The sequence below is a fragment of the Pseudomonas sp. 05L36 genome, from assembly GCF_056398125.1.
In genome coordinates this window covers 111,730-225,388 of record NZ_JBFTOU010000007.1, presented here as the reverse complement: position 1 = coordinate 225,388, position 113,659 = coordinate 111,730, and the positions used below count along the sequence as shown (strand labels likewise).

The window sequence follows — 113,659 nt, the reverse complement described above, 5'->3', positions numbered from 1 at the left end:
CCGCTGGGTGTCAGGCTCCCCGCGTTATCGTTCACGACCATCGCGAGCAAGCTCGCTCCTACAACACATCAATCGTCGAAGTCTTCCCAGCCGCCCATCTGTTTCCAGCGATTGACGATGCCGCAGAACAGCTCTGCCGTCTTCTCGGTGTCATAGCGTGCCGAATGAGCTTCGCGACCGTCGAAATCGATGTCCGCAGCCTGGCACGCCTTGGCCAGCACGGTTTGGCCGTAGGCCAGGCCCGCGAGCGTTGCGGTATCGAAACTGGAGAACGGATGGAACGGATTGCGCTTCATGTCCAGGCGCGCAACCGCTGCATTCAGGAAGCCCAGGTCGAAGCTGCTGTTATGCCCGACCAGGATCGCCCGTTTGCAACCATTGGCCTTGAGGGCCTTGCGCACGCCGCGGAAGATATCGTTCAGGGCAGACTCTTCACTCACGGCCATGCGCAGCGGGTGATCGAGCTTGATCCCGGTGAACTCCAGGGCCGCCGCTTCGATGTTCGCGCCTTCGAACGGCTCGACACGGAAGAAGTAGGTGTGATCCGGATAAACAAAACCCTTTTCATCCATGGCGATGGTGGTCGCGGCGATCTCCAGAAGGGCGTCGGTGGCCGAATTGAAGCCACCGGTTTCTACGTCGACGACAACCGGCAAGTAACCACGGAACCTGGCCGCCATTGGATGACGAGGGCCGCCTCCGCCGCCATTGCCTTCCAGTTCGTCGTCGAAATGGTCTTCACTCACGCGTGTTCCTCCAGCAGGCGCCAGCGCAGTTTTTCACCGGCGCGCAGCGGGATAACGGTCAGCTCGCCAAATGGCAGGCTGGTCGGGGTGGTCCATTCTTCGCGGACCAGGGTGATGCGATCGGTGTTGGCCGGCAGGCCGTAGAAGCGCGGGCCGTTGAGGCTGGCGAAGGCCTCGAGCTTGTCCAGCGCATTGCGCTGTTCGAAGGCTTCGGCATACATCTCGATTGCCGCATAGGCGGTGTAGCAACCGGCGCAACCGCAGGCCGCTTCCTTGGCGTGCTGGGCGTGGGGCGCCGAGTCGGTGCCGAGGAAGAACTTCTCGCTGCCGCTGGTGGCGGCGTCGAGCAGGGCTTCCTGGTGGGTATTGCGCTTGAGGATCGGCAGGCAATAGAAGTGCGGCCGGATCCCGCCCACCAGCATGTGGTTACGGTTGTACAGCAGGTGGTGAGCCGTGATGGTCGCGCCGACGTTGGCCGAAGCCGAGTTGACGAACTGCACGGCGTCCGCGGTGGTGATGTGCTCGAAGACCACTTTGAGGGTCGGGAAGCGCTCGACCACACGGCGCATGTGTTCATCGATGAAGATTTTTTCGCGGTCGAAAACGTCGACATCACCACGGGTGACTTCACCGTGAACCAGCAACGGCATCCCGACTTCGGCCATGGCCTCGAGTGCGGGGAAAATCTTGTCGATGCTGGTGACGCCAGAGTCCGAGTTGGTGGTCGCGCCGGCCGGGTACAGCTTGGCGGCGTGAATGAATCCGCTGGCCTTGGCCTCGCGAATTTCTTCAGGCTGGGTGCGGTCGGTCAGGTACAGGACCATCAGTGGCTCGAACAGGCTGCCGGCCGGGCGGGCAGCGAGAATCCGCTGGCGATAGCCGTCGGCTTCGGCCGCGTTGCGCACCGGTGGAACCAGGTTGGGCATGATGATGGCGCGGCCAAAGGTGCGCGCGACATCCGCGACGGTATTGGTCAATACGGCACCATCGCGAAGATGAATATGCCAGTCGTCGGGACGCAGCAGGGTCAGGCGGTCGGACATGAGGGGATTCCAGGCGGGTCAAACTCAAGGGAATGCTACCGGAAAAGACTCTTGCAGGCACTCGCTATCAAGTTTTGCGCGAAGCTTCCGATATCCAACGGGTATGCCGTAAACATGTGTGTGTCGGTCTTTTTGTTGTAGAAGCCAGTGGAGCCTCCCGTGCGCCAGCGTTTTTTTGCCTTGCTCAGTGTGTTTGCCAGCCTTCCCGCGATGGCGCTCACTTTCCAGACCCGTCTGGAGAGCATTGAGTGGACGGTCGAGGGTGACAAGTTCGAATGCCGCATGACTCAGCCGATTACCGACTTCGGTTCGGGCGAGTTCGTGCGTCGCGCCGGCGAGCAGGCGACGTTTCGTCTGAAAACCTACAACCCGATGATTGGCGGTGGCTCGGCGACGCTGCTGGCCGCTGCCGCGCCGTGGCAACCGGGGCGTAACGATATCAACCTGGGCACGGTGAGAATCGGCAGCGGCAACGTGGTGTTCAACAGTTCACAGGTTCAGGCCGGACGCCTGATCAGCGGACTGATGGACGGTCGCAGCCCGGTGGTTCGCCATTTCGCGGGGGATGGCCGGGTGTCGGAAGTGCGCTTGCTGCCGGTCAGGTTCACCAAGGCGTTTGCCGATTACCAAAGCTGCGTGGCCAAACTGTTGCCGCAGAACTTCGAGCAGGTGAAACAATCCGAAATCGGCTTCCCCGGCGGCGGAATCGAGCTCGACGGCGCCGCGAAGGCCAAGCTGCAGGTGATGCTGGAGTACATGAAGGCCGATCCGACGGTCAATCGCATCGAGCTCGACGGTCACTCCGACAACAGTGGCAACCGTCTGACCAACCGCGACTTGTCGCGGCGCCGGGCCCTGGCAGTGATGGAGTTCTTCAAGGCCAACGGCATCCAGGAGTCGCAAATCACCGTGCGTTTCCATGGTGAGCGTTATCCGTTGGCGCCTAATACCAACAACGCCAACCGCGCGAAGAACCGACGGGTAGCGGTACGCCTGGAGCGCGGAGCACCTGTGGAACAAGTCGCCCCGCAAGCGACGAAAGCGGCCACTTCGGCAACTTCCTGACCCGGCGGTCATCGTCGCGCCCTCGACAGAATCTGTCGCTTCGTCGTCATAAGCTGTCGCGCCACTGTAAATTATTCTGTATGAGCGGTAGACTTCCCGGCTTTCCGTAGAACCCCGTGGAGTGATGGCATGGCGGACGTAAACAAGGTCGTTCTGGCGTATTCCGGCGGCCTGGACACTTCGGTGATCCTCAAGTGGCTGCAGGATACTTATAACTGTGAAGTGGTGACCTTCACCGCTGACCTGGGTCAGGGCGAAGAGGTCGAACCTGCACGCGCCAAGGCTCAGGCCATGGGCGTGAAAGAGATCTACATCGACGACTTGCGCGAGGAGTTCGTGCGCGATTTCGTTTTCCCGATGTTCCGCGCCAACACCGTTTACGAAGGCGAGTACCTGCTGGGTACTTCCATCGCTCGTCCGCTGATCGCCAAGCGCCTGATCGAAATCGCCAACGAAACCGGCGCTGACGCCATTTCCCACGGCGCCACCGGCAAGGGCAACGACCAGGTTCGTTTCGAATTGGGCGCGTACGCCTTGAAGCCTGGCGTGAAAGTGATCGCTCCGTGGCGCGAATGGGACCTGCTGTCCCGTGAAAAGCTGATGGATTACGCCGCGAAGCACGCGATTCCGATCGAGCGTCACGGCAAGAAGAAATCCCCGTACTCGATGGATGCCAACCTGCTGCACATCTCCTATGAAGGCGGCGTGCTGGAAGACACCTGGACCGAGCACGAAGAAGACATGTGGCGCTGGACCGTTTCCCCGGAAAACGCACCCGACAAGCCGCAGTACCTGGAACTGACCTACCGCAACGGCGACATCGTCGCGCTGGACGGCGTCGAAATGACTCCGGCCACCGTGCTGGCGACCCTGAACCGTATCGGTGGCGAACACGGTATCGGCCGTCTCGACATCGTCGAGAACCGCTACGTGGGCATGAAGTCCCGTGGCTGCTACGAAACCCCGGGCGGCACCATCATGCTGCGTGCCCACCGTGCGATCGAATCGATCACACTGGACCGCGAAGTGGCTCACCTCAAGGACGAGCTGATGCCCAAGTACGCCAGCCTGATCTACACCGGCTACTGGTGGAGCCCTGAGCGTCTGATGCTGCAACAGATGATCGATGCGTCCCAGGTCAACGTGAACGGCGTTGTGCGCCTGAAACTGTACAAGGGCAATGTGATCGTCACTGGCCGCAAGTCCGACGACTCGCTGTTTGACGCCAATATCGCGACCTTCGAAGAAGATGGTGGCGCGTACAACCAGGCGGATGCAGCGGGCTTCATCAAGCTCAACGCCTTGCGCATGCGCATTGCAGCGAACAAAGGCCGGAAGCTGTTCTGAGACCTTTGATATCGTGATGGATGCCTGATCTCGTCCAGGACGAGGTCAGGCACCTGAAAACGGGGTGTGACGCCAGTTACTACGTTGTCGGGTGTTTTCGTTTTCGCTGATGATTTTCTGTTTTTCTCCTGCCAATGGTTTGTCCTGTTCTACGTGTCGTTGTCTGCTGGTTGTCCGGCTTGATCAATGACCGACAACCTGTGCGAGTCCAGATTGTAGGCAACATAAAAGGCGACACAGCGCTTCCTGGTCTGCTTTGAATGTTTAAGCGCACTGGCTTTCAGTAAAGCCTCCGAAACGGCACAAGTGACAAACAGAATCACGTACGCCTCCTTTTCCCGTGGCCTCTGGATTTTTTCCAGCAGCGCTCCAAACTCGACCTCCTTGCTCATCCAGCGTGCATCCACGATGTACAGGTCTTTTATAAACTCCGGTAACTGAAGTTGATGCTGAACAAATACGGTGGTTTGCAGGCCAATCTCCATTGGCGGGTCCTGTGCGCCGCAGGGCGTCCGAGCTGACTGCCGGTCATTCGTTGACGTTTCCAGAGCGGAACTCCCAGAGGACTTCCCGGACGCTTTTTTTTCCGGCCGCCCGGCATCATCCATGACCTTCATGAAGTGTTTGCCCTTTTCAAAGTCGGAAGGCGCATAAAGTGATTTGTAGTTGAAGTTGAGTGTCGCGAAAAAAAGCAAAAGTAAATAAAACGGAAAGCTGATCAGAAACCAGACATAGAGTTCTCTTTCCTCTTGGTCAAGGAAGGGTAGGGAAACGGCTGCCGAAGTTTCAGAGAGCGCTGCAAATATCGCGATAATTGTCATCGGGTTGTTAATTCGTTTTTTATCATGTTCTATATTCATGCTCTATTGTCTTTTCTTGAATGGTTTATGAAAATGCTTTGATGTGGTAGTTGTTGTTGTGTTTTCTTCGATTTTTTTGAGTGCTGGTGGTGCTTTAATGATTGCTCAAAAAATATTATTTGCTGTAAGAGTAATTGGATGCTTGGTGTGTGATATTTCCGGTGTGAATGTTGAGTGCGAAAATATCAGTTACGTTTTAACGAAGGAGTAGAGGCTTATGTTTGTCAGGGCGCGACTGTTCAGGCCGGCTCTCGGAAAATTTTGGTCGTAAATCGATAGAGGCAGCTGCTGGAAAGTGCGACACACTGACGCTGACACAGTTTTCAACTCATTCCGTTCGAGGGATTATTGTAGGAGAAATCCGTGTTGTTTGTAGGGGATGTCTCTTGGTGTGGGTGGCCGGAAGGGACGACATGCCATGGGTGAAACGACTAGGCTATTGTGCGGGCTCTAAAAATTCGAACAGCGAAAATTGGACTTGCCCATGAATAAAGTGCTGATCGTGGATGATCACCCCGTCATTCGTCTTGCGGTACGTATGCTAATGGAACGTCATGGCTACGAAGTTATTGCAGAAACCGATAATGGTGTGGATGCACTGCAACTAGCCCGTGAACTTATGCCGGATATTGTCATTCTGGATATCGGGATTCCGAAGCTGGACGGGTTGGAAGTCATCGCGCGTTTGTCTTCGACCTCAATGCCGATGAAAGTTCTGATCCTGACTTCCCAGGCGCCGGGGCATTTTTCAATGCGTTGCATGCAATCCGGTGCGGCCGGTTATGTCTGCAAACAACAAGACCTGACGGAGTTGCTCAGTGCGATAAAGGCCGTGTTGTCAGGCTACAGTTACTTTCCTAATCAAGCCTTGCATACCGTGCGTTGCAGTTTGGGGAACGCCAGTGAGGCCGATATGGTTGATCGATTGTCGGGGCGGGAAATGATGGTCCTGCAACAGTTGGCCCGAGGAAAGACCAATAAAGAGATTGCCGATGGAATGTTTCTCAGCAATAAAACAGTCAGTACTTACAAGACCCGCCTGTTGCTCAAACTGAATGCGAGGTCTCTGGTCGATTTGATCGAGTTGGCACAACGCAATGGTCTGGTGTGATGACGTAACTGTGCGACAAGGGGCGTCTGCGAGAGTATGGCACTTAAAAAAAGCCTCCGTTTCGGGAGGCTTTCAGGTGTCATAAGTCAAAATCGTAATCGGCCAATTGCTTTTGCAGTCGGCGCTCCTCCAGCAGATTGTCGATGGTGCGGCGTTTGCTCAGATTAGTTTTCGCTACTTCAACCACCGGCTCAGCGTCATCGGTGTCGGCGGTGGTGAAGTCGTCTTCTACGTCCAATTGCTCTTTGCCAGTACTCATTTAGTTACTCCAGGCTAAGAAGGCCTTTGGCGCTCCTTATATCGACAATCTCCCGGCGGGTAAAAAAGATTTTTTCAATCGATAAATCAAAAAACCCAAGAGCGCCTCAATCGTCGGAGGTTTTGTGCTTGTATTCGCACAAGTCCTCGATCCGGCAGCTTCCGCATCGTGGCTTGCGAGCCAGGCAAACATAGCGGCCGTGAAGGATCAGCCAGTGATGGGAGTCGAGCAGGTACTCCTTGGGCACGAATTTCATCAGCTTTTTCTCGACTTCCACCACATTCTTGCCGGGAGCAATGCCGGTCCGGTTGCTGACCCGGAAAATATGCGTGTCGACGGCCATGGTCAGCTGACGGAATGCCGTATTGAGTACCACATTCGCAGTTTTGCGGCCGACACCGGGCAGCGCCTCAAGCTCTTCGCGCGTTTGTGGCACTTCACCGGTGTGGCGCTCGACTAGCAAGCGGCAGGTCTCGATCACGTTTTTCGCTTTGCTGTTGTACAGGCCGATGGTCTTGATGTACTCCGACAGCCCTTCGACACCCAGGGCATGGATCGCTGCCGGGGTATTGGCGATCGGGAACAGCTTGGCTGTGGCCTTGTTGACGCCGACATCGGTCGACTGCGCCGAGAGAATCACGGCAATCAGCAATTCGAACGGTGAGGAATAGGCCAGTTCGGTCTTTGGTTCCGGGTTGTCCTCGTGCAGCCTGCGGAAAATTTCCAGACGTTTTGCGGCATTCATGGGCAGTACGTTTCCTCGAAGACGATCAATGTGTGGACTTGGGTCGCCAAGCCTGCCAGGCGGCGATCAGCAGTCCGAGCAGAATGAACCCGCCAGGGACCAATGTGGCCAGGCGCAGACCGCCATCCGCCATCAGCACCCAGCCTTGCCAGTCAGCTTGCGTTGTGCCGGTCAGCCACGACAAGTGGCTTCCAAGTGTCCCGTTGCCGATGAGTTCGCGCAGCAGGCCCAGCGCGATCATCAGAGTGGCAAACAGGCCATTGAGTCGCAGGCGTTGGCGCCAGCCGTTCTGAAAGAACCCGGTGTGCTCGAGTACGACGCATTGCAAGGCGATCAAGGCGCCATAAAACCCCAGATGCTGCTGCCACTGTAGCGACCAGGCCTGTGCCATGAGTTCCGCGCAACTGGTGAGCGTGGCCGCCAACAGGATGCTGGCCAGCAAGCGGGTCGCCGGGACCAGTCGGGATCGCAGGGCGCCCATGGCCAGACTGAACAACTGGGTCACCACCATGAACATCAGGCACAGGCCAAGTGCGGCCATCAGCGACTCGGTAGCGCCGATCAGCGGCGTCAGCATCAAGGCGTTGCGCGGAGTCGATGAGTTATCCATGGGCAGGGTTTCCGAGCAGTTGTTGCCGGTGTTCATCGAAGTAGCGCAACGCATCGTGGACGGCATTGATCACCGCCCTTGAGGTGATAGTCGCACCAGCGATCTGATCGAACTGCCCCTGATCCTTTTTCAACGCCCAGCCACTGTCGCCCGGTTCTGTTCGAGACTTGCCGGAAAAAACCTGAAGCCAGGTATTGGGCCAGTCGGCGATCCGCGCACCCAGTCCTGGGGTTTCCGACTGTTTGAGGGTTTTGACGCCCAGCAACCTGCCATTGGCGTCGACAGCGATCAACAGGTCGATGGCACCAGCGTAGCCAAGGGTTTGACTGCGCAGCAATACCGCGACGGGTTGATCGGTTTTGGTCGCCAGATAACCCCCGAGCAAGGTGCTGTTGGCCAAGGCGGTTGCTTCGAGATTTATGGGGTGTTCGAGTGGTTGATTGTCGTAGCTGTCTGACGGGATCAGGTCCAGCAGATTACGGCTGTCGATCAGGCGCTGTTCGGCTGCAATGCGCGGCGCGCTGCCGAGCTGCACGAAGTACGTCACACCAAGGCCCAGTGCGGTCAAAAGCACCAGAAGCGCGATGCTTGACGTCCGGCTCATGGTGCCTCCGGCTGTTGTCTGGCCGCCACGAACCGCTCCAGTGCCGGCACGCACAGGTTCATCAACAGCACGGCAAAGGCGATGCCGTCCGGATAGCCGCCCCAGGTACGAATCAGATAAGTCAGCAGTCCGACGCCAGCGCCGAACAGCAGTCGCGCGCCAGGGCTTCTGGCGCCGGACACCGGTTCGGTGATGATGAAGAACGCCCCCAGCATGGTCGCGCCGCTCAGCAGATGAAACAGCGGTGAACCATGGGAGTCGGAGCCCGAACCGTTCCAGCACAGCAGGCTGATGACGAACAGGCTGGCCAGCATGCCGACTGGTGCATGCCAGCTGATCACCTTTCGTTGCAGGAGAAACATTCCACCCGCCACAAAGGCCAGGTTCAGCCATTCCACCCCTCGGCCGCCAAAGTGGCCGAATGCCGGGTTGCCGGCAAACAGTTCATCCATGGTCAGGCTTTTGTTGATCCGCAGACTGTCCAGTGCCGTGGCCTGTACCCATGCATCCGGCGCCTGGCCGACACCGAACACTTGCTGCAAGCCACCCAGCAGATCCATGCCATGGGAGGATGGCCAATGGGTCATTGATTGGGGAAAGGTCACCAGCACCAGAGCAAAACCGAGCATCGCCGGGTTGAAGGGATTCGAGCCGACGCCGCCATACAAGTGCTTGCCAAACACCATCGCAAAAGCGGCAGCACTGAGGGTCAGCCACCATGGGCAGTAAGGTGGTAGCGCCAAAGCCAGCAAGGTGGCACTGACCAACGCGCTACCGTCACTCAGGGTTGGTCGCAGCGGCCGCTTGCGCCATTGCACAACGGCGGCCTCGACGGCCAGCGCAGCAGCGGCCGCCAGAACCAGATTGATCAACACGCCCCAGCCGTACAGCCAGAACGCCACCAGCATTCCCGGCAGCGTGGCCAACAGCACCAGTTTCATGGCTTGTTGCAGGCGATCATCAACCGCTTCAAGGGTTGGCATGGGCGTCCACCTGGCGTTCGGCTTCGCCGAGTGCGCGCTCCAGGGCTTCGATTTGTTCCGCCGGTGCTTCACTGGCCTGAGCCTTCTTGAGTTCGGCGCGGCGCATGGCCAACTGGATCTTGGCCCGTTTCAGATCGGCATCATTTGACGACACCGCTGCGACCGTCGGCGCAGGGGCTGGTGGGGCGATGCTTTCCAGTTGCGCCAGGTTTTGTTCGGCGGCTTCGAACTGCTGTTGCAGGACGATCAACTGCGATTGCTGTTCGAAGGTCGGTGGATGCCCGAAGGCCTTCAGCGATTTGTGCAGTTGCGCCCGACTCATCGCCACATCGATTTTCGCCTTTTTCAGCGCGGCATCGGCATTGGCAGCTTTCTGTGCGCGGACACGCTCGAGAGCGGCCTGCACCGGGTCGACTGCCGCTTCGGCAGGTTGCGCGGCTCGCTGCCTTGCCTGGCGTTCGGCGATTTTCTGTTGTTCTTCGCGCTGCAAGCGCGCGTTGCGTTGTTCGAAGCGGCGCCGTGCGTGATCGCGCTTGAGGGTGCGGGCCTGCCGCGCTTGCGGTGTGAGGGCCAGGCCCCCGACAACGGGCAGTACCGTGTCCGGCGGCAGCGGGCGCATTTCGATGCAGTCCACCGGGCACGGTGCCACGCAAAGATCGCAACCGGTGCACTCATCGATGATCACCGTGTGCATCAGTTTGGCCGCACCGACAATGGCATCGACCGGACAGGCCTGAATGCACTTGGTGCAACCAATACACTCGGCTTCGCGGATATAGGCGATCTGCGCAGGTGCCGAGCCGCGAGTGATGTCCAGTTCCAGCAGCGGCACCTTCAGCAACTCGGCCAGGGCCGCGATGGTTTCGTTGCCACCGGGCGGACACTTGTTGATCGGCTCACCGCTGGCGATGCCTTCGGCGTACGGCTTGCACCCGGGGTGGCCGCATTTGCCGCATTGGGTTTGCGGCAAGAGTGCGTCGATGCGTTGAATCAGACTCATGTTTTGATCAGTCCGCTGAATCCGAGAAAAGCCACAGCGATCAGGCCTGCACCAATCAGGTCGATCGGCAAGCCGCGAAAGGGCAGGGGAACATCGTTGTCGGCCGTGCGTTCACGCAAATCAGCGAACAGGCTCAACACCAGCCAGAAACCCAGCCCTGCACCGAGGCTCAAGGCTGTGGCGTGAAAGAAACCCTTGTCTTGCTGAGCATTGAGCAAGGCTACGCCGAGCACGCCGGCATTGCCCAGCAGCAACGGCCAGAGGCCTTCAAACGGCAGTGTCGAAAACAACCGCGCCAGCAACTTCAGCAACGGGCTGATCAGCAGCACGCTCAATGGCAGAAACACAAACAGGCGCAGCGGCGTCAATTGCAGCGGCACCAGCAGCCAGTGATAGAGCGCGTAGCCGAGCATGCCCACGACCAGCATCAGGCACGTCGTCGCAATGCCCAAGGCATGGACTTGACGGCGCTGGCTGCCCAACAGCGGATCGACGCCCAGCGGCCAGTGCAACACGACGTTGTTGATCAAGGCTGCACTGATGAGCGTAAGCAGTGTTTCGGTCATGATCGTCCATATCCGATGCTGGATAACTCCTACAAGATGAAGCCAGACCTGAAAGACAGTATGGGCCAGACATGAAAATCCCACAGTCGCGCCAGGCACGACTGTGGGATCGGTTTTGCGCAGGCCTTACTTGATGCGCTGACCAGGCTTGGCGCCGCTGTCAGGGCTGAGCAGGTAGATTTCTTCGCCACCAGGGCCGGCGGCCATCACCATTCCTTCGGAGATGCCGAACTTCATTTTCCGTGGCTTGAGGTTGGCGATCATCATGGTCAGGCGACCATTGAGCTTGGACGGGTCCGGGTAGGCACTCTTGATCCCGGAGAACACGTTGCGTTGCTCGTCACCGATGTCGAGGGTCAGGCGCAACAGCTTGTCGGCGCCTTCCACGTGTTCGGCCTTGACGATCAGAGCGACTCGCAGGTCGACGGCGGCAAAGGTGTCGAACTCGATTTCCGGTGACAGCGGATCCTTGGCCAGTTCGCCATTGCCGGCGGGTGCGGCTGCGCCGGTGTCGGTCTGGCTGGCGGTCAGGTCTTCCTTCGAGGCGTCGGTCATGGCTTGTACCTTGACCGGGTCAATGCGGGTCATCAGCGGCTTGAACTCGTTCAACTGGTGATTGCTGAGCAAGGTCGCGTGGTCGTTCCAGGTCAGCGGCGCGACGTTGAGGAACGCCTCGGCGTCGGCGGCCAGCAGCGGCAGTACAGGCTTGAGGAAGATCACCAGTTGGCGGAACAGGTTGACTCCGGTGGCACAGATGGCCTGGACTTCATCCTGCTTGCCTTCCTGTTTGTTCAGCGACCACGGTGCCTTGTCGGCGATCCAGGCGTTGGCGCGGTCGGCCAGGCCCATGATCTCGCGCATGGCGCGGGCGAAGTCGCGGGCTTCATAGGCGTCGGCGATGCTCGGCGCGGCGGCCAGGAAGGCTTCGGTCAGTTCAGGCGCGGCGTTGGTGTCGACCATCACGCCGGCATTGCCCTTGTTGATGAAACCGGCGCAACGGCTGGCGATGTTGACGACCTTGCCCACCAGGTCGGAGTTGACCTTCTGCACGAAGTCCTCGAGGTTCAGGTCGAGGTCGTCTACGCCACGGCCCAGCTTGGCCGCGTAGTAGTAGCGCAGGTATTCCGGCGACAGGTGATCAAGGTAAGTGCGGGCCTTGATGAAGGTGCCACGGGACTTGGACATTTTCTGGCCGTTGACGGTCAGGTAGCCGTGCACGTTGATCCCGGTCGGCTTGCGGTAGCCTGCGCCTTCGAGCATGGCTGGCCAGAACAGGGCGTGGAAGTTGACGATGTCCTTGCCGATGAAATGGTACAGCTCGGCGGTGGAGTCCTTGCCCCAGAACGCATCGAAGTCCAGCTCCGGCGTACGGTTGCACAGGTTCTTGAAGCTGGCCATGTAGCCGATCGGCGCATCCAGCCACACGTAGAAGTATTTGCCCGGCTCGTCGGGGATTTCAAAACCAAAGTACGGCGCATCGCGGGAGATGTCCCACTGTTGCAGGCCGGCGTCCAGCCATTCGGCGATCTTGTTGGCCACGGCATCCTGCAGGGTGCCGCTGCGGGTCCAGGTTTGCAGCATTTGCTGGAAGTCTGGCAGCTTGAAGAAGAAGTGCTGGGAATCCTTGAGCACCGGGGTGGCGCCGGAGATTGCCGACTTCGGATCCTTCAGGTCGGTTGGCGCGTAAGTCGCGCCGCATTTTTCGCAGTTGTCGCCGTACTGGTCTTCGGTGCCGCATTTCGGGCAGGTACCCTTGATGAAGCGGTCGGCCAGGAACATTTTCTTTTCCGGGTCGAAGTACTGGGTGATCGAGCGCGTGGCGATGTGCCCGGCGTCACGCAGCTTCAGGTAGATCTGGCTCGACAGCTCACGGTTTTCTTCGGCGTGAGTGGAGTGGAAGTTATCGAAATCCACCAGAAAGTCGGCAAAGTCGGCGCTGTGTTCAGCCTGGACGTTGGCGATCAGTTGTTCCGGGGTGATGCCTTCCTTTTCCGCGCGCAGCATGATCGCCGAACCGTGGGCGTCGTCGGCGCAGACATAGATGCATTGATTGCCGCGGTGCTTCTGGAAGCGCACCCACATATCGGTCTGGATGTATTCCAGCATATGGCCGAGGTGAATCGAACCATTGGCATAGGGCAGGGCGCTGGTGACGAGGATCTTGCGTGGCTCGGACATGGGGCTCGGCTACTTGATGAAACGGAGGTCGGCCACTATAAAGCGCCGGCGCATATTTTTCACCTTGTGAGCCTGTTTCATTGGATGTGCGGACAGAAAAGATCGCAGCCTGCGGCAGCTCCTACAGGGAATCGGCGTACATCTGTAGGAGCTGCCGCAGGCTGCGATCTTTTGAGCATCCCGCCAAACGATCAGAACAGGTACGATACCCGTTATCTTTTCCAGTCCTGTTTTCGGAGTTGCCCATGAGCGCCGTCAATCGCGCAGCGGTAGAAGCCGTCCTTCGCCAATACACCGACCCATACCTGAACCAGGACCCGGTCAGCGCCGGGTGCGTGCGCAACATCGAGATCCAGGGTGACCGCGTTAGCGTTCAGCTTGAATTGGGATACGCCGCCGGCCTGTTCAAGAGTGGTTGGGCACAAATGCTGGAAATGGCTATTCAGGGGCTGGATGGCGTAGCCAGTGCCAAGGTCGACATCACCAGCGTGATTGCCGCACACAAGGCTCAGGCACAGATTCCGGGCCTGGCCAACGTCAAGAACGTGGTGGCTGTCGCGTCCGGCAAGGGCGGCGTGGGTAAATCCACCACCGCGGCCAACCTTGCGTTGGCACTGGCCCGCGAAGGCGCCAAGGTCGGGATTCTCGACGCGGACATCTACGGTCCGAGCCAAGGCATCATGTTCGGCATCCCTGAGCGCACCCGTCCAGAGGTCAAGGACCAGAAGTGGTTCGTGCCGCTCAAGTCCCATGGTGTCGAGGTCATGTCCATGGCCTTCCTCACCGATGACAACACACCGATGGTCTGGCGTGGTCCGATGGTCTCCGGCGCCTTGCTGCAATTGGTGACGCAGACTGCGTGGGGCGACCTGGACTACCTGGTCATCGACATGCCGCCAGGCACCGGTGACATCCAGCTGACCCTGGCGCAGAAAGTGCCTGTGGCCGGTGCGGTCATCGTTACCACTCCGCAGGACCTGGCATTGCTGGACGCGCGCAAGGGCGTGGAAATGTTCCGCAAGGTCAACATTCCGGTGCTGGGCGTGGTGGAAAACATGGCCGTGCACATCTGCTCCAATTGCGGACATGCCGAGCATCTGTTCGGTGAGGGCGGTGGGGTGAAACTGGCCAACCAGTATGGCGTCGAACTGCTGGCCTCGTTGCCGCTGTCGATGGTCATCCGCGAGCAGGCCGATGGCGGCAAGCCAACGGTGATCGCCGAGCCTGACAGCCAGATCGCCATGGTCTACCAGGAACTGGCTCGCCATGTCGGTGCACGGATCGTATTGCAGGAAGCGTTGACGCCGGCGATGCCGAATATCAGCGTCAGCGACGATTGATCCCGGTCGCCTGTTAAAAGATCGCAGCCTGCGGCAGCTCCTACATGGGATTGATGTTCACCCTGTAGGAGCTGCCGCAGGCTGCGATCTTTTGATCTTGCTTTAGATCCGCAACCCGCCATCCATCTCCAGAATCCGACCGGTGTAATAGTCGTTCTCGAAGATGTAAGCCGCCGAATGGGCGATTTCCTCAGGTTTGCCCATACGCTTGAGCGGAATACCGGTGGTCATTTTCTCCAGCGCTTCAGGTTTCATCCCCAGAGTCATTTCGGTTTCGATGAAGCCCGGTGCAATGCCGGCGACGCGAATGCCGTAGCGCGCCAGTTCCCTGGCCCAGGTCACGGTCGCCGCCGCAACACCGGCCTTGGCCGCCGAGTAGTTGGTCTGGCCGACGTTGCCGGCGCGGGAAATCGACGAGATATTGATGATCGCGCCGCTGTTGTTCAGCTCGACCATCTTCGCCGCGACTTCACGGGTGCACAGGAACACGCCGGTCAGGTTGACGTCGATGACCGCCTGCCACTGGGCCAGGCTCATCTTGGTCATTTCGCCATCCTTGACCTTGAGCAACAGACCGTCGCGCAGGATCCCTGCGTTGTTGATCAAACCATGGATCGCGCCGAAGTCTTCAGCGACCTGGGCAACCATGTGGGTCACTTGTTCTTCGTTGGCCACGTTGCACAGGTAGGCGCGGGCCTCGACACCTTGGGCCTTGCAGGCCGCGACGGCGTCGTCGAGTTTTTCCTGGTTCAGGTCCACCAGCGCGAGTCTCGCGCCAAGGCCTGCGAAATACTCGGCCATGGAGCGGCCTAAACCCTGGCAACCGCCCGTGATAATGATTACTTTGTCAGTGAGTTGCATTCGCATGCCCCCGGTAGCAGGTCTGAGTGTTTCCTTGTAGAGAGCCTCTCGATCTGCGCCTGACGTGGCCCGGCTGCACATGAGAACTGCCCCGATGGCGTGCTGGGACTTTCACCAGCAGCTCGTCCGTTTTTATGACGGATTCTATTTAAGGAGTCATAAATTGAGCGTTGAAGCGGCTAAGCATGCACGAGAATTGCTCCTCAAGGAATACCGTGGGGTGCTCTCGACGCACTCCAAATCGATGCCCGGTTTTCCGTTCGGCTCCGTGGTTCCGTACTGCCTGGACGAGCTGGGCCGGCCGCTGATCCTGATCAGCCGCATCGCCCAGCACACTCATAATCTGCAGAAAGATCCGAAGTGCTCGCTCTTTGTCGGCGAACGTGGCGCCGAAGATGTCCAGGCCGTTGGTCGACTGACTTACCTGGCTGAGGCGCAGCAGCTCGAAGACGAAGCCGCCATCGAAGCCGCCTCCGAGCGTTACTACCGCTACTTCCCGGAGTCGCAGGGTTATCACCAGGCCCACGATTTCGATTTCTGGGTGCTCAAGCCTGTACGCCACCGTTACATCGGCGGTTTTGGCGCCATTCATTGGGTCAACGACCTGACCCTGGCCAACCCGTTCGCTGGCAAGGCCGAAGTGAGCATGGTCGAGCACATGAACGCCGACCACGCCAAGGCCATTGCCCATTACGTCGAGTTGGCCGGACTGCCGAAAAACGTACCGGCGCAAATGGCCGGTATCGACAGCGAAGGCATGCATCTGCGCATTGGCCAGAGCCTGTACTGGTTGCCGTTTCAAGCGCCTTGTAATACTCCGACACAAGTCCGCGAAGCCTTGGTTTCTCTGGCCCACGCCGAGCATTGGCCGAAAAATGAAGTGGCCGATGCTTGAATTCACGAAACGGCGACGTCATCTAAGGTGAACTGGCAAGGCATTCTTGCGTTGAGGAATCATTTGATGCGCCCTTTTTTGTTGCTCTTTCTGCTGTTCCCGGTGTTAGAGCTGTTCGTATTCGTCAAGGTGGCAGGGTCGATCGGGTTTTTCCCGGCCCTGCTGCTGATCATTCTCGGCTCGATGTTCGGTGTGTTCGTGCTGCGCGTCGCCGGCCTGGCCACGGCCCTGCGTGCCCGTGAGAGCCTGAACCGCGGCGAGCTGCCGGCCCAGACCATGCTCGAAGGCCTGATGCTGGCATTGGCCGGCGGTCTGTTGATTCTTCCCGGTTTCATCAGCGATGTGATCGGCTTGTTCATGCTGCTGCCGTTCAGTCGTCGCCTGCTGGCGGGTAAAATGCGCCAGCGCGCCGAAGAGCAGGCCATGCGTCAGCGAGCGTTCGCCGATGACCTCCAGGCCCGTGGCGGCCCGGCACCTCGCGAGCCGGTGGGCCGCGAGACCAACGTGATCGAAGGCGAGTTCGAACACCGCGATACCAAGTAATACGCACATCGACACGGCGCCTTCGGGTGCCGTGTTCGTTTGCGGGGCAGCGAACTGAAAATTTTTCGCTCCCCGCCCTTGTAATAAGCTTATGCGCCCTTATGTAACGGTCACCGCAAGGTTTCTGGCGATTACGCCAGACAGACTTCCGCGGTTCGCTTGACGAGCCGCAACCGGCACTGCCGGACTTTGTTAAACCCGCCGGGACTACACCGGCCGATGAAAACCACAATTAGGAGAGATCGACAATGAAGCTTCGTCCTCTGCATGACCGCGTCGTCATCCGTCGCAGCGAAGAAGAAAAGAAAACCGCTGGCGGTATCGTCCTGCCAGGTTCGGCTGCTGAAAAAGCCAACAGCGGCGAAATCCTCGCTGTAGGCACCGGCCGCGTACTGGACAACGGTGAAGTGCGCGCACTGGCCGTGAAAGTGGGCGATAAGGTTGTGTTCGGTCCTTACTCCGGCAGCAACACTGTGAAAGTCGACGGCGAAGACCTGCTGGTAATGAGCGAGAACGAAATCCTCGCTGTTATCGAAGGCTGATACCCCCGTTCATTTTCCGCTACTACAAAGTATTTAAGGAATATCGATCATGGCTGCTAAAGAAGTTCTGTTTGGCGATTCCGCCCGCAAGAAAATGCTCAAAGGCGTCAACGTCCTGGCTGACGCAGTAAAAGCGACCCTGGGCCCGAAAGGCCGTAACGTGATCATCGAGAAGAGCTTCGGCGCTCCGACCATCACCAAGGACGGCGTTTCCGTCGCCAAAGAAATCGAACTGGAAGACCGTTTCGAAAACATGGGCGCGCAGCTGGTCAAAGACGTTGCCTCCCGTGCCAACGATGACGCTGGTGACGGTACTACCACCGCTACCGTTCTGGCTCAGTCGATCGTCAACGAAGGCCTGAAAGCCGTCGCTGCCGGCATGAACCCGATGGATCTGAAGCGCGGCATCGACAAGGCGACCATCGCCATCGTCAAAGAGCTGAAAAACCTGTCCAAGCCATGCGCTGACACCAAGGCCATCGCTCAGGTTGGCACCATCTCGGCCAACTCCGACAACTCCATCGGCGACATCATTGCCGAAGCCATGGAAAAAGTCGGTAAAGAAGGCGTGATCACCGTTGAAGAAGGCACTGGCCTGGAAAACGAACTGTCGGTTGTAGAAGGCATGCAGTTCGACCGTGGCTACCTGTCCCCGTACTTCGTCAACAAGCCGGAAACCATGGTTGCCGAGCTGGACAACCCGCTGGTTCTGCTGGTCGACAAAAAGATCTCGAACATCCGCGAAATGCTGCCAGTGCTGGAAGCCGTTGCCAAAGCCGGCCGTCCGCTGCTGATCGTTTCCGAAGACGTTGAAGGCGAAGCCCTGGCGACTCTGGTCGTGAACAACATGCGTGGCATCGTTAAAGTCGCAGCCGTCAAGGCTCCAGGCTTCGGCGACCGCCGCAAGGCCATGCTGCAGGACATCGCCGTTCTGACCGGCGGTACAGTTATCTCCGAAGAGATCGGCCTGAGCCTGGAAGCAGCCACCCTGGAAAACCTGGGCAGCGCCAAGCGCGTGACCATCTCCAAGGAAAACACCATCATCGTTGACGGTGCTGGCGTAGCAGGCGACATCGAGTCCCGCATTGCTCAGATCCGTGCTCAGGTTGCCGAAACTTCCTCGGACTACGACCGTGAAAAACTGCAAGAGCGTCTGGCCAAGCTGTCCGGCGGCGTTGCAGTGATCAAGGTTGGCGCTGGTTCCGAAGTAGAAATGAAAGAGAAAAAAGCCCGCGTTGAAGACGCCCTGCACGCAACCCGTGCAGCCGTTGAAGAAGGCGTGGTACCTGGCGGTGGCGTAGCGCTGATCCGCGCTCTGGAAGCAATCCTCGACCTGAAAGGCGACAACGCCGACCAGGACGTGGGTATCGCCGTACTGCGTCGTGCCATCGAAGCACCGCTGCGTCAGATCGCTGCCAACAGCGGTGACGAGCCAAGCGTTGTGGTCAACGAAGTCAAGAACGGCAAAGGTAACTTCGGTTACAACGCTGCGACTGGCGAATACGGCGACATGATCGAAATGGGTATCCTGGATCCGACCAAGGTCACCCGTTCCGCGTTGCAAGCTGCATCGTCGATCGGCGGTCTGATCCTGACCACCGAAGCTGCTGTTGCTGATGCACCGAAGAAAGACGGCGGTGCTGGCGGCGGTATGCCAGACATGGGCGGTATGGGCGGCATGGGCGGCATGATGTAAGCCAGCCTTACCCCTGTACGAAAAAACCCCGCCTGCGAAAGCAGGCGGGGTTTTTTATCGCCCGGATTTCAGTGGTCACATCGATCCACTGTGGGAGCGAGCTTGCTCGCGATAGCGTCAGGTCAGGCGCTGACCGGTTCAGCCTTTGTCTCGTTCTCAGTCTTGAGTGCAGGCCGATACAGAACGTAGTAATACGACCCCAGACAAATCAGCCAGCAGAACACTGCCGTCCACACGTTGTGCGAGAAGAAGTGCGCGCCCTGCATCATCCGCCCGATGGAGAACACCGAGCCGAGGGCGAAGGCGAAGACAAGCGCTGCGCGAGCCATGCGCGGGCGACGGTCACGCAATACGAAAAACAGGGCAAACAGGGTGAAACCGGTGGCCGCATGGCCTCCGGGCCAGCAACGACCTGGTTTTTCGGTAGCCGGGCGATGACTCAACAATTCGCTGTAGGTCTCGTGACCGCCAAATTGCTCAAGGCTCCAAGGACATTGCACCGCGGTCACCGCTTTCATCGGGGTGACAAAGGAAGTCGCCAGGCCCAGGGACAGCACCAGGCAACCCAGTTCCCGCTTGAACGGTTTGAGCTTGACCATGAAAAACGAGGCAACGTAGACAACGATCGCGAACACCGAGAAGGCAATGACCACTTGCTTGGCGCGGGTATGCAGGATGTTTTCCAGGAAGTAACTGTGCCGTCCGATGAAGTCACCCGCGACCGGGTCGTAGAACAGCTTGGCAAGGTCCATGTCCAGTGAAGTCAGTTCGAGCAACACCAGAATGATCGCCGCAACGGCGGGAACCCCCAGACACACCCAGAAGTTGAGCGGGCGAGGGGCAGGGCGGACAGCGGTTGATGACATGGTGGATCCTGAACAAAGGAAAAAGCCCCGGGGCATCAGCCCGGGGCGATTCGGTTAACGTTCGCCGACTTGACCGGCACCCTCCTTGGGCGCCTTCCAGTCAAGCAGCTGTTGCTTGAAGCCATAACTGGCGGTTTGGTAATAGGTGATGGCGCGGGTAATCAGCGGGTCATCGGCGGTCGACCGGGACTCGCGGCTTTCGGTCAGTGCGTCATCGTGACGACGCAATCCCTGGCGTGGGCTCAAAATTGCCAGGTCCTTGCCGTCAAACAACCCCAGGTGCTGGTAGTTACCAACCACCACGCGTGGCGGCAGCGGGTTGTCCTGCAACAGGTTACGGCCAAAGAACGTCGATTCATAATCCAGATTGAGCAAGCCCAGCAGCGTTGGCGCCAGATCGATCTGGCTGGCCAGCTGTGCCGTTTCCCGAGCTTCGATCAACTTGGGCGCGTAGATGAACAGCGGAATCTGATAGTTGGCGATAGGCAAGTCTTCTTTACCGGCGCTGCCTGCGGTGTGGTCGGCGACAAAGACGAAGATTGTATTGTCAAACCAGGGTTTTTGACGCGCCTGATCGAGAAACTGACCGATGGCGTAGTCGGTGTATTTCACCGCGCCGTCACGGCCGTTGCCGGACTTGATGTCGATCCGGTTGTCCGGATAGGTGTAAGGGCGATGGTTGGACGTCGTCATCAGCTGCAGCAGGAATGGCTGCTGCCTGGCATAGTCGGCATCGGCCAGTTTCAGGGTCTGGTTGTAGAGATCCTCGTCTGCCATGCCCCAGGCATTCTTGAAGTGAATCTCCGACTCCTCGACGCTGCTCTGGTCTACAACGCGATAACCATTGCCACTGAAGAACGCATTCATGTTGTCGAAGTAACCGCGGCCGCCGTAAACAAACACGCTGTCGTAGCCCACGGCATTGAGTTGCTGGCCAAGGCTGGCAAAGCCGCTTTCACGACCCACGCGCTTGACGATCGAGCGACCCGGTGTCGGCGGAATCGCCAGGGTGATGGCTTCCAGGCCGCGGTCGGTGCGGGTGCCGGTGGCGTAGAAGTTATTGAAATACAGGCTCTGCTTGCGCAAGGCATCAAGGTAGGGGGTCAGGTTACGGGTGTCACCGTTGCTGCCCATGTACTTGGCGCTGAAGCTTTCAATGGTGACCAGTACGATGTTGGGCTTGCGCGGTGTGCCCGGGTTATCGATCTGCCGACGGATGTCCTGCGGGTCCTGGCCAACGAAGCGGGCATTGGGTTCTGCCAGTTCGGCGCGAATCTGCTGGGCAACGACTGCCTCCGGCAGCGTTTTGTAGAACTGCGGGTAGTCCAGTTCGTTGTTACGGAACGCGGCGAAGAACTGGTAGGGACCATTGCTCGCCAGTTCGTTCTGATAGGCATTGCCGCCCTGGGCGCGCGGGGCATCCTGGCTGAGCAACTGCATGCTCAGGCCGGCGACGATCAACAAACCGAGAGCATTCAGTAAGCGGCCGCGTAGGGGCGGCAATGGCGCATCAAGTGCGGCGTTGAAGAATTTGCGCAATGCAAGACTCAGGACCACGGCCAGCACGGCGAGAATGCTCAGCAGCGTGCCGATCGGGTATGACTCCAGCAGGTTGTTCAGTACTTCGTCGGAATACACCAGGTAGTCGACGGCGATGAAGTTGAAGCGCACGCCGAATTCATCCCAGAACAGCCACTCGGCCACCGAGGTGAACAGCATCGCGAACAGACTGACGGTCAGCAGACCCTGAAGAAACCAGCGATGGCCACGAGTGCGCCACAAGGCCGGCGGACACAGCAACAGGTAGAGGCCCATGGGCAGCGCTGCGTAAGCGATAAAACCCATGTCGTAAAGCAGGCCGATACCAAACACCGACAGGAAGCCGCTACCGGCCTCATTCAGATGAGTGAGGAGCAGGACTGTTCGAGTCAGAAAAAAAATTGCCAGCCAGGAGCCGGTCACCAGCAGCAAAAAGCGCATGGGTGCCGTCTTCAAATAGTCCATTTTCTATATTCCTTATTATCAATCGCGTGACAGTCTTCACCGCCCGCTGTAGGGAGCGTGTGAATCGATAGTGAAAAACTCGTCAATCATACCTGTTGGTTGAGTGAATTGATCCATGCACAGCCTTCCCCTAGCCGTGGGCCACACTTGGCCTTAAGCTGCGCGGGCCATGACGGCCGTTACTGTGGACGGAGAGATACCCATGCGAATTCTATTGGTTGAAGACAACCGCGATATCCTGGCCAACCTGGCCGATTACCTGGGGCTCAAAGGCTATACCGTGGATTGCGCGCAGGACGGTCTGTCGGGTCTGCATCTGGCGGCCACCGAGCATTACGATTTGATCGTGCTCGATATCATGCTACCCGGCATTGATGGCTATACCCTGTGCAAGCGCCTGCGCGAAGATGCCCGCCGCGAAACGCCGGTGATCATGCTCACGGCCCGCGATCAACTGGATGACCGCCTGCAAGGCTTCAAGTCCGGCGCCGATGACTACCTGATCAAACCGTTCGCCCTGTCTGAGCTGGCGGCGCGTATCGAAGCGGTCATGCGCCGTACCCAGGGCGGCGGGCGGCGGACCTTGCAGGTCGGCGACCTGAGCTATGACCTCGACACCCTGGAAGTCACTCGCGAAGGCCGGTTGCTGAAACTCAACCCGGTCGGCCTGAAGCTGCTGGCCGTGTTGATGCAGAAAAGCCCGCATGTATTGCGCCGTGAAATTCTTGAAGAAGCCCTGTGGGGCGACGACTGCCCGGACAGCGACAGCCTGCGCAGCCATGTCCACCAACTGCGCCAGGTGATCGACAAACCGTTCGCCAAGCCATTGCTGCAAACCGTGCACGGTGTGGGGTATCGCTTGGCCGAGGGGCGTGATGGAGTTTAAGCAGAGCCTTTCTCAACGAATCATCATTGCCTTTGCGCTGATGAGCGCACTGGTGGCGGGTGCCTTTGCCATGGGCATTGTGGCGACCGTGCACCTGGTGGAAGAAAAACTGATTTCGGCAGGTCTGGGTGGCGATTTGCAGCGCCTGTTGCTGATGGACAGTGTCACGGACTGGCGCCATCGTCCCGAACCGGACCAATTGTTCTACTTCAGCAGCGGGCCAGGCGATTTCAGATTGCCCAAGGATTTGCGGCACCTGGAGCCGGGTTTCCATGAAGTGTTCCGTGAAAACCTGTCGTACCACGCCATGGTCGAAATCGTCGACGGCCGACGTTACGTGCTGTTGCAGGACCAGAGCGACTTCGAAGAGCGTGAGCGGGTGCTGTTTGCCGTGGCGCTGGTGGGTTTCGTACTGAGCCTGGTGCTGGCGGTGTTTCTCGGCTGGATCCTGGCACGCAAGGTCATGGCGCCGGTGGTACGGCTGGCCCGCCAGGTACGCCATCGTGATCAACTGCTGGGTTTGGCTCCTCCGTTGGCTCCGGACTATGCCGCTGACGAAGTGGGCGAACTGGCCGTGGCCTTCGACGCCACCCTCGGGCGCTTGCGTCAGGCCTTGACCCGCGAGCGGTTGTTCACCAGCGACGTCAGCCACGAATTGCGTACGCCCCTGATGATATTGGCCAGTTCCTGCGAGTTGTTGCTGGAAAACCCCGGTATCGATCAGCGCGGCCGCGCTCAGGTCGAGCGCATTGCCCGAGCGTGTGAAGAAATGCGTGAGCTGGTGCAAACCTTCCTGATGCTGGCACGTGCCCAACGCGAAGACGCCAGCATGTCGCCGCAACAGTCTCTTAGCCAGGTGGCCGAAGGCCTGCTCGGTCTGTGGCGTGAACCTATCGAAAGCAAAGGGTTGGAGCTGATCTTCGAACCGGGCAACCCCGAGGCCAAGGGCTACAATGCGACGTTCTTGCACGCGGTGATGGGTAACTTGCTGCGCAATGCCTTGCATTACACCGAGCAGGGCTTCATCCGCCTGACCCTGACGGGTACGGGCTTTCTGGTCGAAGACAGTGGCGTGGGCATTCCCGAGGAAAAACGCGAGGCGATGTTCGAACCCTTCGTCCGGGGCACTGAAAAGCGTGGGGAAGGCTTGGGCCTGGGGCTTTCACTGGTGCAGCGGATCTGTGAAAACCAGGGCTGGAGCGTCAGCCTGACAACCATGGAGCCCAACGGCTGCCGTTTTCAGGTGGAGTTGTCGCGAATTTGAACAGTTGAGTCGGGCGTCCAGTAAACCCTATCAATTCTGTAAAGCTCTGTAATACTTCCAGGTTTCCCATTACGAACTTTTCACAAATGGATCACCTGTCAACGACACCACGAAACCTAAGGTGGTTGCTATCAGAAGTTCAGGAGCCCTGATGATGGACGGCCCGATCAAGCTCGATTTCTCCGAAAAGTACGACGATCAACACGCGCAACGTTATCTGCACAAACACCAGGAAGGTCTCGGCCGTCGATTGTCCCATTGGCGTGACGAACAACTGGCGCGCAAGGCGCTGGCCCTGGTTGGCGAGCCTGGCCTGGTCCTCGATTTGCCGTGTGGTGCAGGGCGTTTCTGGCCCTTGCTGGCGGAAAAATCCAACCGCGTGATCATCGGTGCCGATAACTCGCAGTCCATGCTGAAGATCGCAACCCAGGCGCAACCTGCCGACGTGGTGAAACGGGTACAACCCTTGCACACGTCTGCATTCGACATCGCCTTGCCGGACAACGCCGTCGACAGCATTTTTTGCATGCGCTTGCTCCACCACATCGGTGAAGCCGAGCATCGCATGGCTATCTTGCGCGAATTCGAGCGAGTTTCCCGTGACAGCGTGATCCTTTCGCTATGGGTCGATGGCAACTTCAAGGCCTGGAAACGCAAGCGTTCGGAGAAAACCCGTGGGCAGGAAGGTTACCAAAACCGGTTTGTGTTACCGGCCGCTACCGTAGAAAAGGAATTTGAGCAGGCGGGATTCCGCATCCAGGAACAACTGGACTTTTTGCCGCTCTATGCGATGTGGCGAGTTTACGTATTACGCAAGAGGTAACAGGATGGCAGTGCAGTGTGCAGCAGAAACGGAAGTCGCTCCCCAGGACCGCTTCGATTACTTTTGGAATCAGCGCGGTGAATGGGTGGAGGAACCCAACGTCCGTCGCGGCGGGGAAAGCGGCGTTCAACGCCTGATGGGCAGTGATGGTCAGCTGCTCTACGTCAAGCGCCAGACCGGGCATATCCATCGTAGCTGGCAGCACCCCTTCGGGCGGCCTACGGTACTGCGCGAGCATGCTGCGCTCATCGGTGTGACCGCGCTTGGCGTACGGGTTCCGGAAATCGTTTTCTGCGGCGCACAGCGCGACCCTGTGCACAAGTGGCGTGCCTTGCTGCTCACCAAGTCGCTGGACGGCTTCGAGGAAATCGATCGCTGGTACGCCGGTGGCGGTCGCGAGCGTCATGGTGAAGCCATAAACGACCGAGTGCTCAAGGACCTGGCTGAAAACCTGGCTCGCATGCACAAGGGCCGCTGGCAGCACGGTTGCCTTTACGACAAGCACGTATTCGTTCGCGTGACCGGTGAGGGCGAGACGGCCAAGGTCGAAGTGGCCCTGATCGATCTGGAGAAATGCCGACGGCGTTTGACCGCCAATCGTGCAGCTGTCCATGACTTGAAGCAGTTGCGTCGCCACTCGTCGTTCAGCGCGGCAGACTGGAAAAAGCTGGTCTATTTTTATGAGACGGCGTTTGGCAGCGCCATCAAGGGTTTATAGCGATGAAACTCGAAATTGCACGAGGTTTGTTTCTGGTAGGAGCCTTGGCAGTTGCATCAATCGCGATGGCAACCTGGGAGCAACCGCGCCCCCGGGTTCTCAGCTCGATAAGCGCAGAAGAACATTGTCCATTGCCACGGGTTGCAAAGGCATCCGTGGCCACTCGACCCGATCATGATCTGTTGTTGTTCATGTTCGGACTTTCTCAAGGATTGAGGCCGCAAAATTGAACCGATTGAAGCCCAAATAAAAGGCCTCGCTGATGCGAGGCCTTTTTTTTGCGTGCAGTGTAGGAGCGAGCTTGCTCGCGATGGTCGTTAACGATAGCGCGTATTTACTGGCCAAACGCGGCGCTCTTGAGTCCATCGTCGGAACGCCGCCCGGAGCAAGCTCGCTCCTACAAGTTCATCTGTGTCAGGGTTTATCGGGTTTGGCCAGCAACGTGTAGATGCAGGGCAACACAAACAGGGTGAACAACGTGCCGATCGACATGCCCGTCGCGATGACCGTGCCGATGTCGAACCGGCTGACTGCGCCAGCACCGGTGGCGATGATCAATGGCACCATGCCGAACACCATCGCCGCGGTGGTCATCAAGACCGGTCGCAGCCGGATGGCCGCCGCTTCTTCTACCGCTTCCCGTGCCGTCAGGCCCTTGTCCTTGCGTAGCTGGTTGGCGAACTGGACGATCAGAATGCCGTGCTTGCTGATCAGCCCGATCAACGTCACCAACCCGACCTGGGTGTAGATGTTCATGCTCGACCAACCCAGGAACAGCGGAATCAATGCGCCGCAGATGGACAGGGGCACGGTGACCAGGATCACCAGCGGGTCGCGGAAGCTTTCGAACTGGGCCGCCAGCACCAGGAAAATGATCGCCAGTGCCAAGGCAAAGGTGACCCATAGGGCACTGCCTTCCTGAACGTACTGCCTCGATGCTCCGGCGTAGTCGAAGGCAAAGCCGGCGGGTGCTTCTTCCCGGGCGATCTGGCGCACGAGGTCGATGGCTTCCCCCATGCTCACCAGCGGTACTCCGGACAGGATGGCCGAGTTGAGTTGCTGGAACTGGTTCAGTTGTCGCGGTCGAGCACGGTCGGTGATGGTGATCAGGGTCGACAATGCCAACAGCTCGCCCTTGGTGTTTTTCACGTAGTAATTGTTCAGCCAGTCCGGATTGTCACGGAACGGCCGTTCGACCTGGGCAATGACTTTGTAGCTGCGACCTTCAATGGTGAAACGGTTGATCTCGGCTTCACCCAGCAGGGTCGCCAGGGTTCCCCCCAGATCCTGCATGGAAACCCCCATCTGCGCGGCCTTGGCGCGGTCGATATCCACCACCACTTCCGGCTTGTCGAAGGCCAGGTCAACGTGGACAAACGCAAACTTGCCGGATTCCTTCGCCCGTTTTTTTACCCGGTCGGCCACCTGCAGCAGCAACTCGTAATCGTTGGCGGAGTTGATGACGAACTGGAACGGCACACCTTCGCCGGTGCCCGGCAGGGACGGCAGGTTGAAGCCGAAAATCTGCAACCCCGTGATCTTTTCCAGTTTGGCCTGCACCTTGGGCAGGATCGCCATTTGCGTGCGACTGCGCTCGTTCCACGGCTTGAGCAGGAAACCGCCGATGCCCGATTGCACGCCGTTGAAACCGTTGATCTGGAAGGACGAGTAGTACTCCGGAAACGCCTTGAAGATCGAGATGAACTCGTCGGTGTAGGTGTTCAGGTAGTCGAGGTTGGTCGGTTGCGGGGCGTTGGCTATCATGAAAATGATGCCCTGGTCCTCATCCGGCGCCAGTTCCGATTTGGTGAATTTGAGAAAGACCGGAATCAGGCACAACACGATCACGGCGAACACCAGCACCACCGGCCGGGTGTTTAGGGTGCCGTGAAGCAGGCTCTGGTAGCGGCGCTTGAGTCTTTCGAAAATCATGTCCAGGCGATGGGCCAGGCCACTGGGGTTCTCGTCGTGGCGCAGCAGAAACGCACACATCATCGGCGACAGGGTCAGGGCGACGATACCGGAAATCACCACCGCGCCGGCCAGGGTCAGGGCGAACTCCTTGAACAACGCCCCGGTCAGGCCGGTCAGGAAGCCGATCGGTGCATATACCGCGGCCAGGGTGATGGTCATCGAGACCACCGGCATGGCGATTTCCCGGGCGCCTTCAATGGCGGCGTCGAGCGGTGTCTTGCCTTCCTCGATGTGGCGATGAATGTTTTCCACCACCACGATGGCGTCGTCCACCACCAGGCCGATGGCCAATACCATTGCCAGCAGGGTGAGCAGGTTGATGGAGTACCCCATCATCTGCATGAAGAACATGACGCCGATCATCGACAGCGGGATGGTCACCACCGGGATCACCACCGAACGCAGGGCGCCGAGGAACAGGAACACCACCACGATCACGATCAGCACCGCTTCGAACAGGGTTTTCACCACTTCGTCGATCGAGGCCTGGATGAACAGGGTGGCGTCGTAGGCGATCTCACCCTTGAGGTTCGGCGGTAGCTGGGCCTCCAGGTCTGGCATGATCTTGCGCACTTCCTTGATCACTTCCAGCGGGTTGGCACCGGGCGTCGCCTTGATGCCGATGTACACCGAAGGGGTGCCACCGAACGAGCTGATGGTGTCGTAGTTTTCCGCACCCATTTCCACACGCGCCACATCGCGCAGCAACACACGGCTGTCGCCATCGACCTTGAGCGCAATCGCCCCGAAGGCTTCGGCGGACTTGAGTTCGGTATTGGCGTTGATGCTGGTGACCACGTATTCGCCTTTCACCTCGCCGGCGGCCGAGAGGAAGTTGTACTGGCGCACCGCGTTGGTCACATCGCTGGCACTGAGGCCGAAACCAGAGAGCTTCATCGGGTCCAGCCAGAGGCGCATGGCAAAGACCTGGTTGCCGAGGATCTCAGCTTCGGCCATGCCGGGCAAGGTCGCCAGTTTCGGCTGGATCACCCGCGACAGGTAATCGGTAATCTGCGGGTTGCTCAATTCCTTGCTGAAAAAGCTCATGTACATCAGCACTGACGCATCGGCAGATTGTTTGCTCAGCACCGGGTCTTCAGCGTCCTGGGGCAGCTGGCTCTTGACCTCGTTGGCCTTGGCCAGCAGTTCGGTAAACAGACGGTCGCTGTTTGAGCCGACGCGCGCGTAGATCGAGATCACCGAAAAGTTCTGGCGACTCACCGAGGTCATGTAGTCGATGCCCTCGGCGCTGGCCAGGCTTTGCTGCATCGGTTGGGTGATGTAGCCCTGGATGGTCTCGGCGTTGGCCCCGGGGTAGGCGGTGGTCACCGTGATCAGGGCGTTTTCCATTTGCGGATACTGGCGCAGGGGCAGCTTGCCCCAGGCCTGGAAGCCCAGCAGCACAATCAGCAGGCTGACCACGGTTGCGAGAACCGGGCGGCGGATGAACGGATCGGTAAAAGCCATGGGGATTCCTTGATCAGTCCGCGCGTGGCGGGCTGTTCCGCTCGGCCAGCGTCTTGTCGTCGCTGATGGCAATGTGTGCGCCGTTGTCCAGTTTGAGCTGGCCGGCGGTCACCACTTTCTCGCCGCTCTGCACGCCTTTGGTGATCATCACTTGCCCATCGCGGCGTTCGCCGGTTTCGACAAAACGCCGTTCGGCGATCAGCACCGGCTGGCCCTTGTCGTCCTTTTCCGGGCTGCCATCTTCGGCCTTCTTTGGTACGGCCACATACACCGAGTTGCCGTAGAGCGTGTAGGTAATCGCGCTTTCCGGTACCACGATGCGCGGTTGCGGGTCGGGCAGGAGCACCTGGAGGCTGGCGAACATGCCTGGCATCAACTTGCCATCGGGGTTGGCCAGGGCGGCGCGGACCTGCACGTTACGGGTGCTGTTCTCGACTTTGGGGTTGATTGCACTGATGGTGCCGGGGTACTCCTGGGTCGGATACGCCGCGACAATGACCTGCACTGGCTGGCCGAGAGCAATCTTCGGCACCGACTGCTCGGGCACGAAAAAGTCGACATACAGGCTACTGAGGTCTTGCAGGGTGGCGATCATGGTGCCGCTGGCAAGATAGTCGCCAACGTCTACCTGACGAATGCCGATGGTGCCGCTGAAGGGCGCGACGATGCTTTTTTTGCCGAGCGCAGCCTTGAGTTGATTGACCGTGGCCTTGCTCTTTTTCAGCACCGCCGAAAGCCGGTCGAACTCGCCTTTGGAAATCGCCTGGCTGCCGACCAGTTGGCTACCGCGACCGTAATCGAGCTGTGCCAGCCCGAGGTCGGCCAGAGCAGTTTCCAGCAGGGCACTTTCCACGGCGCTGTCGAGGCGCAGGAGTGGTTGACCGGCCTTGACCTTTTGCCCTGACTCGAACTGCAAATCGATGACGGTGCCATCGGTCTCCAGGCTCAGGTCCACGCCTTGCAATGCCTTGAGCGTGCCAACGCTAGGCAGGCGGGCTTGCCATGGGCGCTCGGTGGCGGTGGCCACGGCAACGCTGATGGCCGGTCTGGGCGCAGAGTAGCCTTGAACCATCGTGTAGATCGAGAAGGCTTTGTACGCGGCCAGGACCAGCACAATCAGTAGAACGACACCCAACATGATCAGCATGCGGCGACGCAGCATATCCAGTTCCTTGGAGAGAATCAGGTGAGACAGCGGGGCACATTACCGGGAGTGTAGAGGGTAATCCAACTGCCGTTTTTACATGTTGTGAGGTATTAGAGGGGTGAAAGCCTGAAAAGATTCGCCGCCTTGGGCCGCGCCTGCGGGATGTTCGTCATCTCGCAGGCGCGGCCCAAGGCGGCGATCTTTTCAATGATTTACGCCATCAGATGCAGATGGTTGTCCCAGAGCCCGGCGGGTAGCTCCAGCGGTTTTGCAACAAGGTTTGTCTGGCGACAGTCGTAGTAGCGGCAGCGACCCTGACCCGAGGTCACGACAAAACCATCGGCCACGGCACCGACCCCGGCGCAATCGGGCAGAGGCGCATCCAGGCGTACTTCACCGCTGTCCAGGTCCCAGATGAAAAAGCGGTTGCCCCGCGGCGCAGTCAACGCCACCAGGCGCAAGTCGCTGTGTACCGCGACGCTGGCGGTGTAGTGCCCCATGGCCTGTAACTGGTGCTCGGGCACCGGGAACGCGACGAAGGGCTGACCGGGCCGCTTGATCGCCAGCAACTCCGACGACTCGTGGGCCGCGCCCATGAACTGCTGGCTGGCGACGATGGTGCCGTCGCTGGCGATGGCCAGATGGCGCACGCTGTTCATCTGCTGGGCGAGGGTTTCCTTGCTCAGCAGGGTGCCGTCACGTTGCATCAGGACCAGGCTCGGTTCCATGGCGTTGAGGTTCATCTCCACCCGGCTTTCGGCCTCCGTGCGAATCCCGCCGTTGGCCACCACCAGGGTTTCGCCATCGGGCATCCACGACACCTGATGGGGACCGAGGCCGTGGGTGGAAATCTCACCGCTGTGCACCAGCCGTTCGCCTTCGAATTTATACACGCCGAGCAGGCCGCGGCCCGGATCGCTGGTGTCGTTTTCGGTGGCGTACAGCCAGTCACCGCTGTGGTGAATGACCGCGTGTCCGTAGAAGTGCCGGTTCGGCTGTGACACCACGGTTTGCAGGAGTGCGCCGTCGCGCAGGTCGATCAGGTAGCTCTCGGTACCTGGACGACGGGCGACAAACAGCGCAATCGGCAGTGTCGGGTGGTTGACGATGTCGTGGCAACGCTGGCCGACCCGGGTGGCGAACACCTGGGAGCCATCCAGGCGATAACCGACGGCGTAATGCTGGCCGTCGGTATCGTCCCGTGCCGACAGCAACAACGGACTCTTGTCCTTTTGCTTGAACAGCTTCCAGCCGCCCAGTGTCACCGCACCCAGCAACAAACTACCCAAGGTCAGAACCTGGCGTCGCAGCATGGAACTTGCCCTCATCAGTCACCGTCGTTGGCGTTGAAGCCCAGTTGGATGCCCAGCGCCTTGGCCAGATCGGCCTCGTGCAGGCGATGGACGACGTTGAGGCTGTCATACAGATCGTTGAGTTGCTGGCGGCCGGCGTCGTCACCGAGCATTTCGGTCAGCGAGCGCTGGTTGCTGGCGAACAGTTTCAGTGAGGCGGCATAGGCGGCATCGATCTTGTCGGCCAACGGTTTCTGCTCGCTCGGCAACAGGCTGCGCAGGCCTTTGTTATCCACACCTTCCCAGACTGTCCTGGCAGCCGCGAGGCTGGCTTCGAGGCTGGTCAGGGACGACTGGCTACGCCATGCATCGGCCTGGAACGGTTGCGGCACACCCTTGGTCTGGCGGCCCATCGGCGTGCCGAGTTTTTTCTTCAGGGTGTCGATGGCCGTGACTTGCACACGCAGCAGATCGGCGATCGCTTCGTGGGAGTCCGCGTAGCGCTGGTTCGGGAATTTGCTCATTTGCGCGAGCATGCCGTCGGTGTTGTTCCAGGTTTGCAGAATGTCTTCGGCCAACTGTTTCTGGCGCTCACCGATGGCGACCAGCAGCGGGCAGTATCTGGCCTTCTGCTCAGCGTTGGCCACGTCAGGCTTGCTGTCGAACAGAATGTATTCGTAGGCCGAAAGACCCTGTACCACAACGCTGGACTTGGCCAGGGCGGCGGCATCGATTTGCGGCTGGGCGGTAACCAGTTGTTCGACCTGACGACCGACCAGGTTTTTCTTGTCCGGCCAGAACTGTACTTGCCACGAACGGTTGCCTTCGGCTAATGGCCCGATCAGCAGCGGTTGCAGTTCGGCCCAGGCTTTTTGCGCGTGCAGGAAATCGGCACGAGCGGTTTCCAGGGTTTCCTTGCCTTCGCAGTAGGCGAGGGCGCTGACCGCCAATTGACGGTCGGCTTCAACCCAGCGGGTGTAGGTCGGCAGGATCACCGACTTGGCGATAGCCGACGACGTGACCGCTTGTGGGTCCTGGGGCGAGCAGGCGCCCAGGGCGAGTGCGGCAAGGCTGGTGAACAACAGTTTGGGACGGAACATGTCGGGCTCCCGCGAGTGGAATACGTGTTAAAGGGAATTCAGGAACGCCAGCAACGCAGCGCGTTGCTCGGCATCGAAAGACAAAACCTGTTGCTGCGCCGCTGTCGCCTCGCCGCCATGCCAGAGCACGGCTTCGAGCAGGTTGCGAGCGCGGCCGTCGTGCAGGAACTGGGTGTGGCCGCTGACCGCCTGTGTCAGGCCGATGCCCCACAATGGCGGGGTACGCCATTGGCGGCCGCTGGCCTGGAATTCGCTACGGTTGTCGGCCAGGCCGTCGCCCATGTCATGCAGCAGCAGATCGCTGTACGGGCGAATCACTTGATTGGCCAGTTCAGGTTCGGCGGCGTTGGCGGCGGTGGTGTATTTCGGGGTGTGACAGGACTGGCAGCCCGCCTGATAAAACAGGGACTTGCCGGCCAGCACTTCAGGTGCGTTGACGTCACGACGGGCTGGTACGGCAAGGTTGCGGCTATAGAACAGCACCAGGCGCAGGATGTTGTCGCTGACATCCGGCTCGCCATTCGGGCCGTTGCCACTGGGTGCCTGTTTGCAAGCCGTTTGCGCGTCCGTGCAGTCATCAAAGGGTCTCAGGCTGGTCGTGAGGCCCATATCACCCGAAAACGCGTGGACATTCTGTTGATTGAGGTTCGGTTGTCCGGCTTTCCAGCCAAATCGTCCCAGAACGGTCTTTTGCCGGGCGTCATCCCAGACCCGGTTCGGGCGTCCGCTGATGCCGTTGTTCGCCTTGGCCTGTGCCTCGGCGTTGGCCAGGATGGCCTCCTCGGGGATCGCTTCGAGCAGACCCAGGCCAATCATCGGTGGCGCCACGCGGGCCGAAAAACGGGTGTCGGGGTGCATCGGGCCGTAGCCCAGCTGGGTGATGTTCAGGCTTGGTTTGCGCAATTCGACTTCGGTGCCGTCCTTGAAGCGAACCGGCACGGGGGTGTAATCGACCCGCACTTTGCCTTCGGGGGCCACGCCGGGTACGGCCATGTCCTGGAACTGACCGCCGTAGACGGGCTCCGGCACCACGCCGAGCTGTTCGATGACCTTGGCATACACCGGGGCGTCGGGAATCGACAGGCGTACCAGCATCGACACGGCGTTCACATCGTCGGGAGTCGGCGGATGGCCGCGGCCGTCCTTGATGTGGCAGCCCTGGCAGGCATTGGTGTTGAACAGTGGACCGAGGCCATCGCGAGCGGTCGTCGTCGATGGCGCGATCACCCAAGGGCTGCGGAAGAAGCTGTTGCCGACGCTGAAATCCACGCGCCGTGACGGCGGCAGATTCGCCGAGGGCATGGAAAACGCATTCTGATCGGTCTTGCGCACCGTCGCACTGCCGCCGGAGCGGGCTTCACCAGGTTCGGCCTGGGTGAATTTCGGGGCGTCATCGCAGGCACTCAGGCCCAGGGCCAGAAACAGTGCGGACAAGCGAAGAGGCAGCGAGGGCATCAGACATCCTGCAAGACGAGCAAAACAAGGGCGCAAAGTCTAACAGGGGATGGGAATTTGAATAAGAGGAATTATCGTTTGCTTGATGTGGGGCAATTGTCGCGGCCAACCCTGAACCCTGTGGGAGCGAGCAGGCTCGCTCCCACAATGGGCTGTGTATGGCAGATATGAAAAAGGCGACCCGAAGGTCGCCTTATTACTCACTCAGCCAGCGTTGATCAGAATTCGTGATCAGCGTTGTCCGGGTTCAGGTCGTTGATGCCCAGTTTGCCTGCAGCGGCTTCGATCGAACCGGTCTGCTTGACCAAGGACGCGATAGCGTCGCGGACGATCTGGTTGCCCGCGGTGTTGCCAGCGGCGATCAACTGGTCGTAGTGCTCACCCTTGTTGGCGTGGTCGACCATGATCTGGATCTTGGCTTCGGTAGCAGCCAGATCGTCTTTCAGTGCGGTGTCAGCAGCCGGATCAGCCTTGGCCACCAGGGACGACAGGCTGGCGCCAGTCATTTTGGTGCCGTCGACACGGGAGTATTCGCCCAGGTACACGTTACGAATGCCCTTGGCATCGTAGAAGTGCGAGTTGTGGGTGTTGTCGCTGAAGCAATCCTGTTCGTCTTCCGGGGAGTTGGCTTCCAGGGAAACCTTCATGCGCTCGCCCGCCAGTTCGCCCAGGGACAGGCTGCCCATGCCGAACAGCATTTTGCGCAGGCCGGTTTCAGCCGGTTCCGCTTCCAGGGTGGCGCGGTAGTTGTCGGCCACGTTTGGCTTCCAGTTACCGACCATTTCTTCCAGGTCGCTGACCAGCAGTTGGGTCACGGCTTTCAGGTAGGCACGACGACGATCGTTGTGACCGCCAGTGGCGCCTTTGCCTTCCAGGTAGTCCGAAGCCGGACGGTTGCCGGCGCCAGGGCCGGTGCCGTTCAGGTCCTGGCCCCAGAGCAGGAATTCGATGGCGTGGTAGCCGGTGGCAACGTTGGCCTCGGAACCGCCCAGCTCGTTCAGGCTGGCGAGTTTTTCCGGGGTGATGTCTTTGACATCGACCTTGTCTTCGCCGATCTGTACTTCAGTGTTGGCGATGATGTTGGCAGTGGCACCCGGGTTGCCCAGGGCGTGTTCGTAGGACTTGTCGACGTAGTCGATCAGGCCTTCGTCCAGCGGCCAGGAGTTCAGCTGACCTTCCCAGTCGTCAACGATGGTGTTACCGAAGCGGAACACTTCGCTCTGCAGGTAAGGCACGCGGGCGGCAACCCAGGCTGCCTTGGCGGCTTTCAGGGTGTCGGCATTCGGCTTGGCGAGGAAGGCGTCGACGGCGGTTTGCAGGGTCTTCGCGGTGGATTCGGCATCGCTGTAAACGGCGAAAACGATGTCGGCGTAATGGGCGACAACGGCTTTGGCGGCGGCTTCGTCGACTTTACCGGCAGCGGCAGGCGCAGCGGCTGGAGCAGCCGCAGTGCTGGCAGCTGGCGCAGGCGCGGCAGCTTTTTCCTGGTCTTTACCTTCGCCGCAACCGGCGAGGGAAATAGCGATGGCCAACAGACTGGCGGTAGCCAGAGGCATACGAATCATGGCGAACATCCTGCTTCGATAAGGGGTGGAGTGGTGCGATGCGCACGCAAAACTGCGACATAATGCAAATCTTTCGCATTATGTGTAAAGGGTTGTACCTGTAAATATTTCTTATTCACTGTAGGAGCGAGCTTGCTCCGGGCGGCGATCCGACGATGGACGTGAACGATGACGCGTTCATTCTGAATGAGCGTGTTGCTCTCAGGTTCATCGCGAGCAAGCTCGCTCCTACAGGGGATTACAAAATAGCGGCATTGCTGCGTTGGGCCTGCTTCAGGTAAACGCCCAGTTCCCGTGCCGGCAGCGGCTTGCTGTAGAGATAGCCCTGACCTTCGTGGCAGCCTTCGGAGATGATGTAGGCCTCTTGCTCGGCGGTTTCCACGCCTTCGGCAATCACCTGCATGCCGAGGCTCTTGCCCAGCTGGATGATGGCCCGAACGATGGTCGCATCGTCGTCGTCATCGAGCAGGTCCTGAACGAAGCTCTTGTCAATCTTGATCTTGTCCAGCGGCAGGCTCTTCAGATAGCTCAAGGATGAATAGCCGGTGCCAAAGTCATCGATGGCGATCAGCGCGCCGGAGCGGCGCAGGCTGAGCAGGTGCTGGGCCGCCGTGCTGATGTCTTCCATCAGACCGGTTTCGGTGACTTCCAGCTCCAGGCTGCGTGGTGGCAGGCGATACATCTGCAGCAGGTTGTTGACCACCCGTGGCAGTTCGGCGTGGTGCAATTGAACCGTGGACAGGTTTACCGCCATGCGCAGGTCGCTGAAGCCCTGGTCATGCCACTCGCGTAATTGTTTGCAGGCCTGGTCAAGCACCCATTCGCCGATGGCAATGATGGTGCCATTCTGTTCGGCCAGCGGGATGAACAGGTCTGGCGGTACCATACCGTGCTCGGGGTGTTGCCAGCGAATCAGGGCTTCGACGCCCACCACGCGGTTGTCGCGATAGCTGATTTGCGGCTGGTAGACGAGGTAGAACTGATTGCGGATCAGGGCATCGCGCAGGTCTTTTTCCAGCTCGCGGCGGCGGCGCATTTCGGTGTCGACGCTGGCGATATAGAACTGATAGCGGTTGCGCGAACGGGTCTTGGCCAGCGTCATGGTCTGCTCGGCCTTTTGCAGCAACTTCTCGGTACTGTCGCCGTCCTCGGGGAACAGAGTGATGCCGATGGTGGCGCGCAGGCGGATCTCCTGATGGTCGAGGGCAAACGCCGCTTCCAGATCATCAAGAATGCTTTGCGCCAGTTCGGCGGCTTCGTAGGGCTGCTCGATATCGGCCTGGACCAGGGCGAACTGGTCGCCACCGAGGCGGGCGAGGGCGCCCAGGCGACCGCTATGACCGCGCAGGCGATCGGCCAGGGCCAGCAACAACTGGTCGCCGGTCTGGTAGCTGAACTGCTCGTTGATGCCCTTGAAGTCATCGAGGCCGACACACAACACCGCGACCCGGCGCTGCAGTTTGCCGGCGTCGATGAGGATCTTGTCCAGTTGCTGCTGCAGTTGCTGCCGGTTCGGCAGTCCCGTCAGGAAATCGTACTGGGACATGCGCAACAGGCTGTTTTCGGCTTCGTGGCGCAGATGGGTATTGCGTTCGATGGATTCGAGCAACTGGTTGGCGGTGTTGATCCAGATGCCCAGTTCGTTTTTCTCGTGGCCCTTGAGCAGCGGAATCTTGTGCTCGCTGGGACGATCCGGATTGATTTCCGTGAGGTGCTCGATGATCCGCGACAGCGGCTTGGTCAGCAGCCAGTGATAGACCAGATACAACACCAGCCCCATGGCGAGCGCGCGCAGTACGCCGGAAATGAAGATGATCACCGAGCTGACAATGAACCCCTGGCCGTAAGTGGCGGTATCGAGGGTGATGCTCAGATCGCCGTAATACTCGCTGTAAGGCCCGCGACCGACCAGTTGGGTGGTGAAGGTGCGTTCCTTGCCAAGAATCGGGTCGGTCAGCCAGCGACTGTGGGAGTGCTGCAACTCGCGGTTTTTTTGCGCGAGCATGGCTTCGTTGGGATGGCCGATGGAGGCCTGGCGCACGGCGTCGTCCTGAAACAGGCCTTCGATGACCTGCATGCCCATTTCCCGGTCCAGGCTATAGACAGCCTGGGTCGAGGGGTCGCGAAACATGTCGAGGATACGCTGGGCATCGCTGGCGACGGCCTGGCGTGTTTTATAGGCATCGAACACAATCTGAGCGCAGCTCAAGACCACGCCGACGATCAATGCCGACAGGAGCACGACCCGCAGCAACTTCACCGACAAGCTGTTCTTGAGTTCCAGCTTCAAAGGGTTATTCCTTGTTCCGTGCGGGTAGCATCAAGTTGCCATGAGTATTGGCAATCCCGTGATGGCAGTCAAAGTGACAATCATCCTTGGGGGATTTTGCCTGCAGCTTGGCCGATTTGCAGTTGTCTTGACGAGTTAGCCTATTAGCACTGTGTCGGTTGTCGAGTCCTTCAACTTGAGGGGCGGGGTGGAGATATTTTCCTTTTGTTTGATGTTAGTCGTCCGCGGCGGGGGAGCAAGGACCAGGGGGCTTGTTTCATCGTCGGGAAATGCCTTGGATTCTGTAGGTTGGTTTGGATATTTAACGGAGTACATATCCATTGCTGCGGTAACGGCGGCTGGCGGTTTCGCCCTTACGGCGAGTCCCTTTTGTCAAACGACCACAAAAGGAACCAAAAAGTCTCGCCCCTTACGTACGGCCCCTCGCTGAGGCTCGGGGTTCCTTCGCTCCGGTGTTCATCCGGGGGCATTGCCCTCCGGTCGGCTTCGCTTCGACCTACATGCAATGAGTTCGACTGCGTCGAACGGCGCTGCGCGCCCATCCCCGGATGAACACCTCCACTCAGCCTGCCGAGGGGGCGGGTGGATCAAGATCAAAAGCTGCAGGCGAGCTAACGCTCGGCCCTGTAGGAGCGAGCTTGCTCGCGATGGACGTCAACGATAACGCGTGCTGCCTGAATGCCCGCGTTGTCCTGGAGTTTTTCGCGAGCAAGCTCGCTCCCACGGGGATCTTCAGTGGCCAGAAGTCCCGACTAAAAACCGGGGGCCCAATGTGAGCGAGCCTGCTCGCGAAGATGGCGGGACAGTCGACATTGCATTTTCAGCCACACCCCAACATATCGTTTCCACACGCCCGCGTGGGAGTGCTGCCAGAGACGCTCCGCGTTACGTTTTTGCGGGTTAGCGGTGTAGGAAAGCGCCAGAAGTTTCCCACGCAGTTTTCAGGTTGCCCGTCGGAAGCGGACTGAATAACCTTTGGTGATCGCTGAAATGCTTCAGCGATCGGGCGTGAGAACCCGCAAGAGAGTGTTAATCCAGCGCCAGTACCACCATAATTGCCGCCAGCTTATCCGCTGCCAGCAATGCTTTATGGCGGCTGTGTGCGGGCAGACCTCGGTCTGGCCGGATTGCTCTCTTGCCGGTTTCTCACTCCGCACATAGCTGCCACCTCTTCGCTCGCGTGAGAAACGGCGAGAGATGGCTCCAATCGATAAGGAGCATATTTTGGATAAGCTAATCCCCGATCCCCCCAGCAGCACCACCAAACCCTACAGCCCCCGCACCATGTTCATGATCGTTCCCGACATGGACACTGAAAGCCTTCTTGCCCACGCCTGTGAATCACTGGCTTCAGCCAATGTCTTGGCGAGTGATTTCGCCACCTACCTGAATGGCCCCCAGCGCAACACAGCGCTGGCCATTTCGCAGATTGTCATGTTGGCGGAGCTGGCGGTGAGTCGCGCGTTGGATAACCTCGATCCGCGGTAGTTCGCAGACTAACCGCGTAATCGTTCTTCGCGAGCAAGCCCGCTCCCACATTTGATCCGTATACGACACGATCTAGTGTGGGAGCGGGCTTGCTCGCGAAGGCGGCCGGATAATTGACACGTTTTTCATTGATGTGGCCACTTTTCGGACTTTCCCGAACTCATAAAAAACCCGGCTAAAAAGCCGGGTTTTCTTGACTGGCGTCGAGCTTAAGCGGTGAAGGTTTTGCCTTCGAACTGCTCAGCCACGAATTTCCAGTTGACCAGGTTCCAGAACGCTTCGACATACTTTGGACGCAGGTTGCGGTAGTCGATGTAGTAAGCGTGTTCCCAGACGTCGCAGGTCAGCAGCGGGGTGTCGCCGTTGGTCAGCGGGTTGCCGGCGCCGATGGTGCTGGCCAGGGCCAGGGAACCGTCAGCCTTCTTCACCAGCCAGCCCCAACCGGAACCGAAGGTGCCGATGGACGTCTTGCTGAACTCTTCCTTGAACTTGTCGAACGAACCGAAAGCCGCGTTGATGGCTTCAGCCAGAGCGCCGGTTGGTTGACCGCCGGCGTTTGGCGCCAGGCAGTTCCAGTAGAAAGTGTGGTTCCAGACCTGAGCGGCGTTGTTGAAGATACCGCCCGAGGAAGTCTTGACGATTTCTTCCAGGGTCTTGCCTTCGAACTCGGTGCCTGGCACCAGGTTGTTCAGGTTCACGACGTAGGTGTTGTGGTGCTTGTCGTGGTGGAACTCCAGGGTTTCCTTGGAGATGTGCGGCTGCAGGGCATCGTGTGCGTACGGCAGTGGCGGCAATTCGAAAGCCATGATGATTCTCCTAATCAGGTCAGTTGCGGTGAGCGCAAGGCCGATCACGGGCGGCCAGACAAGCGCCGGGGAGTTTGTACTCTTTGCGGCGCAGGGAGTCGGATCATAGCACCGGGGGGGCGGCATAACCACGCAACAACTGTGTGGAATAGAGGTTCCGCGAATCAGCTGGCCGCGATCAACTGGAGCGCTACGGCAAACATCATCATAGCCACCAACAGATCGAGAATTCGCCAGGTGCTGGGGCGGGCGAGCCACGGTGCCAGCCATGCCGCACCGAGCGCCAGGGTGAAAAACCAAAGCAGCGAGGCGCTGGCCGCGCCGACGACATAAGCGCCGGGCTCGGTTTGTTGGGCGCCCAGGGAGCCAATCAGCAAAACGGTGTCCAGATAAACGTGCGGGTTGAGCAACGTCACTGCCAGCGCGCTGAGCATGACCGCCCGCAGCGAGCGTACGGTCTGGCCTTCGCCCTGCTCAAGGCTCTGCTTCGAAAAAGCCCGACGCAGCGCCTGGCTGCCGTACCACAACAGGAACGCTGCGCCGCCCCAACGGGCGATGGCCAACAGCGTCGGATTCTGCGCCAGCACCGTCGCCAGGCCAAATACCCCGGCGGCCACCAACAGGGCATCGCAGGCCACGCAGAGCGCCGCCACCGGCAGGTGATGTTCACGCCGCAGGCTTTGCGCCAGGACAAACGCATTCTGGGTGCCGATCGCCATGATCAGGCCGAAGGCCACGAGCAGCCCGTTCACATAACTTTGCCACATGATTATTTACTCCGCGTTGGCTGCCAGATCCCGCAGCACCTGCAGGGCACGGTCGGCGTCGGCCTGGCCGACAAACAAATGGTCGTGGTAGTAGCCGGCAATCACGTTGCAGCTGATTCCGGCCTGGCCCAATGCCGTGGCGAACGCGGCGGTCAGGCCGACGGCGTCGAGGGCCGAATGTACGTTCAAGGTGATCCAGGCGGCGATGTAGTCAAAGCTGAAACCGGCTTTTTCGGCGTGGGAGCGTTCGAGAATCACGGTCAGGCCTTCCTGCTCGCGGAAGCTGCCGACAATCTCCAGATCCTTGGGCAACTTGCCGTCACGCAGGGTGCAGAACACGTATTCGCCGGCGTTGAGTTGCGGGCTCATACTGCGCAGCAGCGTTGCCAATGAAGTTTCGCCAGCCATGTGGGTGATCCTTGTTCAAGAGTTCTTGCTGGTCATTGTCCTTGTGAAGGCTGTATAAGAAAAACCAATCTTGCTGATCGCTCATTAGGAAAACTGATGTTCGACTATAAATTGCTTTCTGCCCTGGCCGCCGTGGTTGAACAGGCCGGTTTTGAACGGGCGGCCCAAGTGCTGGGCCTGTCGCAATCGGCAATTTCCCAACGTATCAAACTACTGGAAGCGCGGGTCGGCCAACCGGTACTGGTGCGGACTACACCGCCAACGCCGACGGAAATCGGTCGACGGCTGCTCAACCACGTGCAGCAGGTGCGCTTGCTTGAACGGGATTTGCAAAGCCTGGTGCCGGCGCTGGATGAAGAGGGCCTGCCGGAGCGCCTGCGGATCGCCCTGAACGCCGACAGCCTGGCCACTTGGTGGGCGCAGGCCGTGGGGGCGTTTTGCGCGGAACAGCATCTGTTGATGGATCTGGTGGTCGAAGACCAGACCGTCGGCCTCAAGCGCATGCGCGCCGGTGAAGTGGCGGCCTGCGTCTGCGCCAGCGAGCGCCCGGTGGCGGGTGCGCGCAGCGTGCTGCTAGGGGCCATGCGTTACCGGGCACTGGCCAGCCCCGCCTTTATTGCCCGGCACTTTCCGCAGGGCGTACGGGCCGATCAGTTGGCCCGCACCCCGGCGCTGGTGTTTGGCCCGGACGATTTCCTGCAGCATCGGTACCTTGCGTCCCTCGGCGTCGAGGGCGGTTTCGAACACCATTTATGCCCGTCCTCCGAAGGTTTCATTCGTCTGACGGAAGCCGGGCTGGGTTGGGGGCTGGTTCCGGAACTGCAGGTACGCGAGCAACTGGAAAGGGGCGTATTGCAGGAGCTGCTGCCAGATAAGCCGATCGATGTGCCGTTGTACTGGCATCATTGGCGTAATGGCGGCCAGCTGCTGGGGCTGCTCACCGATCAATTGGTACGCGCATCGAAGCAATGGCTGGTGCCCTTGGACTGACGCGCAGCGTCAAGACCTCACGTAATACGCAAAACGAAAAATTCGGAGCAATTCATGAAGATTCTGGTTACCGGCGCAAGCGGCTTCATCGGCGGGCGCTTTGCGCGTTTTGCCCTGGAGCAGGGCCTGGACGTGCGGGTCAACGGTCGCCGGGCCGAGAGTGTGGAGCATCTGGTACGCCGGGGAGCCGAGTTCATCCAGGGTGACTTGAGCGACCCGGAACTGGCTCGCGAACTGTGTTCGGACGTCGAGGCCGTGGTGCATTGCGCCGGTGCCGTCGGTTTGTGGGGGCGTTATCAGGACTTCCATCAGGGCAATGTCCAGGTCACTGAGAACGTGGTCGAGGCCTGCCTGAAGCAACGGGTACGGCGGCTGGTGCATTTGTCGTCGCCGTCGATCTACTTCGATGGTCGCGATCACCAGGGCCTGAGCGAAGAACAGGTGCCCAAACGCTTCAAGCACCCTTACGCCGCCACTAAGTACCTGGCCGAGCAAAAAGTCTTCGGCGCCCAGGAGTTCGGCCTCGAAACCCTGGCCCTGCGCCCGCGTTTCGTCACCGGGGCCGGCGACATGAGCATCTTTCCGCGCCTGTTGAACATGCAGCGCAAGGGGCGCCTGGCGATCATCGGCAACGGTCTGAACAAAGTTGATTTCACCAGCGTGCAAAACCTCAACGAAGCGTTGCTCAGCAGTTTGCTGGCCAGCGGTTCCGCGTTGGGCAAGGCTTATAACATCAGCAACGGCACGCCGATTCCGTTGTGGGACGTGGTCAATTACGTCATGCGCAACATGGAGGTTCCACAGGTAACCCGTCACCGTTCCTACGGTCTGGCCTACAGCGTGGCGGCGCTCAACGAGGGTGTGTGCAAGTTGTGGCCGGGGCGTCCCGAGCCGACGCTGTCGCGTCTGGGCATGCAGGTCATGAACAAAAATTTCACCCTGGACATCAGCCGCGCCCGGCATTATCTGGATTACGATCCCAAGGTCAGCCTCTGGACGGCCCTCGATGAGTTCTGTGGCTGGTGGAAGGCCCAGGATATTCGCTGATGCCCGAACAACGACTCCTTACTGAACCGGATACGGGGCTTGGGGGTCAATGGTTACGGCTGTGGGGTTTATACTGCGCGGCATAAAGCCATCGTTTGTTTCACTAAGGTTGATTCAATGTCTATGCGTAATGATGCCAACGACGACTTCGACGAAGTACCGAGCCTGCGTGCAGATGTTCTCGACGACGACTTTCCACCCACTGCCCGCACGGTCGCGCATTCGCGCACGGCGCCGGTGGTGAGGGTCAAGGCGGCGAGCACTGGCCCACTGTGGGCGTTGGTCGGGGCGTTGATCTTTGCGTTCGCGGGCCTGGCCTGGTGGAGTTTTCAGCAGATTTCCCTGATGGAACAGCAATTGGTGGCGACCCAGGAAAGTTTCGCGCGGATCAGTGAGGAAGCGGCTGGGCGCCTGCAGGACATTTCCGGAAAGGTCGTTGCCAGCCAGACCAGTGTCACCACCGACAGCGAGGCCTTGAAGCTGCAAATCCGCCAGCTGGAAAGCAAACTCAAGGACCAGGGCGCCCAGCAGCAAGGTGTTGCCGGCCAGGCCTCGGATCTGGACAAGCGACTGGCACAAATGACCGCGCAATCCACCGAACTGGACAAACGCCTGGCGCAGTTGACTGTCCAGGACACCGAGCATCAGACGGCCAATATGCAGTTGCAGGCCCAGGTCAAAGCCTTGAGCGCTGAATTGGCCGCCTTGAAAAGTACACCGTCCGACTCGGAAAAACTCGACGCACAGCTGAAAAGCCTGGGCGCCGACATTACCGCGCTGAAAAAGCAAGGCAACCCGAGCGCTGCCATCGAGCGTCTCGAGCAAGACATGATCGTGCTCAAGAGCCAGCAGGACAACCGTCCGGCCGCCGCACAGGGTTCGACCAACACTGCCGAGTTCGATGCCTTCCGCAGCCAGGTCACCCGCAACATCAATACCCTTCAGGCGCAGATCCAGAACCTTCAGCAGCAACTGCGCGCCCGGCAGTAATCGCCTGCATGCGGATCTTACTGATTAGGCTGAATGCCATGTTGCGGGACGGCACCGAATAGCGGTGACGAGTGGCATGGTGAAGACAGTTGCTCCCACAAGGACCATGCAAATCCTGTGGGAGCGGCGGTGAGGCGATCCGACTTGCCCGCGATGAAGGCAACGCGCGTCTACCTACCGAACCTTGTCCTCGCGCCCGCGCAACAACATGTTCGGCATGGCAATCGCTGCCGCCAGCCCCAGCAGCGACACCACAGCGCTGACCGTCAGCAAGTGCCGGAACGTCAACAACAACTCGGCACGCAAGGCGTTCTGCGCGTCACCCGGTGCGGCGTTCAACCCGTCCAGCAACACATTCCCCGAACTGCCTTCGGCAATCAGCGACGAGCCGGCCAGGTGCGCAAAACTCGAATCCTGCAACAACGCCAACAGCAGTGCCGACATCAACGCCACGCCGACCGCACCACCCAGCGAACGGAACAGATTGGTGGTGCTGGTGGCCACGCCGATATCCCGCTGGTCCACCGAGTTCTGCGTGCCGACCAATGACGTCGGGAACTGCATGCCGGAGGCAATCCCGCAGAGCAGCATGAACAGGCTGCTCAAGACGAACGCCTGCGGTGGGCTGAACGCCATGCCAAGAATCGCGATGGGCATCAGCGCAGCACCGGTGAGGATCATCGGTTTGTAGCGCCCGGTCACGGAAGTACGGCGGCCGGCGAAATACGCGCCAATCGGCAAGCCCATGGCCAGCGGCAACAGATGCAGGGCGGCACTGTCGGCACCGGCGCCGGTGACGCTCTGGAAGCGCAGCGGCATCAATACGATCAGCGAGATGGCCTGGAAACTGGTGAAGAAAATCGTGCACCAGCACAGGATCGCGTTGCGGTTGGCAAACAGGTGCATGGGCAACAACGGCTCCCGTGCCCGCCGCTCGTGAACGACAAACAGCCCCAACACCAGCACTGCACAAGCGAGCAGCGCCAGCACTTCGGCACTGCGCCACGAATGGCCCTGACCGACCTGCGTGATGCCCAGTAACAACGCCGTCAGCCCGATGATCATCAGCACGGTGCCCAGGTAATCGATGATCGGTTTGCGTTGCGGAATCGGCAGGCCTACCAGCGTGCGGTCAGCCACCAGCCAGGCGCCCAGGCCCAGTGGCAGGTTGATCAAAAACACCCAGCGCCAGGACAGGTATTCGGTCATGTAGCCGCCAAGCACCGGGCCGGCCACGCTGGCCACCGCGTACATGCTGCTGAAATAGCCCTGATAACGACCGCGCTCCCGTGGCGGCACGATGTCGCCGATGATCGCCTGGCTCACCGAGATCATCCCGCCGGCCCCGATGCCTTGGAGGATCCGCGCCAGCACCAGTTGCTCCATGCTCTGGGCCATGCCGCAGAACACTGACGCCAGGGTGAACAGGCCCATGCCGAACAACATCAGCTTGCGCCGCCCGTACAGGTCGCCCAGTTTGCCGTAGATCGGCACCGCCACGGTCATGGCCACCATGTAGCCGGAAATCACCCAGGCCAGCAGGCTGACGTCCTTGAATTGTGCGGAAATGGCCGGCATCGAAACGGCGACGATGGTCTGGTCCAGCGCCCCGAGAAAGATCGCCAGCATCAGCGCGATCAGCACGCTGCGGATGGCGGGTTTGGGCATTTCAGGCTGGTGGAGATTGGTCACGGGAAAACCTGCGGGCAGTGATTGACCCGCAAGTAGCAAGGCGAGCGGGGATGCTCGTCAGTGTAAGTCGATAGGAAGCTATTCGATAGCCTCATAAGGAAGCCCGACGTAGTTTTCTGCAATGGTCTTGCGACCCGCCTCGGAGTCGATGAAATACTCCAGTTCCGACTCGGCAATGCGCTGACTGAAGGCATCGTGATCATCGAAACGGTGCAGCATCGAGGTCATCCACCAGGAAAAGCGCTCGGCCTTCCACACCCGACGCAGGCAGATCTCCGAATATTTCTCCAGCAAATCGGCGCGATTTTCGCGGTAAACCTTGAGCAGGATGTTGAACAGCGTACTGACGTCACTGGCCGCCAGGTTCAAGCCCTTGGCGCCGGTGGGCGGGACGATGTGCGCGGCATCGCCGACCAGGAACATCCGCCCGTACTGCATGGGTTCGACCACGAAGCTGCGCAGCGGCGCAATGCTTTTTTCGATGGACGGGCCGGTGACCAGTTTGTCCGCCAACTGTTGTGGCAGTCGCGACTTGAGTTCGTCCCAGAAGCGTTGATCCGACCAGTTATCCACATGATCGCTGGTAGGCACTTGCAGGTAGTAACGGGTGCGCGTCGACGAGCGCATGCTGCACAGGGCAAAACCACGCTCGTGACGGGCGTAGACCAGTTCTTCGTGGACCGGCGGAGTATCGGCCAGGATCCCGAGCCAGCCGAACGGATAGATCCGTTCGAAGACTTTCAGGCTGTCGGCGGGAATCGATTGCCGCGCCACTCCATGGAAGCCGTCGCAACCGGCGATGTAGTCGCAATCGAGACGATACAGCTCGCCGTCCTGCTCAAAAGTGACAAACGCTTCATCGGTTTTCAGGCCGTGGGGAACGACGCTGTCGGCTTGATAAATCGTCTGTGCGCCGGCCTCCCGACGAGCGGCCATCAGGTCGCGGGTGACTTCGGTCTGGCCGTAGATCATCACGGTTTTGCCAGCCGTCAGGGCGTGCAGATCGATATGTACCCGGCGCCCGTCGAGGGCCAGTTCGAAGCCGCCATGCACCAGTCCCTCGGCGTCCATGCGCTGACTCACGCCGGCCTGGCGCAACAGCTCTACCATGCCTTGTTCAAGCACGCCGGCGCGGATCCGGCCGAGCACATAGTCCGGGGTCTGGCGTTCCAGAATGACGGTGTCGATACCGGCGTTGTGCAGCAATTGGCCGAGCAACAGGCCTGAAGGGCCGGCACCAATGATGGCGACTTGGGTTTTTAGCGTTTTCATTGTTGTTATGACTCGCAAGCTTCACGCGACCAGGGCCGGTGAATGATTTTTATGGATCGAGTGCTTGCATTTTTCCCTTGCGAGTCTGTCAATTGAAGGTGAAAACTGAGCCGATACCTGTACATTCTGCCAATCGGTGCGATTATCGCCCGCCATCTACTCCGAGGCCTGGATTGAAGTGATGAACAAGCCTGACCTGCCTTCGATTCCGGTGTTCAAGCTCTACGGTGAAAGCCTGGATTGGCCGACCCCGGACTTGCTGCACTGTGAAACCATTTCCAAACGCAGCCGCGAACATCATTGGGAAATCAAACCCCACCGCCACGCTGATTTGTGCCAGTTGCTCTTCGTGTTCAAAGGTCAGGCAGAGCTTGAAATCGAAGGCCAACGTACGCAACTGGTGGAACCGGCGATCCAGATCCTGCCACCGCTGTCGGTGCACGGCTTTCGCTTTTCCGAGGACGTGGAAGGGTTTGTCGTGACCCTGGCCGCGCCGCTGATCGCCCACCTGCAGATGCAGTTGGGACACTCGGTCAATGCCCTGGCCCAGTCCGAAAGCTACCCGGCAGGCAAGGACGCCGAGTACCTCAACAGCCTGTTCAGTGCCTTGCAGAACGAATACACCAGCCATCAACCGGCGCGGGAAATGCTCATGCATTCGCTGGTCAGTGTGATCATGGTGTGGGTCAGCCGTCAGGTGATCCAGCGTCGCACTGCCATGGCGCGACCGCAGCGGGCCCGGGAATACCTCAATGGCTTTATTCAGCTGGTGGAAGAGACCTATCGGCAGCACGTCAAGGTCGAGGACCTGGCGCACCGGCTGGGGATCTCCGTGTCCCACCTCAACGGCACCTGTCGTGAGCTGGCGGGGCAACCGGCGTTGCAGATCATGCACGAACGGCAATTGCTGGAGGCCAAGCGTTTGCTGACCTACACCAGCATGACCATTTATGAAATGTCCGACGTGTTGGGGTTTTCCGATCCGACCAACTTCACGCGCCTGTTCCGGCGTCGTGTGGGGATTTCGCCCAAGGCGTTCCGCGACCGCTTGAAGGCCGATCAGGACAACGAAGCCTGACCCCCTTCGTTACCGGAGGGCGTTGAGGGTGGCGTTGTGGGGGATGCAGCGCTCGAAGTTGCAGCTCGCGTATTCACGGGGCAGGTTGCGCAGTTGCTCGACGCGCCAGGCGGCAGCGCCATACAGCCCGAGCGTGACCGCACAGGTGATGAAAATCGCGAGGTATCTTCTTGTTCTGATGTTCATGGCGTTGACCTCTGAACGAATACCTTTCGGTATTACTTTGAGCATAGGTCAGCGCCGATGAGTTGTGTAGGCGCCTTCGGCAGCTCCTACAGGGGGGCGGTGTTACAACCCGATATCCCACTCCGGTTCCTCCGGAAATCTCACCACCAGAAAATCCAGCAAGCTGCGCAACGCCGCCGGCATGTGCTTGCGTGAGGCATACACCGCATACACGTTCATTTGCCGTGGTTCGGCCGCCGGCAGCAGGCGAATCAATTCGCCGCTGTGAATGTGCACGCCGGCCTGATACGTGGGCAGCATCGCCACCCCGGCGCCGGCGATCGTTGCGCGTAGCAGCGTGCTGGCCTCGTTGGCGCTGATGTTGCCCTGCACCGGTACTGAAACCTGCTCGCCGTCCTGCTCGAAATGCCAGAGGCTTTTGCCGAAGTAGGAATGGGTCAGGCAATTGTGCCGGCTCAGGTCCTCGACCCGTTGCGGCGCCGGGTGCTCGCGCAAGTAAGCGGGGGATGCGCAGATCACCGAGCGACAAACCGTCAGGCGGCGGGCGATCAGGTTCGGGTCCAGGTCGTTGCTGGTGCGGATCGCCAGGTCGATGCGCTCATCGATCAGGTTCACGGTGCGGTCGAGCATCTGCATGTCGATGCTCACGCCGGGGTAGCGTCGGACATAGGCGGCCATGGCATCGGCCAGTTGTGCCTGGCCGAAGGAGGTGCTGACGCTGATCCGCAGCAGGCCGCGCGGTGCGTCATCCGGTTCGCTGACGGCGGCTTGCATGTCGCTGGACAAATCGAGCATCTGCCGACAGCGGGGCAGGATCTCGTTGCCGGCGGCGGTAAGGCTCAACTTGCGCGTGGTGCGATGCATCAGGCGCGCGCCAACCCAGTCTTCCAGTTCCGCCAGATACCGCGAAACCACCGGTCGTGACAGCTCCAGATGATCGGCGGCGGCCGACTGGCTGCCGAGGTCGACCACCGTGACGAACACGCGCATTGCTTGAAGACGATCCATGATTTGCCCGCTTTCAGAAACAAACTATGTTCAAGCATCGCATTTTTTGTACTGAGTCAGGCAACTAAGCTCTGTTCCACTGTAGGAGCGAGCTCGCTCGCGATGGACGTTAACGATAACGCGGGTTACCGGTTAAACGCGGCGTCTTCGAGTCCATCGTCGGAACGCCGCCCGGAGCAAGCTCGCTCCTACAAGGGACCACGACAGCCATTGGAATACGGAGCAACAGATGATCGGTTTCACCACTTTAAAGCGCATTTTGCTGGTAGGCGCCGCCCTCGGTTTCGCCGCCCATGCAGCCGCCTCGACCCTGACACTGGATGTCTACAACCCCGGCGAAAAAGCCATCTTCCCGGTGACCTCGGTGCTGGTCAGCGGCGAGAAAGAAGCGATCCTGGTGGATGCGCAATTCGGCAAGTCCCAGGCCGAACAGGTGGTGGAAAAAATCCGTGCCAGCGGCAAGCAGCTGACCAGCATCTACATCAGCCACGGTGACCCGGACTACTACTTCGGCCTCGAAACCCTGACGGCCGCGTTTCCCAAGGCCAAGGTCCTCGCTTCGCAGCCGACCGTTGACCACATCAAGCAAACAGTCGACGGCAAACTGGCGTTCTGGGGCCCGAAAATGGGCACCGACGTGCCGGCAAAAACCATCGTGCCTGACGTGCTCAAGGGTGACAGCCTGAACCTCGAAGGGAAGAAATTGCAGGTGGTCGGTCTTGAGGGCCCGCAGCCGGATCGCAGCTTCGTGTGGATTCCGTCGATCAAGGCCGTGGTCGGAGGTGTCGTGGTGGCGCAAAACATCCATGTGTGGATGGCTGACACGCAAACGCCACAGTCCCATGCCGATTGGTTGGCTACGCTGCACTCCATTGAAACCCTGAAGCCGCAGACCGTGGTACCGGGGCATTACCTGGGCGAGAACGATCGCTCACTGACGGCAGTGCAGTTCACTTCCGCTTACATCAAGGCTTTCGACGAGGAAACCGCAAAGGCCAAGGATTCTGCTGAACTGATTGCGGCAATGAAAAAACGCTTCCCGGCACTGGGCGATGAAAGTTCGCTGGAGTTGAGTGCCAAGGTCGCCAAGGGGGAGATGAAGTGGGGTGAATGAAGTTAAGAGGTAGTAGGCCTTTGATATCAATGCTTTCAAGCCAACTGGAGAACGTCATGAGCAAAATCGCAATCATCGGTGCCACCGGTCGTGCCGGTAGCCAATTGCTGGAAGAAGCCCTGCGTCGCGGTCACAGCGTTACCGCGATCGCCCGCAACACGGCGAAAATCGGCCCGCGTGCCGGATTGGTCACACGCAACGTCGACGCTCTGGATGCCAGTGCTTTGCAAGCGGCCATCGAGGGGCATGACGTAGTCGTCAGCGCCGCACATTTCGCGACCCTGCCTGCCAGCGCCGTCATCGGGCCGGTGAAGAAGGCCGGGGTCAAACGCTTGCTGGTGGTGGGCGGTGCCGGTTCGCTGTTGTTGCCGGATGGTACACGAGTGATCGACAGCACAGGTTTTCCGGACGCGTACAAGGCCGAAGCCAGTGCCGGTGCCGAGTTCCTCGCTAACCTGCGTCAGGAAAAGCAACTGGACTGGACCTTCCTGTCGCCATCGGCCGAATTTGTCGAGGGCGAGCGCACCGGGAAATTCCGCATCGGTCAGGATGATTTGCTGGTGAGCAGCGAAGGGCGCAGCTGGATCACTTTCGCCGATTATGCGATTGCGATGCTCGACGAAGTGGAAGCGCCAAAGCATTCGCGGCAGCTCCTACAGATACCGTGGTTTACCGAGACTGCGCCTGCTCCACCAACCAGCTCATCAATTCACGTAATTTCGGCGAAGGTCCTGGTTTTTCGGGGAACACCAGGTAATACGCCAGCCCCGTCGTCACCTTCAATTCGAATGGCATGACCAGCCGCCCGGCGTTCAGGTCATCGCCAATCAGCGACCAATCACCAATCGCCACCCCCGTTCCCTGGGACGCCATCGACATTGCCAGGTCCAGTGTTTCGAAGTGCTGGCCCTTGCCGACATTGGTCAAATGCACATCTGCGGCTTTCAACCAGGCCTTCCAGTCCCGTTCATCGCGGGTTGGGTGCAGCAACAGGTGTTGTTGCAGATCGGCTGGTATCTGCAGGGGCATGGGGCCTTCGAGCATCGGTCTGGAACACACAGGCGTGAGTTGTTCGTCGAAGAGTTTTTGCGACATCAATGAATCGTCCGGCGGTGCGCCGTACATCACCGCTGCATCGAACTGCTCGCGATGAAAATCCACACCGTGCTTGACCGTGGTGGTCAGCTCCACCGGTACGTCCGGGCGTTCCCGTTGCCATTGCAACAGACGCGGCAGCAACCAGCGCATGACGCAGGTCGGGGCCTTGAGTTGCAGGGTTTCGCGCTTCTCGCCGATCTGTTCAACCGCCTCATCGATCAGGCCGAAAATCTGCTGCACCCGTGGCAGCCATTCCCGTCCCTCGGCTGTCAGGTCCAGGCCTCGGGCCAGGCGGATGAACAGTTCATAACCCAGATGATCTTCCAGCCCGGCGATCTGCCGACTCACCGCGCCCTGGGTGATGTGCAACTGTTCGGCGGCCCGGGTGAAATTGCAGCACTGCGCGGTAATCAGAAAGGTGTGCAGCGCCGGCAGGGGAGGCAGTCGTTTCATTGGGATCCAAGGTATGACGTGAGGACATGGCTAGTATGACTTTTTATCCATTGTTGCGGCTACCTGTCGCCCGTTCCAATGAGGCCATTCCCGGGCCTGCGAATCCATCATAAACACAGCGCACGCCCGGCGTCTCAAACGAACAAAAAGGGCAAAGACATGGCGACGTGCGGCGAAGTATTGGTCAAGTTACTCGAAAACTACGGGGTCGAGCAGGTGTTCGGCATTCCGGGGGTGCATACCGTGGAGCTGTATCGCGGGCTGGCCCGTTCGAGCATCAACCACGTCACGCCGCGCCATGAACAGGGCGCCGGCTTCATGGCCGACGGCTACGCCCGCACCAGCGGCAAACCGGGTGTGTGCTTCATCATCACCGGCCCTGGGATGACCAACATCACCACCGCCATGGGCCAGGCCTACGCCGATTCGATCCCGATGCTGGTGATCTCCAGCGTGCAATCGCGCAGCCAGTTGGGCGGTGGTCGCGGCAAGCTGCATGAGCTGCCGAACCAGGGCGCACTGTGTGCCGGTGTGGCGGCGTTCTCCCACACCCTGATGTCGGCTTCCGAGCTGCCGGGCGTGTTGGCTCGTGCCTTTGCGCTGTTCCAGGCTGGCCGTCCGCGTCCAGTGCACATCGAAATTCCGCTGGATGTGTTGGTCGAAGAGGCCGACGACTTGCTCGCCAGCCTGCCGGTCAATATCGACCGAGCCGGTGCTTCGCCGAGCGCCGTGTCGTGCATGACCGATTTGCTGGCCGGCGCCAAGCGTCCGCTGATTCTCGCCGGTGGCGGCGCCATCGACGCGGCCGTCGAGCTGACTGAGCTGGCCGAACTGCTGGACGCACCGGTCGCCCTGACCATCAATGCCAAGGGCATGCTCGCCTCCGGCCACCCGTTGCTGATCGGCTCGACCCAGAGCCTGGTCGCTACCCGTGCGCTGGTCGCCGAGGCCGATGTGGTCCTGGCCATCGGCACCGAACTGGCCGAGACCGACTACGACGTGACCTTCGCCGGCGGTTTCGAAATTCCTGGCAAGTTGCTGCGCGTCGACATCGACCCGGACCAGACCGTGCGCAACTACCCGCCGCACGTGGCACTGGTGGCCGACTCGCGCAACGCCGCCCAGGCTTTGCTCAGCGCCTTGTCGCACAAGTCCCTGGCCGAGCGCCGCAACGATTGGGGGCAAGTACGCGCCGCCCGTCTGCGTGAAGACCTGGCCGCGACCTGGGACGCACCGACCCTGGCTCAGACCCGTTTCCTCGAAACCGTTCTGCATGAATTGCCGAACGCGGTATTCGTCGGCGACTCAACGCAACCGGTGTACACCGGCAACCTGACGTTCAACCCGGAGCGCCCGCGTCGCTGGTTCAACTCGTCCACCGGTTACGGCACCCTCGGTTACGCCTTGCCGGCAGCGATTGGCGCCTGGCTGGGTGGCAGCGTTGAAGGTGGCGCGCGTCCTCCTGTGGTGTGCCTGATCGGCGACGGTGGCCTGCAATTCACCCTGCCGGAATTGGCCAGCGCCGTTGAAGCGCGCACTCCAGTGATCGTGCTGCTGTGGAATAACCAGGGCTACGAAGAGATCAAGAAATACATGGTCAACCGTGCCATCGAGCCGGTCGGCGTGGACATCTACACCCCGGACTTCATCGGTGTGGCCAAGGCATTGGGTTGCGCGGCGCAAGCGATCAGCAGTGTCGAGCAATTGCGTGGCGCATTGCGTATGGCCACCGATCGCCAGGGCCCGACCCTGATTGAAGTCGACCAGGCCGAGTGGATGCAGGCGGTGTCGAAATGAGCTTCCCGACTACCCTGGATGGCCTGTACATCAACGGCCAATGGTCGGCCGGCAACGAACACCTGCGCGTGATCAACCCGGCGACCGAAGCCCTGTTGACCACCGTGAATGGCGGCGACGAGCGTGCGGTTGATCAAGCCGTGAGCGCGGCGACCCAGGCGTTCGCCGTCTGGTCGAAAACCACAGGCGCCGAACGCGGCGCGATCCTGCGCAAAATCGCCGTGGGCGTGCAGGCCAACCGTGAAAAGCTGATGCACTTGCAGTCGAGCAACAACGGCAAACCGCAATTCGAAGCCGCGATCGACGTCGATGACGTGATCGCCACGTTCGAGTATTACGCCGGTCTGGCCGAAGGGCTGGACGCGAAACAGGACAGCGTCATTGAGCTGCCGACCGACGATTTCAGCGCTCGCCTGCGCCGTGAGCCCTGCGGTGTGGTCGGCCTGATCGTGCCGTGGAATTTCCCGATGGTCACCACTGCGTGGAAGCTCGCCCCGGCCCTTGCCGCCGGTTGCTGCGTGGTGCTCAAGCCTTCGGAAGTGACACCGCTGCCGGAGCTGGAACTGGCAACGATCATTGCTGAGGCCGGTTTGCCTGCGGGCGTGTTCAACCTGGTGTGCGGCACCGGTCTGGCCGTTGGCGCTCCGCTGTCGGCGGACCCACGCATCACCAAGGTGTCGTTCACCGGCAGCAACGCGGTCGGCGTGCAGGTCATGCAACGGGCGGCGGAAACCGTTAAAGGCGTGAGCCTGGAGCTGGGCGGCAAATCTTCGCTGCTGGTACTGGCCGATGCCGATCTCGACCTGGCGGTGGAAGTGGCCTGTGGCGGTGGTTTCTTCAACGCCGGGCAGATGTGCTCCGCCACCAGCCGCGTGCTGGTCGCCGATGAACTGGCCGATGATTTCCTGACTCGTGTGAAGGCCCGTGCCGAAGCGATTCGCGTGGCCGACCCGTTCGACCCGAACGTGGAAATGGGCGCCCTGGTCAATCAGGCGCAATACCAGCGCGTGCTCGGTCACATCGACCGTGGTTTGAGTGCCGGCGCCAAGCTGGTTTGCGGTGGCAATCGCCCGGCCGACCTGCCACGCGGATATTTTTTGCAGCCGACGGTGTTCACCGAAGTGCCCCTCGACAGTGCGCTGTGGTGTGAAGAGATTTTCGGCCCGGTGATCTGCGTGCGCAGTTTCGCCTCTGAAGCCGAGGCGATTGACCTGGCCAACGACAGCCAGTTTGGTCTGGTCGCCAGTGTGGTGACGCGCGATGCACAGACCGCTGACCGCGTCGCCAACGCTTTGCAGGCGGGGCTTGTGTGGATCAACGCGCCACAGGTGATCTTCCCGCAGACCGCCTGGGGCGGCTACAAGCAGAGCAGCATCGGCCGCGAATTGGGGCCGTGGGGCTTGCAGGCTTTCCAGGAAATCAAACACGTGATCCGGGCAGTCTGACGCCAATCACTGTAGGAGCGAGCCTGCTCGCGATGGACGTCAACGATGACGTGGGTCGCCTGAATGTACGCGGTGCCCTTGCACCCATCGCGAGCAGGCTCGCTCCTACAAGAGGCATGCGCTGGCGTCATGGCTTCAATGAGTTTTTATCGATAGTCAGGTGTTTTACACGACCTCAGGATGAACTTGCTGGCTCAGCCAAGCCCCCGAAAATACGAGGGCTAACGCTGATCCGGTCGCGCGGATGCAACAGTTTTGACCTGCCTTATACCTACAAAAACAAAGGGAGTCCGTAATGGGCGAGCATGATCTGAACAGACGTCAATTCATCAAGACCGTGGGCGTAGCCTCGGTTGCAGCGGCAGCCATGAGTATGCCGTTCATCAAGGCCAATGCCAGCGACACACGTTTTGCCGGCAAGACCCTGCGTTTGCTGACCTGGTCCGATGACACGGGCCTGGCTGCGCTGCGCAACATCGCCGCGACCTTCGAAGACAAGTACGGCTGCAAGGTCATCGCTGACCGCACCGGCAGTACTTCGGAAATGGTCGCCAAGCTCAAGGCCGGCGGTGATCGTCCGCAATACGACATCATCACCCTGGCAGGCGTCGGTGCCGAAGGTCTGGCCGCCGCCAACCTGCTGGAAAAACCCGACCTCAACCGCATTCCCAACCTCGTCGATGTACCGGAGAAATACCGCACCGGCGCCAATGGCCACGGTATCGGTTACCTGCTGTGGTGCAACAGCCTGGTCTACAGCACCCGCACCCAGAAACAAGCGCCGGACAGCTACGCGGCCCTGTGGGATCCAGAACTGGCCCCGAACATCTTCCTGCCGCCGCCGAACTGGACCGAGGCCATGGACCTGATCATCATCGCCGCCAAACTGGCCGGTGGTGACGAACACAACATTGAACCTGGCTTCAAGAAACTCGCCGAGCTGAAGGATCGTGTGGTGACCCTGGGTGAAAACCCGAACCAGATTGCCGAACTGTTCCGCACCGGTTCCCTGGACATGGGCGGGCTGTACGCCCCCGCGTTCTTCCCGAAACAGATCCGCGATCCGAACTACGGCCTGGGCGCCACGTTCGGCATGAAGGAAGGTTTCTACACCGACCTGATGCTGTCGGTGATGCCGAAGAACCGTCCGGGCGATACCGACATGGCCTATGCCTTCATCAACCACTCTCTGGACCCGCTGGTGCAGGGCAAGATGGCTGAAGACATCTATAACGGCCCGGTCAACGCCAAGGCGATCATCTCCGCCGAAGCACGCAAGAGCCCGTACATCCTCACGCCGGAGCAGATTGCCGAGAAGGCGATCATGCACGACAACGCCTTCCTGGCGACTGTGCATGACCAGTGGATTCGTCGTTACACGGAAATCTTTTCTTCCTGATCGAGTGACGTACACAGGATCTTCAAACACTGAAGATCCCCTGTGGGAGCGAGCTTGCTCGCGATAGCGGAGTGTCAGTCGCCATCATTGGCGACTGACAAGCAGTCATCGCGAGCAAGCTCGCTCCCACATGGGGCAAAGTGACCTTGAGTCTTGTGTTTGTCAGCTGCTTTCCATTGACGAGACCCTTTGCTATGGAACACCAACCTTTGACTCATCCGCTGAGTGCCGCCCCAGTGCGCGCCGCTCGGGGTGTTTCGCCAACGACGCGCGCCTGGCTTTTCCTCTCGCCGTCGATGCTGTTTCTTGGCGTACTGATTGCCGCGAGTCTCCTGGTACTGCGCATGAGCGTGGGTACCAAAGGCGCGGAATGGTCCGGGTTCAGCCTGGCCAGTTACGCCCAGTTGCTGGAACCCTATTACCTCAAGTCGCTGATGCTGACCCTGCGCCTGGCGCTGATCAGCGCGGTGATCGCAGTGATTCTGGCGATCCCGGTGGCCTACACCATGTCGCGCCTGACCTCGCCGTTCGTGCGACGGATCTTCCTTGCGGCGGTGTTGCTGCCGTTGCTGGTCAACCTGCTGCTGCAAAGCTACGGCTGGCTGGTGATTCTCGGCCCCGGTGGCATGCTCAACCAGACCCTGATGGGCCTGGGCCTGATCAAGCGCCCGATCATGCTGCTCTACAACCAGAACGGCGTGCTGATGGGCCTGGTGCAAACAGCCTTCCCGCTGGCCGTGTTGCCGATTGCCAGCGCCATGCGCGGCGTCGCTCGCAGTTACGAAGAAGCGGCCGCCACCCTGGGCGCCAGTCGCTTCCAGGTGTTCCGCCAGGTGGTATTGCCGATGAGTCTGCCGGGGATCATTACCGGTGCGACCCTGGTGTTCGCCTATAACGCCAGCAGTTTCGTGGTGCCCCTGCTGCTCGGTGGCCGGCGCGTACCGATGCTGGCGGTGATGGTGCATGACCAGATCGCCCCGCTGATGAACTGGCCCGCCGCATCCGCTGCCGGTGTGGTGCTGATCGTCACCACCCTCGCGATCATGACCCTGTCCGAATACATCACTGGCCGTCGTCGCCGCATGCTGGAGGCTTCGCAATGAGTACCCTGATCAAGAAGCGCCAGTCGCTGTTGCCGGGTGATACCGGCAAGTTTGCCGGCATCCTCTCGGGCTTCATCCTGCTGTTGGCGGTGCTACCGATCCTGACCATGATCGTGATGTCGTTCAGCGGCGCGTCGAACCTCGACTTCCCGCCAAGCAGCTACAGCCTGCAATGGTACAAGGCCGCCTGGCACACCTTCGTGTCGCCGGATGCCAGCGATGTGCTGAGCCTGGGCAAAGCCATGAGCACCAGCCTGATGGTGGCGTGCCTGACCATGGTCTTCGCCACGATCATCGCGGTGCCGGCGTCTTACGCGCTGACCCGTTGCGAGTTCCGTGGCAAAGCCGTGGCGCTGCAATTGATGTCGTTGCCACTGGTGTTCCCGATGGTGGTATTGGGGCTGGCGTTGCTGCTGGTGTTCGACAGCCTGCCGTTCCAGATGACCACCTCGCGACTGGTGATTGCCCACGTGATCCTCGCGTTGCCGTTCGTGGTGAAGAACTGCACGGCAGCGATGCTCTCCATCGGCAGCGAAGTCGAAGAGGCCGCGCAAATGCTCGGCGCTTCACCGCTGCGAGCAATTGTCGATGTGGTGGTGCCGTTGATGAAGTCGGGGATCCTGGCGGGCATGCTGCTGGCGTTCATCGTCTCGTTCAACGAATTCACCGTGACCTACTTCCTCTACACCATCGATGTGATGACCGTACCGATCTGGATGTACAGCCGCACCGTGTCTTCGCTCGACCCAACCGTATTTTCGTTTGCCGTGCTGATCGTGTTGATCGACTTCGTCCTGATCTGGGCGCTCGAAAAACTGGTCGGTGAAGGTGGCGTTTCGTTCTGATTTCTTGAGGTGATTCACATGTCTGGTCTGATTCTGGAAAACGTCGAGAAACATTACGGCTCGGCCTGCGCGGTAACGGATGTGAACCTGCATTTGCCCGAGGGCAAACTGGTGTGTTTCCTCGGCCCTTCGGGCTGCGGCAAAACCACCTTGTTGCGCATGATTGCCGGCCTTGAAACCCTGACCGGCGGCGAGATCCGCCTGGACGGTGAAGACATCGGCAACACCCCGGCGCACCTGCGCAACTTCGGCATGGTGTTCCAGTCCCTGGCACTGTTCCCGCACATGACCGTGGGCGAGAACATTGCCTATCCGCTGAAACTGCGCGGGGTCAGCAAGGCCGATCAGCAGGCGCGGGTGGTGGAGTTGCTGGAGCTGATCCAGTTGCAGCAAATGATTGATCGTCCGGTGGCCAAGCTGTCCGGTGGCCAACGCCAGCGTGTGGCAATTGCCCGGGCGATTGCCAATCACCCGAAAATCCTCCTGCTCGACGAGCCGTTGTCGGCGCTGGACGCCAAGCTGCGCGAGTCGATGCAGGTGGAAATCCGTCAACTGCAACAGCGCCTGAACATCACCACCATCATGGTGACCCACGACCAGCGTGAAGCCATGACCATGGCCGATATCGTGGTCGTACTGGGTGAGCACAAGGTGCAGCAGGTGGGCACACCGATCGAGATCTACCGCCACCCGGCCAACGAGTTCGTCGCGGATTTCATCGGCTCGGGCAACATCTTCCCGGCCACGGTGCTGGGTAATGGCAAAGTCAGCTTGCCAGGCGGCGATGCGCTGCAAGTACCGATCTGCAGCAGCATTGTGGCTGGCGAAAAGGTGAAGATGCTGATTCGCCCGGAAGACCTGCAACTGTCAGTACCCCAGGCGACCGCGGGCAACCGCTTGCTGGGCAAGGTGACGTTCGTGCGCGATATCGGCGCGACCATCGAGACCACGGTGGAGTGTTCCGGGGTGTCGTTTACTGCGCTGAGCACGCCGTGCCAGGGCTTTGGCCTGAGTGTTGGGCATCCGGTGTCGGTGACCTTGCCGGTGGAGGCGTGCCGGGTACTTGGCGCCTGATCCGGATTTGATGTTGTTTGTGCTGGCCTCATCGTCGGAACGCCGCCCGGACCAAGCTCGCTCCCACACTGGATCGGTGTACACCAGAACCCTGTGGGAGCGAGCTTGGTCCGGGCGGCGTTCCGACGATGGGGCCGTTACTGCTTGCAAAGAATCAAGCTCAGACCGTCAACCGCAACCGCGCCAGATCCCTTAACGGCGGCGCCCCGAACAACCGGCTGTACTCCCGGCTGAACTGCGACGGACTTTCATACCCGACCCGATACCCCGCCGCCGAAGCTTCCAGCCCTTCGGCCAGCATCAACCGCCGCGCTTCCTGCAGGCGCAGCTGCTTCTGATACTGCAACGGACTCATCGCCGTCATCGCCTTGAAGCGGTGATGCAGGGTCGACACGCTCAGGTTCACTTCCTTGGCCAGATCATCAATGCGCAACGGCTGTTCAAAATTGCCGTTGAGCCATTTGATCGCCTGGCTGATGCGATGGCTCTGACTGTTGGCGATGGCGATTTCGTACAGCCGATGCCCCTGCTTGCTGCGCAACAGGCGATAGAGAATCTCCCTGCGAATCAGCGGCGCGAGCATGGCGATGTCTTTTGGCGTGTCCAGCAACCGTGCCAGGCGCAGCACGGCGTCGAGCATCGCGGTGTCGAGTTTTTCGACATACAGCCCGCGCCCGGTTGGCCGGGTGGGCACGCCGAGGGGGCCGGCGTCGGCGATCAGTGCGGTGATTTCCGTCGGGTCGATGTCCAGGCGCAGGGCCAGGATCGGTTCCTCAGGCGAGACATCCACCACCCGTCCACTGAGCGGCATCGAGACCGAGACCACCAGGTAGTTCAACGGGTCGTAATTGAAGTATTCATCGGCCAGCCGAACTTCCTTGCGCCCCTGGGCCATGATGCACAGCGCCGGTTGCGCCAGCCCCGGGGCGAACTCGTGGGACTGGCTGTGGCGTGACATGAACAGCGAGCCGATGGCCGTGGCATAACTGCCATCTTCGGCGGTGTTGCGGCGAATGATCGCCGCCAGTTCCGCACGTTGCTTTTCCATGTCGGTGTCCAGCGGGGCTTGAAAGTGATCGAACGACGACATGCGAGGCATCCTCGGCAAGGCATGAGTAATGGGCAGAGCATAAGTTTGTGCAAGCCGCAGCGGTAGACACATCCTGTCAGATGCTTGCCTGATTCTGCTCGGGGTTGGTTTCGTTCCCAAACACGGCCAACGCACAGGCGCGCTTCAACTAACGCCGATAACCCCGTAGGAGCTGCCGAAGGCTGCGATCTTTTGATTCTATAGATGAGCGTCTAAAAGATCGCAGCCTTCGGCAGCTCCTACACAAAACTCGTATGGCAGAACCGTGACAGGGTTTTACCGTTTGTTACAGGCTGTCCATGCAGTTTCGCAGGATTGTGCAACGCACCGGCAGGAATCGACTAACGAGACAGGCGTCGCGGCCCTTAACCTTTGATCCTGTCGCAGCCCGTCCCCCGGCTGCCACGCGACTCCCCGGGAGGGTTGAACATGTCCACGCAGATCCCCGTCAGTCATATGGCCTTCGTTCGAGCGCGCGCCGGGCGTTCGGCGGAACTCGGTGTGCGCCTCAGCGCCCTGATCGAACCGTCCCGCGCAGCACCAGGCTGCCTGAGCTTTGCCTTGCAGCATTCGCAATGCGATCCGCAATTGTGGCTGGTGTCCGGTTTCTGGAGCAATCAACAGGCCATGACCGCGTACTTCAGCACGCCGGCGATGGAGATTTTTGCCGAGCTGGTGCAGGAGCTGGTGGTCAACAGTCTGGATTTCCACACCTTCAAGGATGTCTCGGCGGCGCAGGCCCTGGGGCAGTCCGCAGTGGCGGTACACAAACTGGCCGGTTGAGGGTTTAATGACGGCATTCTCAACCAGCCAGGATTCGCGACATGGCACGTAAAGCCTTTGATCACTTCGAAGCTGTTTCCGCTGTAGTACCGGGCGAGGGTGGTTACCACGCCGCTATCGCCGTCAAAGCGCTGGGCGGTGCCGGCGCCCCGCGCTTTCACAAAGTGCTGGAAGGCCAGATCTTCAAGACCGCTCACGAGGCCGATGATGCGGCCGCCAAGGAACTGACCCGCCTCAAGGACGTCAAGGAAAACACCGACCTGCTCTGGTGATTCTCACCGCCCCGGGCGGTACATCTTGAACAACGCCTCAGGCCCCAGCTGGAAATAATCCGCTGGCCCGCCGCCGCGCAGAATCGGTTCTGCCGCGGCGGTGTCGTATATCCCATCCTTCAACAGCCATTTGGCGATATGCACGGCGACCACTTCGCCGAGGATCAGCCAGCTGGGCACCACATTGCCGTCCGCCCGTTGCAACTGGATGATCTGCGTGACCTTGCACTCGAAGGACACCGGGCTCTCGGCCACCCGTGGCACCTGAATGACCTTCGAGGCAACGGTCGTCAGGCCGGCCAATTCGAATTCGTTGACTTCAGGCCCGACCATGGCGCAGCTCTGGTTCATCTGCTCGGCCAGCGGCCGGGTGGCCAGGTTCCAGGCGAACTCGCCGGTTTGCTCGATGTTGTTCAGGCTGTCTTTGCGCCCGATGCTGGAGAAACCAATGATCGGCGGAATGTAGTTGAAGGCGGTGAAGAAACTGTAGGGCGCAAGGTTCAAGTGGCCCTCGGCATTCTGTGAAGAGATCCAGCCGATGGGGCGCGGGCCGACGATGGCGTTGAACGGATCGTGGGGCAGGCCGTGGCCGTTGGCGGGTTCGTAGAAGTGGATGTCGTCGGGCATGGAGTAATTCCAAGGCGTAGTTCGGGTGGCGTTCATAGTGCAAGGATGAACCGCTGAATTCCAGTCGACTCTACCCTCTGTGGGAGCGAGCTTGCTCGCGATGGTGTATCAGATAAGTTGGTGTCGACTGACACTCCATCGCGAGCAGGCTCGCTCCCACAAGGGGTTATGTTGATTCAATAAAAAAGGGGCAGACCCCCGGTGAGATCTGCCCCTTTTCCTTGACGCTTGATTTAGTCCGTGACAATCCGCGAATGCTTGCGGGTGTCTTTCATGGTGACGTACACCAGTAACGACACGGCAATACACGCGGTCACGTACCAGTAGTAACCCGTCTCCATACCGATGCTCTTGAACCACAGCGCGATGTATTCAGCGGTGCCGCCGAAGATCGAAACGGTCAGTGCGTACGGCAGGCCCACGCCCAGGGCGCGGATTTCGGTCGGGAACAGTTCGGCTTTCACCACGGCATTGATCGAGGTGTAGCCACTGACGATGATCAGTGCCGCCATGATCAGGAAGAACGCGCCCCACCAGGTCTGGATGGTGTGCAGGGTGGTGAGGATCGGCACGGTGAACAGGGTTCCCAGGATACCGAAGGCAATCAGGATCGGCCGGCGACCGATTTTATCCGACAGCCCGCCGATGACCGGTTGCAGGCACATGAACAGGAACAGTGTGGCGGCGGAAATGGTGGTGGAGTCGGAAATGCTCATGCCGACGGTGTTCACCAGGTATTTCTGCATGTACGTGGTGTAGGTGTAGAACGCCAGGGTGCCGCCCATGGTCAGGCCGACCACGGTCATCAGTTCCTTGGGGTGACGCATCAAGGTGCGCATCGCGCTTTCCTTGGCTTTTTCTTTCTTGGTGAAGGACTCGGTTTCTTCCATGCCACGACGCAGGTACAGCGCCACAACGGCACACAGCGCGCCGATGGCGAACGGGATGCGCCAGCCCCAGGCGTAGAGCTCCTCGGTGGTCAGGAAGTTCTGCAGGACAATCAGCACCGCCAAAGCGATGAGCTGGCCGGAGATCAGGGTCACGTACTGGAAGCTGGAGTAGAAACCGCGACGCTCCTTGGTCGCCATCTCGCTGAGGTAGGTGGCGGAGGTGCCGTATTCGCCACCCACCGACAGGCCTTGCAGCAAGCGCGCGAACACCAGCAGGATCGGCGCGCCGATGCCGATGATTTCGTAGCTCGGGCTCAGGGCGATCAGCAGTGAGCCGAAGCACATCAGGTACACCGAGGCCATCAGGGCCTTTTTGCGCCCGACCTTGTCGGCATACAGCCCCATCAGCCAGCCACCGATCGGCCGCATCAGGAAGCCCACGGCGAAGATCGCGGCGGTGTTGAGCAGTTGGGCGGTGGTGTCGCCTTTGGGGAAGAAGGTCTTGGCGAAGTACAGGGAGAAGGCGGCGTAGACGTACCAGTCGTACCACTCGACCATGTTGCCGACGGAACCGCTGAAAATCGATTTGATGCGGCTGGACGTGGTTCTTTCTTTGGCCGGCAGGGCAGCCGACCCAAGCGGCAGGGAGTTGGAGTTATCCATTGAAGGATCCTTCATTTAATTGTTTTTGTGGAGCGCGAATAAACGCAGCCTGCAGGGGCTATAGCAGGAGCTGTGCCAAGGGGAAGAGGGCCGGTTTAGAGGGGTGGTGGTGTTTTGGTGAGCGGAAATCCGCTTATTAAAAGTAAGTGGTGAGCGAAAAATTGCCTATTTGCTTGCGGGGAGTGTTGGCTGTGCCGGCCTCTTCGCTGGCAAGCCAGCTCCTACAGTGGATCTGTGTACTGCGCACATTGTAGGAGCTGGCTTGCCAGCGAAGGAGCCAGTCCAGACGCTACAGGAACATCTCCCGGCTCAACTCATGCCGCTGCATCTTTTCATTGAAGGTCCGGCGCGGCAGTTGCAGTTCTTCGAGCACCGCTTTCACATCGCCCTTGTGCCGGGTCAGTGCGGCACGCAGGCATTGCGCTTCGAACGCTTCCTGCTGCGCCGCCAGTGACTGGCCGGGCTCGATGCCCAAGGGCTCCGGCTCACCCAACCCCAATACCTGACGCTCGGCGACGTTCGCCAGTTCGCGCACATTGCCCGGCCAGTCGTGGCTCAGCAGGTGACTCAACTGTGCGCCGCTCAACGGTGGAAATTTACGTCCCAGCCGTTCGGCGGCGTTTTGGGCAAAGGATTCGAACAGCAAGGGTATGTCTTCCCGGCGTTCGCGCAAGGGCGGCAGGCGTAGTTCTGCGACGTTCAAACGATAGGCCAGGTCTTCGCGAAAACGTCCGGCCCGCGCTTCGTCGAGCAGGTCCGGTTTGGTCGCGGCGATGATGCGCAGATCCACGCGGATGCTCTGGTTCGAACCCAGTCGTTCAAGCTTTTGCTCTTGCAACACCCGCAGCAATTTCACTTGTTGGGCCAGGGGCATGCTTTCGATTTCATCGAGAAACAGCGTGCCGCCGTCGGCGTATTCCAGTTTGCCAATGCGCTTGCCGGACGCCCCGGTGAACGCGCCGCTCTCGTGGCCGAACAGCTCGGCCTCGAACAATTGCTCGGGGATGGCCGCGCAGTTGAGTGCGACAAAGGGCTTGTCGGCCCGCGGTCCGAAGTCGTGCAGGCAGCGGGCGACCAGTTCCTTGCCGCTGCCGGTTTCACCGCGGATCAATACGTTGACCGGCAGCGCCGCCAGATCGAGAACCTGCCGACGCAGGTTTTGCAGGCCACGGGACACGCCGAGCAACGTGGCATCCAGCTTGGCGCGGTTGTCCGCCTGTTCGTGCAGCGCGCGGTTTTCCAGCACCAGCCGGCGCTTGTCGAGGGCGCGGCGCAGGCTGCCGAGCAGGGTTTCCGGGCTGAAGGGTTTTTCGAGGAAATCGTAGGCACCGTCGCGCATGGCCTCGACGGCCATCGGCACATCGCCGTGGCCGGTCAACAGGATCACCGGCAAATCGGCATCCCGGCGTTGCACCTCGGCCAGCAGTTCCAGGCCGGTCATGCCGGGCATGCGCACATCGCTGAGAATCACCCCGGCAAAATGCCTGGGCAACTGCGCCAGGCACTCATCGGCGCGGCTGAACAGCTGCACCTCGAAACCCGACAGGCTCAACCATTGCTCGACGGCACTGCGGATGCTGCTTTCGTCGTCGACCACGATCACTGAGTTCAGCATGCTTCATGCACCTCCAGGTCGATGGGCAAGGTCAGGGTAAACACGGCACCTTTGTCATGATTGCCGGCACTCAAGCGCCCGCCGGATTCGTGAACGATGGCAAACGATACGGCCAAACCGATCCCCAGGCCTTCGCCCACCGGTTTGGTGGTGAAGAACGGATCGAAGACCTTGGACAGGTTCTCTTCGGCGATACCGCCACCATTGTCGATCACGCTCAGGCGCCACAATTGCTCGTCGGCTTCGAGGCGGATTTCCAGGCGTTTGCAGGGTTTGTCCTGCATCGCATCGAGGGCGTTGCGCAGCAGATTGATCAGCACCTGTTCCAGGCGAATCGCATCGCCACGCACCCAGGCCGGGCGGGTCAGGTGCAGCACAGTGCTGACCTGTTCGTCGCGCAACCGGGTGTCGAGCAATTGCAGCGACTGGTCCACCACCGCCGCCAGGTCCAGGCGTTCGCGCAAACCGCTGGGGCTTTTGCGGGCGAAGGTTTTCAGGTGGCCGGTGAGGGCGGCCATGCGGGTGAGCATTTCATCCACCGGTTTGAGCGCCTTGTAGGCGTCGTCGACGCGGCCGTGGTCAAGCAGCAAGCGCAAGGTCGCCAGCTGCATGCGCTGGGCGGTGAGTGGCTGGTTGATTTCATGGGCGAGGGCGGCGGACATCTGCCCCAGCGCCGCGAGTTTGGCCGATTGCACCAGGCCTTCCTGGGCGGTGCGCAGGTCGCGGGTGCGTTCTTCTACCAGTCGTTCGAGTTCTTCGCGACTGCGCTGGCGCATTTTCGCCAGGCGCCAGCGCTGGTTGAGAAACAGCAACAGGAACACCAGGGTCAGCCACAACCCGGCCGCGGCAAGCGCGGCGTTGCGGCTGTCTTCGAAGGCGACCTGCGGGCGACGCAGCAGGTGCAGGGTCCAGCCTTCGGTGCTCAGCGGCAGGGATTCCCACAGGTAATCGGCCTTGCCGTCCGGGCCATCGACCCGAGCCAGGTCACTGTTTTCGTCGAAGCGCCGCAACGATTGAAACTCAAGCGGCGTCAGCGGCTGCTTGTCGTACTGGCGGGTGGTCTTGAGTTCGGCATGATCGCTGTCGCTCAGCGGCTTGAGCAGGCGATAGCGCCAGCCCGGCTGATTGGCGATGAAGATGATCCCGCGTGCATCGCTGACCAGCAGCGTGTCGCTGCCCTGACGCCACTCGCGTTCCAGTTCGGGGAACTCCAGTTTCACCACCATGGCACCGAGGAACTGGCCGTCGTCATCGCTGACCGCGCTGGAGAGGAAGTAACCGGGAATCCCGCTGGTCACCCCCACGGCATAAAAGCGCCCCGTGCCCTGGGTGCGGGTCTGGTTGAAATAGGGACGGAAACCGTAGTTGTGACCGACATAACTGCTGGGCAATCGCCAGTTGCTCGCCGCCACGGCCAGACCGGTGCGATCAAGCAGTTCCAGGGTCGAGGATTGAGCGGCGCCGTTGATCTTTTCCAGTTTGCGGTTCAGTGCATCCTGCTGCTCGGCACTCACCGGCCCCTTGAGGGCCGAACGCAGTTCCGGGTCCAGGGCCAGCACGGAGGGCAGGGCGCGGTAACGTTCGATCAGGGTATGCAGGGACGTGGCATACAGCGCCAGTTGCTGATTGGCGCGAGCCGCGTCTTCGACCATTGACTGGCGCACGGTGTGGCGCATGGCCAGGGTGGCGGCGATGGCGGCGCCGGAGATGATCAACAGGGTGTAGAGCGCCAGGCGCAGGGTTCGGGAAGTCGGCAACATGCAGTGAACAACAGGCCAGAATGGGGGAGGGCACCATAGCATGCGAAGGGCGGTCTGCTCTCGCCGGAGTACAGTTATCCGGCCGAAAAAAAACCGGTCTGTCGTTGCCGACAAACCGGTTTTTTCAGCGGACCTGAGTGCCGTTTACTGCACTTCTACCGCCAGGCTTTCACTGATCTTTTTCTGCCAGATGGCAGGACCGGTGATGTGTACCGACTCGCCCTTGCTGTCGACCGCAACGGTCACAGGCATGTCTTTTACGTCGAACTCGTAGATCGCTTCCATGCCCAGTTCGGCGAAAGCGACAACGCGGGATTTCTTGATCGCTTGCGCCACCAGGTAAGCCGCGCCACCGACAGCCATCAGGTAAACGGCTTTGTGGTCCTTGATCGCTTCGATCGCGGTAGGGCCGCGCTCGGATTTGCCGATCATGCCCAGCAGGCCAGTCTGCTCGAGGATCTGACGGGTGAACTTGTCCATCCGCGTCGCGGTGGTAGGGCCGGCCGGGCCAACCACTTCGTCACCGACCGGATCGACCGGGCCGACGTAGTAGATGAAGCGACCCTTGAGGTCCACCGGCAGGGTTTCACCCTTGTTCAGCATCTCGACCATGCGCTTGTGCGCAGCGTCGCGACCGGTGAGCATCTTGCCGTTGAGCAGGACGGTTTCGCCCGGCTTCCAGCTCTGCACTTCTTCCGGGGTCAGGGTGTCGAGGTTGACGCGACGGGCCGACGGGCCGGCTTCCCAGACGATTTCCGGGTAGGCGTCCAGTGGTGGCGCTTCCTGGGCAACCGGGCCGGAACCGTCGAGCACGAAGTGCGTGTGACGGGTGGCGGCGCAGTTCGGGATCATGCACACCGGCAGCGAAGCGGCGTGGGTCGGGTAATCCATGATCTTCACGTCGAGCACGGTGGTCAGGCCACCGAGGCCCTGGGCACCGATGCCCAGCTGGTTGACCTTCTCGAACAGCTCCAGGCGCATTTCTTCGATGCGGTTCTGCGGGCCACGGGCTTTCAGCTCGTGAATGTCGATGGATTCCATCAACACTTCCTTGGCCATGACCGCGGCTTTCTCGGCGGTGCCGCCGATGCCGATGCCGAGCATGCCCGGTGGGCACCAGCCGGCGCCCATTTCCGGGACGGTTTTCAGCACCCAGTCGACGATCGAGTCGGACGGGTTGAGCATGGCCATCTTCGACTTGTTCTCGGAACCGCCGCCCTTGGCCGCCACGTCCACTTCCACGGTGTTACCCGGAACGATGGAGTAGTGGATGACGGCCGGGGTGTTGTCCTTGGTGTTCTTGCGAGCGCCCGCCGGGTCGGCGAGGATCGAAGCACGCAGGACGTTTTCCGGCAAGTTGTAGGCGCGACGTACGCCCTCGTTGATCATGTCGTCCAGGCCCATGGTGGCGCCATCCCAGCGCACGTCCATGCCGACACGCACGAACACGGTAACGATACCGGTGTCCTGGCAGATCGGGCGGTGGCCGGTGGCGCACATGCGCGAGTTGATCAGGATCTGTGCCATCGAGTCACGGGCCGCTGGCGATTCTTCGCGCAGGTAGGCCTCGTGCATCGCCTGGATGAAATCCACGGGGTGGTAATAGGAAATGAACTGCAGGGCGTCGGCAACGCTCTGAATCAGGTCGTCTTGCTTGATCACGGTCATGAGTCGCGCTCCTCTAAAAGACGGGAACATTCAATAAGGTGCTTGCAGCTTGGGTGCATCGGTCGGTTGCAAGCACCTTTCAAGGCACGCCGGGCAAGCTGGCGCGACGCTAAAAAGGCGCGGCAGTATACCGCGCCTCGTTGAACGGCACACGCGCCAGTGGTCAAACCTTGGTCTCATTGTCGTGATCGATCCCTGTAGGAGCTGCCGCAGGCTGCGATCTTTTGATTTTGTTTTTAAGATCAAGATCAAAAGATCGCAGCCTGCGGCAGCTCCTACAGGGGAGTCGGGTCAACCTGAAAATTGGATGGTCATTTATCGGTCACACCACTAAAGTGACATTCGGTCTGTAGAGTAGGACGCTCTGTCAGTCTCCTTTCATTCGGTGAATCAACGATTGACCCATAACGCCATCCAGCGCCTGTTGCTCAAACGTTTCGCCCTCGCGGCCGGCACCTATGCCCTGGCATTGCTGTTGCTGTGGCTGGCGTTTTTTACCGGTCACTACGATGCGCCGCTTTCCAGTGTCATCATCGGCAGCACGCTGGTGGTGATCAGCCAGGCCTCCCTGTTCGCGGTGTTTTACAGCGGCTACAACCTGCGTTTCGCCGACCCCAGCCTGACCGAGGCGCAAGTGTTGCTGGGGCTGGGGTGGCAAACCTGGCTGATCGCTCATCTGGACGAAGCCCGGGGTGCGTTTCTGGTGTTTTACGTGCTGATCCTGCTGTTCGGCCTGTTCCATCTGTCACGCCGGTCTTTAGTACGGTGCGCGCTGCTGGTGTTTATCAGTTTCAGTGCGATCACGCTGTGGGAGGGCTACCACTTCCAGCTGCCTGACCCGGCCATGGCGGTGCTCCAGGTCTGTGTGCTGTTCATCGTGCTGGTGTGGCTGGTGCTGTATGCCCGCTATGTCCAGACCTCGCGACAACGCATGCGCCAGCGGCGTTTTGCCTTGCAGGCGCATCAGGACACGTTGCGCGGGATGATGCGCCAGCTCGAAGACCTGGTGGCCACCGACGAGCTCACGGGTCTGTTCAATCGTCGGCATTTCCTGCACCTGGCTTCCCGCGAATTGAACGCCATGGACGCGGGTGTCGTGCATGGCCTGGCGCTGATCGACCTTGACCATTTCAAGCGCATCAACGACTTGCACGGCCATGCCGCCGGCGATCAGGTGCTGCAAGCCTTTGCCGGCGTTGCCTCCGCGTGTCTGCGCGACGGTGATGTTCTGGCCCGCTACGGCGGCGAAGAGTTCGTGGTACTGCTGCCCGATTGCGATGCCGACAGTTTGACTTCGTGCTGCGAACGGCTGCGCATCGCGTTCACCGATGTTGAGCTGATTGGTCTGAATGTGCGCAACCTCAGCCTGTCTGCCGGCATGACCCTGCTGGAGCGGGGCGACGATCTCGATGACGCCTTGCAACAGGCCGATCAGGCGCTCTATCGCGCCAAGCGTGACGGCCGCAACCGATGCGCGGCGGCGTGGGAGAACGTCGATGCCTGAGCTGCGGGTCGGCGAGCGCAATTGGTCGGTGGCGGCGGGCAGCAATCTGCTCGACGCGCTGAACCAGAACGGCGTGCCAGTGCCTTACAGTTGCCGCGCCGGCAGTTGTCATGCGTGCCTGGTGCAGTGTGTACGGGGCCTGCCGAGCGACAGCCGCCCCGATGCCCTGAGTGCACAACAGCGTGAACAGGGTTGGCGCCTGGCATGCCAGTGCCAGGTGGTCGAGGACTTGCAGGTGCACGCCTTCGACCCGCAACTCGATGGCCATCCGGCCGAGGTCGCGGCGGTAGATTGGCTGAGCGCCACGGTGCTGCGATTGCGGGTAATCCCCCAGCGACCGTTGCGCTATAGCGCTGGCCAGCACCTGGTGTTGTGGGCGGGTAGCGTGGCGCGGCCATATTCCCTCGCCAGCCTGCCGCAAGAAGACCGCTTTCTGGAGTTCCATCTCGATTGTCGCAAGCCCGGGGAATTCAGCGATGCCGCCATGCAATTGCGCATCGGCGATCCGATCCGCCTCGGTGAGCTGCGCGGCGGTGCCTTGCATTACGATCCGGACTGGCACGCCCGGCCGTTGTGGTTGATGGCGGCCGGTACCGGGTTGGGGCCATTGTTTGGTGTATTGCGCGAAGCGCTGCGGCAGGATCACCAAGGCGCCATCCGCGTCATTCACCTGGCCCATGATGCCGATGAGCACTACCTGGCCAGCCCCCTGCAAGCCATGGCCGCCAGTCGTCCGAACCTGAGTGTCGAACTGTGGACCCCGGCCGAGTTGCCGGCGGCTTTGGCGCAACTGCGGCTTGTTTCGCGGCAAACCCTGGCCTTACTCTGCGGAGCCCCCGACAGTGTCGACGCCTTTGCCCGGCGCCTGTATCTGGCGGGATTGCCGCGCAATCAACTGCTGGCCGATGTATTCCTGCCCCGTGGTTGAGCGCTGACTTTTCAGACGCGAGACCTGCCATGACCGATGCCATCCAAGTTGAACGCGAACGCGGCCTGTTGACCCTGCGCCTGAATCGCCCAGACAAGAAAAATGCCCTGACCCGCGCCATGTACAGCCACTTGGCCGATGCGCTGAAACAGGCCGATAGCGACCCCGGGATCAATGCCGTGCTGATCACCGGCTCTGCCGAATGCTTTACGGCCGGCAACGACATCGCCGATTTCATTCAGCAACCACCGAGCGGCCTCGACAGCCCGGTATTCCATTTCATGCTCAACTTGCTCGAATGCCGCAAACCGGTGATCGCCGCCGTGGCGGGTGCGGCGGTGGGGATCGGCACGACGATGCTGCTGCATTGCGATCTCGTCTATATTAGCCGTGATGCGCGATTGCGCATGCCCTTCGTCAATCTCGGGCTCTGCCCGGAGTTCGGTTCCAGCCTGCTCTTGCCTCGATTGCTCGGGCATGCAAAAGCGGCGGAATTGTTGCTTCTCGGCGAAGGTTTCAGCGGTGAACAAGCCGCCGAGTGGGGTATTGCGACCGAGGCGTTGGGCAGTGGCAAAGCGGCGCTGGCCAAGGCGCGGGAGATGGCGCTGCGTTACGAGTCGCTGCCACCGGAGGCGGTGCGCATCAGCAAGCAATTGATGAAGGCCCCGGACCGGAAGCTGCTGCGCAAAGTGATCGAAGAAGAGGGCGCGTTGTTCACCCAACGACTGCGCTCGCCGGAGGCGATTGCGGCGTTGTCGGGTTTTATCAACAGGTAGACAAAAGGCAACGGCTCAGTAGGTTGCGCGTTGCCTTCCGAAAATATCAGTACTCTTCAGGCGCCGTTTAAAAGCCGGGTAACGATGACCGCTCTGCCATAAAAGCCATCATGGTCATTTCCTACCGCCAGTATTTTTCCATCGGATTGCATACTCATTCCGTGAGCGAGGGGGCGGTAGCCGCGAATGTCGGGAATAATCCAGCCTTTGCCTTTCCCAAAGGTTGTGTCGCGGCGACCATTAGCCAGGTACCGCGCGGTGACAAAATTCAAAGTTCGAGCGCCATCGATGTATCTTCCCGAGGCAATAATTTTTCCATCTTTGAACCCCATGCCCAAAAACATGACAGTATCAGAACTGTCAAACTTCTCCTCTACATGAGCGCCTTGATTAAACGTCCTGTCGATCTGGCCCCCGGATGTATAAGCCGCCAGCAAGCCACGACGGTCGGAGAAACCAAAACCCGCGGCGACAGTCCGCCCATCAGGCAGTACTGCAAGGGAAGTAAATTGAAAACTTGGCCCTTCCAAAACCTTGTATCCGGCTTCCGCAAAGGTTTTGTCAAAACCTCCATCAGTATTGATGCGAGCCAGTAGGGCGCCAGAGCCGGCCCATCCGCATACTGTGATTTTTCCATCCTGCACGACGATGTCATTAAACGAGCTGCGCACATTGAGTACTTCAGACAGGGACACGTAACCTGTTCCGTTAAACGACAGCTCTGGCTTACCGTCGTTATCAAAACACATCACCCGTGCGATAAGCCCTGTTGCTGGTTCAAACGCTGCGGAAATAACATAAATCTTGCCGTCTGCCACATGGACGCTGCGGCTTGACGAGGTGTTACCGAACTGCATGACTTCTGAGCTCAACGACTGATCAGAATCGATTTCAGAAGATGGGTTGATAAGCAAGATGCCGTCGTTACCGAAGCTATCGTCCAACTCCCCTTTATCGGTCAAGCGAACCAGGTAACTCGCCTGCGTCGACGCGCCGTCTCCCGCAACGTGGCGACCTACCGTTACAAGAATTTTGCCTTCTGCGCCACTGCCCAGATAGACGATTTGAAAGGGCGTTGTGCCTAAGCCGTCGCTGCCAGGGCGTGGGAGCCTGACGTGTTTGGTGCCAGCCAGGCCGAAACCATGATCAAGCGTGCCATCGCTCAAAACCCGAGTAAGGGAAAAATGCTCAGCTAGCACTGTGTCCTGTGACCAGCTGCTTCCCGCAATATAGATTTTGCCGTTGGGTGCTTCAGAAACAAGCTGGCCGTTAGTGATCATGAAATCGGCGTATTTCAGCACCAGTATTCCGTCTTTTAATGGCCCAAAACTCGGGTCGAGTTCACCGGGGTCGAGCTGCGATGCAGTCATTTTTCTCATCCTTTAATAAATAGATTATTTAACTTCAGCGAGTTTAATAAACGACGACAGCATTCAATTGCGGCTATCGATCATCCATATTCGCCAAGCTCAATCGTATTTAGCGATACGTGCAGAATGCTGCCTACTGTCACATCTGATAGGTGAGGGCTTAGTAAAAGTTTAATTGCCTGTTTTCATTACAAAAAAAGCCCCGCCATTCACATGGCGGGGCTTTTGTTTTTCAGCAACCGGTCACTCAGACCATCGGATCGCCAACGTGCAGGATCTTCATGCCGTTGGTGCCGCCGGTGGTGTGGTAGCTGTCGCCCTTGGTCAGGATGACCCAGTCGCCTTTCTGTACTACGCCGCGCTTGACCAGTTCGTCGATCGCCTTCTGGCTGACTTCGTTCGGCGCCAGCGAAGCCGGGTCGAACGGGATGGTGTACACGCCACGGAACATCGCCGCGCGAGCCTGGGCTTCGCGGTGTGGGGTGAACGCGTAGATCGGCACCGAGGAACGGATGCGCGACATGATCAGCGGGGTGTAGCCACTTTCGGTCAGGGCGATGATCGCTTTCACGCCCGGGAAGTGGTTGGCGGTGTACATGGTCGCCAGTGCGATGCTTTCGTCGCAGCGCTCGAACTCTTTGCCGATGCGGTGGCTGGAGGTCTTGCTGGTCGGGTGCTTTTCGGCACCGATGCAGATGCGCGCCATGGCCTGAACGGCTTCCAGCGGGTACAGGCCAGCGGCGCTTTCGGCCGAGAGCATCACGGCGTCGGTGTAGTCGAGCACGGCGTTGGCTACGTCGGAAACTTCAGCGCGGGTCGGCATCGGGTTCTGGATCATCGACTCCATCATCTGGGTCGCGACGATCACCGCCTTGTTGTGGCGGCGTGCGTGCAGAATGATCTTCTTCTGGATGCCCACCAGCTCGGCGTCGCCGATTTCCACGCCCAGGTCACCACGGGCAACCATCACCGCGTCGGATGCCTTGATCAGGCCGTCGAGGGTTTCGTCGTCGGCCACGGCTTCGGCGCGTTCGATCTTCGCCACCAGCCAGGCGGTGCCGCCGGCTTCGTCGCGCAGTTGACGGGCGTATTCCATGTCGGCGGCGTCACGCGGGAAGGATACCGCGAGGTAGTCGACTTCCATTTCCGCAGCGAGCTTGATGTCAGCCTTGTCTTTTTCAGTCAGGGCCGGAGCGGTCAGGCCGCCACCGCGACGGTTGATGCCTTTGTGGTCGGACAGCGGGCCGCCGATGGTCACTGTGCAGTGCAGTTCGGTGGCCGTGGCAGTATCGACGCGCATCACCACGCGGCCGTCGTCGAGCAGCAGCTCGTCGCCCACGCCGCAGTCCTTGACCAGGTCCGGGTAGTCGATGCCGACCACTTGCTGGTTGCCTTCGGTCAGAGGATGGCTGGTGGAGAAGGTGAATTGATCACCGATCTTCAGCTCGATCTTCTTGTTGGCGAACTTGGCGATACGGATTTTCGGGCCTTGCAGGTCACCCAGCAGGGCGACGAAGCGGCCGTGCTTGGCGGCGAGGTCACGCACCAGCTTCGCGCGAGCCTTGTGCTCGTCGGGGGTGCCGTGGGAGAAGTTCAGGCGGGCGACGTCCAGGCCAGCCAGAATCAGCTGTTCGAGAACTTCCGGCGAGTTACTGGCCGGGCCAAGGGTAGCGACGATTTTGGTACGACGGACGGACATGCAATGACTCCTGAGTTCAAGCGCTGACTGAGGCTACTATGCTCCGATGTTGTAGTCATTGTTCGTTTGCACTACTTATTTCTTTCTTTATTGAACCCTGCAACTTTACGTCCGGCAGCCTGAAGATTTCCGACCATGGGTCGATACAGGGTTCAAGACAGGAGATCCCCCCATGCGATTCGTGCTCATTGCCGCCCTTGCCCTCAGCGTCACGGGCTGCACCCGTTGGTCGATGAACCATCATTTGAACAATGCCTACAGCGCCTATGACCGGGGCAATTGCGAGCAGGTGATGCTCGAACTGTCCAAGGTCGAACGCGACAGCCGCGCGCGGCCTTACGTGTGGCCGGAAGTGTCAATGATGCGCGGCCTGTGCCTGGAGCGACAGAAGATGTTCATCGACGCGGCCCAGACCTATCAGTTCATCATGGCGTCTTATCCACAGAGCGAGTACGCCTACCGCGCCCATGCCCGCATTGAAACCCTGCAGAGCCTGGGCCACTATCCGACGCGCAGTGCAGCGGCCGTTAAACCGACCCAGTTCTGATGGCGGTAACCCTCTGATCGCTGGCTCCCCGGCGGTGCTGAGCTATAGTCCAATGAACCGGTTTTAGAGCCTTGCCTCTGATGAACCGGGGCAACACCTGTGACCGGCACAAGCAGGACTCAGCGCTGTCAGGACTGGCGCACCGGAAGCGGGGAGAGCGGGCAAGACTTGATGCGTACCCGTTCCGAAGCAGTAGTGCGGCTCTGCTTAAGAGCCTTGCATGGCGAAATTGCACATGTTCACCGACCGCCGAATCGAGCGGCATCAACTGCCGTATTTCCTCAAAGTGTTCAACGGCATCACCGGCAAACCCATTGGCTACCTGGGCAATGTCTCCGAAGACGGACTGATGCTAATCAGCCACCTGCCGATGATGATCGGCGCGGACTTCAACCTGCGCCTGAAAATTCCCGCCAGCGAAGGTGGCCAGCGGATCATCGATCTGCAGGCCTGTTGCCTGTGGTGCCACGAAGACGCAACCCCCCGACATTACGACGCCGGGTTCAGCCTGCAACGGGCGCCACCGGAATATGGGCAACTGGTGGAGGCGCTGAAGCAGTATTTCAGTTTTCTGCCGCTGCCGGCTTCGGCCTGAGATCAATAGGAATTGGGCTGTGAGTGACTGCTCCGGCTCAAAGTCCGGTTCTTTTCCAGCCCAGGTACCGAGTCACCAGCTCTGCCCCCAACTCGCCGGGCCGTGCATCCATCACCAACACGCCATGAGCGTTCAAGCGCTCATGGAGTTCTGCGCGTGCATTCAGGTAGTCCACGGTCCCGCAATAGGCCAGCGCTTCGGGCAAAGTCTGCACGGATGACTGGCGCAGGGTGTCGAGCACGTCTTCGCGCAGGCTCGCGACCAGTACCTGATGTTGCTGACTCAGGCGCTTGACCGCCGGGAGCAACTCATCGTCGTCTTCTTCGCGCAGGTTGGTCACCAGCACCACCAGTGCCCGGCGTTTTTGCCGTGCCAGCAGTTGCGTGGCCGCGGCTTGATAGTCGGTGCTGCGTTGGCTGCTGTTCAAGTCATAAACGCTGTTGAGCAGGGTGTTGAGATGACTGGTGCCTTTGACCGGCGCGAGGTAGCGCGGTTGTTCGCTGGCGAATGTACTCAGGCCCACCGCGTCGCCCTGGCGTAGCGCGACATGGCTGAGCAACAGACAGGCGTTGAGGGCATGGTCGAAGTGCGACAGCTCATCATCTTGGCTGCGCATGTGCCGGCCGCAGTCGAGCATGAAAATGATCTGCTGATCGCGTTCGTCCTGATACTCCCGGGCAATCGGCGTGCGCTGGCGCGCTGTGGCTTTCCAGTCGATCTGGCGCAGGCTGTCGCCCTCGCGAAATTCGCGCAGTTGGTGGAATTCCAGGCCCAGGCCCCGCCGCTGTTTCTGGCGGACGCCAAGCTGGCTGAGCCAGTTGTCCACTGCCAGTAATTGCCCCTCATAGAGACGGGCGAAGTCGGGGTAGACGCGGGTGGCGTCCGGTAGTTCGAGCAAGCGTCTGTCCGACCAGAGCCCCAAGGGACTTGGCAGGTCGATTTCGCAGTGTTTGAAGTTGAAGTGACCGCGCTGGAGCGGGCGCAGGCGATAACCGGCCTGGCTGTGCCGGCCGGGTTGCAGCTCGACCGTCAGGGGCAGGTGTTCGAAGCTCAGGCCCGTTGGCACGTGGTCGAAAACTTCTACGTTAAGCGGTTGGGTAAAGTCGTGTTCCAGGTTCAGTTGCACCTCGCTCCATCGACCCAGTGCCAGGCTGCCGGGCAACTGGCGTTTCAGCCGGGGTGAAGGCAGGCGTTTCACGCGTACGGCATCCAGCAGGGCCAGGGCCAGCAGCGCCAGGAGCAGCCCCCAGTTGATCGCCATGAGATTCGCCGGAACCGCGAATTCCAATGCGCGCAAAGTACCCGACGCAATGCCGCAGGCCAGCAGGACCAGCAGCCAGGCGAGCATCAGGCGCGAGGGTTTCACAGGCGTGGCGCCGGCACTTGGTCGAGCATCTGCTGGAGTACCTGATCGACATCCAGGCCTTCGATGTCCAGCTCCGGCGCGATGCGCACACGATGGCGCAGCACGGCCAGGGCGCAGCCCTTGATGTCATCCGGAATCACAAACTCACCACCGCGCAGTAGCGCACGAGCCCGGGCGCATCGCACCAGAGCGATGGACGCGCGCGGGCCGGCGCCGAGGATCAAGCCGGGCCAGCTGCGGGTGGAGCGGGCCAGGCGCACGGCGTAATCGAGCACCTGATCGTCCAGCGCCAGGTCGCTGGCGATGCGTTGCAGGGCCAGTACATCCTTGGCCTGCAACAACGTGCGCATCGGTTGAACGTCGAGCATATCGGCCCGGGTCGAGCGGCTGACCTGACGCACCATGTTCAGCTCTTGCTCGGCGTCGGGGTAATCCATGCGCACTTTGAGCATGAAGCGGTCCAGTTCAGCTTCCGGCAAGGGGTAAGTGCCTTCCTGTTCGATCGGGTTTTGCGTGGCGAGCACCATGAACGGTTGCGCAATCGGCAATGCCTGGCCTTCTAGGGTGACTTGCCGCTCCTGCATGGCTTCGAGCAGCGCCGCCTGGGTTTTCGCCGGGGCACGGTTGATCTCGTCGGCCAGTAGCAGGTTGGTGAACAACGGCCCCTTGCGCAGTTTGAATTGCTCGGTCTGCAAGTCATACACCGCATGCCCGGTGACGTCGCTGGGCATCAGGTCCGGGGTGAACTGGATACGCGCGAACTCACCGCCGAAGCAACGGGCGAGGGCACGCACCAACAGGGTTTTGCCCAAACCCGGCACACCTTCGAGCAACACGTGGCCGCCGGCGATCAGCGCGGTCAGGACGTCGTCGATCACGCGGTCCTGGCCAATCACTGCTTTTTGCAATTCTTTGCGTACGGCCTGGGCCAGATGGCCGGCACGCTGACGTTGTTGAGCGGCGTGGCTCGTCGGTACGTCGGGCTCGATCGGTTGACTCATAGGGCGTTCCTCAAGGATTGCAGATGGGCGACCTGACGGCTGAATTCAACGCTGGTAAGTCGTTGCTTCGGTCGCGGGCTCATGGCCTGGCTGATAGCGCGTGTGGGTTGGCCGGTCAGGCGCGCGAGCACTAGCCATTGTTCGGCAACGACGAGTTGTTCAAAGCCGGGATGGCGACGCCGCATGCGCCGCAGGATGTCTTGCTGCAAGGCTTGCAGCAGGCCGGCCTGACCGTTGCGACGCAACAGGAAGTCGGCACTGGCGCGCAGGTGCTCCTGCAGTTGCCGGCGTGCTTTCGGCGCCGGTTCCAGCAATGGCCCCTGACGCACACCGAAGTGCCAGAAACCCAGACCGATCAAAGCGAACAACGCGACCAGCGCCTGGGGAAAATAACGCAGCAGCAAGGTCGGCAGGCTGTCGTGATCGGTATTGAAGATCAGCGTCACGCGGGTGTCGGCGGTCAGGTACCAGAGCAGCCAGGCATTGTCGTACTGGTCGATGGCCGGGGTTTTCCACAAGTCGGCATCGGTGACCACGATGATCGAGCCGAGACCGTAACCGAGCTGCATCATGTGTGTGGCCCCGGCGCTGTTGGCCCAGGCCTGGGAGAGGTTTTTCGGGTCTTCGAGATGGAACGCGGTATCGAAACCGGCATAGGCCGGGGCGTCTTCGTTTTCCAGATAGAGCTTGGTCAGTTCCGGGTACGGATCTGCGCCGACATTGGGTGGCGCTGCCTTGAGGTCCTTACTCAGGGACTGGTGCAGTTGCACCCGATCGAGCAGCAGATCATTGCTATGACCGCGTTTTTCATCCCACAGCGCTTCGGCGACGAACAGAAGCCGCCCGCCGGCCCGGGTCCAGTTCAGCACCTGGTCGATCTGTCGTGGGGTCATGTTGTAGCGCTCTGCGAGCAACAGCAGGCTGTGTTGATGCGGGTCGAGGCTGGGCAGGATGTCGAGGCCATTGGCGTGGTCGACGCTCAGGCCTTGCTTGCGCAGGAACAGCTCCGCCGCCAGATATGGGTTGGCCCTGGCTTCGGGGGCGGGACCGTGGTCGATGTCGGTCTGGTAGGGGGTTGCCTTGAGGTACAGATAAACACTCAGCGCTGCCAGCAACACGGCGATCAACACCCCGGTTATCGACCCCCAGCGCCGATTCAACGGACAACCTGCGAGCCGAACAGAACGCGCCAGCCGTTACACAGTTCCTGCTGCACCTGAGCGGGCGGCAGGCGATGACCGTAGGCCATGTTTTGCCAGTGCCCGGTCAGGTTTTTGCTGTAGGCCAGCAAGGCCGGTTGCTGTAATAGCTCGATACGCTGAAGCACTTGGCCTTCAGTGTCGGCGGACTTGAGCGCGATGTTGAAGTCGTGCAACAGACGGCTGAGCAGGGCGCGATAGAGCAAACCAAGTGCTTCGCGTGGATGAGTCTGCCAAAGACTTTCGGCGTGGGCGGCGATGTCGGCGGGCAGGGATTCGGGCTTGAGGTCCATGCCGAATGCCTGCTGCGGTAATAGCCCCGTGGCTTTGTTGACGGGGATCGGTCGGAGGCTGACGAACGCCTGCAACCAGTCGCGATAGCGCCAGATCAACAGGCCGACGGCACCCATGACGATGCCCCACAGCACGATTTCAATCAGGGTCGCCAATGCCCCGAAGCGTTGCCCCTCGAACAGCTTCAACAGCGCCTTCAACCATTGCAGTGTCTTGCCATCGTCCGCGGCTTCAGGACTCGGTTGCTCTTCGCCAAAGCGGTAGCGCGTCACCGTTTCCCGGTTCTTGAAGGGCGGCTGCTCGAGGATCGACTTGATGCTGTCCCTGGAGGCCTGGCTGGTCAGGGGCTGGTCCAGCAAGCGCGGGCTGTCGGGTGAGATGGCCGGTTCGGTGGCCCATGCGCTGTGGTTGGGCGGCATCAGCGCAATCACGGCCATCAACAGGACAGCGCCTGCACTGACGAGGCGTTGGCGCATTCGGCGGAACACCAGTTCGATATCCCAGGCCTCCAGCACGGTGCGCCGGTTCAGGTACAGACTGAAACCGCAGGCGACATAGATCGGTTCCCAGACCACCAGCACCAGTGCATAAAAGGCGTTGGTCAGGTGTTCCAGCCAGCGCCAGTCCTGGGTGGCCGCCGAGATCAGCGACTGCCAGCTCCAGTCGAGCGCGACCTGTTGTGGCAGCAATAGATAGAACAACACCATCAAGCCGATCCACAACGCGCCTTCCAGGTGCGCGCCGATGATTGTCAGCCAGCGTGCGGCGCCAGCGTCTCGCTGCAACAGCACCTGTAGACGCTGTTGCCGTTGCTGCCCGTCCAGTCCTTCGAGTTGCACCACCGGCATCACGAAACTGCGGGGTAAACTCAGGCGTCGCCAGGTCAGGCTGGCCAGCAATTGCGGTTTGAGCAGGCGTGGCCATTGGTGCAGGGCCTGCTTGAGTGTGGGCGTTTCACCGAACATCGCCTGGGACAGGATGTATAAGGGCAGGCGTTCGAACGCCGGCTTCAGCCACCAGAAAATGAACACGGCGAGAGAGGGCGAATCCCAGAGCACCCAACTGAGCAGCACGAAAACCGGCAAGGTGACCAAGGCCCAACTGGTCATCAACAGGCGTCGATGGCGTTGGCTCAGGAGCACTCCGAGGTCCATGGCTTCCCAGGTCGAGCGCGGGCGAATCACCACCGTGGCGTCACTCAGGCGCATGGTGGCGACGTCCGGCAAATACGAGATAAACCACCATCAGCAACCAGAGCGCCGCGCCGACCAAGTACTTGGTCTGGTGCGAAGGGCCGGTCATTGACGACCAATAGGCTTCGATAAACGCCGCGATCAACAGAAACAGCATGACCCCGCAGACCAGCAGCACACTCTTGCGCGCCGCCAATCGCAAGGCCTCGGCGCGTGGCAGGCGCCCCGGGGCGACCAACGCCCAGCCCAGCTTCAGGCCGGCGGCACCGGCCAGGGCAATGGCGCTGAGTTCGAATGCGCCATGGCCGATCACGAATGACCAAAAGGTTTGCCCGTAGCCGACATAGGTCAGGTGCCCGGCCACCGCACCGATCATCAGGCCGTTGAAAATCAGGAAAAACACGCTGCCCAGGCCGAACAGCAAACCGCTGGCGAAGGTCTGAAAGGCAATGCCGATGTTGTGCATGATGTAGTAGCCGAACATCGCCCAGTCCTCACTGGCGGCCCGTTCCGCCGTGCGCCCGAGGTGGCCGGCAACGGGGTCGTACATGCTTTGCATCTCGCTGACCTGCTCGGCGGGGATCAGGTTGTAGACCAGGTCCGGGTACAGGTACACCAGCAGCGCGAAACCGGCCAGGCTGGTAAAGAACATCAGGTTGGCGGCGAGGACGAAACGCCACTGTTCGCGCACCAGTCGCGGAAAGTCGGCCAGGATGAATGCCAGCACGTTGGCGCCCAAACGGCTGCGATGACGGTAAAGCTGTTGGTGTCCGCGCAGCACTTGTTGCTGCAGGGAGTCGATCAGGAAACTGCTGTAGCCACGCTCCCGGGCCAGTGCCAAGTGGTGGCAGAGGCGTCGGTAGTCCTTCGGGAAGCTGCCGGCGTCGGTGGCTTTCCTGTCGTGCTCCAATTGCTCGAGCAGGTGAGTGAACTGTTCCCATTCGGCCTTGTGCCGGCTTTCAAAAAGGCTTTGCTTCATGTCGGCCCCAAAAAGCCGCGGGCGATACCGTTGAGTTCGGTCACCGCCTGCGGGGGCTGGACTTGCAATGGTTGGGCGAGGATCGCGGCCAGTTCATTGACCCGCGCTTCGGAGAGTTCGCCCTGGCGCTCGGCAAACCCGATGATGGCCCTTTGCTCGGTGAGTGTCAGGACAAAGGCCGGGCGGCGGGGTTGGGCTTCGGGGAGTTCGGGGCGGGCGTGCGTTTGTTCGCGGTAGATCACCAGGGTCCCGGCGGCGATATCGCCGAGACGCTTGAAGTGGGGATGTTGCAGGCAACTGATGGCCCCGAGGAAGTAACCGAAGGGCAGCAGGTCGACAACGCGCAACAGGTTTCGCAGCAGCGACGCGGACCAGCCAACCGGGGTGCCATCGTCGTGCACCACCCGCAGCCCCATCCATTGCTTGCCCGGCGAGCGGCCGTGGTTCAGTACCTCGAACAGCACCATGTACCACCAGCTCACCACGAACAGCAGGATCGACCCGATCCCGGCACCCAGTTTGCCCAGCATCGCCAGTGCAATGAACAGCAAGCCCAGGACCAGGCCGCGCAAACCAAGATCGATGGAGAAGGCCAGCGCACGGACCATCAACCCGGCCGGGCGCAGTGGCAGGTCGACGCCCTCCGGCGTTTCGACCTGGTACCGCGTATCCAGCGGCGGTGACAGCGGCACATTCCCTGGCAGTGCTGTGGTCTCGAACATGGGCAACCTGATGATGTGGCCTGGATCGGGATTCTGTGTCTATCCGATGCTAGCAGCCTATGCGGGGGGAAACGACATAACTATGTATTGCATGCTGAGTCGCGCAAGGTGCTTGAATGACAAGACTACTGGCCGGGGAAGGAGGTGAACGCCTAGACTTTGCCGATCTTCAGTTCAGGAATCGCCCGTGACCTCCATCTTCTGGTACGACTACGAAACCACTGGCATCAATCCCCGTTGCGACCGTCCGTTGCAAATGGCCGGCCTGCGCACCGACTTCGATCTCAATGAAATCGACGCGCCGGTCAATCTTTACTGTCAGCCCAGTGACGACATCCTGCCGCATCCGGCCGCCTGCACCATCACCGGAATCACCCCCGGGCAACTGCAGGCGCAAGGCTTGAGCGAAGCCGATTTCATGACCCGGGTGCATGCGCAGCTGGCCGCGCCCGGCACCTGTGGCGCGGGGTATAACACCTTGCGTTTCGACGACGAGATGACCCGCTACAGCCTGTACCGAAACTTTTTCGACCCCTATGCGCGGGAGTGGCAGGGCGGCAACAGCCGCTGGGACCTGATCGATGTGGTGCGCGCCGCTTATGCCTTGCGCCCCGACGGCATGGTCTGGCCGACCGATGACGAGGGGCGGGTCACGCTCAAGCTTGAACGCCTGACCGCTGCCAACGGCATCGACCATGGCAATGCCCACGAAGCGCTGTCGGACGTTCGCGCGACGATCGCCCTGGCGCGCCTGATACGGGAAAAACAGCCAAAGCTGTACGACTGGCTGTTTCAACTGCGCAGCAAGCAAAAAGTCATGGACCAGATACGCCTGCTGCAACCGCTGGTGCATGTTTCCGGGCGATTTTCGGCCGCGCGCAGCTATGTGGGTGTGGTGTTGCCACTGGCCTGGCACCCGCGCAACAAGAACGCCCTGATTGTCTGTGACCTGCACCTCGATCCCCAGGGCCTGCTCGATCTGGATGCCGAAAGCTTGCGTCAGCGCTTGTATACCCGCCGTGACGAGCTGGCCGAAGGTGAGTTGCCGGTGCCGTTGAAGCTGATTCACATCAACAAGTGCCCGGTGGTGGCACCGTTGTCGGTACTTCGCCAGGAAGATCAGCAGCGTCTGGGGCTGGATATGGCGCTGTATCAGCAGCGGGTGTTGCAGCTCAATGACGCCCGGAAAGTTTGGCTGGATAAAGTCCTGGCGATCTATGCTCGCGAAGATTTTTCCCAGAGCCAGGATCCGGAGCAACAGTTATATGATGGATTTATCGGTGATCGGGATCGGCGATTGTGTGAGCAAGTCAGAACCGTTGACCCGATGCAATTGGCACAAGAGCAGTGGCCTTTCGATGACGAACGTTTGCCTGAATTGCTGTTTCGATATCGCGCACGTAACTTTTCCGACACGTTGAATTCCGAGGAGCAAGAACGCTGGCGAATATTCTGTCAGAAACGTTTGTCAGAACCCGAGTGTGGGGCGCCAAATACCCTTGAAAGTTTTGTAGAAGCCGCGGCCCAATTGAGCGTTAGTGCCACTCCGTTTCAGCAGGGGGTGCTCAGTGAGTGGCAGGATTATGTCCAGGGATTGCGTCAGCGTTTGCGTCTTTGAAATCGAACATGCCAGGGCTTAAAACACCGGGCATAAAAAACGCCAGCATTTGCTGGCGTTATTTTTTGTCACGGATCCGTCTGCGACAAGCTCTGAAGCTTAGCCCAGCAGGGTAGCCCAGCCTTCCACCACGTCACCGCCCCACTTGGCTTTCCACTCTTTCAGAGTCTTGTGGTTGCCACCTTTGGTTTCGATGACTTCACCGTTGTGCGGGTTTTTGTATTGTTTAACTTTGCGAGCACGCTTGGTGCCGGTAGTTTTCACTGCACCGCCGCGTGGTGCCTTGGTTTTGGATTCTGGATCCAACAGCGCGATGATGTCGCGCAGGGATTTCGAGTATTCACCCATCAGGGTGCGCAGTTTGCCTTCGAATTCCAGCTCGGTTTGCAGTTTGTCGTCTTGGGACAGGTTCTTCAAACGGGCTTGCAGCTCTTTGATAGCTTCTTCGGTGGCGCGATATTCGTTGATCAAGGACATGTGGACTACCTTATGTTGTGCGCTGGATGGCAGGTGACAGTGCGGCAATAATAGTCACGGTGTTTCATCAAGTAAACATTTAAGCCAACTTTATTTAATTTAATTGCTGTGTCTTTGGCGCACATCTGTAATGCGTTTATTAGTGTGGTCCAGGTCTGCCGGATATACATAATTTAACAAATGACCCGCACCGCTAGAGCATCCGGGCGAACCGGCATCTGCGCTATCCATCCTGCCGCACCGACCTTCCGGCGGGGCGAAACGTCAACAATACTGCAGTTTTGCTGCGCAATCGCTAGAATGGCGGCCTTTGCGAAGTTCTGGAGTTTCCCCCTCATGCGCACTTTTCGTCTGGTGATTTCTTGCCCGGACCGTGTTGGCATCGTTGCCAAAGTCAGTAACTTTCTGGCATCACACAACGGCTGGATCACTGAAGCGAGCCATCACTCGGACAATCTCAGTGGCTGGTTCTTCATGCGTCACGAAATCCGTGCCGACTCCCTGCCATTTGGTATCGAAGCGTTTCGTGAAGCCTTTGCCCCGATCGCCGAAGAGTTCTCGATGGACTGGCGCATCACCGATACCGAGCAAAAGAAACGTGTGGTCCTGATGGCCAGCCGCGAGTCGCACTGCTTGGCCGATTTGCTGCACCGCTGGCACAGCGATGAACTGGACTGCGAAATTTCCTGCGTGATTTCCAACCATGATGACTTGCGTAGCATGGTGGAGTGGCACGGTATCCCGTACTACCACGTCCCGGTCAATCCGCAGGACAAGCAGCCGGCCTTCGCCGAGGTTTCGCGCCTGGTCAAACAGCACGATGCCGAAGTGGTGGTGCTTGCCCGTTACATGCAAATCCTGCCGCCGGAGTTGTGCAGCGAATACGCGCACAAGGTCATCAACATTCACCACAGCTTCCTGCCGTCGTTCGTCGGTGCCAAACCGTATCACCAGGCCTCCCTGCGTGGCGTGAAGCTGATCGGCGCGACCTGCCACTATGTGACCGAAGAGCTGGATGCCGGCCCGATCATCGAGCAGGACGTGGTACGCGTCAGCCACAGCGACAGCATCGAAGACATGGTGCGTTTCGGCCGCGATGTCGAGAAGATGGTGCTGGCCCGTGGCCTGCGTTATCACCTGGAAGACCGGGTGCTGGTGCACGGCAACAAAACCGTCGTCTTCTGACAGGCCTGCGGCACAGTTGAAACTCGAAGGGTCTGGGCGTTCAATCGCTTCAGGTCCTTCGCCGTTTCTGCACCGAGGACATGACCATGGCCGATCCACTGGACAAAGCCACATCCAAGGCTCCCGCCACGCTGGGTGAGGGTTGCCTGAGCCGCTACGACCCGGAAGACATGGGGCCTGAAACGGGTACGGAGTTTCCTGACGCCGCGCAGTTGTGGGAACAGTTGCAGCAAGAGCCCGAGGACAAACCTAAGCCTGCCTGAGTTTCATCAATTTCATCAGCAGCGGCCGGCCCAGCATCAGCAAAAACACCGGCCCACCGACCAGCAAATAGAAGTAGTACGTCACCGCCCGCCAAATCAGAATCGCGGCCGCCGCCGTGGACTTCCCGACCATGGGGGCCAGCAACGCCGCCGATGTCAACTCCGCCGCCCCGGCTCCGCCCGGCAGAAGGCTGAATTGCCCGGCGCTGAGTGCCAGAATCTGGATCAGAAAAGTCCAGGCCCACTGCAAATCCGCGTCGAGCCCGCGCAACGCCAGGTACAGCACGCTGTAGCGCAGGAGCCAATGCACGCAGGTCAGGGCGAATACCTTGATCAAGGTCTGCACGGGCAATTTCAGCGTGTCGGTAAACGCCGCCAAAAACTGCAGGAGCTTGCGCGCCCAGCGCATTCGCGTGGCCGCTTTGACATTGACTCGGGCGAGCCATCGGCCGCTCAGGCGAATCAATAAACGGTGATACCGGGCCACCATGACGCAACTGATCATACCGCCGAACAGCGAAACGGCGCTGACCATCAGCATCCATTCCATGCGCTGGCTCAGGTGTTGGAACAGGGCGTAAATCAGAATCCCGCTCAGGGCACAAAGGAAAAACAACAAGTCGCTCAACTGGTCCATGGCAAACACCGCAGTGCCCTTGGCCGGACGTACGCCGTAACGTGCCAGCAAAGCCATGATCGTCAGAGGCCCGCCGCTGCCGCCGGGTGTGGCGCAATAGGCAAATTCGGCGGCAATCACCACACCGAGGCTCCTGAGCCGGCTGACCTTGTCGCATTGATCCCCCAGCAACAGGCGTAGACGCAGGGTGTTCACGCCCCAGCACAGCAGGATCATGCCGAACATGATCAGCAACCACGGTAGCGGAAAACCGGTCAGCCGGGACCAGGTTTCGCTGCCGCCCAACAGTAATGGAATGAGCACGGCCGCGAGCAGGCCAACGAGCAACAGCAGTCCGCGACTCATGCGATGCACCCCAGTTGGTCGTTCTGCAGCGCCAGCCACTGGGCCTTGGTCATCGGAACACGTCCGTTGTCGAGCAGGCGCTCGAGGGTTTGTAGCCAATATCGGCGCGAGAGCTCATGGCGCATGTCCACCGGGTGCAGGCCCAGGCGAATCACCGGGGCCTGCTGCCAGCGTTGTTCACGGCAGTCGCTGACGAGCTTCGATAGGCCCCGGCGCCAGGCACTGCGCGCACTCCAGACCAGCCCTGGCGCCTCGAATGCGGTGAAATCCGGCAGCCGGTACAAGTGCTGCGAGTCGCTGGTGTAACTCAACGGCAATTGGCGCAATGCCTGGCGAGTGCCTTGGCTCATCAGCCAGGCAGGGGCGACGAACCCCTCCAGCGGCCAGTCATGGCGGTGGAACATCTCGATGCCCGAACGCAGGCGGGCGAGGGCGGCTTCCTGCGACAAACGGTAAAACTCGCCTTCGTAGGTGTACACCCGACGCATGAACCAGTCTCGGGGATTGCTGGCCATCGGCCCGTCGTCGCAGTGGAAGTAGCCATGCAGCGCCAGTTCGTCGCCCCGGGCGAGCCTGGTACTGAGCTGGCGGCGAAATTGCGGATGGGCGTCCAGGTTGTTGTGTTTGTGGAAGTCCGGGACCACCAGCCAGGTGATCGGCACGCCACCCAAGGCGTCGACAGCTTTGACGAACGGCTGATAATCGGCCCAGGTTGGCGGTGCCACGTCGTGCAGTACCAGCAGTAAAGCGGGACTGTTCATGGACTCAACCATTGGCTGTCAGCGGCCATTGGCTGCCAAGCACGGCGTGGTAGTGGCGCAACAAGCTGTTGACCACCGTATCCCAGGCGTAATGCCGTTCGACATGCAATCGCGCCTGTTTGCCCAGCGTTGTGTTGCCCGACCCGAGCAGTTCTCGAACGGCGGTGGCCATCGCGGCGGGATTGTTCGGCGCGCAGAGCCGGCCGCAGTCCTCGGTGACGATTTCCTTGAAGGCCCCGGCCGCCACGGCCACCACCGGAATACCGCTGGCCATGGCCTCCAGAATTACCAGACCGAAGGTTTCCTGATCGCCGGCGTGCAACAGTGCATCGGCACTGGCCATCAGGCGGGCAACTTGTACGGCCGGGCAGAACTCGTCGATCACCGTCACGTTGGACGGCACGGCCGTGGGCATCGACGAGCCAACCAGCAGCAGGTGATAGCGTCGGCCCAGGCGTTTCATGCAGTCGAGCAGCACCGGCAGGTTTTTTTCCTTGGCGCCGCGCCCGGCGAAGATCAGCAACCGGGTGTTTTCGTCCAGGCCCAACTCGGCCCGCAGCCCGGGGTCTCTGGCATCGGGATTGAAGGTTTGCAGGTCGACGCCGAGCGGTTGCACAAACACATTCTTGACTCCAAGCCCGGTGAGCTTGTCGGCCATGACCTGACTGGGCGCCAGTACGCGGTCAAAGTTGCCGTAGAGCTTGCTGACATAGGCCTCGACGTTGTTGGTCACCCAATGGCCCATGCGGTTGCTGACCAGCAGGGGCAGGTCCGAGTGATAAAAGCCGATGACCGGCACATCGAGTTGGCGCCGCGCATCCAGCGCCGCCCAGGCCGTGAGATAAGGATCGCCGACTTCGATCAGGTCAGGCTGCAAATCCTGCAAGACATTGCGCCAGGGCGCGAGGCGCAGAGGGAAGCGATAGCCCTTGCCGAAGGGCAGGGCAGGGGCCGGAACGGTGTAAATACCATCCTGTTCGCTAAAAGAAGATCCGGGAATCAACAAACTGTGGCGAATGCCCGGTTTGATGCCCAAACGACGGTGCTTCGCATCCAGATAAGTGCGTACGCCACCGCTGGCAGGGGCGTAGAACATGGTGATGTCAGCGATATGCACGATGAACGATCCTCCAGTCCCGGTACTCCCTTGGTTGACCTATATGAAGGATAGATGTTCGGTTGGGGTTGTGCGGGTGGGGGCAGTGAGGGTTGAGACGAGGCGTTCGCTGCGGTGCGGCGATCCGACAAGCCAGCTCCTACAGGCTTCACGCTAAACCCTGTAGGAGCTGGCTTGCCAGCGAAGAGGCCAGTCCAGACGTTAGATACGGAAACTGCCTACCAACTGCTTCAACCGCGCCGCCTGCTGCTCAAGGTCCGAGCACGCGCGCAATGTAGATTGCAGGTTTTCCACGCCTTCCTGATTCAGCGTGTTGATCTCGGTGATGTCGACGTTGATCGACTCCACCACGGCGGTCTGTTCTTCGGTCGCGGTAGCCACCGACTGGTTCATGCCGTCGATTTCACCGATACGCAGCGTCACGCTGTTCAGGCGTTCACCCGCGAGGTTGGCGATTTCCACGCTGTCCTGGCTGTGGCGCTGACTGTCGCTCATGGTGCTGACCGATTCCCGGGCGCCGACCTGCAGCTCCTCGATCATGGTTTGCACCTGTTGTGCCGATTCCTGCGTGCGATGTGCCAGGTTGCGCACTTCGTCCGCCACCACGGCAAAACCACGACCGGCTTCACCGGCACGGGCGGCTTCAATCGCGGCGTTGAGCGCCAGCAAGTTGGTCTGTTGGGAAATGCTGGTGATCACTTCGAGAATCTGCCCGATGTTCACCGTTTTGCTGTTCAGCGACTCGATGTTGGAACTCGATGCGCTGAGCATGCTCGACAGTTGATTCATCGCCACGATGCTGCGGTCCACCACGTGTTGACCATCTTCGGCCAGGCTGCGGGCATCGCTGGCCTGGCTCGACGCCTGGGCGGCGTTGCGGGCAATTTCCTGGGCGGCGGCGCCGAGCTGGTTGATGGCGGCTGCGACGCTGCTGGTGCGCGAGGCTTGCTGGTCGGAGTTGAACATCGACGAGTTGGAAGCCGCGACCACGCGCAACGCCACTTCGTTGACTTGCCCGGTGGCCGAGGACACTTCGCGGATCGAGCCGTGAATGCGTTCGACGAAGCGGTTGAACGCAGTGCCGAGGGTGCCGAATTCGTCATTGTTCTGGATGGTCAGGCGCTTGGTCAGGTCGCCTTCGCCGTCGGCGATATCAGCCATGGCGCGGGTCATGAGGTGCAATGGCTGAATCAGAATGCGGATCAACATGCCCAGCAGGGCGATGATGATGGCCACGGCAATGACGGTCGCAACGACCGCCGAGGTGCGGAACTTGCTGAGCATCGAGTAGGCTTTTTCCTTGTCGACCGAAACACCGATGTACCAGTTGACCGATGACAAGCCTTTGATCGGGGTGAAGGTCACGATGCGGGTTTTGCCGTCGACCTGGATTTCGCTCATTGTGCTGCTGATGGCCGGGGTGTCTTGCGGGTAGACATCCTTGAGCATCTTCATCGCCAGCGCTTTGTCGGGATGTACCAGGATCTTGCCGTCGGAACTGACCAGGAAGGCATACCCCATGCCGTCGAAGTCCAGCGTGCCAAGGCTGTCGGCGATCACCTGCAAGCTCAGGTCGCCACCGACCACGCCGATGTTCTGGCCGTCCTTGATAACGCTGTCGACAATGGAAATCACCAGTTGGCCGGAGGCCAGGTCGATATAAGGCTCGGTTAATGCCGAACCGCTGCTGCCTTGCGCGCTCTTGTACCAAGGGCGTGCACGGGGGTCATAGCCATCGGGCATCTTGCTGTCGGGGCGAATGATGAAAGAGCCATCCTTGTTGCCGAGGTAGGCGCCCATGAAGGTCGAGGTCACGGCTTTTTGTACCAGCAGCCTGGAAACGTTGTCCGCATCGGGGTTGAGCGCGACAGTTTGTGACAGGTTTTCAATCAGCAGGCTGCGCCCGTTCAACCAGGTCTGGATATTGTTGGCGGTCACTGCGCCCATTTCCTGCAGATAATTTTCCAGGTTTTCGCGAATGGCATTGCGCTGCAAATAGTCGTTGTACAGCGTGAATGAGGCGAAGGCGGCAATCACAATGAGGGCGGCGGCAAGCAGGATTTTATGGCTGAAACGCAGATTTTTGTTCATGGCTTGGGGTTCCGCTAAGGTCTTAATGTCCAGCGCGTGCTTTTATAAAGGGGCGCACAACGGGCAAGGTTGAAAGCAAGTGAATTTTCCGACTCTCCTTAGGGAAATTTCTGACCAGATCGTGTCTGACTGCTTTGTCAGTTATCTCTATCGGCCGTGTAGGACCAAAGATTAATCATGGGTGACCAAATGCCTGACTCTCTGCAACTCGTTATCGGCGCCGATCTCAAAGGGCAGTCGATTGCCCAGGCCATGCGCCTGGCGAACCGCCACGGTTTGATCGCGGGAGCGACCGGCACTGGCAAAACCGTCACTTTGCAACGATTGGCCGAAGCCTTCAGCGATGCCGGCGTGGCGGTGTTCGCCGCTGACATCAAGGGTGACCTGTGCGGCCTCGGCGCCGCCGGCAATCCCCAGGGCAAGATCGCCGAGCGGATTGCCGGGATGCCCTGGCTCAACCACAAGCCTCAGGCTTATCCGGTGACGTTGTGGGACGTACACGGTCAGTCCGGTCATCCTTTGCGCACAACCTTGAGTGAAATGGGGCCGCTACTGCTAGGCAGCCTGCTGGAACTGACCGACAGTCAGCAGTCGGCGCTGTACGCCGCGTTCAAGGTGGCGGACCGCGAAGGCCTGTTGTTGCTCGATCTCAAGGATCTGAAGGCGCTGCTCAATCACCTGCGGGACAACCCCCAGTTGCTGGGTGACGATGCGGCATTGATGACCACCGGCTCCAGTCAGGCATTGCTGCGGCGTCTGGCGACCCTGGAGCAACAGGGCGCCGAAGCCCTGTTCGGCGAGCCGGCGCTGCAACTCGAAGACATCCTCCAGCCCACTGCGGACGGTCGTGGGCGCATTCATTTGCTGGATGCCAGCCGTCTGGTGCATGAAGCGCCGAAAGTCTACGCGACGTTCCTGCTGTGGCTGCTGGCCGAGCTGTTCGAGCAGTTGCCGGAGCGTGGCGATGCCGACAAACCGTTGCTGGCGCTGTTTTTCGACGAGGCTCACTTGTTGTTCAACGGTACGCCCCAGGCGTTGCGCGATCGTCTGGAGCAGGTGGTGCGGCTGATTCGATCGAAAGGCGTGGGCGTGTATTTCGTCACCCAATCGCCGGGTGACCTGCCGGATGATGTGCTCGCGCAGTTGGGCTTGCGCATCCAGCATGGCTTGCGTGCGTTCACCGCCAAGGAGCAGAAGTCCCTGCGCGCGGTGGCCGAAGGTTTCCGGCCGAATCCGGCGTTCGATACGTTGTCGGTGCTGACCGAGCTCGGGATCGGCGAGGCGCTGGTCGGCACCTTGCAGGAAAAAGGCACGCCGGAGATGGTCCAGCGGGTGCTGGTAGCGCCGCCGCAATCGCGGATCGGGCCTTTGGCCGACGCCGAGCGCACGGCGCTGATTGCCGGTTCGCCGTTGCAGGGGCGTTATGACAAGCCGATTGACCGTGAATCGGCCTATGAGGTGCTGATGGGGCGCAAGGGGTTGGCACCTGAACCCGAAGCGGAGCAGGGCAAACAGGATCCGAGCTTCACCGAGCAGGCCGGAGAGTTTCTTGGAACCGCGGCGGGTCAGGCCTTGAAATCAGCGATGCGACAGGCGGCGAATCAGCTTGGGCGACAGTTGGTGCGCGGCTTGATGGGCTCGTTGCTGGGCAGCAAAAAACGCCGCTGAAAGCAAAAGATCGCAGCCTTCGGCAGCTCCTACATTTAAATTTGCGAGCAACCCGTAGGAGCTGCCGAAGGCTCGGGCCGCGTTCGGACGATCCTTTGATCCTTCTTCTAGCCCTTTACTTTGGCGTGCGCTGCCAACCGCTCCAGTGCCGCCCGCAAATTCGGGTCGCTGATGCCATCGGCCGTGGCCTGAATGGTCGCTGCCGCGTCGTTGGACAAATCCATGGTATGCCCGGCCGCACCTTGCTGAACGGTCGGCGGTTGAACTTTGAACAGGATCCGGGTCAGATTGGCAAACTCGTCGAACAGTTGCAGTTGCCGTTGCAGGCGCTTCTGCTGGTAGCGCAGGCGGGTTGCCCAATGACCGTCGGTGACAATCAGCAACAAACTGCCTTCGCGCCAGGAGGCCACGTGGCAATGCTCGCGAGCGGCGGGTTGCAATTGGCTTTCGAGTAAACGCTGCAGATGACCCAGGCGTTGAGCGTGGCCGAGAATGGCTTTCAGCGGCTTGGCTTCGCGTAGTAGAACGGCAGGTACTTTGGCCGTAAGTGGGCGAAACGCCATGATCAGACACCTGAAGTAACAGAGGCGCCATGGTAGCAGAAAGCACCGGATGCACCCGCCCATTGCTTTTGTGGGTGCTTTGCCCATTAAATCAACAACTAACTTCTGCCTTGAACGGCTTGAAGTTGAGCAAAACGCCCTTATTTTAAGTGAGCCCCGTCAAAGCGCTGTGCCAGCATCGTGGAATATCGCCACTTTCCTCTCCATCGTTTCCGGGTAGAATGCTCGTTCGCATGCGGCCATGAGGGCTGCACGGGCGACTCACGGGGCCGCCCTCCATCCCTTTAGTGTGGAAGATCCTGCCGATATGTTTGCGCCTTTGTTAAAGAAACTTTTTGGAAGCAAGAATGAGCGTGAAGTCAAACGCATGCTCAAGACGGTGCAACTCGTCAATGCCTTCGAAGAGCGAATGGTGGCCCTTTCGGACGATCAATTGCGTGCCAAGACCAGCGAGTTCAAGGCCCGCCTCGCCAAAGGGGAAACCCTCGACCAACTGCTGCCAGAAGCCTTTGCGGTCGCCCGCGAAGCCGGCAAGCGTGTCATGGGCATGCGCCACTTCGATGTCCAGCTGATCGGCGGCATGACCTTGCATGAAGGCATGATCGCGGAAATGCGTACCGGTGAAGGCAAGACCCTGGTGGCAACACTGGGCGTTTACCTCAACGCGCTGTCCGGCAACGGTGTGCACGTTGTGACGGTGAACGACTACCTGGCCCGCCGTGACGCCAACTGGATGCGCCCGCTGTATGAATTCCTCGGCCTGACGGTCGGCGTGGTCACGCCGTTCCAGCCGCCGGAAGAGAAGCGCGCGGCCTACGCCGCCGACATCACCTACGGCACCAACAACGAATTCGGTTTCGATTACCTGCGCGACAACATGGCGTTCAGCATGGAAGAAAAATTCCAGCGCGAACTCAATTTTGCCGTGATCGACGAAGTCGACTCCATCCTCATCGACGAAGCCCGTACGCCGCTGATCATCTCCGGTCAGGCCGAGGACAGCTCCAAGCTGTACATCGAGGTCAACAAGCTGATCCCGACGCTTGAGTTGCACATCGAAGAAGTGGAAGGCGAAGTCACCAAGGCCGGCCACTACACCGTTGACGAGAAGACCCGCCAGGTCGAACTCAACGAAGCCGGTCACCAGTTCGTCGAAGAAACGCTGACCCGCATCGGCCTGCTGGCTGAAGGCGAGAGCCTGTACTCGGCGCATAACCTGAGCCTGCTGACTCACGTTTACGCCGGCCTGCGCGCGCACAAGCTGTTCCATCGCAACGTCGAATACATCGTGCAGGACGGTCAGGTCGTACTGGTCGACGAGCACACCGGCCGTACCATGCCGGGCCGCCGCTTGTCCGAAGGCCTGCACCAGGCCATCGAAGCCAAGGAAAACCTGAACATCCAGGCCGAAAGCCAGACGCTGGCGTCGACCACCTTCCAGAACTACTTCCGTCTGTACAACAAGCTGTCCGGCATGACCGGTACGGCCGACACCGAAGCATTCGAGTTCCACCAGATCTATGGCCTGCAGGTCATGGTGATTCCACCGAACAAGCCGCTGGCCCGAAAAGACTACAACGACCTGGTGTTCCTGACCGCCGACGAGAAATACGCGGCAATCGTGGCCGACATCAAGGAAAGCATGGCCGCGGGCCGTCCGGTTCTGGTCGGTACCGCCACCATTGAAACCTCCGAGCACATGTCCAGCCTGCTCGTGAAGGAAGGCATCGAACACAAGGTCCTGAACGCCAAGTTCCACGAAAAGGAAGCCGAGATCATTGCCCAGGCCGGTCGCCCGGGCGCACTGACCATCGCCACCAACATGGCCGGTCGTGGTACCGACATCCTCTTGGGCGGTAACTGGGAAGTGGAAGTGGCTTCCCTGGAAAACCCGACCCCTGAGCAGATTGCCCAGATCAAGGCCGACTGGCAGAAGCGTCACCAGCAAGTGCTCGAATCGGGCGGTTTGCAGGTGATTGCGTCCGAGCGTCACGAATCGCGCCGTATCGATAACCAGCTGCGTGGTCGTGCCGGTCGCCAGGGCGACGCCGGTTCCAGCCGTTTCTACCTGTCGCTGGAAGACAGCCTGATGCGCATCTTCGCCTCTGACCGGGTGAAGAACTTCATGAAGGCCCTGGGCATGCAGCCTGGCGAAGCGATCGAGCACCGCATGGTGACCAACGCCATCGAAAAGGCTCAGCGCAAGGTTGAAGGTCGTAACTTCGACATTCGTAAACAACTGCTCGAGTTCGACGACGTCAACAACGAACAGCGTAAAGTGATCTATCACATGCGTAACACGTTGCTGGCTGCCGACAACATCGGTGAGACCATCGCTGACTTCCGTCAGGACGTGCTCGACGCCACTGTCAGCGCACACATTCCTCCTCAATCGCTGCCTGAACAGTGGGATGTGGCGGGCCTGGAAGCGGCGCTGCAGAGCGATTTCGGTGTCACGCTGCCGATTCAGCAATGGCTCGACGAAGACGATCACCTGTACGAAGAAACCCTGCGCGAAAAGCTGATGCAAGAGCTCGTGGCAGCGTACAACGAGAAAGAAGACCAGGCGGGCGCCGAAGCGCTGCGCACTTTCGAGAAGCAAATCGTTCTGCGCGTACTGGACGACCTGTGGAAAGACCACCTGTCGACCATGGATCACCTGCGTCACGGCATCCACTTGCGTGGTTATGCCCAGAAGAACCCGAAGCAGGAATACAAGCGCGAGTCGTTCACCCTGTTCTCCGAGTTGCTGGATTCGATCAAGCGCGATTCGATCCGTGTGTTGTCCCACGTTCAGGTTCGTCGTGAAGATCCGATCGAGGAAGAGCAGCGCCTGCGCCAGGAAGCCGAGGCATTGGCCGCTCGCATGCAGTTCCTGCATGAAGAGGCTCCAGGCCTTGAGCAACCGGAAGTGTTGGGCGAAGAGGTCGATGTTGCCCTCGCTGCCGCGCCGGTTCGCAACGAGCAGAAGCTGGGTCGCAACGAGCTGTGCTACTGCGGTTCGGGCAAGAAGTTCAAGCATTGCCACGGGCAGATCCAGTAAACCCGTTTCAAACGCTGAAATACCCGCGCCGCGACCGGCTTCTGCCGTCGCGGCGTTTTACCATTCGAACCACCGTTCTGCTGAAGCGGTGCTGACATCATCTATAAAGGAGCGCATTCATGGCTGTTGGTCTTGGTCCTTTGCCAACGTTGCACCCGGTTGCCGGTTTTGAACTCGGTATCGCCTCGGCCGGCATCAAGCGCCCGGGGCGCAAGGATGTTGTGGTCATGCGCTGTGTTGAAGGCTCCACGGTTGCCGGCGTGTTCACCTTGAACGCTTTTTGCGCCGCACCGGTGATCCTGGCCAAACAGCGTGTACAAGGCCCGGTGCGTTACCTGCTGACCAATACCGGCAATGCCAACGCCGGCACCGGTGAACCTGGCCTGGCGGCCGCCGAGCGCACTTGCGCCAAGTTGGCGGAACTGACCGGTGTCGATGCCAGCCAGGTGCTGCCGTACTCCACCGGTGTGATCGGCGAGCCGTTGCCGGTCGAGAAAATCGAAGGTGCGCTGCAAGCTGCCCTCGATGATCTGTCGATCCACAACTGGGAAGCTGCCGCCACCGGCATCATGACCACCGACACCCTGCCCAAAGGTGCCAGCCGTCAGTTCCAGCATGACGGTGTGACCATCACCGTTACCGGCATCAGTAAAGGCGCCGGCATGATTCGCCCGAACATGGCGACCATGCTCGGCTACATCGCCACTGACGCCAAGGTTTCCCGCGATGTGTTGCAAAACCTGATGCTCGATGGCGCCAACAAGTCGTTCAACCGCATCACCATCGATGGTGATACCTCGACCAACGACTGCTGCATGCTGATTGCCACCGGTCAGGCCGCGCTGCCGGAAATCACCCGCGCCGAAGGCGAGTTGTTCATCAAGTTGAAGCAGGCGGTGTTCGAAGTGTGCATGGACGTGGCCCAGGCCATCGTTCGCGATGGTGAAGGCGCGACCAAGTTCGTGACCGTTGAAGTCAATGGCGGCGGCAATCACCAGGAGTGCCTGGACGTTGGCTACACCGTGGCCCACTCGCCACTGATCAAGACTGCATTGTTTGCGTCCGACCCGAACTGGGGCCGTATCCTGGCCGCTGTCGGCCGTGCCGGTGTGCCAAACCTGGACGTGAGCAAGATCGATGTATTCCTTGGCGACGTGTGCATTGCCAGCCGTGGCGCGCGCGCGGCGACCTACACCGAAGCCCAGGGCGCGGCGGTGATGCAGCAGGAAGAAATCACTATCCGCATCGAGCTGGGTCGCGGCGATTGCAGCGAAACCATCTGGACCACCGACCTGTCCCACGAATACGTGAAGATCAACGCCGAGTACCGTACGTAAGATCGAGTCGATCCCATCGCGAGCAGGCTCGCTCCCACAGGTTCAGTGGCGTACACGAATGTTGTGTCCAGCGCGGTCACTGTGGGAGCGAGCTTGCTCGCGATGGCGGTTTGCCGGTCAGCCACTAGACTGGCTTGTCCCTAAATCTAAAGGTCCCGAACATGAGCCTGCACCTGATCATCGGCGACAAACTGCATTCCTCCTGGTCCTTGCGCGGGGCCTTGGCCCTCGATCTGGCTGGCGTTTCCTACACCGAAGAACTGATCAAGCTGAACCAGCCGGACACCCGTGAGCGTCTGCTCAAGCATTCGCCGACCGGCAAGGTCCCGCTGCTGAAAACCGAACACGGCACCATCGCCGACTCCCTGGCGATTGCCGAATACCTGGCCGAACAGTTTCCCGAAGCTAACCTGTGGCCCAAAGACACTGCCGCTCGTGCCCAGGCGCGTTCGGCGTGCGCGCAGATGCACAGTGGCTTTTTCGCCATGCGCGGCAACATGCCGTTCGACCTGAGCCATGACGCAGCGCTGTCGCCGGTCCCGGCCGATGTCCAGGCGGACATCGAGCGCATGTCAGCGTTGTGGGCCGAGTGTCGTGCCGCTGCGACCGAGAGCGGTCCGTACCTGTTTGGCCGCATCACGTTGGCCGACGCGTTCTTTGCACCCATCGCCGTGCGCCTGCGCACCTATCGGGTGAAACTGTCCGCGGCTGACGAAGCCTATGTTGAAACCCTCTACCAATGGCCGGCGTTCAAGGCGTGGCAGAAGACCGGACTGGAGGAGCTGCAAAAGTGAAACGAGTCCATGTCGCCGCCGCCGTCATCCGCGATGGCAGTGGCAAAATCCTCATCGCCCGTCGTGCCGACTCACAGCACCAGGGCGGTCTGTGGGAATTTCCCGGGGGCAAGGTCGAGGCCGACGAGTCGGTCGAAACCGCACTGGCCCGCGAACTCCATGAAGAGCTGGGCATCGTGATCGGCGCGGCGCGCCCGCTGATCAAGATTCGGCACGATTACCCGGACAAACAGGTGTTGCTGGATGTCTGGGAAGTCTCGGCGTTTACCGGCGAGCCCCACGGTGCCGAGGGTCAACCGCTGGCCTGGGTTGCACCTCGTGATTTGTCGAATTACGAGTTCCCGGCGGCCAATCAGCCGATCGTCGCGGCCGCGAAATTACCCGCTCAGTACCTGATTACCCCGCAAGACCTGGAAAGCCCCGCGTTGCTGCGTGGTATTCAGAAGGCCATTGCCGGCGGCATCAAGCTGGTCCAGTTGCGTGCACCGAACGGTTACGATCCGAAATATCGCGACCTGGCTGTCGATGCGGTGGGCCTGTGTGCCGGTAAGGCTCAGTTGATGATCAAAGGGCCGTTCGAATGGCTGGGCGACTTCCCGTCCGCGGGTTGGCACATTACCTCGGCGCAGCTGCGCAAATACGCAGCGGCTGGCCGACCGCTACCGGCGTCGCGCTGGCTGGCGGCCTCGTGCCATAACGCTGAAGAGCTGGCACTGGCCGAACAGATGGGGGTGGACTTTGTGACCCTGTCGCCGGTTCAACCTACCCTGACTCATCCTGGCGCCGAACCGTTGGGTTGGGAGCAGGCATCGAGCCTGATCGACGGATTCAGCAAGCCGGTGTTCCTGCTCGGAGGTGTTGGCCCGGCTGAGGTCGAGAAAGCCTGGGCGGCGGGTGCGCAGGGGGTGGCGGGGATTCGGGCGTTTTGGCCTGAGAGTTGATTCTCTAGCGAACCTACTGGCCTCATCGCGAGCAAGCTCGCTCCCACAGTGGATGTGTGGCGCTCACAAAACTTGTGGGAGCGAGCTTGCTCGCGATGAGGACCTTGCAGGCGCCGGCTAAACCTCAGGCTTCGCCGCCGGCTGCCAAAGAATCTCGGCAATTCCCTGACGCTTGGCAATCAGCCGCGCCGCCACAAACAACAGATCCGACAACCGATTGATGTACGCCAGGCCAACCCCGGCCAATGGCTCAATCGCATTCAATTGCTGACACCGCCGCTCGGCACTGCGGGCAAGGCTGCGGCAGACATGAGCCTGGGCAATCAGCGCCGAACCGCCGGGCAAGATGAAATTTTCCAGCGGTCCCAACTCTTCATTCCACACATCGATCGCGGCTTCCAGGCGTTCGATTTCCGCTGCATTCAACGCCTGATACACCGGCATCGCCAGTTCGCCACCGAGGTCGAACAATCGGTGCTGGCAAGGCGCCAAAACATCGATCACTTCCTGAAAGCCTGCAAAGGTGTGCGTTTGCGCCGCCAATCCGGCCAGCAATACGCCCACCTGACTGTTCAGCGTATCGACTTCGCCAATGGCCTCGATCCGCGGGTGATCCTTGGGTACGCGACGGCCATCGCCCAGCCCGGTCTCGCCTTTGTCGCCAGTGCGGGTGTAAATCTTCGACAAACGAAAGCCCATGGTTACCTCGATAGCAGATTGAGTTGTTGCGAGACAGGTGGCGTGCTCGCCAGGGGCAGGCGCAAGGTGAAGCATGTGCCTTGACCCGGGGTCGATTGCACTTCCATCTGCCCCTTGTGGTTGTTGGTGATGATGAAGTACGACACCGACAGCCCAAGTCCGGTGCCCTGGCCGATCTCCTTGGTGGTGAAGAACGGTTCGAAGGTCCGTTTGCGCACGCTTTCGCTCATGCCGATGCCATTGTCCTCGACCTGAATTTCCGCCCACGGCGGATTCAGCCTGGTGCGCAGAATGATCCGTCCCGGCTCGCTGCCGTCTTCACGCTGGTGAATGGCTTGCGCGGCGTTTTTCAACAGGTTGAGCAGCACTTGCTCCAGTTCGTTGGCGGTGCCGGGGACCGGGCCCAGCGCCGGATCGAACTGGCGAATGATGGCCTGGCCCTTGAAATCGAAGCCGATCGCCAGGTCGAAGTCGTTACTGGCGATCTCCACCGCTTGGTCGATCAGGGCGGGCAGATCGCACGGAGCCATCTGGCGGGTGCTGCGACGGCTGAAGCTGAGCATGTGGGTGACGATTTTGGCGGCCCGGGCACCGGCCTGCTGGATGCCGTCGAGCAACTGCGGCACTTCGCGGTTTTGCAGATACTGATTGACCGTCGTCAGTTCGATGCCGGCCTGTTCGGCCACTTCAAGGTTCTTCGGCAGATCGGGGGACAGGCGTCGGCGAATGTTTTGCACGTTGTGCAGGATCGCACCCAGCGGGTTGTTGATTTCGTGGGCCATGCCGGCGGCAAGGCCACCAACAGAAAGCATTTTCTCCGACTGTACCATCATCTCTTCCAGGGACAGGCGCTGGGTGATGTCGTCGATCCGGATCACTACGCCACGCCCGGCGCCGCCCATCAATGGATAAAAGGTCAGGGCATAGTGGCGGGGCTCGTCATCCTTGAGCCAGGTGACACGTTCGATTTTGGCCACCGTATGCTGCTCGACCGTTTGCTTGAGTTGTGGCAAGAACGGCTTGAGCGGTTCGAAGGCGAGGAAGATGGGCTGGTTCAGGGCTTCGTCGAGGCGCGTACCGGAAAGTGCGCTGGCTTCCTGGTTCCACTGCGTCACGTAAAGCTGTTCGTCGAGGGCGATCAGTGCCGACGGCATGGAGTCGATGATGCTGTTGAGGTAGTTCTGGAAGCCGGTGAGCTTTTTCTCGATCTTGCTGCGCACCTGGACTTCAAGCTCCAGTTTGCGGTTGGTGTGCCGGGTTTCTTCCGCCAGACCCTGGGCCTGGTCGTAGGCTGCCTGGGAGTCGTCCCGGGCCCGCTTGAGTTGCTGCTCCCGGGCCTCGATTCGCGAAAGCATGGTGTTGAACGCCTCGGCGAGGCTGCCGATTTCATCGTGGTTTCCTCGCGAAGCACGCAGTGCGTAGTTTTCTTCACGGGTTACCTGCCGGGACAACTCTTCGAGTTGGTGGATCGGCCGGGTAATCAGGCGCTTGATCTGGCGGGCAATGATCAGCCACAGCAGCACGCTGAAGATCAGAATGCCCAGGCTGGCCGTCAGGGTCCCGGTGTAGAACGCCACGGGCAGTTCGCTCGTGGCCACCAACAGCAGGTGCCCTGGTGCAGTGCCGGGGCGGGGCAGGGTGATGACTTGATTGGTGCGAAACTCGGTGGCCTGCCAGTCTTCGATATGCCGGAAACGCTTCGGCAGTTCCAGGTTGTCGCCATGCTGCAATTGCGCCAATTGCTCGCCCTTTGCGTCATACAGGACTGCCGCGCGCAACGGCGAATAGCTGTTGAGTTCGTTTAGCAGGCGCTCGGCGCTTTGTGGTGACTCCAGGGCTTCGGAGGCCAGGCTCGGGTTGGATATCAGCCGGCCGATGGTCTGCAGGGCCTGGGGTGCCATGCTTTCCTGGGAGATGTAGTACGCGGCGCTGATAAAGGTCAGGTTGGCAACCAGCAGGACGGTGACCATCAGTACCAGCAGGGCGGCTAGCAGTTTCTGGCCGACGGGCAGGTTTTCAAGGCGCTGGCGCAATGGCATCGGATTCATCGCTGAAAAGGAACAAGTGGCCAGCGTAGCCGCTGCTCAGTCACTGGGCAATCCAAGGCTTTGCAGGCGAGCGATCAACCTTGACTCAAGCTGATTGAGGTGAGGCAGGTTCAATTGATGACGCCCGGCCACTTTGCAGGCGTAGCCCAACAGGTAGCTGATTTCTGTGCGGCGCTGGTTTGTGACGTCCTGATGCATCGAGGAGTAGTTGGCTGCGGTGGCGTGAATCACCCGTTCGACTTCCTGTTGCAGGTTTTCGGCCGCTGCCGGCTGACCACAACGCTCAAGCAACTCCACCAGTTCGCCGCACAGAGTAGCGACTTCGCAGTGATGTTGCTGCAAACCGCCGTTGCGGCAATCGTGCAGCACCGTCAGCGGATTGATCGCACAGTTAAGGGCGAGTTTGCGCCATAACCTGGTCAGGATTTCGGTGCTCCACTCGTGGGGGATGCCGGCAGCGCTCAGGTCATCGAGCCAGATCGGCGCCACCGGATGGCTCGCATCCCCCAGCCAGGTGAAGCCATGCCCGGCAAACACCACGCGCCAATCGCCATCGCGGAAGGCGCCTTCGGTGCTCGATGCATAGATGCAGCGTGCCTGAGGCACCTGTGCCGCCACCGCGTCCTGACTGCCCAGGCCATTTTGCAGCAGGATCAGTTCGGCACCTGGGGCCAGACGTGGCGCCAGTCGGGCCACCGCGCCTTCGGTATCGTAGGCCTTGCACGCCACCAGCAGGCGGTTGATCGGTTGGGTGCTGTCGGCTGTCTCGGCGGGCACGGCATAGTGTTGCGCCTCGCCGTGTTCCACCAGTGTCAATCCACCGACCGCCTCATAGGCCTGCAGCCTCGCGGTGTCCCGCAGGATCAGCCTCACCGGCACTCCAGTCCGTGCCAGACGTGTCGCCCATAAAGTGCCGAGGCTGCCGGCGCCCAGAACATGCCAGGTGGTAGACATCAGCTTTTTGCTCTGTTTAAGGCGTGCATCGGCAGCTCACAGTGAATGATGGGAAAGACCCGTTATAATCAGCGCGGATTTTAACCGCAAGCCAGGCGTGCTCCATCAGTGCGCCTTTAAATTTGGAGAGATTACATGCCGTCGTTCGACGTGGTATCCGAACTGGACAAACACGAAGTCACCAACGCGGTCGAGAACGCCGTCAAGGAACTCGATCGTCGTTATGACCTGAAAGGCAAAGGCAGCTTCGAGTTCAAGGAAAAAGACCTGACCGTCAACCTGACCGCGGAAGCGGATTTCCAGCTCGAAGCGATGATTGAGATCCTCAAGCTGGCGCTGGTCAAGCGCAAAATCGACGTGCAGTGCCTTGAAGTCAAGGACGCGTTCGCGTCGGGCAAGCTGATGAAACAGGAAGCCGTCCTCAAGGAAGGTATCGACAAGGAACTGGCGAAGAAAATCGTCGCTCACGTCAAAGATGCCAAGCTCAAGGTCCAGGCTGCCATTCAGGGCGAGCAGGTTCGTATTACCGGCAAGAAGCGTGACGACCTGCAAGAAGCCATTGCGGTGCTACGGGCCAAGGAATTCGGTATGCCACTGCAGTTCAACAACTTCCGCGACTGACCCTTGAAAGCGGGAACCTCTTGGCGTTTGCGACGTCGGAGGCCCAAGCAACGGCAGAAACGATTGAGCCCGTCGCGGCTCGATCTTTCTGCCGCTTTTTTTACGCATGCCGGGTAGCCGGAAACAGGAGAGAGTAGATGGACTTAAATGCCGAGGTAGACAATCTGGTCAAGGTATCCCAAACCTGGATCCCGATGATCATGGAATACGGCAGCCGTGTACTGCTGGCGGTCATCACCCTGGCCATCGGCTGGTGGCTGATCAACAAGGTCACGAAAAAGCTCGGCGGCCTGATTGCATTGCGTAATGCCGACCTGGCGCTGCAAGGCTTTATCAGCAGCTTGGCAAACATCATCCTCAAGATCCTGCTGATCGTCAGCGTGGCCTCGATGATCGGCGTGGAAACCACTTCGTTTGTCGCGGCGATTGGTGCGGCAGGCCTGGCCATTGGCTTGGCCTTGCAGGGCAGCTTGGCGAACTTCGCCGGCGGCGTGCTGATTCTGTTGTTCCGCCCGTTTCGTATCGGTGACTGGATCGAGGCTCAGGGTGTCGCCGGTACTGTCGACAGCATCCAGATTTTCCATACCGTACTGCGCACCGGTGACAACAAAACTATCATCGTGCCCAACGGTAATCTGTCGAACGGCATTATCACCAACACCAATCGTCAGCCGACCCGCAAAGTGGTGTTTGATGTAGGCGTCGATTACGAAGCGGACTTGCAGAAAGCCCGAGAAGTGTTGCTGGAACTGGCCAAGGATCCGCGTGTATTGATTGACCCGGCACCTCAGGCAGTCATTTCGACATTGGGTGACAGTTCTATCACTGTCTCCCTGCGTGTCTGGGTGAAGACGGCGGATTATTGGGAAGTGATGTTCATGTTCAACGAACTGTCCCGTGATCGTCTGAGAGAGGCCGGCATCGATATTCCATTTCCACAGCGGGTTATTCGCGTGGTTCAGGAGTCGGCGGTGCAGTAAGAGGTGTGCGGTTAGTGCCTGACTTCTTGGTCAGGCATGTACTGCAGAGTCTGTTTGGTTAAATGTTGTACAGCAAACAACGAAAAAGGCCCATCCGAAGATGGGCCTTTTTTTGATTACCGCGAACTAACTTTCTGCGATTACAGAATGTTGAGCGGGTAGTCGGTGATCAGGCGGAACTCAGAGATATCGCCTTCGCCTTCGTCAGCATTGGCGGTGTGCCATGCTTGACGGATGCGGAACGACAGATCTTTGGCTGGGCCGGATTGAACGACGTACTTGGCTTCCACGTTGGTTTCGTGGTGTTTGCCGTCTGCACCGTACAGACCGGTGTAGGTGCTGTTCGATGGAGTGTTGGTACCATCGATGTTCCAACCATTCACGTAACGGACCATGAAGCTCAGGCCAGGTACGCCGTACTCGGCCATTTTCAGGTCGTAACGGGCTTGTACCGACTTCTCGCCAGGGGCGTTGAAGTCAGAGTACTGAATGGAGTTGGCGAGGAAGATCGAGTCGCCACCACGGTTGTTGTCACCCACACCGATGTAGTCGAACGGGGTATCGCCGTTGACCTTCTGGAACGCCAGGGTCAGGGTGTGTGCTTTCAGGAACGAGTAAGCAGCGGCCAGGGAGTAGGCGGTGTTGCTGATGTCGCCTGCTTTAGCGTTACCGGTATCCTTGGTGTTGTAGATGTTACCGTCGAAGTTGATCGAGTTATCGCCGCCCAGTGCGAGGGTGTAGTTCGCGTTGGCGTAGTACTGGTTCCAGACGTCTTCGAGCTTGGCACCGTAGAGCGATACGCTCAGGTCCGGGGTAATGCCGTACTTGCCACCGAAGTAGTCGATGGAGTTGGCTGTCACGCCAGCGTAAGTAGCGAACAGTTCGCCGTCACGAGCGTTGCGGTCCTGGCTGGTTGCCGAGTAGAAGTGACCGGCTTCGAGGTCGAGGTCTTTAACTTCGCTGCTCTGCAGCTGGATACCGCTGGCAGTCTGGTGAAGGATACGGGAACCGCCTACAGCGAACACCGGAGAGGTGCTTGGCTGCATGTCGCCGATTTTCAGCTCGGTCTTGGAGATGCGGAACTTGGCGGCAGCGCCGGCTTTGCCCTGGCTGTTGTTGACTTCGCCATCAGAGTCCACGGACATGTTGCCGGAACCTGCATATTTGTCGGAACCGTCCAGCTTAATGGCCAGTTGGCCCCAAGCTTCAACGCCAACACCGATCAGACCTTGGGTGTAGCCCGAGCTGTACATGCCCTGAATGCCCTGGGTCCAGTCTTTGTCATCGACTGCGCCGTTTTTCTTGTTACGGTTGTAGTAGTAGTTGCGAACCAGCAAGTCGAGTTTGCTGTCTTCAACGAAACCTTTGGCTTCGGCCTGGTCGCTTACGAAAGGTGCGGCTACTGCCAACTGAGTACTGGCTGCTGCTGCAACTGCCAGTGCGATCATGCTCCACTTCATCACGCGCATCGTGATTTGCTCCTTTGGTTTTAGAAGAGTACTGCCGTCCCACCTGATTTATTATCTGGGCGGCTCTTTCTTTTTGTGTCGGCGCAAACTTATATCACGCCGACAATGTTGGCGATACTTGCGTATCTAACCTTTCGCCTTCTTTACGACCCTGTCGCAAACAGCGTGGTAGATGTCGCAAATTTTCCGCTCCGACGCAACAGGGCTGACAGCTTTTATGCTGTTTTCTGAGTCTTGGCGCCGGTAAAAAGAGTCCTGGTGAAACGTTTGAATCTCCATCGGGCTACCTTGCCACTATTTTTTTTGCCTGAGGGCCTCCGCTTCCAGCGGGTGTCACATCAGGCGATGTTGGGTATGAATGCAACAAGCGTGCACAAATTCGAATTTTGTTGCAGCTTTTTTCAAAATGATTGTCTGGCGCTGTAAAAACCTCATGAAACCGGGGGGGCAAGCGCGTTTAGTTTGGGCTTGACGCCTTGCCTGGCATCATGTTGCACCCTTCTGGTCGACTGCCTTACAAACAAAAATGTTACCGGTTCACCCCGCCAGTGAGTAGAAGGCGGATGTCGAAGCACTCAGCGTAGACCCACTGTGCGGTTTTGGTGCAAAAAATTTTTTAACCTTGTAATGAATTCATTCCTGTTGACCGCTTGTCTGGCGCGAACTCTTCGTTGCTAATCAGTCATTTCGGCATTTTTTGCCGGCTGATCGGTTCTGTAGTGGTGCGCAGTAGCGAAAAATGTCTCATTCGGGGGCGGGGTGTCAGCTTTTCGCAGGCGCTCGTGACCTCTGTGCCAGGTTCGTCGTGAAGCATGCGCCGTTCGCAGGTATGCTGCCGTCCGGTCGTTTGGCGCGCCGTCCCGTCAGGATGGGCGCTAAGCTGAAAAATGATGGCCCGGCGGGAGTACGCGCAGTGTTCGCTTTAGATACACGACTTCAACAAGACACGTTACCGATTGGGGACTTTCCACTCTGCCGGTTGCTGCTGTCCAATGATTCGAACTATCCCTGGTTCATCCTGGTGCCTCGTCGTGAGGCTATCAGTGAGATATTTCAGTTGGATGTCGCAGACCAGCAGCAGCTTTGGCAGGAGACGACGGCGCTGTCGCAAGCGCTCAAGGACTCGTTCAATGCGGACAAATTGAATGTTGCGGCGCTGGGTAATGTCGTCAGTCAGTTGCACATGCATGTGATTGTGCGCAAGCGCGAAGATGCCGCCTGGCCAGCGCCGGTTTGGGGTAAACATCCGGCAAAATCCTACAGTTCGGAGCAAATCGCCGCCATTCGCGAACGTTTGCGCCTGATATTGACCGATGATTTTACGTTTCTGGAGGGCTGAACCATGATCCTGGAAGAACGCGTTACCGATCTCGAAAGCCGTCTGGCCTTTCAGGATGACACCATCCAGGCATTGAATGATGTGCTGGTCGCGCAGCAGCGGGTGGTCGAGCGTCTGCAACTGCAAATGGCTGCGCTGCTCAAGCGGCAGGAGGAAATGGTCGGCCAGTTCGAGTCGTTCGAGGAGGAAGCGCCGCCGCCGCACTATTAAGCAACACGCAGGCATAAAAAAACCGCGGACAGCTCGGCTGTGCGCGGTTTTTTTTCGCCTTGAATCAGCGACGTGGCAGTGCGGCGATCACATCTTCGGCTTGCAGGCCCTTGTCACGATTCATGACAGAGAACTCCACGCGCTGGCCTTCTACGAGGACGCGGTGACCTTCACCGCGAATGGCCCGAAAGTGGACGAAGATATCGTCGCCGGAGTCGCGGGAAATGAAACCGAAGCCTTTGGACGTGTTGAACCATTTGACGGTGCCGGTATCGCGGTTGCTCATGTCGTAGCTTGGCGAGGCGGCGGCCGGTGACGATTTGTAGAAGCTGATACCCAGATGCAGGGCAACAGCGATCAGGGCTGCGACCAGGCTGAACAAGACGGCAGGTTGACCGGCGATGACAGGCATCGGTGCGATCAGCGTCAGGGTTTGCAGGACCACACTCAGAACCAGCAGGGCGCTGACCAGGTTTTGCAGTTGGTGGCGTGGACCTTTGTTCCAGTAAGGGATGACAGGTGCAAGCGTGAGGTTGAGCAGGCCGAAAAAGGCCAGGTACAGCGCGTCAGGTTGTTGCAGGTAAGGTAAGGCTTCGGATTGCAGGCTAGGGATGAAGGACAGCAGCAAGGCCGCTGCGCCTATCAACAGATGGACGATTTTCAACATTTTAATTAACTCACGTTAAGACAGCTCACAAGGAAGAGCTGATGGCGCACGGTTCGCTTCAAGATAATAAAGAGGCGTTGGACACGTGCCCGGTATCAGCCTATGCGCCATACCCGGAAAAATAGGCACTGGCGACACGCTGTCTATTTAACAGCAAAGCCGCAGGCTACTCAAATCAGGGCGTCCGGCGGCTCGTTTGAGGCAATTTGCCGTGGGTTGGTCGAAGTTCAAAGGCTGTGATGCGACGGCAGGCTTGCTAGAGAGGTTGGGCGCCTGTTGGATGAAGCTCGTCACCTTTAGGGAGGGGGGCAATCGGTCGATGCAGCCGATTGGCTAAATCTTTCAGTGGGTGTTTCTTAGTGTTCGCGCTCTTCTTTCCTACATCATTCAATCCTGTGTTTCTGAAGGGGGCGTCACTTCACTGCGTGGGAAATTGTCCGGAGTAGGGCGTTCTCCAGGATCTGCCAAGAGTTGTTGGCTTGTCCTACGTCGAAGGTCAGGAAGTCGTCTGGCTATACCTCTGCACCTGCGTTTTTATATGTCGACAGACAGTTGTTCTTAACGAAACCAGGATGGCAAAGGAGTGTCAGCGTTATGGTTTATGAACGGCAAGAAGAAGGGCGATACGGTTCGCACAGGGATGTAAGGGTCGATCCGTTTGTTCGCGAGTTCGATATGGGGTTGGCCCAGCCCTTGTCCCGCTCCGTACGATTGAATGGCTTCGCAACCTGTTTGCGACTTGAACAGGTTTATTGGGATATTTTGGGGGCGATGGCCCGGGCCAATGGTTGCTCGGTCAGTAGCCTGTTATCTCATGTGGATCGCGAAGTTCACTTGCGTCACGGCGGGGTAAGGAACTTCAGTGGATTGGTGCGGGTTGTCTGCGTCGTGCACAGCCTCAAGGAAGGGGGGTGCGTCGTCACGCCCTAGCCTGGGCGACGAAAGCTGCAGAGTGTCGGTCTGTGCAGTCTTACGGCTGCACAGGCCGCATTTAATGGATATAATCCCGCTCTTTGCCGCAAAACCCTGCGTGTGCGGTAGCAATCTGATCGCCGAGACAACTCCATGCCGATGTACGATTATCAATGTGCTTCCTGTGGTCATCAGTTGGAAGCCATTCAAAAGATCAGCGATGCACCGCTGGTCGACTGCCCTGCCTGTCAGGCGCCAGAGCTTAAAAAGTTGCTGTCCATGCCGGGCTTCCGCCTCAGCGGCACGGGTTGGTACGAAACCGATTTCAAGACCGGTTCCAAGAAGAACCTGGCCGGCGGTGACAAAGCTGACTAAGGTCTGGAACCTGAGTTGAACGACACGCGTGCTCTTGCATCACCCGGCGACTTTTTTAAAGGCGGGGCTGCTGTAGGATCTCCACCGAATTTCGAATTACGAGAAGTGAAACCACGACCATGATGCGCAGCCATTATTGCGGCCAACTGAACGAAAGCCTGGACGGCCAGGAAATTACCCTTTGCGGATGGGTCCATCGTCGCCGTGACCACGGTGGGGTGATTTTCCTCGATATCCGTGATCGTGATGGTCTGGCCCAGGTCGTGTTCGATCCGGACCGCGCTGAAACCTTCGCCGCAGCCGATCGCGTGCGCAGCGAGTACGTCGTGAAGATCACCGGCAAGGTTCGCCTGCGTCCGGCCGGTGCGACCAACGCCAACATGGCGTCAGGCATGATCGAAGTGCTGGGCTACGAGCTGGAAGTGCTGAACGAATCGGAGACCCCGCCGTTCCCGTTGAACGAGTTCTCCGACGTCGGCGAAGAAACCCGCCTGCGCTATCGCTTCCTCGACCTGCGTCGCCCGGAAATGGCCGAGAAGCTACGCCTGCGTTCGCGCATGACCACCAGCATCCGTCGCTTCCTGGACGAGAACGGCTTCCTTGACGTGGAAACGCCGATCCTGACCCGCGCCACCCCTGAAGGTGCGCGTGACTACCTGGTACCGAGCCGCACGCACGCCGGTTCGTTCTTCGCCTTGCCGCAATCGCCGCAGCTGTTCAAGCAACTGCTGATGGTGGCCGGCTTCGATCGTTACTACCAGATCGCCAAGTGCTTCCGTGACGAAGACCTGCGGGCCGACCGTCAGCCGGAATTCACCCAGATCGACATCGAGACCAGCTTCCTCGATGAAAAAGAGATCATGGGCCTGACCGAGCAAATGATCCGCAACCTGTTCAAGGAAGTGCTGGATCTGGAATTCGGCGATTTCCCGCACATGACCTTCGAAGAAGCCATGCGCCGCTACGGTTCCGACAAGCCAGACCTGCGTAACCCGCTGGAACTGGTGGACGTGGCCGATCAGCTCAAGGAAGTCGACTTCAAGGTGTTCAGCGGCCCGGCCAACGACCCGAAATGCCGCATCGCCGCCTTGCGCGTACCTGGCGGGGCGAGCATGCCGCGCAAGCAGATCGACGATTACACCAAGTTTGTCGGTATCTACGGTGCCAAGGGCCTGGCGTACATCAAGGTCAACGAGCGCGCTGCCGGTGTTGACGGTCTGCAATCGCCGATCGTGAAAAACATCCCTGAGGCCAACCTCAACGTGATCCTGGATCGTGTTGGTGCAGTTGACGGCGACATCGTGTTCTTCGGTGCCGACAAGGCCAAGATCGTCAGCGAAGCCCTGGGCGCGCTGCGGATCAAACTGGGTCACGACCTGGACCTGCTGACCTGCAAGTGGGCACCAATGTGGGTCGTCGACTTCCCGATGTTCGAAGAAAACGACGACGGCAGCTTCACCGCCTTGCACCACCCGTTCACCGCACCGAAGTGCACCCCGCAAGAGCTGGAAGCCAACCCGGCTGGCGCTCTGTCCCGTGCCTACGACATGGTATTGAATGGTACCGAGCTGGGTGGCGGTTCGATCCGTATCCACCGTAAAGAGATGCAGCAGTCGGTGTTCCGTCTGCTGGGCATCAACGAAGCGGAACAGGAAGAGAAATTCGGCTTCCTGCTCGATGCCCTGAAATACGGTGCACCGCCGCACGGTGGTCTGGCCTTCGGCCTGGACCGTCTGGTGATGCTGATGACCGGCGCCCAGTCGATCCGTGAAGTGATCGCCTTCCCGAAAACCCAGAGCGCGGCAGACGTCATGACTCAGGCACCGGGCCAGGTGGACGCCAAGGCATTGCGCGAACTGCACATTCGTCTGCGCGAAACGCCTAAGGCCGAGTAAGGCTGACCTGAAGGGCGCATCTGTGGATGCGCCTTTTCTTTTTAGGCAGAGCAGTTCAAGATTTTTATTTGCCGGCCGGCGCAATGCAGCGCAGCGGGCAATGTTTCAAAGAGAATTCGGAGCGAGTTATGGCAGGTCATTCCAAGTGGGCGAACATCAAGCACCGCAAAGAACGTCAGGATGCCAAAAAAGGCAAGATTTTCACCAAGTGGATTCGTGAGCTGACTGTCGCGGCCCGCCAGGGCGGCGGTGATCCAGGTTCCAACCCGCGTCTGCGCCTGGCGTTGGACAAGGCCCTTGGCGCGAACATGAGTCGCGACATCATCGATCGGGCAGTCGCCCGTGGTGCCGGTGCCGCCGATACCGACGACATGGTCGAGCTGACCTACGAAGGTTACGGCCCGGGCGGCGTGGCGGTGATGGTCGAATGCATGACCGACAACCGTAATCGCACCGCAGCCGCTGTTCGCCATGCGTTCAGCAAGTGCGGTGGTAACCTGGGGACTGACGGTTCGGTGGCCTATCTGTTCGAACGCAAGGGGCAGATCTCCTTCGCGGCTGGCGTTGACGAAGACGCACTGATGGAAGCGGCCATGGAAGCTGACGCTGATGACGTGGTGACCAACGAAGACGGTTCGATCGACGTTTTCACCTCGTTTGCCGGGTTCTATTCCGTGCGTAACGCACTGGAAGCGGCGGGTTTCAAAGGTGACGACGCGGAAATCGTCATGTTGCCGACCACCAGCGCCGAACTCGATCTGGAAGGCGCCGAGAAAGTCCTCAAGCTGATCGACATGCTCGAGGACCTGGATGACGTGCAAAACGTCTATTCCAACGCGGAAATTCCGGAGTCGGTGGCCGCACAGCTCGGTTAAGGGCGACCAGGATTCATTGTGGGAGCGAGCCTGCTCGCGAATGCGGATTTTCAGGCAGCATCGTTGCTGGATATGAAACCGCTTTCGCGAGCAGGCTCGCTCCCACATTTGTTATTAGTTGTATTGAATATCGTGCTTTTACTTAACCCGCAGGCGTTATGACTTTAATTCTTGGTATCGATCCCGGTTCGCGCATCACCGGTTACGGTGTGGTTCGTGATACCGGCCGTGGCTGTGAGTACGTCGCCTCCGGTTGTATCCGCACCGGTGCCGGCGAGCTGCATGAGCGTCTGCAGATTGTCTATCGCGGCGTGCGAGAGATCATTCAG

103 protein-coding genes and 2 pseudogenes (1 of these 105 cut by a window edge) are annotated in these 113,659 nt (G+C 59.8%); 50 read left to right on the top strand and 55 right to left on the bottom strand.

Annotation, left to right across the window (positions count from 1 at the left end; translation table 11 throughout):
* Window positions 1–68: 68 nt before the first annotated feature.
* Together rnt and pyrC are read right to left on the bottom strand one after the other, a co-directional pair.
* A complete protein-coding gene (gene rnt / locus AC1DKH_RS10775; RefSeq protein ID WP_046043606.1) occupies window positions 69–746 on the bottom strand; it encodes a ribonuclease T in 678 nt (225 codons plus the stop codon).
* The gene (gene pyrC, locus AC1DKH_RS10770; protein WP_477752701.1) at window positions 743–1,789 is read right to left on the bottom strand and encodes a dihydroorotase; all 1,047 of its coding nucleotides are present in this window, start codon (window positions 1,787–1,789) and stop codon (window positions 743–745) included. The genes rnt and pyrC overlap by 4 nt, the downstream gene beginning before the upstream one ends.
* A 159-nt stretch (window positions 1,790–1,948) precedes the next feature.
* On the opposite strand from pyrC, the gene AC1DKH_RS10765 reads away from it, so the two are divergent.
* Both AC1DKH_RS10765 and AC1DKH_RS10760 read left to right on the top strand, forming a co-directional pair.
* Complete coding sequence (locus tag AC1DKH_RS10765) at window positions 1,949–2,854, top strand: flagellar protein MotY (protein WP_477760089.1); 906 nt, start codon at window positions 1,949–1,951, stop codon at window positions 2,852–2,854.
* Window positions 2,855–2,983: 129 nt separating this feature from the next.
* On the top strand, window positions 2,984–4,201 hold the full coding sequence (locus AC1DKH_RS10760) for an argininosuccinate synthase (protein ID WP_007972320.1): 1,218 nt from the start codon (window positions 2,984–2,986) through the stop codon (window positions 4,199–4,201).
* A gap of 149 nt (window positions 4,202–4,350) precedes the next feature.
* Here AC1DKH_RS10760 and AC1DKH_RS10755 read toward each other — a convergent pair whose 3' ends face one another.
* Window positions 4,351–5,061 carry a hypothetical protein gene (locus tag AC1DKH_RS10755; RefSeq protein WP_477798144.1) on the bottom strand — a complete coding sequence of 237 codons (711 nt, stop codon included), beginning with the start codon at window positions 5,059–5,061 and terminating at the stop codon, window positions 4,351–4,353.
* 484 nt (window positions 5,062–5,545) lie between these two features.
* On the opposite strand from AC1DKH_RS10755, the gene AC1DKH_RS10750 reads away from it, so the two are divergent.
* A complete protein-coding gene (locus AC1DKH_RS10750) occupies window positions 5,546–6,172 on the top strand; it encodes a response regulator transcription factor (protein WP_008053528.1) in 627 nt (208 codons plus the stop codon).
* 79 nt (window positions 6,173–6,251) lie between these two features.
* Here the strand turns inward: AC1DKH_RS10750 and AC1DKH_RS10745 are convergent, their stop codons facing one another.
* From AC1DKH_RS10745 to metG, 8 genes are all read right to left on the bottom strand, one after another.
* Window positions 6,252–6,431: a PA3496 family putative envelope integrity protein gene (locus AC1DKH_RS10745; protein WP_477752698.1), complete on the bottom strand. Its 180-nt coding sequence runs from the start codon at window positions 6,429–6,431 to the stop codon at window positions 6,252–6,254.
* A gap of 106 nt (window positions 6,432–6,537) precedes the next feature.
* Complete coding sequence (nth, locus tag AC1DKH_RS10740; protein WP_477798143.1) at window positions 6,538–7,176, bottom strand: endonuclease III; 639 nt, start codon at window positions 7,174–7,176, stop codon at window positions 6,538–6,540.
* 25 nt (window positions 7,177–7,201) lie between these two features.
* Window positions 7,202–7,786 (bottom strand): Rnf-Nqr domain containing protein, encoded by a 585-nt coding sequence (locus AC1DKH_RS10735; protein ID WP_477798142.1) that lies wholly within the window; start codon window positions 7,784–7,786, stop codon window positions 7,202–7,204.
* Window positions 7,779–8,390: an RnfABCDGE type electron transport complex subunit G gene (locus tag AC1DKH_RS10730; protein WP_477752695.1), complete on the bottom strand. Its 612-nt coding sequence runs from the start codon at window positions 8,388–8,390 to the stop codon at window positions 7,779–7,781. Before AC1DKH_RS10730 ends, AC1DKH_RS10735 begins: the two co-directional genes overlap by 8 nt.
* Complete coding sequence (locus tag AC1DKH_RS10725) at window positions 8,387–9,373, bottom strand: RnfABCDGE type electron transport complex subunit D (RefSeq protein ID WP_477798141.1); 987 nt, start codon at window positions 9,371–9,373, stop codon at window positions 8,387–8,389. Before AC1DKH_RS10725 ends, AC1DKH_RS10730 begins: the two co-directional genes overlap by 4 nt.
* On the bottom strand, window positions 9,360–10,373 hold the full coding sequence (rsxB, locus tag AC1DKH_RS10720) for an electron transport complex subunit RsxB (RefSeq protein WP_477798140.1): 1,014 nt from the start codon (window positions 10,371–10,373) through the stop codon (window positions 9,360–9,362). The genes AC1DKH_RS10725 and rsxB overlap by 14 nt, the downstream gene beginning before the upstream one ends.
* Window positions 10,370–10,939 (bottom strand): electron transport complex protein RnfA, encoded by a 570-nt coding sequence (locus AC1DKH_RS10715; protein ID WP_477798139.1) that lies wholly within the window; start codon window positions 10,937–10,939, stop codon window positions 10,370–10,372. The genes rsxB and AC1DKH_RS10715 overlap by 4 nt, the downstream gene beginning before the upstream one ends.
* Window positions 10,940–11,065: 126 nt before the next feature.
* Window positions 11,066–13,117: a methionine--tRNA ligase gene (metG, locus tag AC1DKH_RS10710; RefSeq protein ID WP_477798138.1), complete on the bottom strand. Its 2,052-nt coding sequence runs from the start codon at window positions 13,115–13,117 to the stop codon at window positions 11,066–11,068.
* Window positions 13,118–13,362: 245 nt separating this feature from the next.
* Here metG and apbC point away from each other — a divergent pair, with 245 nt between their 5' ends.
* Window positions 13,363–14,457: an iron-sulfur cluster carrier protein ApbC gene (apbC, locus tag AC1DKH_RS10705; RefSeq protein WP_477752691.1), complete on the top strand. Its 1,095-nt coding sequence runs from the start codon at window positions 13,363–13,365 to the stop codon at window positions 14,455–14,457.
* A 102-nt stretch (window positions 14,458–14,559) separates the two neighbouring features.
* On the opposite strand, the gene AC1DKH_RS10700 is transcribed toward apbC, so the two are convergent.
* Window positions 14,560–15,318: an SDR family oxidoreductase gene (locus tag AC1DKH_RS10700; RefSeq protein WP_477752690.1), complete on the bottom strand. Its 759-nt coding sequence runs from the start codon at window positions 15,316–15,318 to the stop codon at window positions 14,560–14,562.
* A gap of 163 nt (window positions 15,319–15,481) precedes the next feature.
* Here AC1DKH_RS10700 and AC1DKH_RS10695 point away from each other — a divergent pair, with 163 nt between their 5' ends.
* From AC1DKH_RS10695 to groL, 4 genes are all read left to right on the top strand, one after another.
* A complete protein-coding gene (locus AC1DKH_RS10695; protein WP_477762717.1) occupies window positions 15,482–16,213 on the top strand; it encodes a HugZ family pyridoxamine 5'-phosphate oxidase in 732 nt (243 codons plus the stop codon).
* 66 nt (window positions 16,214–16,279) lie between these two features.
* Window positions 16,280–16,756 carry an FxsA family protein gene (locus tag AC1DKH_RS10690; protein ID WP_477798137.1) on the top strand — a complete coding sequence of 159 codons (477 nt, stop codon included), beginning with the start codon at window positions 16,280–16,282 and terminating at the stop codon, window positions 16,754–16,756.
* Window positions 16,757–17,004: 248 nt separating this feature from the next.
* Window positions 17,005–17,298, top strand: a complete 294-nt coding sequence (locus AC1DKH_RS10685; protein ID WP_047532658.1) for a co-chaperone GroES — start codon at window positions 17,005–17,007, stop codon at window positions 17,296–17,298.
* A 49-nt stretch (window positions 17,299–17,347) separates the two neighbouring features.
* Entirely contained in the window at window positions 17,348–18,994 is a 1,647-nt protein-coding gene (gene groL / locus AC1DKH_RS10680) for a chaperonin GroEL (RefSeq protein ID WP_150728305.1), read from the top strand.
* A gap of 122 nt (window positions 18,995–19,116) precedes the next feature.
* Here the strand turns inward: groL and AC1DKH_RS10675 are convergent, their stop codons facing one another.
* Window positions 19,117–19,860, bottom strand: a complete 744-nt coding sequence (locus AC1DKH_RS10675; RefSeq protein ID WP_477798136.1) for a phosphatase PAP2 family protein — start codon at window positions 19,858–19,860, stop codon at window positions 19,117–19,119.
* Window positions 19,861–19,914: 54 nt separating this feature from the next.
* A complete protein-coding gene (locus AC1DKH_RS10670; protein ID WP_477798135.1) occupies window positions 19,915–21,864 on the bottom strand; it encodes an LTA synthase family protein in 1,950 nt (649 codons plus the stop codon).
* Between the two features lie 202 nt (window positions 21,865–22,066).
* On the opposite strand from AC1DKH_RS10670, the gene colR reads away from it, so the two are divergent.
* The 5 genes from colR (at window position 22,067) to AC1DKH_RS10645 (ending at window position 25,785) form a co-directional block, all read left to right on the top strand.
* A complete protein-coding gene (colR, locus tag AC1DKH_RS10665) occupies window positions 22,067–22,750 on the top strand; it encodes a two-component system response regulator ColR (RefSeq protein ID WP_007985839.1) in 684 nt (227 codons plus the stop codon).
* On the top strand, window positions 22,740–24,014 hold the full coding sequence (locus AC1DKH_RS10660; protein ID WP_477798134.1) for a sensor histidine kinase: 1,275 nt from the start codon (window positions 22,740–22,742) through the stop codon (window positions 24,012–24,014). The genes colR and AC1DKH_RS10660 overlap by 11 nt, the downstream gene beginning before the upstream one ends.
* A 154-nt stretch (window positions 24,015–24,168) precedes the next feature.
* On the top strand, window positions 24,169–24,837 hold the full coding sequence (locus AC1DKH_RS10655) for a class I SAM-dependent methyltransferase (protein WP_477752704.1): 669 nt from the start codon (window positions 24,169–24,171) through the stop codon (window positions 24,835–24,837).
* Window positions 24,838–24,841: 4 nt separating this feature from the next.
* The gene (locus tag AC1DKH_RS10650) at window positions 24,842–25,555 is read left to right on the top strand and encodes a lipopolysaccharide kinase InaA family protein (protein WP_477752684.1); all 714 of its coding nucleotides are present in this window, start codon (window positions 24,842–24,844) and stop codon (window positions 25,553–25,555) included.
* A 2-nt stretch (window positions 25,556–25,557) separates the two neighbouring features.
* A complete protein-coding gene (locus AC1DKH_RS10645; RefSeq protein WP_477752683.1) occupies window positions 25,558–25,785 on the top strand; it encodes a hypothetical protein in 228 nt (75 codons plus the stop codon).
* Window positions 25,786–25,969: 184 nt separating this feature from the next.
* On the opposite strand, the gene AC1DKH_RS10640 is transcribed toward AC1DKH_RS10645, so the two are convergent.
* The 7 genes from AC1DKH_RS10640 to AC1DKH_RS10610 all read right to left on the bottom strand — a co-directional run bounded on the left by AC1DKH_RS10640 (window position 25,970) and on the right by AC1DKH_RS10610 (window position 37,845).
* A complete protein-coding gene (locus AC1DKH_RS10640) occupies window positions 25,970–28,996 on the bottom strand; it encodes a multidrug efflux RND transporter permease subunit (protein WP_477798133.1) in 3,027 nt (1,008 codons plus the stop codon).
* A 13-nt stretch (window positions 28,997–29,009) separates the two neighbouring features.
* Entirely contained in the window at window positions 29,010–30,158 is a 1,149-nt protein-coding gene (locus AC1DKH_RS10635) for an efflux RND transporter periplasmic adaptor subunit (protein WP_477752681.1), read from the bottom strand.
* Between the two features lie 197 nt (window positions 30,159–30,355).
* Window positions 30,356–31,456: a DUF1513 domain-containing protein gene (locus tag AC1DKH_RS10630; protein ID WP_477798132.1), complete on the bottom strand. Its 1,101-nt coding sequence runs from the start codon at window positions 31,454–31,456 to the stop codon at window positions 30,356–30,358.
* 14 nt (window positions 31,457–31,470) lie between these two features.
* Window positions 31,471–32,535 carry an imelysin family protein gene (locus AC1DKH_RS10625; RefSeq protein WP_477798131.1) on the bottom strand — a complete coding sequence of 355 codons (1,065 nt, stop codon included), beginning with the start codon at window positions 32,533–32,535 and terminating at the stop codon, window positions 31,471–31,473.
* Between the two features lie 27 nt (window positions 32,536–32,562).
* Complete coding sequence (locus AC1DKH_RS10620; protein WP_477798130.1) at window positions 32,563–33,990, bottom strand: di-heme oxidoreductase family protein; 1,428 nt, start codon at window positions 33,988–33,990, stop codon at window positions 32,563–32,565.
* A gap of 218 nt (window positions 33,991–34,208) precedes the next feature.
* On the bottom strand, window positions 34,209–35,555 hold the full coding sequence (locus AC1DKH_RS10615) for an imelysin family protein (RefSeq protein ID WP_477752677.1): 1,347 nt from the start codon (window positions 35,553–35,555) through the stop codon (window positions 34,209–34,211).
* Between the two features lie 238 nt (window positions 35,556–35,793).
* Entirely contained in the window at window positions 35,794–37,845 is a 2,052-nt protein-coding gene (locus AC1DKH_RS10610; protein ID WP_477760086.1) for a putative bifunctional diguanylate cyclase/phosphodiesterase, read from the bottom strand.
* A 1,224-nt stretch (window positions 37,846–39,069) separates the two neighbouring features.
* On the opposite strand from AC1DKH_RS10610, the gene AC1DKH_RS10605 reads away from it, so the two are divergent.
* Window positions 39,070–39,333: a DUF6124 family protein gene (locus AC1DKH_RS10605; protein ID WP_442097086.1), complete on the top strand. Its 264-nt coding sequence runs from the start codon at window positions 39,070–39,072 to the stop codon at window positions 39,331–39,333.
* 209 nt (window positions 39,334–39,542) lie between these two features.
* Here AC1DKH_RS10605 and AC1DKH_RS10600 read toward each other — a convergent pair whose 3' ends face one another.
* The 3 genes from AC1DKH_RS10600 to AC1DKH_RS10590 form a co-directional block, all read right to left on the bottom strand.
* Complete coding sequence (locus AC1DKH_RS10600) at window positions 39,543–40,139, bottom strand: superoxide dismutase (RefSeq protein ID WP_008022038.1); 597 nt, start codon at window positions 40,137–40,139, stop codon at window positions 39,543–39,545.
* Window positions 40,140–40,303: 164 nt separating this feature from the next.
* Window positions 40,304–40,906 carry a LysE/ArgO family amino acid transporter gene (locus tag AC1DKH_RS10595; protein ID WP_347908734.1) on the bottom strand — a complete coding sequence of 201 codons (603 nt, stop codon included), beginning with the start codon at window positions 40,904–40,906 and terminating at the stop codon, window positions 40,304–40,306.
* A gap of 6 nt (window positions 40,907–40,912) precedes the next feature.
* Window positions 40,913–41,314 carry an ACT domain-containing protein gene (locus AC1DKH_RS10590; RefSeq protein WP_477752674.1) on the bottom strand — a complete coding sequence of 134 codons (402 nt, stop codon included), beginning with the start codon at window positions 41,312–41,314 and terminating at the stop codon, window positions 40,913–40,915.
* 96 nt (window positions 41,315–41,410) lie between these two features.
* On the opposite strand from AC1DKH_RS10590, the gene AC1DKH_RS10585 reads away from it, so the two are divergent.
* The 3 genes from AC1DKH_RS10585 to AC1DKH_RS10575 all read left to right on the top strand — a co-directional run bounded on the left by AC1DKH_RS10585 (window position 41,411) and on the right by AC1DKH_RS10575 (window position 44,341).
* Entirely contained in the window at window positions 41,411–42,304 is an 894-nt protein-coding gene (locus AC1DKH_RS10585) for a LysR family transcriptional regulator ArgP (protein WP_477752673.1), read from the top strand.
* Window positions 42,305–42,358: 54 nt separating this feature from the next.
* A complete protein-coding gene (locus AC1DKH_RS10580; protein WP_477752672.1) occupies window positions 42,359–43,351 on the top strand; it encodes an NAD-dependent epimerase/dehydratase family protein in 993 nt (330 codons plus the stop codon).
* Between the two features lie 117 nt (window positions 43,352–43,468).
* Window positions 43,469–44,341, top strand: a complete 873-nt coding sequence (locus tag AC1DKH_RS10575) for an ATPase (RefSeq protein WP_477798129.1) — start codon at window positions 43,469–43,471, stop codon at window positions 44,339–44,341.
* 174 nt (window positions 44,342–44,515) lie between these two features.
* Here AC1DKH_RS10575 and AC1DKH_RS10570 read toward each other — a convergent pair whose 3' ends face one another.
* Window positions 44,516–46,033: an MDR family MFS transporter gene (locus AC1DKH_RS10570; RefSeq protein ID WP_477798128.1), complete on the bottom strand. Its 1,518-nt coding sequence runs from the start codon at window positions 46,031–46,033 to the stop codon at window positions 44,516–44,518.
* 78 nt (window positions 46,034–46,111) lie between these two features.
* Window positions 46,112–47,305: a 4-hydroxybenzoate 3-monooxygenase gene (gene pobA / locus AC1DKH_RS10565; RefSeq protein ID WP_477798127.1), complete on the bottom strand. Its 1,194-nt coding sequence runs from the start codon at window positions 47,303–47,305 to the stop codon at window positions 46,112–46,114.
* A gap of 181 nt (window positions 47,306–47,486) precedes the next feature.
* On the opposite strand from pobA, the gene AC1DKH_RS10560 reads away from it, so the two are divergent.
* Window positions 47,487–48,383: a helix-turn-helix domain-containing protein gene (locus AC1DKH_RS10560; RefSeq protein WP_477752668.1), complete on the top strand. Its 897-nt coding sequence runs from the start codon at window positions 47,487–47,489 to the stop codon at window positions 48,381–48,383.
* 9 nt (window positions 48,384–48,392) lie between these two features.
* Here the strand turns inward: AC1DKH_RS10560 and AC1DKH_RS10555 are convergent, their stop codons facing one another.
* Window positions 48,393–48,569, bottom strand: a complete 177-nt coding sequence (locus AC1DKH_RS10555; protein WP_007986083.1) for a hypothetical protein — start codon at window positions 48,567–48,569, stop codon at window positions 48,393–48,395.
* A 102-nt stretch (window positions 48,570–48,671) separates the two neighbouring features.
* Window positions 48,672–49,577: a LysR family transcriptional regulator gene (locus AC1DKH_RS10550; protein WP_477798126.1), complete on the bottom strand. Its 906-nt coding sequence runs from the start codon at window positions 49,575–49,577 to the stop codon at window positions 48,672–48,674.
* A 229-nt stretch (window positions 49,578–49,806) separates the two neighbouring features.
* Here AC1DKH_RS10550 and AC1DKH_RS10545 point away from each other — a divergent pair, with 229 nt between their 5' ends.
* Window positions 49,807–50,691 (top strand): MBL fold metallo-hydrolase, encoded by an 885-nt coding sequence (locus AC1DKH_RS10545; protein WP_477798125.1) that lies wholly within the window; start codon window positions 49,807–49,809, stop codon window positions 50,689–50,691.
* A 56-nt stretch (window positions 50,692–50,747) separates the two neighbouring features.
* Window positions 50,748–51,341: pseudogene (locus tag AC1DKH_RS10540) on the top strand (NAD(P)-dependent oxidoreductase); the annotation flags it as partial.
* Window positions 51,342–51,360: 19 nt separating this feature from the next.
* Here AC1DKH_RS10540 and AC1DKH_RS10535 read toward each other — a convergent pair.
* Window positions 51,361–52,242 (bottom strand): LysR substrate-binding domain-containing protein, encoded by an 882-nt coding sequence (locus tag AC1DKH_RS10535; RefSeq protein WP_477752665.1) that lies wholly within the window; start codon window positions 52,240–52,242, stop codon window positions 51,361–51,363.
* Between the two features lie 159 nt (window positions 52,243–52,401).
* On the opposite strand from AC1DKH_RS10535, the gene AC1DKH_RS10530 reads away from it, so the two are divergent.
* From AC1DKH_RS10530 to AC1DKH_RS10505, 6 genes are all read left to right on the top strand, one after another.
* Entirely contained in the window at window positions 52,402–54,039 is a 1,638-nt protein-coding gene (locus AC1DKH_RS10530; RefSeq protein WP_477798124.1) for a 5-guanidino-2-oxopentanoate decarboxylase, read from the top strand.
* The gene (locus tag AC1DKH_RS10525) at window positions 54,036–55,484 is read left to right on the top strand and encodes an aldehyde dehydrogenase family protein (protein WP_477798123.1); all 1,449 of its coding nucleotides are present in this window, start codon (window positions 54,036–54,038) and stop codon (window positions 55,482–55,484) included. Before AC1DKH_RS10530 ends, AC1DKH_RS10525 begins: the two co-directional genes overlap by 4 nt.
* A 295-nt stretch (window positions 55,485–55,779) precedes the next feature.
* On the top strand, window positions 55,780–56,883 hold the full coding sequence (locus AC1DKH_RS10520; RefSeq protein WP_007986100.1) for an ABC transporter substrate-binding protein: 1,104 nt from the start codon (window positions 55,780–55,782) through the stop codon (window positions 56,881–56,883).
* Between the two features lie 194 nt (window positions 56,884–57,077).
* On the top strand, window positions 57,078–57,986 hold the full coding sequence (locus tag AC1DKH_RS10515; protein ID WP_477762739.1) for an ABC transporter permease: 909 nt from the start codon (window positions 57,078–57,080) through the stop codon (window positions 57,984–57,986).
* Window positions 57,983–58,831 carry an ABC transporter permease gene (locus AC1DKH_RS10510; RefSeq protein WP_477756382.1) on the top strand — a complete coding sequence of 283 codons (849 nt, stop codon included), beginning with the start codon at window positions 57,983–57,985 and terminating at the stop codon, window positions 58,829–58,831. Before AC1DKH_RS10515 ends, AC1DKH_RS10510 begins: the two co-directional genes overlap by 4 nt.
* A gap of 18 nt (window positions 58,832–58,849) precedes the next feature.
* On the top strand, window positions 58,850–59,905 hold the full coding sequence (locus AC1DKH_RS10505; protein WP_477798122.1) for an ABC transporter ATP-binding protein: 1,056 nt from the start codon (window positions 58,850–58,852) through the stop codon (window positions 59,903–59,905).
* 160 nt (window positions 59,906–60,065) lie between these two features.
* Here the strand turns inward: AC1DKH_RS10505 and AC1DKH_RS10500 are convergent, their stop codons facing one another.
* Complete coding sequence (locus tag AC1DKH_RS10500; protein WP_477756380.1) at window positions 60,066–60,995, bottom strand: AraC family transcriptional regulator; 930 nt, start codon at window positions 60,993–60,995, stop codon at window positions 60,066–60,068.
* Between the two features lie 429 nt (window positions 60,996–61,424).
* Between AC1DKH_RS10500 and AC1DKH_RS10495 the strand changes: the two genes are divergently transcribed.
* Both AC1DKH_RS10495 and AC1DKH_RS10490 read left to right on the top strand, forming a co-directional pair.
* Complete coding sequence (locus AC1DKH_RS10495) at window positions 61,425–61,778, top strand: putative quinol monooxygenase (protein ID WP_477798121.1); 354 nt, start codon at window positions 61,425–61,427, stop codon at window positions 61,776–61,778.
* A gap of 41 nt (window positions 61,779–61,819) precedes the next feature.
* Complete coding sequence (locus AC1DKH_RS10490) at window positions 61,820–62,050, top strand: hypothetical protein (RefSeq protein WP_223532182.1); 231 nt, start codon at window positions 61,820–61,822, stop codon at window positions 62,048–62,050.
* Between the two features lie 3 nt (window positions 62,051–62,053).
* On the opposite strand, the gene AC1DKH_RS10485 is transcribed toward AC1DKH_RS10490, so the two are convergent.
* The 5 genes from AC1DKH_RS10485 to AC1DKH_RS10465 all read right to left on the bottom strand — a co-directional run bounded on the left by AC1DKH_RS10485 (window position 62,054) and on the right by AC1DKH_RS10465 (window position 69,273).
* Window positions 62,054–62,677, bottom strand: a complete 624-nt coding sequence (locus AC1DKH_RS10485) for a flavin reductase family protein (protein ID WP_477762743.1) — start codon at window positions 62,675–62,677, stop codon at window positions 62,054–62,056.
* A gap of 233 nt (window positions 62,678–62,910) precedes the next feature.
* Window positions 62,911–64,230, bottom strand: a complete 1,320-nt coding sequence (locus tag AC1DKH_RS10480; protein WP_477762744.1) for an MFS transporter — start codon at window positions 64,228–64,230, stop codon at window positions 62,911–62,913.
* A gap of 289 nt (window positions 64,231–64,519) precedes the next feature.
* On the bottom strand, window positions 64,520–65,845 hold the full coding sequence (locus AC1DKH_RS10475) for a sigma-54-dependent transcriptional regulator (RefSeq protein WP_477798120.1): 1,326 nt from the start codon (window positions 65,843–65,845) through the stop codon (window positions 64,520–64,522).
* A complete protein-coding gene (locus AC1DKH_RS10470) occupies window positions 65,839–67,605 on the bottom strand; it encodes a sensor histidine kinase (RefSeq protein WP_477798119.1) in 1,767 nt (588 codons plus the stop codon). Before AC1DKH_RS10470 ends, AC1DKH_RS10475 begins: the two co-directional genes overlap by 7 nt.
* Before the next feature lie 144 nt (window positions 67,606–67,749).
* Window positions 67,750–69,273, bottom strand: coding sequence for a fumarate hydratase (locus tag AC1DKH_RS10465; protein ID WP_477798118.1), 1,524 nt, complete (start codon window positions 69,271–69,273; stop codon window positions 67,750–67,752).
* A gap of 397 nt (window positions 69,274–69,670) precedes the next feature.
* Here AC1DKH_RS10465 and AC1DKH_RS10460 point away from each other — a divergent pair, with 397 nt between their 5' ends.
* The 3 genes from AC1DKH_RS10460 to AC1DKH_RS10450 are packed head-to-tail and all read left to right on the top strand — an operon-like array spanning window position 69,671 to window position 72,481.
* Complete coding sequence (locus AC1DKH_RS10460; protein WP_477798117.1) at window positions 69,671–70,777, top strand: GGDEF domain-containing protein; 1,107 nt, start codon at window positions 69,671–69,673, stop codon at window positions 70,775–70,777.
* Window positions 70,770–71,705, top strand: coding sequence for an iron-sulfur-binding ferredoxin reductase (locus tag AC1DKH_RS10455; RefSeq protein ID WP_477798116.1), 936 nt, complete (start codon window positions 70,770–70,772; stop codon window positions 71,703–71,705). Before AC1DKH_RS10460 ends, AC1DKH_RS10455 begins: the two co-directional genes overlap by 8 nt.
* 29 nt (window positions 71,706–71,734) lie before the next feature.
* The gene (locus tag AC1DKH_RS10450) at window positions 71,735–72,481 is read left to right on the top strand and encodes an enoyl-CoA hydratase-related protein (protein WP_477798115.1); all 747 of its coding nucleotides are present in this window, start codon (window positions 71,735–71,737) and stop codon (window positions 72,479–72,481) included.
* A gap of 56 nt (window positions 72,482–72,537) precedes the next feature.
* On the opposite strand, the gene AC1DKH_RS10445 is transcribed toward AC1DKH_RS10450, so the two are convergent.
* Together AC1DKH_RS10445 and pyk are read right to left on the bottom strand one after the other, a co-directional pair.
* Window positions 72,538–73,851, bottom strand: coding sequence for a hypothetical protein (locus tag AC1DKH_RS10445; RefSeq protein WP_477798114.1), 1,314 nt, complete (start codon window positions 73,849–73,851; stop codon window positions 72,538–72,540).
* 247 nt (window positions 73,852–74,098) lie between these two features.
* A complete protein-coding gene (gene pyk, locus AC1DKH_RS10440) occupies window positions 74,099–75,550 on the bottom strand; it encodes a pyruvate kinase (RefSeq protein WP_108215066.1) in 1,452 nt (483 codons plus the stop codon).
* A 172-nt stretch (window positions 75,551–75,722) separates the two neighbouring features.
* On the opposite strand from pyk, the gene AC1DKH_RS10435 reads away from it, so the two are divergent.
* Entirely contained in the window at window positions 75,723–76,097 is a 375-nt protein-coding gene (locus tag AC1DKH_RS10435) for a tetratricopeptide repeat protein (protein WP_477798113.1), read from the top strand.
* Between the two features lie 235 nt (window positions 76,098–76,332).
* The gene (locus AC1DKH_RS10430) at window positions 76,333–76,692 is read left to right on the top strand and encodes a PilZ domain-containing protein (protein WP_477798157.1); all 360 of its coding nucleotides are present in this window, start codon (window positions 76,333–76,335) and stop codon (window positions 76,690–76,692) included.
* 37 nt (window positions 76,693–76,729) lie between these two features.
* Here AC1DKH_RS10430 and AC1DKH_RS10425 read toward each other — a convergent pair whose 3' ends face one another.
* The 6 genes from AC1DKH_RS10425 to AC1DKH_RS10400 are packed head-to-tail and all read right to left on the bottom strand — an operon-like array spanning window position 76,730 to window position 83,446.
* Window positions 76,730–78,058, bottom strand: coding sequence for a DUF58 domain-containing protein (locus AC1DKH_RS10425; protein WP_477798112.1), 1,329 nt, complete (start codon window positions 78,056–78,058; stop codon window positions 76,730–76,732).
* On the bottom strand, window positions 78,055–79,059 hold the full coding sequence (locus AC1DKH_RS10420; RefSeq protein ID WP_477798111.1) for an AAA family ATPase: 1,005 nt from the start codon (window positions 79,057–79,059) through the stop codon (window positions 78,055–78,057). The genes AC1DKH_RS10425 and AC1DKH_RS10420 overlap by 4 nt, the downstream gene beginning before the upstream one ends.
* Window positions 79,056–80,219, bottom strand: a complete 1,164-nt coding sequence (locus AC1DKH_RS10415) for a DUF4350 domain-containing protein (protein WP_477798110.1) — start codon at window positions 80,217–80,219, stop codon at window positions 79,056–79,058. Before AC1DKH_RS10415 ends, AC1DKH_RS10420 begins: the two co-directional genes overlap by 4 nt.
* Complete coding sequence (locus AC1DKH_RS10410; RefSeq protein WP_477798109.1) at window positions 80,216–81,760, bottom strand: DUF4129 domain-containing protein; 1,545 nt, start codon at window positions 81,758–81,760, stop codon at window positions 80,216–80,218. The genes AC1DKH_RS10415 and AC1DKH_RS10410 overlap by 4 nt, the downstream gene beginning before the upstream one ends.
* Window positions 81,747–82,724 (bottom strand): stage II sporulation protein M, encoded by a 978-nt coding sequence (locus AC1DKH_RS10405; RefSeq protein ID WP_477798108.1) that lies wholly within the window; start codon window positions 82,722–82,724, stop codon window positions 81,747–81,749. The genes AC1DKH_RS10410 and AC1DKH_RS10405 overlap by 14 nt, the downstream gene beginning before the upstream one ends.
* On the bottom strand, window positions 82,721–83,446 hold the full coding sequence (locus AC1DKH_RS10400; RefSeq protein WP_477798107.1) for an RDD family protein: 726 nt from the start codon (window positions 83,444–83,446) through the stop codon (window positions 82,721–82,723). Before AC1DKH_RS10400 ends, AC1DKH_RS10405 begins: the two co-directional genes overlap by 4 nt.
* 187 nt (window positions 83,447–83,633) lie before the next feature.
* On the opposite strand from AC1DKH_RS10400, the gene sbcB reads away from it, so the two are divergent.
* Window positions 83,634–85,064 carry an exodeoxyribonuclease I gene (gene sbcB / locus AC1DKH_RS10395; RefSeq protein WP_477798106.1) on the top strand — a complete coding sequence of 477 codons (1,431 nt, stop codon included), beginning with the start codon at window positions 83,634–83,636 and terminating at the stop codon, window positions 85,062–85,064.
* Between the two features lie 99 nt (window positions 85,065–85,163).
* Here the strand turns inward: sbcB and mvaT are convergent, their stop codons facing one another.
* Window positions 85,164–85,541 carry a histone-like nucleoid-structuring protein MvaT gene (gene mvaT, locus AC1DKH_RS10390; protein ID WP_007933316.1) on the bottom strand — a complete coding sequence of 126 codons (378 nt, stop codon included), beginning with the start codon at window positions 85,539–85,541 and terminating at the stop codon, window positions 85,164–85,166.
* Between the two features lie 336 nt (window positions 85,542–85,877).
* On the opposite strand from mvaT, the gene purU reads away from it, so the two are divergent.
* On the top strand, window positions 85,878–86,726 hold the full coding sequence (purU, locus tag AC1DKH_RS10385) for a formyltetrahydrofolate deformylase (protein ID WP_007993692.1): 849 nt from the start codon (window positions 85,878–85,880) through the stop codon (window positions 86,724–86,726).
* Window positions 86,727–86,812: 86 nt separating this feature from the next.
* Window positions 86,813–86,989, top strand: a complete 177-nt coding sequence (locus tag AC1DKH_RS10380) for a hypothetical protein (RefSeq protein ID WP_477762763.1) — start codon at window positions 86,813–86,815, stop codon at window positions 86,987–86,989.
* Here the strand turns inward: AC1DKH_RS10380 and AC1DKH_RS10375 are convergent.
* The 5 genes and pseudogenes from AC1DKH_RS10375 to AC1DKH_RS10355 form a co-directional block, all read right to left on the bottom strand.
* Window positions 86,976–87,971 carry a lysylphosphatidylglycerol synthase transmembrane domain-containing protein gene (locus AC1DKH_RS10375; RefSeq protein ID WP_477798105.1) on the bottom strand — a complete coding sequence of 332 codons (996 nt, stop codon included), beginning with the start codon at window positions 87,969–87,971 and terminating at the stop codon, window positions 86,976–86,978. The two genes, AC1DKH_RS10380 and AC1DKH_RS10375, sit on opposite strands and share 14 nt — an antisense overlap.
* The gene (locus AC1DKH_RS10370; RefSeq protein WP_477752542.1) at window positions 87,968–88,744 is read right to left on the bottom strand and encodes a DUF2334 domain-containing protein; all 777 of its coding nucleotides are present in this window, start codon (window positions 88,742–88,744) and stop codon (window positions 87,968–87,970) included. The genes AC1DKH_RS10375 and AC1DKH_RS10370 overlap by 4 nt, the downstream gene beginning before the upstream one ends.
* Window positions 88,737–89,849 (bottom strand): glycosyltransferase family 4 protein, encoded by a 1,113-nt coding sequence (locus AC1DKH_RS10365; RefSeq protein WP_477752541.1) that lies wholly within the window; start codon window positions 89,847–89,849, stop codon window positions 88,737–88,739. The genes AC1DKH_RS10370 and AC1DKH_RS10365 overlap by 8 nt, the downstream gene beginning before the upstream one ends.
* A gap of 201 nt (window positions 89,850–90,050) precedes the next feature.
* Complete coding sequence (locus AC1DKH_RS10360; RefSeq protein WP_477752566.1) at window positions 90,051–90,815, bottom strand: methyl-accepting chemotaxis protein; 765 nt, start codon at window positions 90,813–90,815, stop codon at window positions 90,051–90,053.
* 93 nt (window positions 90,816–90,908) lie between these two features.
* Window positions 90,909–91,940, bottom strand: a pseudogene (locus AC1DKH_RS10355) (HAMP domain-containing protein); the annotation flags it as partial.
* Window positions 91,941–92,129: 189 nt separating this feature from the next.
* On the opposite strand from AC1DKH_RS10355, the gene AC1DKH_RS10350 reads away from it, so the two are divergent.
* Window positions 92,130–93,608 carry a helicase HerA-like domain-containing protein gene (locus tag AC1DKH_RS10350; protein WP_477798104.1) on the top strand — a complete coding sequence of 493 codons (1,479 nt, stop codon included), beginning with the start codon at window positions 92,130–92,132 and terminating at the stop codon, window positions 93,606–93,608.
* A gap of 107 nt (window positions 93,609–93,715) precedes the next feature.
* On the opposite strand, the gene AC1DKH_RS10345 is transcribed toward AC1DKH_RS10350, so the two are convergent.
* Window positions 93,716–94,171 carry a DUF721 domain-containing protein gene (locus AC1DKH_RS10345; protein WP_477752539.1) on the bottom strand — a complete coding sequence of 152 codons (456 nt, stop codon included), beginning with the start codon at window positions 94,169–94,171 and terminating at the stop codon, window positions 93,716–93,718.
* 307 nt (window positions 94,172–94,478) lie between these two features.
* On the opposite strand from AC1DKH_RS10345, the gene secA reads away from it, so the two are divergent.
* The 4 genes from secA to AC1DKH_RS10325 all read left to right on the top strand — a co-directional run bounded on the left by secA (window position 94,479) and on the right by AC1DKH_RS10325 (window position 100,286).
* Window positions 94,479–97,214, top strand: coding sequence for a preprotein translocase subunit SecA (gene secA, locus AC1DKH_RS10340; RefSeq protein ID WP_477798103.1), 2,736 nt, complete (start codon window positions 94,479–94,481; stop codon window positions 97,212–97,214).
* A 119-nt stretch (window positions 97,215–97,333) separates the two neighbouring features.
* On the top strand, window positions 97,334–98,551 hold the full coding sequence (gene argJ / locus AC1DKH_RS10335) for a bifunctional glutamate N-acetyltransferase/amino-acid acetyltransferase ArgJ (RefSeq protein ID WP_477798102.1): 1,218 nt from the start codon (window positions 97,334–97,336) through the stop codon (window positions 98,549–98,551).
* A 161-nt stretch (window positions 98,552–98,712) separates the two neighbouring features.
* The gene (locus tag AC1DKH_RS10330; protein ID WP_477798101.1) at window positions 98,713–99,345 is read left to right on the top strand and encodes a glutathione S-transferase family protein; all 633 of its coding nucleotides are present in this window, start codon (window positions 98,713–98,715) and stop codon (window positions 99,343–99,345) included.
* The gene (locus AC1DKH_RS10325; RefSeq protein ID WP_477798100.1) at window positions 99,342–100,286 is read left to right on the top strand and encodes a Nudix family hydrolase; all 945 of its coding nucleotides are present in this window, start codon (window positions 99,342–99,344) and stop codon (window positions 100,284–100,286) included. The genes AC1DKH_RS10330 and AC1DKH_RS10325 overlap by 4 nt, the downstream gene beginning before the upstream one ends.
* Window positions 100,287–100,403: 117 nt before the next feature.
* Here AC1DKH_RS10325 and AC1DKH_RS10320 read toward each other — a convergent pair whose 3' ends face one another.
* From AC1DKH_RS10320 to AC1DKH_RS10310, 3 genes are read right to left on the bottom strand one after another with little or no spacing between them, the layout of a single operon-like run.
* Complete coding sequence (locus tag AC1DKH_RS10320) at window positions 100,404–100,985, bottom strand: cob(I)yrinic acid a,c-diamide adenosyltransferase (protein WP_477752534.1); 582 nt, start codon at window positions 100,983–100,985, stop codon at window positions 100,404–100,406.
* A gap of 2 nt (window positions 100,986–100,987) precedes the next feature.
* On the bottom strand, window positions 100,988–103,024 hold the full coding sequence (locus AC1DKH_RS10315; protein WP_477762772.1) for a sensor histidine kinase: 2,037 nt from the start codon (window positions 103,022–103,024) through the stop codon (window positions 100,988–100,990).
* Between the two features lie 45 nt (window positions 103,025–103,069).
* Window positions 103,070–103,987 (bottom strand): putative 2-dehydropantoate 2-reductase, encoded by a 918-nt coding sequence (locus AC1DKH_RS10310; protein ID WP_477798099.1) that lies wholly within the window; start codon window positions 103,985–103,987, stop codon window positions 103,070–103,072.
* A gap of 135 nt (window positions 103,988–104,122) precedes the next feature.
* Between AC1DKH_RS10310 and AC1DKH_RS10305 the strand changes: the two genes are divergently transcribed.
* Both AC1DKH_RS10305 and AC1DKH_RS10300 read left to right on the top strand, forming a co-directional pair.
* Entirely contained in the window at window positions 104,123–104,608 is a 486-nt protein-coding gene (locus tag AC1DKH_RS10305; RefSeq protein ID WP_007977344.1) for a YajQ family cyclic di-GMP-binding protein, read from the top strand.
* A 137-nt stretch (window positions 104,609–104,745) separates the two neighbouring features.
* Window positions 104,746–105,588 carry a mechanosensitive ion channel family protein gene (locus tag AC1DKH_RS10300; RefSeq protein ID WP_477798098.1) on the top strand — a complete coding sequence of 281 codons (843 nt, stop codon included), beginning with the start codon at window positions 104,746–104,748 and terminating at the stop codon, window positions 105,586–105,588.
* Between the two features lie 140 nt (window positions 105,589–105,728).
* Here AC1DKH_RS10300 and AC1DKH_RS10295 read toward each other — a convergent pair whose 3' ends face one another.
* Complete coding sequence (locus AC1DKH_RS10295) at window positions 105,729–107,057, bottom strand: OprD family porin (protein WP_477760015.1); 1,329 nt, start codon at window positions 107,055–107,057, stop codon at window positions 105,729–105,731.
* Window positions 107,058–107,970: 913 nt separating this feature from the next.
* Here AC1DKH_RS10295 and AC1DKH_RS10290 point away from each other — a divergent pair.
* Both AC1DKH_RS10290 and AC1DKH_RS10285 read left to right on the top strand, forming a co-directional pair.
* On the top strand, window positions 107,971–108,396 hold the full coding sequence (locus tag AC1DKH_RS10290) for an HIT family protein (protein ID WP_477798156.1): 426 nt from the start codon (window positions 107,971–107,973) through the stop codon (window positions 108,394–108,396).
* A gap of 3 nt (window positions 108,397–108,399) precedes the next feature.
* Window positions 108,400–108,606, top strand: coding sequence for a SlyX family protein (locus tag AC1DKH_RS10285; RefSeq protein WP_477752528.1), 207 nt, complete (start codon window positions 108,400–108,402; stop codon window positions 108,604–108,606).
* A gap of 64 nt (window positions 108,607–108,670) precedes the next feature.
* On the opposite strand, the gene AC1DKH_RS10280 is transcribed toward AC1DKH_RS10285, so the two are convergent.
* On the bottom strand, window positions 108,671–109,273 hold the full coding sequence (locus tag AC1DKH_RS10280; protein ID WP_008052457.1) for a cold-shock protein: 603 nt from the start codon (window positions 109,271–109,273) through the stop codon (window positions 108,671–108,673).
* Window positions 109,274–109,867: 594 nt separating this feature from the next.
* Between AC1DKH_RS10280 and AC1DKH_RS10275 the strand changes: the two genes are divergently transcribed.
* The 5 genes from AC1DKH_RS10275 to ruvC form a co-directional block, all read left to right on the top strand.
* Complete coding sequence (locus AC1DKH_RS10275; RefSeq protein ID WP_477798097.1) at window positions 109,868–110,203, top strand: ribbon-helix-helix domain-containing protein; 336 nt, start codon at window positions 109,868–109,870, stop codon at window positions 110,201–110,203.
* A 135-nt stretch (window positions 110,204–110,338) separates the two neighbouring features.
* Window positions 110,339–110,560, top strand: a complete 222-nt coding sequence (locus AC1DKH_RS10270; protein ID WP_032829812.1) for an FmdB family zinc ribbon protein — start codon at window positions 110,339–110,341, stop codon at window positions 110,558–110,560.
* A 119-nt stretch (window positions 110,561–110,679) separates the two neighbouring features.
* Window positions 110,680–112,455 carry an aspartate--tRNA ligase gene (aspS, locus tag AC1DKH_RS10265; RefSeq protein ID WP_477787708.1) on the top strand — a complete coding sequence of 592 codons (1,776 nt, stop codon included), beginning with the start codon at window positions 110,680–110,682 and terminating at the stop codon, window positions 112,453–112,455.
* A 128-nt stretch (window positions 112,456–112,583) separates the two neighbouring features.
* The gene (locus tag AC1DKH_RS10260; RefSeq protein WP_056726044.1) at window positions 112,584–113,330 is read left to right on the top strand and encodes a YebC/PmpR family DNA-binding transcriptional regulator; all 747 of its coding nucleotides are present in this window, start codon (window positions 112,584–112,586) and stop codon (window positions 113,328–113,330) included.
* A gap of 158 nt (window positions 113,331–113,488) precedes the next feature.
* A protein-coding gene (ruvC, locus tag AC1DKH_RS10255) for a crossover junction endodeoxyribonuclease RuvC (RefSeq protein ID WP_046042207.1) crosses the window boundary here: on the top strand, window positions 113,489–113,659 show its 5' portion. 354 nt of this gene lie beyond the right edge of the window; only the first 171 of its 525 coding nucleotides appear in the window; it begins with the start codon at window positions 113,489–113,491; its stop codon lies beyond the right edge, outside the window.

Coding starts and splice junctions, on each gene's coding strand:
- AC1DKH_RS10625 (WP_477798131.1), bottom strand. CDS start 32,535: ATGTTCCGTCCCAAACTGTTGTTCACCAGCCTTGCCGCACTCGCCCTG.
- AC1DKH_RS10525 (WP_477798123.1), top strand. CDS start 54,036: ATGAGCTTCCCGACTACCCTGGATGGCCTGTACATCAACGGCCAATGG.
- nth (WP_477798143.1), bottom strand. CDS start 7,176: ATGAATGCCGCAAAACGTCTGGAAATTTTCCGCAGGCTGCACGAGGAC.
- AC1DKH_RS10595 (WP_347908734.1), bottom strand. CDS start 40,906: ATGTGGCAAAGTTATGTGAACGGGCTGCTCGTGGCCTTCGGCCTGATC.
- AC1DKH_RS10660 (WP_477798134.1), top strand. CDS start 22,740: ATGGAGTTTAAGCAGAGCCTTTCTCAACGAATCATCATTGCCTTTGCG.
- AC1DKH_RS10280 (WP_008052457.1), bottom strand. CDS start 109,273: ATGTTGAAAATCGTCCATCTGTTGATAGGCGCAGCGGCCTTGCTGCTG.
- AC1DKH_RS10675 (WP_477798136.1), bottom strand. CDS start 19,860: ATGTCATCAACCGCTGTCCGCCCTGCCCCTCGCCCGCTCAACTTCTGG.
- AC1DKH_RS10455 (WP_477798116.1), top strand. CDS start 70,770: ATGCCTGAGCTGCGGGTCGGCGAGCGCAATTGGTCGGTGGCGGCGGGC.
- AC1DKH_RS10420 (WP_477798111.1), bottom strand. CDS start 79,059: ATGAGTCAACCGATCGAGCCCGACGTACCGACGAGCCACGCCGCTCAA.
- purU (WP_007993692.1), top strand. CDS start 85,878: ATGCGCACTTTTCGTCTGGTGATTTCTTGCCCGGACCGTGTTGGCATC.
- AC1DKH_RS10755 (WP_477798144.1), bottom strand. CDS start 5,061: ATGAATATAGAACATGATAAAAAACGAATTAACAACCCGATGACAATT.
- AC1DKH_RS10545 (WP_477798125.1), top strand. CDS start 49,807: ATGATCGGTTTCACCACTTTAAAGCGCATTTTGCTGGTAGGCGCCGCC.
- AC1DKH_RS10485 (WP_477762743.1), bottom strand. CDS start 62,677: ATGCCCGACGACATCCACTTCTACGAACCCGCCAACGGCCACGGCCTG.
- groL (WP_150728305.1), top strand. CDS start 17,348: ATGGCTGCTAAAGAAGTTCTGTTTGGCGATTCCGCCCGCAAGAAAATG.
- AC1DKH_RS10520 (WP_007986100.1), top strand. CDS start 55,780: ATGGGCGAGCATGATCTGAACAGACGTCAATTCATCAAGACCGTGGGC.
- secA (WP_477798103.1), top strand. CDS start 94,479: ATGTTTGCGCCTTTGTTAAAGAAACTTTTTGGAAGCAAGAATGAGCGT.
- AC1DKH_RS10410 (WP_477798109.1), bottom strand. CDS start 81,760: ATGCGCCTGAGTGACGCCACGGTGGTGATTCGCCCGCGCTCGACCTGG.
- AC1DKH_RS10260 (WP_056726044.1), top strand. CDS start 112,584: ATGGCAGGTCATTCCAAGTGGGCGAACATCAAGCACCGCAAAGAACGT.
- apbC (WP_477752691.1), top strand. CDS start 13,363: ATGAGCGCCGTCAATCGCGCAGCGGTAGAAGCCGTCCTTCGCCAATAC.
- AC1DKH_RS10640 (WP_477798133.1), bottom strand. CDS start 28,996: ATGGCTTTTACCGATCCGTTCATCCGCCGCCCGGTTCTCGCAACCGTG.
- AC1DKH_RS10465 (WP_477798118.1), bottom strand. CDS start 69,273: ATGACCGTGATCAAGCAAGACGACCTGATTCAGAGCGTTGCCGACGCC.
- AC1DKH_RS10490 (WP_223532182.1), top strand. CDS start 61,820: ATGGCACGTAAAGCCTTTGATCACTTCGAAGCTGTTTCCGCTGTAGTA.
- rsxB (WP_477798140.1), bottom strand. CDS start 10,373: ATGAGTCTGATTCAACGCATCGACGCACTCTTGCCGCAAACCCAATGC.
- AC1DKH_RS10470 (WP_477798119.1), bottom strand. CDS start 67,605: ATGTTGCCGACTTCCCGAACCCTGCGCCTGGCGCTCTACACCCTGTTG.
- AC1DKH_RS10715 (WP_477798139.1), bottom strand. CDS start 10,939: ATGACCGAAACACTGCTTACGCTCATCAGTGCAGCCTTGATCAACAAC.
- AC1DKH_RS10735 (WP_477798142.1), bottom strand. CDS start 7,786: ATGGATAACTCATCGACTCCGCGCAACGCCTTGATGCTGACGCCGCTG.
- AC1DKH_RS10580 (WP_477752672.1), top strand. CDS start 42,359: ATGAAGATTCTGGTTACCGGCGCAAGCGGCTTCATCGGCGGGCGCTTT.
- mvaT (WP_007933316.1), bottom strand. CDS start 85,541: ATGTCCTTGATCAACGAATATCGCGCCACCGAAGAAGCTATCAAAGAG.
- AC1DKH_RS10295 (WP_477760015.1), bottom strand. CDS start 107,057: ATGCGCGTGATGAAGTGGAGCATGATCGCACTGGCAGTTGCAGCAGCA.
- AC1DKH_RS10270 (WP_032829812.1), top strand. CDS start 110,339: ATGCCGATGTACGATTATCAATGTGCTTCCTGTGGTCATCAGTTGGAA.
- AC1DKH_RS10690 (WP_477798137.1), top strand. CDS start 16,280: ATGCGCCCTTTTTTGTTGCTCTTTCTGCTGTTCCCGGTGTTAGAGCTG.
- AC1DKH_RS10575 (WP_477798129.1), top strand. CDS start 43,469: ATGTCTATGCGTAATGATGCCAACGACGACTTCGACGAAGTACCGAGC.
- AC1DKH_RS10760 (WP_007972320.1), top strand. CDS start 2,984: ATGGCGGACGTAAACAAGGTCGTTCTGGCGTATTCCGGCGGCCTGGAC.
- AC1DKH_RS10550 (WP_477798126.1), bottom strand. CDS start 49,577: ATGGATCGTCTTCAAGCAATGCGCGTGTTCGTCACGGTGGTCGACCTC.
- AC1DKH_RS10310 (WP_477798099.1), bottom strand. CDS start 103,987: ATGTCTACCACCTGGCATGTTCTGGGCGCCGGCAGCCTCGGCACTTTA.
- pobA (WP_477798127.1), bottom strand. CDS start 47,305: ATGAAAACGCTAAAAACCCAAGTCGCCATCATTGGTGCCGGCCCTTCA.
- AC1DKH_RS10515 (WP_477762739.1), top strand. CDS start 57,078: ATGGAACACCAACCTTTGACTCATCCGCTGAGTGCCGCCCCAGTGCGC.
- AC1DKH_RS10300 (WP_477798098.1), top strand. CDS start 104,746: ATGGACTTAAATGCCGAGGTAGACAATCTGGTCAAGGTATCCCAAACC.
- AC1DKH_RS10330 (WP_477798101.1), top strand. CDS start 98,713: ATGAGCCTGCACCTGATCATCGGCGACAAACTGCATTCCTCCTGGTCC.
- AC1DKH_RS10510 (WP_477756382.1), top strand. CDS start 57,983: ATGAGTACCCTGATCAAGAAGCGCCAGTCGCTGTTGCCGGGTGATACC.
- AC1DKH_RS10635 (WP_477752681.1), bottom strand. CDS start 30,158: ATGCTGCGTCGCCGCATGCTGATCATGTTGGGTGTCGTTCTACTGATT.
- AC1DKH_RS10725 (WP_477798141.1), bottom strand. CDS start 9,373: ATGCCAACCCTTGAAGCGGTTGATGATCGCCTGCAACAAGCCATGAAA.
- AC1DKH_RS10730 (WP_477752695.1), bottom strand. CDS start 8,390: ATGAGCCGGACGTCAAGCATCGCGCTTCTGGTGCTTTTGACCGCACTG.
- AC1DKH_RS10700 (WP_477752690.1), bottom strand. CDS start 15,318: ATGCAACTCACTGACAAAGTAATCATTATCACGGGCGGTTGCCAGGGT.
- AC1DKH_RS10480 (WP_477762744.1), bottom strand. CDS start 64,230: ATGGATAACTCCAACTCCCTGCCGCTTGGGTCGGCTGCCCTGCCGGCC.
- AC1DKH_RS10375 (WP_477798105.1), bottom strand. CDS start 87,971: ATGAGTCGCGGACTGCTGTTGCTCGTTGGCCTGCTCGCGGCCGTGCTC.
- AC1DKH_RS10650 (WP_477752684.1), top strand. CDS start 24,842: ATGGCAGTGCAGTGTGCAGCAGAAACGGAAGTCGCTCCCCAGGACCGC.
- AC1DKH_RS10350 (WP_477798104.1), top strand. CDS start 92,130: ATGCCTGACTCTCTGCAACTCGTTATCGGCGCCGATCTCAAAGGGCAG.
- AC1DKH_RS10655 (WP_477752704.1), top strand. CDS start 24,169: ATGGACGGCCCGATCAAGCTCGATTTCTCCGAAAAGTACGACGATCAA.
- AC1DKH_RS10615 (WP_477752677.1), bottom strand. CDS start 35,555: ATGATTCGTATGCCTCTGGCTACCGCCAGTCTGTTGGCCATCGCTATT.
- colR (WP_007985839.1), top strand. CDS start 22,067: ATGCGAATTCTATTGGTTGAAGACAACCGCGATATCCTGGCCAACCTG.
- AC1DKH_RS10430 (WP_477798157.1), top strand. CDS start 76,333: ATGTTCACCGACCGCCGAATCGAGCGGCATCAACTGCCGTATTTCCTC.
- metG (WP_477798138.1), bottom strand. CDS start 13,117: ATGTCCGAGCCACGCAAGATCCTCGTCACCAGCGCCCTGCCCTATGCC.
- AC1DKH_RS10590 (WP_477752674.1), bottom strand. CDS start 41,314: ATGGCTGGCGAAACTTCATTGGCAACGCTGCTGCGCAGTATGAGCCCG.
- AC1DKH_RS10555 (WP_007986083.1), bottom strand. CDS start 48,569: ATGAACATCAGAACAAGAAGATACCTCGCGATTTTCATCACCTGTGCG.
- AC1DKH_RS10500 (WP_477756380.1), bottom strand. CDS start 60,995: ATGTCGTCGTTCGATCACTTTCAAGCCCCGCTGGACACCGACATGGAA.
- AC1DKH_RS10685 (WP_047532658.1), top strand. CDS start 17,005: ATGAAGCTTCGTCCTCTGCATGACCGCGTCGTCATCCGTCGCAGCGAA.
- pyrC (WP_477752701.1), bottom strand. CDS start 1,789: ATGTCCGACCGCCTGACCCTGCTGCGTCCCGACGACTGGCATATTCAT.
- AC1DKH_RS10380 (WP_477762763.1), top strand. CDS start 86,813: ATGGCCGATCCACTGGACAAAGCCACATCCAAGGCTCCCGCCACGCTG.
- AC1DKH_RS10305 (WP_007977344.1), top strand. CDS start 104,123: ATGCCGTCGTTCGACGTGGTATCCGAACTGGACAAACACGAAGTCACC.
- AC1DKH_RS10445 (WP_477798114.1), bottom strand. CDS start 73,851: ATGACTGCATCGCAGCTCGACCCCGGTGAACTCGACCCGAGTTTTGGG.
- AC1DKH_RS10585 (WP_477752673.1), top strand. CDS start 41,411: ATGTTCGACTATAAATTGCTTTCTGCCCTGGCCGCCGTGGTTGAACAG.
- AC1DKH_RS10285 (WP_477752528.1), top strand. CDS start 108,400: ATGATCCTGGAAGAACGCGTTACCGATCTCGAAAGCCGTCTGGCCTTT.
- AC1DKH_RS10315 (WP_477762772.1), bottom strand. CDS start 103,024: ATGCCATTGCGCCAGCGCCTTGAAAACCTGCCCGTCGGCCAGAAACTG.
- AC1DKH_RS10345 (WP_477752539.1), bottom strand. CDS start 94,171: ATGGCGTTTCGCCCACTTACGGCCAAAGTACCTGCCGTTCTACTACGC.
- AC1DKH_RS10405 (WP_477798108.1), bottom strand. CDS start 82,724: ATGAAGCAAAGCCTTTTTGAAAGCCGGCACAAGGCCGAATGGGAACAG.
- AC1DKH_RS10560 (WP_477752668.1), top strand. CDS start 47,487: ATGAACAAGCCTGACCTGCCTTCGATTCCGGTGTTCAAGCTCTACGGT.
- AC1DKH_RS10495 (WP_477798121.1), top strand. CDS start 61,425: ATGTCCACGCAGATCCCCGTCAGTCATATGGCCTTCGTTCGAGCGCGC.
- aspS (WP_477787708.1), top strand. CDS start 110,680: ATGATGCGCAGCCATTATTGCGGCCAACTGAACGAAAGCCTGGACGGC.
- AC1DKH_RS10360 (WP_477752566.1), bottom strand. CDS start 90,815: ATGTTCAACTCCGACCAGCAAGCCTCGCGCACCAGCAGCGTCGCAGCC.
- AC1DKH_RS10450 (WP_477798115.1), top strand. CDS start 71,735: ATGACCGATGCCATCCAAGTTGAACGCGAACGCGGCCTGTTGACCCTG.
- AC1DKH_RS10370 (WP_477752542.1), bottom strand. CDS start 88,744: ATGGTTGAGTCCATGAACAGTCCCGCTTTACTGCTGGTACTGCACGAC.
- AC1DKH_RS10435 (WP_477798113.1), top strand. CDS start 75,723: ATGCGATTCGTGCTCATTGCCGCCCTTGCCCTCAGCGTCACGGGCTGC.
- AC1DKH_RS10535 (WP_477752665.1), bottom strand. CDS start 52,242: ATGAAACGACTGCCTCCCCTGCCGGCGCTGCACACCTTTCTGATTACC.
- AC1DKH_RS10645 (WP_477752683.1), top strand. CDS start 25,558: ATGAAACTCGAAATTGCACGAGGTTTGTTTCTGGTAGGAGCCTTGGCA.
- AC1DKH_RS10530 (WP_477798124.1), top strand. CDS start 52,402: ATGGCGACGTGCGGCGAAGTATTGGTCAAGTTACTCGAAAACTACGGG.
- argJ (WP_477798102.1), top strand. CDS start 97,334: ATGGCTGTTGGTCTTGGTCCTTTGCCAACGTTGCACCCGGTTGCCGGT.
- AC1DKH_RS10630 (WP_477798132.1), bottom strand. CDS start 31,456: ATGCTGCGACGCCAGGTTCTGACCTTGGGTAGTTTGTTGCTGGGTGCG.
- AC1DKH_RS10670 (WP_477798135.1), bottom strand. CDS start 21,864: ATGGACTATTTGAAGACGGCACCCATGCGCTTTTTGCTGCTGGTGACC.
- AC1DKH_RS10745 (WP_477752698.1), bottom strand. CDS start 6,431: ATGAGTACTGGCAAAGAGCAATTGGACGTAGAAGACGACTTCACCACC.
- AC1DKH_RS10600 (WP_008022038.1), bottom strand. CDS start 40,139: ATGGCTTTCGAATTGCCGCCACTGCCGTACGCACACGATGCCCTGCAG.
- AC1DKH_RS10275 (WP_477798097.1), top strand. CDS start 109,868: ATGGTTTATGAACGGCAAGAAGAAGGGCGATACGGTTCGCACAGGGAT.
- AC1DKH_RS10750 (WP_008053528.1), top strand. CDS start 5,546: ATGAATAAAGTGCTGATCGTGGATGATCACCCCGTCATTCGTCTTGCG.
- AC1DKH_RS10620 (WP_477798130.1), bottom strand. CDS start 33,990: ATGCCCTCGCTGCCTCTTCGCTTGTCCGCACTGTTTCTGGCCCTGGGC.
- pyk (WP_108215066.1), bottom strand. CDS start 75,550: ATGTCCGTCCGTCGTACCAAAATCGTCGCTACCCTTGGCCCGGCCAGT.
- AC1DKH_RS10505 (WP_477798122.1), top strand. CDS start 58,850: ATGTCTGGTCTGATTCTGGAAAACGTCGAGAAACATTACGGCTCGGCC.
- AC1DKH_RS10475 (WP_477798120.1), bottom strand. CDS start 65,845: ATGCTGAACTCAGTGATCGTGGTCGACGACGAAAGCAGCATCCGCAGT.
- AC1DKH_RS10320 (WP_477752534.1), bottom strand. CDS start 100,985: ATGGGCTTTCGTTTGTCGAAGATTTACACCCGCACTGGCGACAAAGGC.
- AC1DKH_RS10400 (WP_477798107.1), bottom strand. CDS start 83,446: ATGTTCGAGACCACAGCACTGCCAGGGAATGTGCCGCTGTCACCGCCG.